The organism is Pseudomonas sp. PDM30 (assembly GCF_019218985.1).
In the GTDB taxonomy this organism is placed as follows: Bacteria; Pseudomonadota; Gammaproteobacteria; order Pseudomonadales; family Pseudomonadaceae; genus Aquipseudomonas; species Aquipseudomonas jessenii.
In genome coordinates this window covers 115,343-228,993 of record NZ_JAHUWM010000008.1, presented here as the reverse complement: position 1 = coordinate 228,993, position 113,651 = coordinate 115,343, and the positions used below count along the sequence as shown (strand labels likewise).

Below are 113,651 nucleotides of genomic sequence, written 5' to 3'. Positions count from 1 at the left end.
CCGCCGACCAGGAACATCGCCGCGGTGCCGATCACCGACAGGCTTTTCATCATGTACGGAGCCGCACGCAAAATCCCGCCACCGATGCTCTTGGCCATCTGACCAGGCTTCTGGGTCAGCCATAGCCCCAGATCATCGAGTTTGACGATACCCGCTACCAACCCGTAGACACCGACAGTCATGACGATGGCGATCCCCGACAGCACGACGACTTGCTGGGTCAGCGCCGACTCGGCGACGACGCCGAGGGTGATGGCGATGATTTCGGCCGAGAGAATGAAGTCGGTACGGATCGCGCCCTTGATCTTGTCCTTTTCAAACGCCACCAGATCCACCGCCGGGTCTGCCACAGCTTCGACCAATTCGGCATGTTCAGCCTGATCTTCAGCCTTGCTGTGCAGGAACTTGTGGGCGAGCTTCTCAAACCCTTCAAAGCACAGATAGGCACCGCCGACCATCAACAGCGGTGTGACCAGCCACGGAATGAACGCACTGATCGCCAGCGCCGACGGCACCAGGATCAGTTTATTGATGAACGAACCCTTGGCGACCGCCCAGACCACCGGGATTTCCCGTTCGGCACGCACGCCACTGACTTGCTGGGCGTTGAGCGCCAGGTCGTCACCGAGTACGCCGGCCGTTTTCTTGGCGGCCATTTGGGTCATCAAGGACACGTCATCCAGCACGGTCGCGATGTCGTCGATCAGCACCAGCAAACTGCTTCCTGCCATGAATCAGGTTTCCTTCTGCAATGAATGCGCAGCAGCATAGCGCGACATAAGAGCCTACGGTGCATTCTTGAGCGCCGCGCGAGGCCGGTGATACCATGCGCAACCGCCAGAACAGGCAAGGAATCACCCGGTTTATGAGCACTATCCGCGAGCGCAACAAACAACTGATCCTGCGTGCCGCCAGTGAGGAATTCGCCGACAAAGGCTTCGCTGCGACCAAAACCAGCGACATCGCAGCCAAGGCGGGATTGCCAAAGCCCAACGTCTACTACTACTTCAAGTCCAAGGAAAACCTCTACCGCGAGGTTCTGGAAAGCATCATCGAGCCCATCCTGCAGGCCTCGACACCGTTCAATCCGGACGGCGAGCCCGGTGAAGTGCTCAGCGGCTACATTCGCTCGAAAATCCGCATCTCCCGCGACCTGCCTTTCGCCTCCAAGGTGTTCGCCAGCGAAATCATGCACGGCGCCCCCCACCTGAGCAGCGATCTGGTCGAACAGCTCAATGGCCAGGCCAAACACAACATCGAGTGCATCCAGACCTGGATCGACCGCGGGCAAATCGCCCCCATCGATCCCAACCACCTGATGTTCAGCATCTGGGCCGCGACCCAGACCTACGCCGACTTCGACTGGCAAATCACCGCCATCACCGGCAAGGCCAAGCTGGATGAAGTGGACTATGAAGCGGCGGCGCAGACGATTATCCGGTTGGTACTCAAAGGGTGTGAACCCGAGCGGTAGACCGCAGCGCCGGCTTTCGCGAGCAGGCTCGCTCCCACGGGGGATTGGTGGGCGCTGAAAATCCAGTGTGGGAGCGGGCTTGCTCGCGAATGGCGACAACTCGGTTTTAGATCAAACCCAGATCGCATCCCACAATGGATAGTCGCCAAGCTTCTCGACCAGCCCTGCCCGCAACGGGTTAGCCACAACATATCGAGCCAGCTTTACCAGGTCTTCCTCTTTTCGCAGCGCATGATCATGAAAGCCTTGCTGCCAAAGGCTACCTGTTCTTCCGAGCGCCGAATTGACTGCACGAGTGCTCAGGGATTTCGCCTGACACATCAATTGCGCCAGCGTCCCCTTTTGCAACTGAATCAACCAATGAAAATGATCGGGCATGACCACCCAGGCCAACGACTCGGCAAATCCCTCACTCTGTGCTTGCCTGAACTGATATACAACCAACTTTCCCAAGGTGTAATCCCTGAAAACGGGCTCTCGCTTTAGTGTGTTGGCAGTCAGTAGATAGATGCGATTTCGCTCAGCGTAGCGGCCGATGCGTAGGCGGTGTGATGCTGACAGCTCAGGCATTCCTTGCCCTCTCTCATGTTGAAGGCATGAAAATGCTAGTTCAGCGACTACAGGATAGTGGGGTAGACCTTTAGCTGGATATGTCTGGGAGATCGCCTTCGCGAGCAAGCCCGCTCCCACACTTGATCGCTGACGTTCACAAAATTTGTGTACGCAAAAAATCCAATGTGGGAGCGGGCTTGCTCGCGAAAGCGGTAGTTCAGTCAGCGAAGATCAAGCCGCCACCCCCGCATCCGCCACCAACCCCAACGCCTCGATGGCATTGATCGCGCACTGCTCGTCGACATCCGACAGATCGCCGCTGATCCCCACCGCCCCCAGCACGTTCCCGTCCTGATCGCGAACCAGCACACCACCCGGTGCCGGCACGACGCTGCCCTGCCCCAGGCTGTTCAACGCGGCGATAAACGCCGGGCGTTGCTGGGCGTCCAGCGCCAGCAGGCGCGACCCCTTGCCCAGCGCGATGGCGCCCCAGGCTTTGCCGATGGCGACGTGCGGGCGCAGCAGGCTGGCGCCGTCTTCGCGTTGCAGGGTGATCAGATGCCCGCCGGCATCCAGTACTGCAACGGTCAATGGCGCGGCAGAGATTGCCCGCCCCGCGGTGATGGCCTGATCGACCAGGTTGACTGCGACTTTCAAGGTTAAAGCGCTCATGGTGCCGTCCTCATTTTGTTTTTCGGAAAGTCGGTGGACTGCGCCGTTGTGCCGCAGCCCGATGCAACAAATAGAACACAATGAATTATTTTTTTGTATACAATAATCATCGAAAGGCGCCACATGCGACGAAAGGCCACAGCAGAACGGGCTTCCGACGAATGAAACAAGCGCTTGAGAAAATGGATTGACCTGCGCCGTCCGCCGTGAATACACTCTGCGCAAAGCCACTTGTATACAATTACAAAACGTAAAGAGGCACAAAACCATGAGCAAAATGAGAGCAATCGAAGCCGCCGTTCTGGTGATGCGCCGCGAAGGGGTCGATACCGCTTTTGGCATCCCGGGTGCCGCCATCAACCCGCTGTACTCCGCCCTGCAAAAGGTCGGCGGCATCGATCACGTACTCGCTCGCCACGTTGAAGGCGCCTCGCACATGGCCGAGGGCTACACCCGCACCAAGGCCGGCAACATCGGCGTGTGCATCGGCACTTCCGGCCCTGCCGGTACCGACATGGTCACCGGGCTCTACAGCGCCTCGGCCGACTCGATTCCAATCCTCTGCATCACAGGCCAGGCACCCCGCGCCCGTATGCACAAGGAAGACTTCCAGGCTGTCGATATCACCACCATCGTCAAGCCAGTCACCAAGTGGTCGACCACCGTCATGGAACCGGGCCAGGTGCCTTACGCGTTCCAGAAAGCTTTCTATGAAATGCGCTCCGGCCGTCCGGGCCCGGTGCTGATCGACCTGCCGTTCGACGTGCAGATGGCCGAAATCGAATTCGACATCGACGCCTACCAGCCACTGCCATTGGCCAAGCCGAGCGCTACCCGCGTCCAGGTGGAAAAAGCCCTGGCCATGCTGGATCAGGCCGAGCGCCCATTGCTGGTGGCCGGTGGCGGTATCATCAACGCCGACGCCGCCGACCTGCTGGTGGAGTTCGCCGAACTGACCGGTATTCCAGTGATCCCGACCCTGATGGGCTGGGGCGCCATCCCGGACGATCACCCGTTGATGGTAGGCATGGTTGGCTTGCAGACGTCGCACCGCTACGGCAACGCCACCATGCTCAAGTCCGACGTGGTTCTGGGCGTAGGCAACCGCTGGGCCAACCGTCACACCGGTTCCGTTGACGTGTACACCGAAGGCCGCAAGTTCATTCACGTTGATATCGAACCGACCCAGATCGGCCGCGTGTTCACCCCGGACCTGGGCATCGTTTCCGACGCTGCCGCCGCGCTGACCGTGTTCATCGAAGTCGCTCGCGAATGGCAAGCCGCCGGCAAGCTGAAGAACCGCAGCGCCTGGTTGCAAGACTGCCAGCAGCGTAAAGCCAGCCTGCAGCGCAAGACTCACTTCGACAACGTGCCGGTCAAGCCGCAACGCGTTTACGAAGAAATGAACCAGGTGTTCGGCAAAGACACCTGCTACGTCAGCACCATCGGTCTGTCGCAGATTGCCGGCGCGCAGTTCCTGCACGTCTACAAGCCGCGTCACTGGATCAACTGCGGTCAGGCAGGCCCTCTGGGCTGGACCATTCCGGCAGCACTGGGCGTGGTCAAGGCTGATCCGAACCGTAAAGTCGTGGCCCTGTCGGGGGACTATGACTTCCAGTTCATGATCGAAGAATTGGCAGTGGGCGCGCAGTTCAAGCTGCCGTACATTCATGTGGTGGTAAACAACTCGTACCTGGGTCTGATCCGTCAGGCGCAGCGCGGTTTCGACATGGATTACTGCGTACAGCTGTCGTTCGACAACCTGAACGCGCCGGAACTCAACGGCTACGGTGTGGACCACGTCGCAGTTGCCGAAGGCCTGGGCTGCAAGGCACTGCGTGTGTTCGAACCGGCTCAGATCCAGCCTGCCCTGCGCAAGGCCCAGGAGCTGATCGAAGAGTTCAAGGTTCCAGTGATCGTCGAGATCATCCTGGAGCGCGTGACCAACATTTCCATGGGTACCGAGATCAACGCCGTCAACGAATTCGAAGACCTGGCGCTGGTCGGCGACGATGCACCGACTGCGATTTCGTTGCTTGATTAACTTGTAGGATCGCTCCCACAGGGATCCGGGAACGCTCACCATACATATTCAGGAGACCACCATGCCGCGTTTCGCAGCCAACCTGTCCATGCTGTTCACCGAACAGGACTTTCTTGCCCGTTTCGAAGCGGCCGCCAAAGCCGGCTTCAGTGGTGTCGAATACCTGTTCCCGTACGACTTCAGCTCCGCCGAAATCAAGGCCCAGCTCGATGCCAACGGTCTGACCCAAGTGCTGTTCAACCTGCCGGCCGGCGACTGGGCCAAGGGCGAGCGCGGTATCGCCTGCCTGCCGGACCGGGTCGAAGAGTTCCGTGCCGGTGTCGACCTGGCCATCGCTTACGCGCAAGTGCTGGGCAACACCCAGGTCAACTGCCTGGCCGGTATTCGTCCGCAGGGCTTTGACGATGCCACCGTGGAGAAAACCTTCGTCGCCAACCTCAAGTACGCGGCCGACAAGCTGCAAGCGGCGGGCATCAAACTGGTGATGGAAGCGATCAACACCCGTGACATTCCAGGTTTCTACCTGAACAACACGGCGCAAGCCCTGTCGATTCGCGAGCAGGTCGGCAGCGCCAACCTGTTCCTGCAATACGACATCTATCACATGCAAATCATGGAAGGCGATCTGGCCCGCACCCTGCAATCGCACCTGGGCGAGATCAACCACGTGCAGCTCGCGGACAACCCGGGGCGCAACGAACCAGGCACCGGTGAAATCAACTACCGCTTCCTGTTCGAACACCTGGACCGCATCGGTTACCAGGGCTGGGTCGGTTGCGAATACAAGCCGCTGACCACCACCGAAGCGGGACTGGGCTGGCTCAAGACCCATAACGCAATCTGATGTAGATCCCTGTGGGAGCGAGCTTGCTCGCGATAGCGGTGGGACAGTCGACATCGATGCTGAATGTTATGGCCCCATCGCGAGCAAGCTCGCTCCCACAAAGAGCAGTACTCCCCTATTTGCTTGAAGCAGCAATAAAAACAAGAGGATTTTCTCATGGCTAAAATCGGATTTATCGGCACCGGCATCATGGGCCACCCAATGGCGTTGAACCTGCAGAAAGCCGGTCACAGCCTGTTCCTGTCGGCCCACCACGACCCTGCGCCTGCCGACCTGGTCGCCGCTGGCGCCGTTGCCCTGGCGAACCCGAAGGAAGTCGCCCAGGAAGCCGAATTCATCATCGTCATGGTGCCGGATACCCCACAGGTCGATGACGTACTGTTCCGCGCTGATGGCGTTGCCGCCGGTGTTGGCAAAGGCAAAGTGGTGATCGACATGAGCTCGATCTCGCCGACCGCCACCAAGGCTTTCGCAGCAAAGATCAACGAAAAAGGCGCGCAATACCTCGACGCCCCGGTCTCTGGCGGTGAAGTCGGCGCCAAGGCCGCGACCCTGAGCATCATGGTTGGCGGCGATGCCGACGCCTTCGAGCGCGCCCTGCCACTGTTCCAGGCCATGGGCAAGAACATCACCCTGGTCGGTGGCAACGGCGACGGTCAAACCGCCAAGGTGGCCAACCAGATCATCGTGGCCCTGAACATCCAGGCCGTGGCCGAAGCCCTGCTGTTCGCTTCGAAAAACGGTGCCGATCCGGCCAAGGTGCGTGAAGCACTGATGGGCGGTTTCGCGTCCTCGAAGATCCTCGAAGTGCACGGCGAGCGCATGATCAAGGGCACCTTCGATCCAGGCTTCCGCATCAGCCTGCACCAGAAGGACCTGAACCTGGCCCTGCAAGGCGCCAAGGAGCTGAACATCAACCTGCCGAACACCGCCAACACCCAACAAGTGTTCAGCACCTGCGCGGCCATCGGTGGCAGCAACTGGGACCACTCGGCGCTGATCAAGGGCCTGGAACACATGGCGAACTTCTCGATTCGCGATAAGAAGTAAGCCCCTGCCCGAAACTGCATCAAACCTGTGGGAGCGAGCTTGCTCGCGATGAGGCCCTGACTATCAACATCCATGTTGACTGACACACCGCTATCGCGAGCAAGCTCGCTCCCACAGGAACCCGAGTTGCCCTTCAAATAACAAGAATTCCGGGAGCCCGCCATGTCGGTCGATCCGCAACAATTGCTGCGCGAGCTGTTTGCCACAGCCATCGATGCGGCGCATCCGCAACAAGTCCTCGAAGCCCATTTGCCTGCCGACCGCAGCGGCCGCGTGATCGTCATTGGCGCTGGCAAAGCCGCAGCCGCCATGGCCCAGGTGGTCGAGCGCTGCTGGCAGGGTGAAGTGTCCGGCCTGGTGGTGACCCGCTACGGTCACGGCGCACCTTGCGAAAAAATCGAAGTGGTCGAAGCCGCACATCCGGTACCGGACGCTGCAGGTCTGGCGGTGGCCAAGCGTGTGCTGGAACTGGTCAGCGACCTGAACGAATCCGACCGCGTGATCTTCCTGCTCTCCGGCGGTGGCTCTGCCCTGCTGGCACTGCCGGCCGAAGGCATCACCCTGGCCGACAAGCAGTCAATCAACAAAGCCCTGCTCAAGTCCGGCGCCACCATCGGCGAGATGAACTGCGTGCGCAAGCACCTCTCGGCGATCAAGGGTGGGCGTCTGGGCAAAGCCTGCTGGCCTGCCACGGTTTATACCTATGCGATTTCCGATGTGCCGGGCGACCTCGCCACGGTCATCGCCTCCGGCCCTACCGTGGCCGACCCGAGCACGTCGGCCGAAGCGCTGGCGATCCTCAAGCGCTACGCCATCGAGGTTCCGGCTTCGGTGCGCGCCTGGCTGCAAAGCCCCGAATCGGAAACCGTCAAACCCGGTGACCCGAGCCTGGCACGCAGTCATTTCCAGTTGATCGCCCGCCCGCAGCAATCCCTTGAAGCGGCGGCGGTGAAATGCCGTCAGGCCGGGTTCAGTCCGCTGATCCTCGGCGACCTTGAAGGCGAATCCCGCGAGGTGGCGAAAGTCCACGCCGGCATCGCACGGCAGATCGTCCTGCACGGTCAGCCGCTGGCGGCGCCCTGCGTGATTCTCTCGGGCGGTGAAACCACCGTCACCGTGCGCGGCAATGGCCGTGGCGGGCGCAATGCCGAGTTCCTGCTCAGCCTGACCGACAGCCTCAAGGGCCTGCCCGGCGTCTATGCGCTGGCCGGTGACACCGACGGCATCGACGGTTCCGAAGACAACGCCGGCGCGATCATGACCCCGGACAGCTACGCCCGCGCCGCGGCAAAGGGCCTGAGCGCCAGCGACGAGTTGGATAACAACAACGGTTACGGCTACTTCGAGGCGCTGGACGCCCTGATCGTCACCGAGCCGACCCGTACCAACGTCAACGACTTCCGCGCCATTCTGATCCTTGAGAGCACTAAACATGACGCCTGATAAAAAGGTCAAAATCCTCGCCACGCTCGGCCCGGCCATCGACGGCATCGATGCCATCCGTGAACTGGTGCTGGCCGGGGTCAACATCTTCCGCCTGAACTTCAGCCATGGCGATCATGCTGACCACGCCCAGCGTTTCCAGTGGATTCGTGAAGTCGAGCGTCAGCTCAATTATCCATTGGGCATCCTGATGGACCTGCAAGGCCCGAAACTGCGGGTCGGCAAGTTCGCCGAAGGCAAGGTGCAACTGGTTCGCGGCCAGGCCTTGCGCCTGGACCTCGATGCCACGCCGGGCGATGAGCGCCGGGTCAACCTGCCCCACCCGGAAATCATCGCCGCGCTGGAGCCGGGCATGGACCTGCTGCTGGACGATGGCAAGTTGCGTCTGCGGGTGGTGACCAAGTACGCCGACGCCATCGACACCACCGTGCTCAATGGCGGCGAACTGTCGGACCGCAAAGGCGTGAACGTGCCGCAAGCGGTGCTCGACCTGAGCCCGCTGACCGCCAAGGATCGCCGCGACTTGACCTTCGGGCTGGAGTTGGGTGTGGACTGGGTGGCGCTGTCGTTCGTGCAACGTCCCGATGACATCCGCGAAGCCCGTACCCTGATCGGCGACAAGGCGTTCCTGATGGCCAAGATCGAGAAGCCCTCTGCCGTCGAGCAACTGCGCGAGATCGCCGAATTGAGCGACGCGATCATGGTCGCCCGGGGTGACTTGGGCGTGGAAGTGCCGGCCGAAAGCGTGCCGCAGATCCAGAAGAACATCATCAGCACCTGCCGCCAGCTCGGCAAACCGGTGGTGGTCGCCACTCAGATGCTGGAGTCGATGCGCTTCTCACCCGCGCCAACCCGCGCCGAAGTCACCGATGTGGCCAACGCCGTGGCCGAAGGTGCGGACGCGGTGATGCTGTCGGCGGAAACCGCATCCGGCGAATACCCGCTCGAAGCCGTGCAGATGATGAGCAAGATCATCCGCCAGGTGGAAAACGGGCCGGACTATCAGACTCAACTGGACGTCAGCCGGCCGAAAGCCGAGGCGACTGTTTCAGATGCGATCAGCTGCGCCATTCGCCGTATCAGCAACGTGTTGCCGGTGGCGGTGCTGGTCAACTACAGCGAGTCCGGTGCGTCGAGCCTGCGTGCGGCGCGGGAGCGGCCGACGGTGCCGATCCTCAACCTGACACCAAACCTGCAGACCGCCCGTCGCCTGAGCGTGGCGTGGGGTGTGCACTCGGTGGTCAACGACCGCCTGCGTCAGGTCGATGAAGTCTGCTCGACGGCACTGGAAATTGCCCAGGCCCAGGGCATGGCGCAGCGTGGCGACACACTGTTGATCACCGCAGGTGTGCCCTTTGGCCAGCCGGGGTCGACTAACTCTCTGCGTATCGAGACATTGATCTAGCGCCTGTACCGGCCTTATCGCGAGCAAGCTCGCTCCCACATTGGTTTTGTGTCGTTCACGGAACCAAGACTGAACAAAGATTCAGTGTGTGAGCGAGCTTGCTCGCGATGCAGGCAACCCGGTCCCACTGACTTTCAGACCTGCCATGCCTGCCAACCATTTCAACACCCACTGCCCCGACTGGGCCGAAGCCTTGCTCAACGGCTTCAGCCAGATCTTTCTCCAGCGCAATCCGCTGTGCGGCCTGCTGTGCGTCCTGGCCATTTTGTTCACGGCGCCCGCCTTGCTCGGCGGCGCCTTGCTCGGTGGTGTCGCCGGGCTGCTCACCGCGCAACGCCGCAACTATGCCAAGGCTGATCGTCAGGCCGGGTTGTTCAGCTACAACGGCGTGCTGCTCGGACTGTTACTGAGCCTGTATTTCCCCTGGTCGGCGATGATGCCGCCACTGATTCTGGCCGCCGGTGGCCTGAGCGCGATGGTCACCCAACAGTGGCTCAAGCGCGTCCGGTTCAGCCAATACCTGCCGGCCTACACCGCGCCCTTCGTTGGGCTGGGCTGGTTGCTGCTGTGCTTCGCCACGCCCTCGACAGAGCCGCACTTGATCGAAGTCAGCACCCTGAACATGCTCGCCGCGCCACTCAAAGGCCTCGGCCAGGTGATGTTCCTCGGTCATCCGCTGGCCGGTGCGATGATTGCCGCCGGTTTGCTGATCGCTGATCGCCGCGCATTCTGCTGGGCGTTGCTGGCCTCAGTCGCGGGCATGGGCTGGAGCCTGCTGAACCACGACTTCTATACCGCACTGCTCGGCCTCGGTGGCTATAACGCCGTGCTGGCCGCCCTCGCCTTCAGCTCCCAGCGTCGCCAACCGTGGCTGCCGCTGGTTGGCATCGGCCTGGCGCTGTTGCTGACGCCGCTGTTTGCCGCCATCGGTCTGCCCACCCTGACCGCGCCGTTCATTCTTGCCGGCTGGCTGATTCGCAGCGTCGTGCAAATGCTCGGCAAAGCCACCGTCGAAAGCACGCCTTGCGCTACCGGGGAGAATCAACCTAGGCTGCGCTGATTTGCGGCCAAGGCGATCGGCATGATCAGCAACGACACGTGGCGTAATCGCCTGTACGTGATTATTTTCCAGACCGACACCGTCGCCGGTCGACGCTTCGACTCCACCCTGCTGCTGATCATCTTCGCCAGCCTGGTAGTCGTGATTCTGGACAGCATCGATGACGTTCACCAGCACTACGCCAGCCTGCTGGCGTACATCGAGTGGGGCTTCACGGCGATCTTCCTCGGCGAGTACATCCTGCGCCTATACTGCTCGCCCAAGCCCCTGCGCTACGCCTTCAGTTTCTATGGGCTGGTGGACCTGCTGGCCATCGTGCCCGGCATCCTCGCGCTGTACTACAGCGATGCCCAGTACCTGCTGATCATCCGGGTGATCCGGATGCTGCGGATCTTCCGCGTGCTCAAGCTCGGCCCGTACCTCAAGCAAGCTCATTACCTGCTCGATGCCCTGCGTGGCAGCAAGCAGAAGATCCTTGTGTTCCTGCTCAGCGTCTGCACCCTGGTGACAGTATTCGGCACCCTGATGTATGTGGTCGAAGGCCCGCAACATGGCTTCACCAGCATTCCCAAGGGCATTTACTGGGCTATCGTGACGTTGACCACCGTCGGTTACGGCGACATCGTGCCCAAGACCGCACTGGGCCAGGTCATCTCGTCGATGGTGATGATCACCGGTTACTCGATCATCGCCGTGCCCACCGGGATCTTCACCGCCGAACTGGCCACGGCCATGCGTGGCGGCCAGTTGCAGCACGACTGCCCGGTGTGTGCGAAAAACAGCCACGAACAGGAAGCGTCGTTCTGTTCCCGTTGCGGTAATGCGCTGTTCAGGAAACGGGAATAAGCAAAGAGCTTTTTAATCTTTAAAGGACTATACGTGCCCAGTTATAGTCGCTGGCAAATTGCCCCACTTTTAATAGAACAAGGAATGCGCAGTGAAAAAACTCTTTGGCGCCTCGCTTATCGCCGCTGGCCTGGCCCTGGGCAACATCGCCCAGGCTGCACCGACCCTGCTCAACGTTTCCTACGACGTGATGCGCGATTTCTACAAGGACTACAACACTGCGTTTCAGAAACACTGGCAAGCCGAGCATAACGAAAACATCACCCTGCAAATGTCCTTCGGCGGCTCCAGCAAACAGGCGCGTTCGGTCATCGACGGCTTGCCGGCCGACGTCATCACCATGAACATGGCCACCGACATCAACGCCCTGGCGGACAACGGCAAACTGGTCCCGGACAACTGGGTCACGCGCCTGCCGAACAACAGCGCGCCGTTCACCTCGGCCACCGTGTTCATCGTGCGCAAGGGCAACCCGAAAGCCCTGAAAGACTGGCCGGACCTGCTCAAGGACGGCGTTCAGGTCATCGTGCCAAACCCGAAAACCTCCGGTAACGGTCGCTATACCTACCTCTCGGCCTGGGGCTACGTGCTGAAAAACGGCGGCGACGAGAACAAGGCCAAAGACTTCGTCGGCAAACTGTTCAAGCAAGCGCCGGTACTCGACACCGGTGGCCGTGCCGCCACCACCACCTTCATGACCAACCAGATCGGCGACGTGCTGGTGACCTTTGAAAACGAAGCGGAAATGATCGCCCGCGAGTTCGGTCGTGATCAGTTCGAAGTCATCTACCCAAGCGTTTCCGCCGAAGCCGAACCACCGGTGTCGGTGGTCGACAAGACCGTCGACAAAAAAGGCACCCGTGCAGCGGCCGAGGAATACCTGAAGTACTTGTGGTCGCCGGAAGGTCAGGAAATTGCCGCGGCAAACTACCTGCGCCCGCGTGACCCAGCCGTGCTGGCCAAGTACACCGACCGTTTCCCGAAAGTAGACTTCCTGTCGGTCGAGAAGACCTTCGGCGACTGGCGCACCGTGCAGAAGACCCACTTCAATGATGGCGGGGTTTTCGACCAGATCTACAGCGGCAAGTAATCGACCGAAACACTGCAACTTCAGTGGGAGCGAGCTTGCTCGCGATGACAATTGAACAGTCAGCATCGTCGTTGACTGCCATTACGCTATCGTGAGCAAGCTCGCTCCCACAGGTTCTGCGACATCCCGCTACATCGGCGGCGTCACGCCATCCTTACCCGCCGAAATGGATTGGGCGGTGAGCGTGCCGTCAGCGCCCTGCGTCACAAAGGTCACGATCTTCACGAACAAGATGTAAGTGAATGTATCATTCACCCTCGATGTTCTGACGCAAGACACACGCGTTCGTCAGTCATTCCGCAATGGAATGATTGCTATCACTCCAATCCCACTTCCGCCGTTTCAGTCAGCCCATTAGCCTGCGCGCATTCCTTTCCGTACAGCGAGACCCGTTATGAACCCAGCGACCCAGGTGCCCCACGGCACCGCGACAATGACCCGAGGCATGGTGCTGCTGTTCGCCTTCTGCTGCGGCGCCATTGTCGCCAATATCTACTACGCCCAGCCGATCATCGGCCTGATCGCGCCGGACATTGGCCTGACCAACACCATGGCCAGCCTGATCGTTTCCTTGACTCAGATCGGCTATGCGCTGGGACTGTTTTTCCTGGTGCCGCTGGGGGATCTGCTGGAGAACCGCCGGTTGATGATCATCACCACGCTAGTGGCAATTGTCAGCCTGCTAGGTGCGGCGTTTACCGACCAGCCGAACGTGTTTTTGCTGATTTCGCTGTTGGTGGGGTTCAGTTCGGTTTCGGTGCAAATCCTGATTCCGTTGGCCGCGCACCTGGCACCGGAAGAAACCCGTGGCCGTGTGGTGGGCGGGATCATGGGTGGGTTGTTGCTCGGCATTCTGCTGGCCCGACCGGTGTCCAGCGTGGTGGCCGACCACTTCGGCTGGCGGGCGATGTTTGTGATTGCCGCGGTGTTGATGGCGGCCATCAGCATCGTACTGGCCGTGACCATTCCCAAGCGTGAGCCTGATCACAGCGCGTCCTATGGCCAGTTGCTGGGCTCTCTGTGGACGCTATTGCGCAAGCAACCGGTCCTGCGCCAGCGTGCGTTTTACCAAGGCTGCATGTTTGCCACCTTCAGCCTGTTCTGGACCGCCGTGCCGCTGGAACTGGCGCGCAATCACGGTTTGTCGCAAAGCGAGATCGCGATCTTCGCCCTGGTCGGGGCCATCGGCGCCATTGCTGCCCCGATCGCCGGTCGCCTGGCCGATGCCGGTCACACCCGCATCGCATCGTTGCTGTCCCTGCTGTTTGCCAGCTTGAGTTTCATGCCGGCGTTTATCCATCCGGCCTACAGCGTCATCGGCCTGGCGGTGACCGGCGTGGTGCTCGACTTCTGCGTGCAGATGAACATGGTCCTCGGCCAGCGTGCGGTCTACGCCCTCGACGGCAAAAGCCGCAGCCGCCTGAATGCGCTGTACATGACCAGCATCTTCATCGGCGGCGCCTTCGGCTCTTCGGTGGCCAGCGCGGTGTACGAACACGGCGGCTGGTTGTGGATCGTGATCGTCGGCAGCGCGTTTCCGCTGTTGGCGTTGTTGCGGTTCTTGAGTGTTTCGCAGAAGGCTTCGCTGGCGACGGCGTAAGCCTCAAAACCCGGTCGGATCGCCGCCCGGAGCAGGCTCGCTCCCACAGTGGATCGGCCGTTCAACAAGGCCGGCGAGGAGCAATCGGTCATCGTCAGCGGCCGGATCCGCGTCAACGCCGCCGAAGGCCTGCGTGAAGCCGTGCTGGCCCATCAAGGGCTGGCCATGGCCTCGCAATGGATGTTTGCGCCGGAACTGGCCGACGGTTCGGTCCGGGAAGTGATGAAGGACTGGGCACTGCCGGACCTGGATTTGTGGACGGTTTTCCCTACAGGGAGAATGGCCAGCGCCAACGCTCGGGCATTCGTGGAGTATGTGCAGGGGTTGTTGGCCTGGAAGGCCTGACAGGCAGCCGGGAGTTACTCGTCAATGCAGACCAGCAACCGTTCGACCGTTTGCTCAAGCGGCCCTGAGTTGTCGAGCAAGTGCACGGCCGGGTCCTCCGCCAGCAATTGCTCGCTGAATCGGGCATTGCGTGCCAACCGCTGATCGATCTCGATCGGCGATTCCCGCCTGCGTTCCAGCAAGCGCTGGCGCAGTACTGCCTGATCCACAGTCAACAACAGCACCAACGCGTTCGGATAGCGCTGGCGCGTGTTCTGCAAATGCCCTCGAGAGCCATTGATCAGCACGTCCTGCCCGGCGGCCAGCCAATCGTCGATTTCCCGCGGGATGCCATAGGACAACCCGTTGGCGTGCCAGCTCAGGGCAAACGCGCCCTGGGCCTCCATTTCGGAGAACTGCTGTTCACTGACGCCCAGCGCCGCTTCGCCAACGGCTTCCGCCGAACGCGTGATGACCCGCCGCACGACGCGGCAGCCTCGTTCGGCCAACCGTGTACGCGCGGCATCCAGCAGGCTGTCCTTGCCCGAACCTGAAGGCCCGATGAGATAGATCAACCTGCCCGCCATCAAACCACCCTCTTCATTTGTCGCCCTGTTTGCCAGCCCCACGGCAGACCGTCCTGATTGCGCTTGCGCCAGATCAGCCTGCAGGCCCCGCGTATGATCCATCACCGACACAGGTTGCACCAGCGGGTTTTCCGACGGGTCACGGTATACGCTGAGGGTGTCCTCGCAGCGCAGGTCAATCCGGCGTTGGAGGCTGTGGGTGCTTGGCTTGCCTGCGATGACGGAGTGTTTTTTACCGGTGTACATATCCGTTTCTGCGGTCACGGCCATTTAGGGTTCCGCCCTTATGTATGGACTCATTCAGGCCGCCATCGCGAGCAAGCTCGCTCCCACAGAATTCAGCAGTGACCCACCAATCACATTCCGGCAGGCACAAAAAAGGCGACCCGAAGGTCGCCTTTTTGCGTTACTGCCCGAATTTCCGCCCCAGGCCACCCGGTACACCCTGGATGTCAGTATCTTCCCACGGCCCTTGCGGACTAATCGACCGACTCCAACCATTATCCCAGCGGTAATAGGTACGTTGGCGATAAAAGGTATTGGGCTGGTCATCAAGCACATACACCCCAAGCTTCGGATCCCAATGGCTATTGCCCCCCGGTGGTGGCGCGAAGCTGGCAGAAGTGCGTGGCAACGGCTTGGAGGGTTTGGCCGGGATGGTCGGCTTGCTCGGTACAGGCGACGTCGATGGCGTGGGGCTAGGCTGCGACGGCGGGAACGGTGGTGGTGCCTGATGTTCCGTTGGTTGCTGGACCGCACAAGCGCTTAACCCCAAAACAGCGCTGAGCAGGGCAATACGAGCAATGGCGGTCATGGTGGCGTTTCCTGTTATTTATCCGGGCTGTCGATGGTCAGTGTCTGCGGCGCGGTGGTGCTGCTGGCCAGGGGCTGGCTGCGACCAATCCATTCGCCGGCGGTCGGTTTGCCGGCACGGGAAATGCGCGCAACCAGTTGGACTTCAGGGAAGTTCGACAGTTTCAATTGCGGCATCATTGCGTCGGCGTCGCCCAGTTCGACGGTCACCGGCAGGTCGGCCACGGTCATGCGCTTGACCGCCAGCGGGGCTGGAGGACCGGAGATCGCACGGGCGAAGATGAACACGCTGTCGCCAGGCTGGACCTTGGATTTGAGGTCCGCGGCCAGATCGACACTGACCTTGAGCAACGCCGAGGCCTTGGCCGCCGGTGCTTGTGCAACCTTGCCGCCACTGGCCACCAGCTTTTCCGTGGCCCGGGTAATTCCGCCTTGCAGCGCCTCGCGGGACTTGTCCTCCGGCGGCAGCTGCGCCAACAGGCGATTCCAGTAATCGATGGCGTCCTGATAACGCTCGCTTTCAAACGCGGCAATGCCAAGCAAGCCAAGGCTGGTGACTTCTTTCGGATCGGTCTTGAGCGCTTCGTCGGTCAGGGCCTGGACCTTGTCCGACCACTTCTTGCCATCGGCGAAGTACTGGGCCTGGGCCCATTGACCGAGCAACTCGGGCTGGCGACCGGCCAGGCTCACGGTGCGTTCGAACATCTTCGCCGCGTCCGCCGGACGATCCTGAGCCATGTAGGTGCGACCGAGGAAATACATGCCTTCAGCGGAATCCGGTTGAGCGGCGACCGCACGTTCCAGGCGCCGCGTCATCTCTTCCATCGACTGGGGTGCCTGGGAGAATTCGCGGGTCAGTTCGACCTTGTCGCTGGCACCGAAATGCAGATACAGGCCCAGGCCCAGCACCGGCACCAGAATGGCCGCCAGCAACGGCAGGGGTTTGCCCAGACGCGACACCCGTGGCGCTTCAGCGCCTTCGGTGTCCGCCAGCAACTCACGGGCAGCTTCGGCGCGACCGGCGTCCATTTGCGCGGCATCGAGCACGCCCTCTTCCTGCTGAGTCTGCAACTCAGTCACGCGCTCCTGATACAGCGCGACGTTCAGGGCGGTACGATCCTCTTCGCGCTGGGCGCGACGGCTGCGCAGCACCGGGATCAACAGAAAACTCAGGGCAACCAGAAGCAGCAGACCTGCAGCGAGCCAGAAATCAATCATTCTTGGTTTTATCCAACAGGTGGTCGAGGCGCGAGCGCTCCTCGGCAGAAAGCGAGTCCGGGGTGCCGGCGCGTTGCACGCGACGACGGCGGACGATCACCGCGATGATCACGACACCGCCCAGCAGCAGGCCGGCGGGGCCGAACCAGAGCAAGGCGGTCTTGGCGTTCAGCGCAGGCTTGTAGCGGACGAAATCACCGTAGCGATCGACCATGAAGTCGATGATCTGCTGGTTGTCCTTGCCCTCGCCGAGCATGCGGAAAATCTCTTTGCGCAGGTCGGCGGCAATCGGTGCGTTGGAATCGGCGATGTCCTGATTCTGGCACTTGGGGCAACGCAGCTCCTTGGTCAACTCGCGGAAACGCTCGCGGTCTTCTTCCTTGGCGAACTCGTAGGTGTCGATGGCCGCGTGGGCCACGCCCGCCAGGCTCAAGCCCAGGACAACGGCAGCGAACCAGCGCTTCATGGCTTGGCCTCGTCGACCAGCGCCTGGTACTTGCCCGCCAGTTTTTCACGCCAGACCTGCTCGTCGATCACGCCGACGAACTTGTCACGGATGATGCCCTTGGCGTCGATGAAGAAGGTTTCCGGTGCGCCATACACGCCGAGGTTCAGGCCCAGCGAGCCTTCGTCGTCACGAATGTCCAGCGCATACGGGTTGTGGAAGTCCTTCAGCCACTTCAAGGCATCAACGTTGACGTCCTTGTAGTTGATGCCGTAGATCACCACGCCCTGCTGGGCCAGTTTGTTCAACACCGGGTGCTCGACCCGGCAGGAAATGCACCAGGTGCCCCAGACGTTGACCAGCGCCGGTTTGCCCAGAATGTCAGCGCGGGTCAGGGTCTTGTCGCCCTGCACCGACGGCAGGGAAAACTCCGGGAACGGCTTGTTGATCATGGCCGAAGGCAGCTCGGCCGGATCCAGGTACAACCCACGGTAAAGGAATACCGCGACCACCAGAAAAATCGCCAGTGGCAGCAACATCAACCAACGCTTCATGCAGTGGCTCCCGACATGCCCAGTGCTTCGCGCACGCGGCTTTTGACCTTGACCCGATAACGCCGATCCAGCGCCGCCAGCAACCCGCCTGTACCTGTCAGCAAGCCGCCGAACCAGATCCAGCGCACGAACGGCTTGACGTGCACACGCACAGCCCAGGCGCCGTTACCCAGTGGTTCACCGAGGGCGACATAGAGGTCGCGGGTGAAACCGGCGTCGATACCCGCTTCGGTCATCACCGAGTTCTGCACGGTATAGAGGCGTTTTTCCGGGTGCAGCACGCTGATTTCCTTGCCGTTGCGGATCACCCGCACGGTGCCCTTGTCGGAGGTGAAGTTCGGGCCTTCGAAGTGTTTGGCGCCTTCGAAGACGAACTGATAGCCGCCCAGGTCCATGGATTCACCGGGCGCCAGGCGCAGGTCGCGCTCGGCACTGTTCTGGCTCGACAGCACGACACCCAGCGCACACACGGCGATGCCCAGGTGCGCGATCTGCATGCCCCAGTAGCTGCGGGTCAGGGTTGGCAGTCCTTTGATCAGGCCCTTGTGGCGAGTCTTGTCGAAGATGTCACGCACGCCGGCCAGCAACACCCAGGCAGCGAGCATGAAGGTCGCGAGCACGGCCCAGTTGAAATCGCCGTAGGCGATGCCGGCCACTACGGCCAGCGCGGCACTGCCGAGCAGGACCGGGGTGAGCATGCTTACCAGCCATTTCACCGGAGTGTCTTTCCAGCGCACGATCACGCCGACCGCCATCACCACCATCAGCAATGCCATCAACGGAATGAACAGCGCGTTGAAGTATGGCGGACCGACGGACAGCTTGGCACCGGTCATGGCGTCCAGAATCAGCGGATACAAGGTGCCGAGCAGAATCATCGACGCGGCCACCACCAGCACCAGGTTGTTACCCAACAGCAGGGTTTCCCGGGACCAGAGGTTGAAGCCCACCTGGCTCTTGACCACCGGCGCGCGCAGGGCGAACAGCGTCAGCGAACCACCGACCACGAACAGCAGGAAAATCAGGATGAACACCCCGCGCTCCGGGTCGGACGCAAAGGCGTGCACCGAGGTCAGCACGCCGGAACGCACGAGGAAGGTGCCCAGCAGACTCAAGGAGAATGCGGCGATGGCCAGCAACACGGTCCAGCTTTTGAACACGCCACGTTTTTCCGTGACCGCCAACGAGTGAATCAGTGCGGTGCCCACCAGCCATGGCATGAACGAGGCGTTTTCCACCGGGTCCCAGAACCACCAGCCACCCCAGCCGAGTTCGTAGTACGCCCACCACGAACCGAGGGTGATGCCGATGCCGAGGAACGCCCAGGCCACGATGGTCCACGGACGCGACCAGCGCGCCCAGGCAGCATCCAGGCGACCGCCCATCAGCGCGGCGATGGCGAAGGCGAAGGCCACCGAGAAGCCGACGTAGCCCATGTACAGCATCGGCGGGTGAACGATCAGGCCGATGTCTTGCAGCAGCGGGTTGAGGTCGGCACCGTCGGTGGGCATTTGCGGCAGGATGCGCTTGAACGGGTTGGAGGTCATGATCAGGAACAGCAGGAAACCGGTGCTGATCATGCCCATCACCGCCAGCACGCGGGCCAGCATGACCTGCGGCAATTGCCGGGAAAACACCGATACCGCAAAGGTCCAGCCGCCGAGAATCAAGGCCCACAACAGCAGCGAACCTTCGTGGGCACCCCACACGGCGCTGAACTTGTAGTACCACGGCAAGGCACTGTTGGAGTTGTTGGCCACATAGGCCACGGAGAAATCGTCGACCATGAAAGCGTAGGTCAGGCAACCGAAGGCGAACAGCAAGAACGCGAACTGCCCCCACGCGGCCGGCTGGGCCAGGCTCATCCAGAAGCGGTCACCGCGCCAGGCACCGACCAATGGCACCACGGCCTGAACCAGCGCGAAACACAGCGCCAGGATCATGGCCAGGTGGCCCAATTCGGGAATGAAGATTCCAGCTGTCATCAGTTAGCCCTCTTTCGCGGGAGTGGGTGCCGACTGGCCGCTGTCTTTCAACGCCTTGGTCACTTCCGGCGGCATGTACTTTTCATCGTGCTTGGCCAGCACTTCATCGGCCACCACGACGCCGTCAGCGTTGAGTTTGCCCAGGGCAACAATGCCCTGCCCTTCGCGGAACAGGTCCGGCAGGATGCCGCGATAAGTGATGGTCACGGATTTGTTGAAGTCGGTGACGACAAACTTCACGTCCAGCGAGTCGCCGGAGCGCTGCAAGGAACCGGCTTCGACCATGCCGCCGGCACGGATACGCGTGTCCTGCGGGGCTTCGCCGTTGGCGATCTGGGTCGGTGTGTAAAACAGGTTGATGTTCTGCTGCAGGGCACTCAGGGCCAGGCCAACGGCAGCGCCGACCCCGACCAGGATCGCGAGAATGATGATAAGACGCTTTTTACGCAGCGGATTCACTTGCCGTTCTCCCGGCGCAGACGGCGCGCCTCTTGTTGCAGATACCGCTTGCGGGCCAGGATCGGCGCCGCCACGTTGAGGGCCAATACCGCCAGGCAGATGCCATAGGCTGACCAGACATACAGGCCATGATGACCCATGGCGACGAAGTCGCCGAATGAAGCAAAACTCATCGAGCGACCTCCAGGCTGTTTTCGACTTCGGTTTTGACCCAACTGGCCCGGGCTTCGCGCTTGAGCACTTCAAGACGCATGCGCAGCAGCAGGACCGCGCCGAAGAAACAGTAGAAACCCAGCGCCGTCAGCAGCAGTGGCAGCCACATCTCGGCTGGCATCGCCGGTTTTTCGGTGAGGGTGAAGGTCGCGCCCTGGTGCAGGGTGTTCCACCACTCCACCGAGTACTTGATGATCGGGATGTTGATCACACCAACGATCGCCAGCACCGCACAGGCCTTGGCCGCGCTGTCACGATTGCTGATGGCGTTGCCCAATGCAATGAGACCGAAGTACAGGAACAGCAGGATAAGCATGGACGTAAGGCGTGCATCCCAGACCCACCACGAGCCCCAGGTCGGCTTGCCCCAGATCGCCCCGGTGACCAGCGCCACGGCGGTCATCCAGGCGCCGATGGGTGCCGCGCATTGCAGGGCGACGTCGGCCAGTTTCATCTTCCACACAAGGCCGACGATGCCGCACACGGCCAGCATCACGTAGATGGACTGCGCCAGCATGGCGGCCGGAACGTGGATATAGATGATGCGGAAGCTGTTGCCCTGCTGGTAGTCCGGCGGCGCGAAGGCCAGGCCCCAGACCACGCCAACGCCGATCAGCAGCAACGCCGCAACGCTCAGCCAGGGCAGCATTTTGCCGCTGATGCCGTAAAACCATTTGGGCGAGCCAAGCTTGTGAAACCACGTCCAGTTCATACTGTTTCCATCACGGTTGCTCTTTACTGTGAAGAGCCTGGGCCTTTACTGATCAAATTTTGACCAGACCTCATTATTCGCCGACGCTGATCTTCAAGCCAGCGGCTATTGCAAAAGGTGTCAGGGTTATCGCCAAGGCGGTCAGGCTGCCAAGCCATAGGAGATAACCGGTCGCCGGCATTCCCTGCAAGGCCGCCTGCAAGGCGCCACTGCCAAGGATCAATACCGGGATGTACAACGGCAGAATCAGCAGTGCCAGCAACAGGCCACCGCGCTTCAAGCCCACCGTCAGCGCCGCACCCACCGCACCGAGCAGGCTCAGTACCGGTGTACCGAGCAGCAACGAAAGCAGCAACACCGGCAGACAGGCGGCAGGCAAACCGAGCATCAGCGCCAGCAAGGGTGCGAGCAAAACCAGTGCCAGACCGGAAAAAGCCCAGTGTGCCAGCACTTTGGCCAAAACCAGAAGAGGCAGGGGGTGCGGCGAAAGGACCCACTGCTCAAGGGATCCGTCTTCGAAATCACTGCGGAAAAGCCCGTCCAGCGAGAGCAGAACCGATAAAAGTGCCGCGACCCAGACCAACCCCGGAGACAAGGTTTGCAACAATTGAGACTCGGGGCCGACCGCCAACGGGAACAGGGAAACGACGATGGCGAAGAACACCAGCGGATTGGCCAGTTCAGCCGGACGGCGAAACAGCAGACGAGCCTCGCGGGCGACCAGCAGGCCGAAAACACTCATACGGCCCAGCTCCCCAGATCGATGTCGCGATAAGCGGCCGGCATCCGGCTCAGCGTGTGGTGGGTGGTCAACACCACCATGCCGCCACGTTCGCAGTGGCCGGCCAGGTGTTCTTCGAGTTGCGCCACGCCTTGCTTGTCGAGAGCGGTGAACGGCTCATCGAGAATCCACAACGGCGGGCTGTCCAGATACAAACGCGCCAGTGCGACGCGACGCCGCTGCCCAGCGGACAGAGTGTGGCAGGGAACATCTTCGAATCCGCGCAATCCGACCGCCGCCAAGGCTTGCCAGATCGCCTCACGGGAGGCCGGTTGATGCAAGGCGCACAGCCAGCTCAGGTTCTCTTCCGGCGTCAGCAGATCCTTGATCCCGGCCGCATGGCCGATCCACAGCAGATTGCGCGCCAGCTCAGCGCGCTGCTCATCAAGGGGCTTGCCGTTGAGCAGCACTTGACCGGCGGTCGGATGCATCAGCCCGGAGAGCAGGCGCAACAGGCTGGTCTTGCCGCTGCCGTTGGGGCCGCTGATTTGCATCATTTCGCCACTGGCCAGTCTCAAATCGAGATTTTCGAAGAGCAGCCGAAGGTCTCGCTCACAGGCAAGGGCAACGGTTTGCAGGACAGGACTGGTCAAGGGATCACGGGCCTTATACGGTTCAAGTCGGCTCTGGCGCGGCCGTTAAAGAGATGCAGCATAGATGCAATGGCGTCTTGTTCTAGAGAGCTGCGTCAAACAATTGCAAAGTTTTCGCCATTATTGGATACAACGGCGCGGCATTATACATGCCATACCTTACTCTAAAGAGTGCATTTTCCTCAGGTTGTGACCGCGTATGACAGGCGAAATGAACATCCTCCCGCTACCGCAAACCCTCCCGGCGACTTCGCGCCCGCAGGTGGTCAGCGGTGAGTTGCTCAAGTTGCTGACGCCGGTGGAGGGGCTGATCAGCGTCGGTCAAACCGCCCAGGCCGAAGTGTTGTCGCTCAAGCAGGCGGACCAGACTTTCCAGATGCTGCTCAAGGTCACCCTCGACAGCGGCCGCCAGACCACGGTCCAGACCACCAGCAATCAACCGCTGGCCCAGGGCACCACGCTGGTCGTCACCCAGCCCTCGGCCGGCAACCTGGCCGTGACGGTGCAACAGGCCATTGCTTCCAACCTCGCCACCCTCACCCGCCTCGACACCGCGCAACTGCCCGTTGGCACCCTGCTGCAGGGCAAAGTGCTGACCTCGCAAGTGCTGCCCCAGGTGCCCGGCCAGCCCATGGTGTTTCGCTCGATGGTGGGCCTGCTCAACACCGCACTGAGCGGCAGCACACTGAGCATCGACAGCCCGCAACCCTTGCGCATCGGCACCTTGTTGAGCGCACAGGTGCAGGACGCTCAGACCGTGAAGTTCGTGCCCCTGAGCAGCCGACAGGAACAACTGGCGGTGACCCAGCAACTGGTCGACCAGCAAAGCCGCCAGGGCTCGCTGGATAGCTTGCTCAAGCGCCTGCAGAACCTTCCGCCCTCGGACCAGACATCCGTTGAATTGCGCAGCGCTGCTGCCCGTTTGCTCGCCGGCTTGCCGGATGTTCAACAGTTGAGCACCCCCAAGGGCCTGGCCCAGGCCCTGGCCAGTAGCGGCATGTTTCTCGAAAGCAAACTGCTGACCGGGCAAAACCCGACGCTCGCGCCGGACATGAAAGGCGATTTGCTCAAACTGGTTGCGCAGTTGAGTCAGGGCTTGCCAGCCAACACCAGCCTCGGCGCGATCATCGCCGCCAATACCCTGGCCCAGGCCATGCCGAATTTTGTCCGCAATGCCCTGGGCATGCTCGGTCAGGTCAGTGCCAAGCCGTCGCCGACCGGTTTCCCGCTGCCCGAACGTCTGTTAAAAGGTGCCGACGGTGAAAACGACCTCGAACACCTGCTTCGCCTGGCCGCCGCCGCGGTTTCACGCCTGCAAAGCCATCAACTGTCGAGCCTGGAACAGACCGGCGTAACCGCCGACGGACGGCTGATGAGCACCTGGCAGCTGGAAATCCCGATGCGCACAATGCAGGACATCGTGCCCTTGCAGGTCAAGTTCCAGCGCGAAGACGCCCCCGAAAAACAACAGCCAAAGGAGCGTCGCGAAGAACACGAACCCAAGCAACAGCTGTGGCGTGTGGAGCTGGCCTTCTCCATGGAGCCTTTGGGGCCGCTGCAAATCCAGGCGCAACTGATCAAGGGCAGCCTCTGCGGCCAGCTCTGGGCCGAGCGGCCATACACCGCCAGCCTGATCGAAAGCAATTTGGCCGAGCTGCGTGATCGCCTGCTGTCCGCCGGCCTGAACGTCGGCGACCTGGACTGCCACCTCGGTACACCGCCCCAAGGCCCGCAAACCCGCCTCGAACAACGCTGGGTCGACGAAACCGCATGAAAAACCCCAACGCCCCACGCCAGGCCATCGCTCTCAAATACGACTGCACCCACGCCCCCACCCTCACCGCCAAGGGCGACGAAGAGCTGGCGGAAGAAATCCTGCGCATTGCCCGCGACTGCGAAGTGCCGATCTACGAAAACGCCGAACTGGTGAGACTGCTGGCGCGCATGGAACTGGGGGACAGCATTCCGCAGGAACTCTATCTGACGATTGCCGAGATCATTGCGTTTGCGTGGAGTTTGAAGGGGAAGTTTCCGGCGGGGCAGGATTTGGATGCGCTGATGGTCGAGAAGGATATTACCGAGCGCGGGGAAGACTACTGAGGATTCGAGGGCGCCTTCGCGAGCAGGCTCGCTCCCACAGATGATCTGCGGTGAACACATGTTCTGTGTCCGACATAGAACCATTGTAGGAGCGAGCCTGCTCGCGATGGAGGCATGAGCGCCGCGTTTCTTCAGGAGGTCCGCGTCATCGTTGACGTCCATCGCGAGCAAGCTCGCTCCCACAGATGATCTGCGGTGAACACATGTTCTGTGTCCGACATAGAACCATTGTAGGAGCGAGCCTGCTCGCGATGGAGGTATGAGCGCCGCGTTTCTTCAGGAGGTCCGCGTCATCGTCGACGTCCATCGCGAGCAAGCTCGCTCCCACAGGTGATCTGCGGTGAACACATGTTCTGTGTCCGACATAGAACCATTGTAGGAGCGAGCCTGCTCGCGATGGAGGCATGAGCGCCGCGTTTCTTCAGGAGGTCCGCGTCATCGTTGACGTCCATCGCGAGCAAGCTCGCTCCCACAGGTGATCTGCGGTGAACTCATGTTCTGTGTCCGACATAGAACCATTGTAGGAGCGAGCCTGCTCGCGATGGAGGCATGAGCGCCGCGTTTCTCCAGGAAGCCCGCGTCATCGTTGACGTCCATCGCGAGCAAGCTCGCTCCTACAGATTTCTAGCTGTTCTTGTGCAACTTGCTCATCAACTCCGCCTCAGCCTGGGTCAAGCCGCAGGACTGGGTCAGTTCGTTGACGCTGGCGCCCATCCCGACCAGTCGCGCCGCCTGGGCGAACGACAGGCTTGAGGGGTCGCGTTGTTCCAGCTGGGCGAGTTTGTCCGGCAGGGGCGCAACGATCGCCCGCAGTTCATGCAGGTCCTCGCCCATGCGCACATTGCCGTTCTGGTAATCCTCGACGCGCCTGGCCAGGTCCTTGATGCGCTGATCGCGCAGCGCATCACCCTGGGCCTGTTGCGCGGCGATCTGCTTTTGACCGCGAATGTACGCCAGGAACATTGCCAGCGTGCCTGCCCAAAACAGGAACAGGACAATGACCGCAACCTCGAGAATCAATCAGATACTCTCCAGTTCCGACCATTCTTCTTCGCTCATCATCTTGTCGAGCTCGACCAGGATGAGCAATTCGTTGTTCTTGTTGCATACGCCTTGAATGAACTTGGCGGACTCTTCGTTACCCACGTTCGGCGCGGTTTCGATTTCCGACTGACGCAGGTAAACCACTTCGGCCACGCTGTCGACCATGATCCCGACCACCTGCTTGTCGGCTTCGATGATGACGATACGGGTGTTGTCACTGATCTCGGCATTCATCAGGCCGAAGCGCTGGCGGGTGTCGATCACGGTGACGACGTTGCCGCGCAGGTTGATGATGCCCAGCACGTAGCTCGGGGCACCCGGGACCGGGGCGATTTCGGTGTAACGCAGGACTTCCTGGACGCGCATCACGTTGATGCCGTAGGTCTCGTTGTCCAGCTTGAAGGTGACCCATTGCAGGATCGGATCTTCGGAACCTTTTGCCGCCGTTGCCTTGTCATTCATACCCTGACCCCTCAAGAAACCGCCCTGGCGGTGTGTGTTCTGTGCAACATCATCAGAGTGACGTCGCCTGTTTTGTTTATTTGACTGATGTCGGTTTGTGGCCCGGCTTGTCGCCGGACATGTGCCGGGCTCCGCCGCTGGCGATCAACTCGGCCAGTGAGGCGACATCGAGCAAGGCGCACATGTGTTCAATTACCGTGCCGGCGAGCCATGGCCGCTGACCTCGGTGACTTCTCCATTTGATTTCATTCGGGTTCAGGCGCAACGAGCGGCTGACCTGATGCACTGCCAGCCCCCACTCGTAGCCTTGCACCGAAATCACGTATTGCAGACCTTGCTTGAAATCGTCGCGGTATCGGTCGGGCATGACCCAACGCGCGGTATCGAGCACCTTGAGATTGCCGGCCTGGCTCGGCAGGATGCCCAGGAACCATTCGGGCTGGCCGAACAATGGGGTCAACTCGTGGCCGGCCAGGGAGTAAATCGACCCCAGGCACACCAGCGGCACCGCCAGGGTCAAACCGGCGACATCGAACAGCAGGCATTCGAAGGGTTCGGCAGCCCAGGACGGACGACCGTCGGTTTCCACCGGTGGCGGCGTATTGCTTGGCGGCAGATGAACTTCGACGACTGGCGGCACCAGTGCCTGAGGCACTTCGACAACAGCTGGCTCCGGTGCTGGTTGCACTTCGATGGCCTGCGGCACCAACGCCTGGAGCAACGGTGCGATGGTCGATACCGGCGCCAGCATGGGTGCCGGTGCTTCGACCACGGCTACTGGAGCCTTCGCTACCGGCGTGACCACAGGAGCGGGAGCAACCACAATTTTTTGCGCATCGTGGGCCTGTTCTTCGAGCACTGCCGCCTGGAATTCGTCCAGCGCCGCTTCAACCTCGACCACCCGGGGAGGCGCTTCGATTTGTGGCGCAAATTCCTCGGTGATGTCCTGCAGCAAGCTGTCCAGATAAGACTGAAGCGCCAGTTGCGGGCGCGAGGTGGTCTTAAACGGCCGGTTCATGGCTGCCCCCCTGCAGGAGCGAGCTTGCTCGCGAAAAACTGTCGGGAAACGCGATCATCCAGACAGCGCACGTAATCGTTGTCGTCCATCGCGAGCAAGCTCGCTCCTACAGGGATTGGTTTCATCTCATGCCACCTGCGGCACAAGTTGCGCCGCCAGCAAATGCTTGAGCAACGCACGGTAAGCGAGAACGCCACGGCTCTTGCCGTCGAATTGTGAAGGCGTCAGACCGGCGCGGCTGGCATCGCGCAGGCGCGTGTCCACCGGGATATAGCCTTGCCAGATTTCGTCGGGGAATTTGTCGCGCAGCACGCGCAACGTTCCGAGGGACGCCTGGGTGCGGCGGTCAAACAGGGTCGGCACGATGGTGAAGGGCAGCGCCTGTTTGCGAGAGCGATTGATCATCGCCAGGGTGTTGACCATGCGCTCAAGGCCTTTGACCGCCAGATGCTCGGTCTGCACCGGGATCACCAGTTGCTGGCTCGCCGCCAAGGCATTGACCATCAGCACGCCGAGCAATGGCGGGCTGTCGATCACGGCGTAATCGAAGTCCTGCCACAGTTGCGCCAGGCTCTTGGCAATCACCAGGCCCAAACCGCTCTGCCCCGGCGACTGGCGCTCAAGGGTGGCCAGTGCGGTGCTGGAGGGCAGCAGGGAGATGCGCTCGTCACTGGTCGACAGCAGCAGTTGACCCGGCAGGCCTTGGGGCACGTTGCCTTTGTGCAGGAACAAATCGTAGCTGCTGTGCTCCAGGGCGTCGGGATCGTAGCCGAAGTAGCTGGTCATGGAGCCGTGGGGGTCGAGATCGACCACGACCACGCGCTTGCCCGCCTCCGCCAGTAAACCGGCTAAAGCGATGGAGGAAGTGGTTTTACCGACACCACCCTTTTGATTGGCGACTGCCCAGACTCTCATTCGGATTGTTCCTCCCGGCCGAACGGATCGACCGAGAAATAGCTCAACGTGTTAATGCGGGTGACGGAGAATTGACGGCGTTCTCTCGTACCGGCGACTTGACCGGGGTCGGTGCAGTTTGTGTGCCAGCACGCTTCAAAGCGGCATCCGGTTGCGCATGGGCGGTTCCGGTGCCGGTCAGGCTGCGGCGAACATCGAGGTTGCGCGACACCACCAGCACCACGCGACGGTTGCGGGCGCGGCCTTCGGCGGTGGCGTTGTTGGCCACCGGCTGAAACTCGCCGTAGCCCACCGAAGCCAGGCGACCGGGGTTCACCCCCTGCATCGCCAGCATGCGCACGATGCTGGCCGAGCGGGCCGAGGACAGCTCCCAGTTGGTCGGGTACTGCGCGGTGCGGATCGGCTGATCGTCAGTGAAACCTTCGACATGGATCGGGTTGTCGAACGGCTTCAGGATCGCCGCGACCTTGTCGATGATGTTGAACGCGATGTCGCTGGGCATGGCGTCGCCACTGCCGAACAGCAGGCTGGAATTGAGCTCGATCTCAACCCACAACTCGTTGCCGCGCACGGTCATCTGGTTGGAGCTGATCAGGTCACCGAACGCCGCACTGATGTCGTCGGCGATGCTCTTGAGCGGATCGCTGGCGCCGGAGACGCCGGCATCGACCTGGTCACTGTCCTTGACCAGCGGCTTGGCCGGGGTCACGGTCTTCGGCCGCTCGTCACCGATGGGGATCGGCTTGAGCGAACGGTCGGAGTCGGTAAAGACCCCGATCAATGCCTCGGAAATGACCTTGTACTTGCCTTCGTTGATCGACGAGATGGAGTACATCACCACGAAAAAGGCGAACAGCAAGGTGATGAAGTCCGCGTAGGACACCAGCCAGCGCTCGTGGTTAACGTGTTCTTCCTGATGTCGACGACGGGCCATGAGCTTATTCCCTTAATCCATGAAGCCCTGAAGCTTCAACTCAATGGAGCGAGGGTTTTCACCTTCGGCGATCGACAGGAGCCCTTCCAGCAACATCTCGCGATAACGCGACTGACGTAACGCGATGGATTTGAGTTTGGCGGCAATCGGCAGCAGCACCAGGTTGGCACTGGCCACACCGTAGATAGTGGCGACGAACGCCACGGCAATACCGCTGCCCAGTTGCGATGGATCAGCGAGGTTGCCCATGACATGAATCAGGCCCATGACCGCGCCGATGATGCCGATGGTCGGCGCGTAACCGCCCATGCTTTCGAAGACTTTGGCCGCTTCGATGTCGCGGCTTTCCTGGGTGTAGAAGTCCACTTCCAGAATGCTGCGGATCGCTTCCGGCTCGGCGCCGTCAACCAGCAGTTGCAGGCCTTTGCGTGCGTAGTTGTCGGGCTCGGCGTCGGCGATGCCTTCAAGGCCCAGCAGGCCTTCCTTGCGGGCGGTCAGGCTCCAGTTCACCACGCGGTCAATGCCACCGGCCAGATCGACACGGGGCGGGAACAATATCCAGGCGAGGATCTGCATGGCGCGCTTGAAGGCACTCATCGGCGATTGCAGTAGCGCGGCGCCAATGGTGCCGCCGAGCACGATCAGCGCTGCCGGGCCGTTGGCCAGGGCGCCGAGGTGACCGCCTTCAAGGTAGTTGCCGCCGATGATCGCGACAAAGGCCATGATGATGCCAATCAGGCTTAGAACATCCATCAGATACAGGCCTCGACCAAGTGCTTGCCAATGTCGTCCAGGCTGTACACCGCGTCGGCGAGCTCGGCTTTGACGATGGCCATCGGCATGCCGTAGATCACGCAACTGGCTTCGTCCTGGGCCCAGATCGAACTGCCGCCCTGCTTGAGCAGGCGCGCGCCTTCGCGGCCGTCGGCGCCCATGCCGGTCAGGACTACCGCCAGAACTTTGTCACCGTAGGTCTTGGCTGCCGAACCGAAGGTGATGTCCACGCACGGCTTGTAGTTGAGACGTTCGTCGCCCGGGAGGATTTTCACCGCGCCGCGGCCGTCGATCATCATCTGTTTGCCACCCGGTGCCAGTAGCGCCAGGCCCGGACGCAGGATATCGCCATCCTCGGCCTCCTTGACGCTGATGCGGCAGAGCTTGTCCAGGCGCTCGGCGAAGGCCTTGGTGAAGGCCGCCGGCATGTGTTGAACCAGCACGATCGGGGCCGGGAAGTTGGCCGGCAATTGAGTCAACACTCGCTGCAGGGCGACCGGGCCGCCGGTGGACGTACCGATGGCCACCAGTTTGAAGGCTTTGCGTTTCGGCGCGGGCGACGACGCAGTGGCCGCATGCGTACGCGCAGGGATCGGTGCCGGACGCGCGGGCGCGCTGCTGCCGTAACCGCCGACGCTCGAAGGCGCAGCTGTTGGAGCAGGTGCGGCCACAGGGGCCGGAGCGCTGTAAGTGCTGACGCGACGATTGCTGCGCGAGATGCTCAGGATCTTCTCGCACAACAGTTGTTTGACCTTCTCGGGGTTGCGCGAGATGTCTTCGAAATTCTTCGGCAGGAAGTCCACCGCGCCGGCATCCAGCGCATCGAGGGTGACCCGGGCGCCTTCGTGGGTCAGCGAGGAGAACATCAGGACCGGGGTCGGGCAGCGTTGCATGATGTGCCGCACGGCGGTGATGCCGTCCATCATCGGCATCTCGTAGTCCATGGTGATCACATCCGGCTTGAGGGCCAGCGCCTGATCGATCGCCTCTTTGCCGTTGGTCGCCGTGCCGACGACCTGGATATTGGAATCCGCTGAAAGAATTTCCGAGACGCGGCGGCGGAAAAACCCCGAATCGTCCACCACCAGGACTTTGACTGCCATAAACACTCCATTAGATGGAGCGAGGCCAGGCGCCTCGCTCCACCAGAATCAAATACGCCGTGTGGCGTAACGCTTGAGCATGCTCGGAACATCGAGAATCAGCGCGATGCGGCCGTCACCGGTGATGGTGGCGCCGGACATGCCCGGGGTTCCCTGGAGCATTTTGCCCAATGGCTTGATGACCACTTCTTCCTGGCCCACCAGTTGATCGACGACAAAGCCGATCCGCTGCGTGCCCACCGAAAGGATCACCACATGGCCCTCGCGCTGCTCTTCGTGAGCGGCGGAGCTGACCAGCCAGCGTTTGAGATAGAACAATGGCAGCGCCTTATCCCGCACGATCACCACTTCCTGGCCGTCCACGACGTTGGTGGTCGACAGGTCGAGGTGGAAGATCTCGTTGACGTTCACCAGCGGGAACGCGAACGCCTGGTTACCGAGCATGACCATCAACGTCGGCATGATCGCCAGGGTCAGCGGCACCTTGATGACGATCTTCGAACCCTGGCCCTTGGCCGAGTAGATGTTGATCGAGCCGTTGAGCTGGGAAATCTTGGTTTTCACCACGTCCATGCCCACGCCACGACCCGATACGTCGGAAATCTCGGTCTTGGTCGAGAAACCCGGGGCGAAGATCAGGTTGTAGCATTCGGTGTCGCTCAGGCGATCGGCGGCATCCTTGTCCATAACACCGCGTTTTACCGCGATGGAACGCAGCACGTTCGGGTCCATGCCCTTGCCGTCGTCGGAGATCGACAGCAGGATGTGGTCGCCTTCCTGCTCCGCCGCCAGGATCACCTTGCCACCCCGGGCCTTGCCCGAGGCTTCACGCTCTTCCGGTGACTCGATGCCGTGGTCAACCGCGTTGCGCACCAAGTGGACCAGCGGGTCGGCCAGGGCCTCGACGAGGTTCTTGTCGAGGTCGGTTTCTTCGCCGACCAGCTCCAGGTTGATCTCTTTCTTGAGCTGGCGGGCCAGGTCGCGAACCAGGCGCGGGAAGCGCCCGAAGACTTTCTTGATCGGTTGCATCCGGGTCTTCATGACCGCGGTTTGCAAGTCGGCGGTGACCACGTCGAGGTTCGACACGGCCTTGGACATGGCTTCGTCGCCGCTGTTGAGGCCCAGGCGGACCAGGCGGTTACGCACCAGCACCAACTCGCCGACCATGTTCATGATCTCGTCCAGACGCGCGGTATCGACACGTACGGTGGTCTCGGCTTCGCTCGCCGGCTTTTCCGCCGGTGGCGCGGCCGGGGCACGGGACGATGCCGGTGCAGCAGTTGCCGGGGCCGGCGCTTCGGCTTTTGGCTCGGGGGCCCTGGCCACCGGTTTCGGCGCGGCTGCCTTCGCGGCAGGTGCCGCCACCGAGGCGTTGGCGCCGGTTGCCTTTCCAACCGTCGCGCCCACTTCAGTGAACTTGCCTTTGCCGTGCAATTCGTCGAGCAGCGCTTCGAACTCGTGATCGGAAATCAGATCGCTGCCGGCCGCCACCGCGCTTGGTGCCGCGGGTGCAGGCACAGAAGCAATGGCCGACTCCAGCGCCTCGACAGCAAAATTACCCTTGCCGTGCAGCTGGTCGAGCAGTGCTTCGAATTCGTCGTCAGTAATATCGGAACTGTCGCCAGCCGCTTTCGGGGCTTCTGGCGCAGCCGGTGCCTGGACCACCGCGTCAACGGCGAACTGGCCTTTACCGTGCAGTTGATCGAGCAACGACTCGAACTCGGCATCGGTGATTTCGTCGCTGCCAGCGGCATTGCCGGCAGGCGCTGGAACAGCCGCCGGGGCCTCGGCCTGGGCCTTGACGGCGTTCAGCGAGTCCAGCAGTTGTTCGAATTCATTGTCGGTGATATCGCCCGACTCGCTTTCAGCCACAGGCGCTTCGACCACGGCGACGACAGGTGCGGCAGCCGCCTCGTCAGCCGATTGCGGCTCGGCCAGACGGGCCAGTGCCGCGAGCAGTTCCGGTGTCGCGGCCGTGATCGGGCTGCGTTCGCGGACTTCGCTGAACATGCTGTTCACCGCGTCCAGCGCTTCGAGAACCACGTCCATCAGTTCCGAGTCGACGCGACGCTCACCCTTGCGCAGGATGTCGAACACGTTCTCGGCGATGTGGCAGCACTCCACCAGCTCGTTGAGCTGGAGGAAGCCGGCGCCCCCTTTTACAGTGTGAAAACCGCGAAAAATTGCATTGAGCAAATCCGCATCATCCGGGCGGCTTTCCAGCTCGACCAGTTGCTCGGACAGTTGCTCTAGAATCTCGCCGGCCTCAACCAGGAAATCCTGAAGGATCTCTTCATCGGCGCCGAAGCTCATTAAGGGGGTGCTCCTAAAGGTCTAAAAACCTAAAATGCCTAAAATTCTAAAACCCTAGGCTGGATAGCAAATCGTCCACATCGTCCTGACCGGACACAACGTCTTCTCTTTTATCGGCATGAATCTGCGGACCTTCACCCTGAGAGAGATGTTTTTGTGGATCTTTTTCAGCAAGCATCGCTTCACGGTCATGTTCGATGCCCGCAAATCGGTCCACCTGACTGGCCATCAGCACGAGCTTGAGCAGGTTGCTTTCAACTTCGGTGACCAACTGGGTCACACGCTTGATCACCTGGCCTGTGAGGTCCTGGTAATCCTGGGCGAGCAGGATGTCGTTCAGGTTGCCCGACACCGCGCGATTGTCCGTGCCGCTGCGCGTCAGGAACCCGTCGACCCGCCGGGCCAGTTCACGAAACTCTTCGGCGCCGACTTCGCGACGCATGAAGCGCCCCCAGTCCGCGCTCAACACCTTGGCCTCATCGGCCAGGCCATTGACCAGCGGCGTGGCACTTTCCACCAGATCCATGGTGCGGTTGGCCGCAGCCTCGGTCAGCTTGACCACATACCCCAGGCGCGCGGTGGCGTCGGTGATCTGCGACACTTCTTCGGCCTGCGGCATGTGCGGGTCAATCTGGAAATTGACGATCGCGCTATGCAGTTCGCGGGTGAGCTTGCCTACTTCCTGATACAGGCCGCGGTCACGGGTCTGGTTGAGCTCATGGATCAATTGCACCGCGTCGCCGAACTTGCCTTTTTCAAGGCTCTCGACCAATTCGACGGCGTGTTTTTTCAGGGTCGATTCAAAATCGCCCAATGAAGTTTCGTTATTGCCCATAGCTCCCCCGTGGCGCACTCATCAACCGATGCGTTCGAAAATCTTCTCGATTTTTTCTTTCAACGCCTGGGCCGTGAAGGGCTTGACCACATAGCCGTTAACGCCGGCCTGGGCCGCTTCGATGATCTGCTCGCGCTTGGCTTCAGCGGTCACCATCAGCACCGGCAGGTGCTTGAGCTTTTCATCGGCACGCACGTGGCGCAGCAGATCGATACCGGTCATGCCAGGCATGTTCCAGTCCGTTACCAGAAAGTCGATGCTTCCGCTGTTGAGCACCGGGATGGCGGTAGTGCCATCATCGGCCTCGACGGTGTTGGTGAACCCAAGGTCACGCAGCAGGTTCTTGATGATCCGCCGCATCGTTGAGAAGTCATCAACGATGAGGATTTTCATGTTCTTGTCCAATTCGACCTCCAAGCAGTCTTAAACGCGCCCAGCACCTGGACACGCCATTTCAATCAATCCGGCAAAGCACTCAATGACTGTCTGGAGCACAACAGATCGCGACCGGCGCAGTTCAACACCACACCAGCCTCGTTCGCAGTGTCCCCCACACTGCCTTCAGCGCGCTCGCCACTCCCCCAAACGCCCCCGCAAACGGGCCGCGCACTGGCTGTGTAACTGGCTGACCCGAGATTCGCTGACCCCCAGGACCTCACCGATTTCCTTGAGATTCAACTCTTCGTCGTAGTACAGCGCCAACACCAGTCGCTCACGCTCCGGCAAATTGGCAATCGCATCCGCCAGCGCAGCCTGGAAGCGTTCATCCTCCAGGTCGCGTGACGGCTCGACATGAGCACTCGCGCCATCCTCGTGCAGCCCTTCGTGTTCGCCGTCCTGCAACAGGTCGTCGAAACTGAACAGCCGGCTGCCCAGGGTGTCGTTCAAAATCCCGTAGTAATCGTCGAGACTCAATTGGAGTTCGGCCGCAACTTCGTGATCTTTAGCGTCACGGCCGGTTTTAGCTTCAATCGAGCGAATGGCATCGCTGACCATGCGCGTATTGCGGTGGACCGAACGTGGCGCCCAGTCCCCCTTGCGCACTTCATCGAGCATGGCGCCGCGGATTCGTATGCCCGCGTACGTCTCGAAACTGGCGCCTTTGCCGGCGTCATATTTGGTCGACACTTCAAGCAGGCCAATCATCCCGGCCTGGATCAGGTCTTCGACCTGGACACTGGCCGGTAAACGCGCCAGCAAGTGGTAGGCAATGCGTTTAACCAGCGGCGCGTAACGCTCGATCAGCTCGTACTGCGCATCACGTGCCGATTTCTTGTAGAGGTTGTAGCCGCTGGCTGTCATAGAACAGGTCCTGCTGTCTGCTGCACGAGGCGCTCGACGAAAAACTCCAGGTGCCCGCGCGGGTTGGCAGGCAGCGGCCAGGTATCAACCTTCTGCGCGATGGCCTTGAATGCCAGCGAGCACTTGGAACGCGGAAAGGCCTCGTAGACGGCGCGCTGCTTCTGCACGGCCTTGCGCACGCTTTCGTCGTAAGGCACCGCACCGACGTATTGCAGGGCGACGTCGAGGAAGCGATCCGTGACCTTGGTCAACTTGGCGAACAGGTTGCGTCCTTCCTGCGGGCTCTGGGCCATGTTGGCCAGGACGCGGAAGCGGTTCATGCCGTAGTCGCGATTGAGCAACTTGATCAAGGCGTAGGCATCGGTGATCGAGGTCGGCTCGTCGCACACCACCAGCAGCACTTCCTGGGCTGCGCGGACGAAACTGACTACCGAGTCACCAATGCCCGCAGCGGTGTCGATCACCAGTACGTCGAGGTTATCGCCGATATCACTGAAGGCCTGGATCAGGCCGGCGTGTTGCGCGGGGCTCAGATGCACCATGCTCTGAGTGCCGGATGCGGCCGGAACGATACGGATGCCGCCGGGTCCCTGCAGCAATACATCGCGCAGTTCGCAGCGGCCCTCGATCACGTCGGCCAGGGTACGTTTGGGTGTCAGGCCCAGCAGAACGTCGACGTTCGCCAGTCCCAGGTCGGCGTCCAACAGCATGACGCGCCGGCCAAGTTCGGCCAAAGCCAGGGACAAGTTCACTGACACATTAGTTTTCCCGACGCCACCTTTGCCGCCGGTCACCGCGATCACCTGTACGGGATGCATGCTGCCCATGTTATTTCTTTACCTTGTCTTGCATAGACGGAGGCCACATTACTGGCTGCGCGTTCACAAACGGAACAATGCATGGCAGACCATCGATGTAGGTACAAAAACTGTTCATTATTACCTCAGCCAACCTGCTTGGTCGGGCTGTGGTAGATGTCAGCGAACATGTCAGCCATGGCTTCTTCGCTGGGTTCTTCCTGCATTTGCACGCTCACGGCGCGGCTGACCAATTGATGACGGCGCGGCAGATGCAAATCATCCGGGATCCGCGGGCCATCGGTCAGGTAAGCCACCGGCAGTTCATGGCTGATGGCAAGGCTCAACACCTCACCCAGACTAGCCGTTTCATCCAGTTTAGTCAGAATGCAGCCGGAGAGCCCGCAGCGCTTGTAACTGTGATACGCGGCCGTTAGAACCTGTTTCTGGCTGGTGGTTGCCAGGACCAGATAATTTTTTGATTTGATGCCGCGACCGGCCAGGCTTTCGAGCTGCATGCGCAGCGCCGGATCGCTGGCCTGCAGGCCCGCGGTATCGATCAGCACCACGCGTTTGCGCAGCAACGGCTCCAGGGCCTGCACCAGGGACTGGCCGGGATCGACGTGGGTCACCGACACATTGAGAATGCGCCCCAGGGTCTTGAGCTGTTCCTGGGCGCCGATGCGGAAGCTGTCCATGCTCACCAACGCAATGTTCTGCGCGCCGTACTTGAGCACGTAACGGGCGGCCAGCTTGGCCAGGGTGGTGGTCTTGCCCATGCCGGCAGGGCCGACCATAGCGATCACTCCGCCCTCTTCCAGCGGCTCGACTTCCGGAGTAACGATCATGCGCGCCAGGTGCGCCAGCAACATGCGCCAGGCCTGACGAGGCTCTTCGATTTCGGTGATCATTGCCAGCAGGTCGCGCGACAGCGGGCCAGACAGGCCGATACGTTGCAGGCGACGCCAGAGGTTGGCCTGGTCCGGACGGCTGCCTTGCAGCTGATTCCAGGCCAGGGAGCCGAGTTGTACTTCCATGAGTTCGCGCAGGCTGTTGAGCTCGAAACGCATCGAGTCGAACGCGCGCGGGTCCACGCCACCGGACGCTGGCGCAGCGGCCGGCGCGGGACGACGGGGTTCGGCGTAGGTCGGCTCGATCAGCGGCTCGGCGGCAGTCAACGGCAATCCGGCGAACAGTTGGCGATTGGTTGCATTGTCGCTCTCGCCATCGCCACGCAGGCTCAATTCGGCCTGGGCGGTGACGATCCGCGACTGAGTCTTGCGCAATTCGTCTTCGAGTTCCATGTTCGGAACCCGCGGCGCCAGCGCCGACAACTTGTAATCCAGCGCAGCTGTCAGTTCGACCCCCCCGGCGATCCGGCGGTTGCCAATGATGGCGGCATCAGCGCCCAGCTCATCGCGAACCAGCTTCATGGCCTGACGCATATCGGCGGCGAAAAAACGCTTAACTTGCATAAACCACTACCTCAGCCGTTGGGCCCTACTGTCGCAACGATGGTCACTTGCTTGTTGTCAGGGATTTCCTGGTAAGCCAACACATGCAAACCCGGGACTGCGAGCCGGCCAAATCGCGAGAGCATCGCGCGAACCGGACCGGCCACCAGCAGAATCACCGGCTGACCTTGCATCTCCTGACGCTGCGCCGCGTCGATCAACGAACGTTGCAGCTTCTCAGCCATGCTTGGCTCCAGCAGAACGCCCTCTTCCGAGCCTTGTCCTGCCTTTTGCAGACTATTGAGCAATATCTGTTCCAACCTTGGCTCCAGCGTGATAACTGGCAGCTCCGACTCAGTACCTACAATGCTTTGGACGATTGCGCGGGATACGCCAACCCGCACGGCAGCCACCAGCGCGGCGGTATCTTGACTCTTGGCGGCATTGTTGGCGATCGCCTCGGCAATACTGCGGATATCGCGAACAGGCACCTGTTCGGCCAACAGCGCTTGCAACACCTTGAGCAACTGCGACAGCGAAACCACGCCCGGCACCAGCTCCTCGGCCAGTTTCGGCGAGCTTTTGGCCAGCAATTGCATGAGTTGCTGCACTTCTTCGTGACCGATCAGCTCACTGGAATGCTTGTAGAGTATCTGGTTCAAGTGAGTAGCCACTACTGTACTGGCATCGACCACCGTATAACCGAGGGATTGCGCCTGGGCGCGCTGGCTGATTTCGATCCAGACCGCCTCCAGGCCGAAAGCCGGATCTTTGGCGGTAATGCCGTTGAGCGTGCCGTAGACCTGCCCCGGGTTGATCGCCAGCTCGCGATCCGGGTAAATCTCCGCTTCGGCCAGGATCACTCCCATGAGGGTCAGGCGATAGGCACTCGGCGCCAGGTCGAGGTTGTCGCGGATATGCACCGTGGGCATCAGGAAGCCCAGATCCTGGGACAGCTTCTTGCGCACGCCCTTGATTCGCGCCAGCAACTGGCCGCCCTGGTTGCGGTCCACCAGCGGAATCAGGCGATAACCCACCTCCAGGCCGATCATGTCGATCGGTGTCACGTCATCCCAGCCAAGCTCCTTGGTTTCCTGTGCGCGGGCCGGCGACGGCAGCAACTCCTGCTGGCGCTTGACCTCTTGCAGGGCGTGAGCCTTGGCGACGTTCTGCTTTTTCCAGAACAGGTAAGCGCCACCGGCCGCCAGGGCCGCCATGCTCAGGAACGAGAAGTGCGGCATGCCGGGCACCAGGCCCATGACCGCCATCAAACCGGCTGCCACCGCCAGCGCCTTGGGCGAAGCGAACATCTGGCGATTGATTTGCTTGCCCATGTCTTCCGAACCGGACGCACGGGTCACCATGATTGCCGCTGCTGTCGATAACAACAGTGATGGCAATTGCGCCACCAAACCGTCACCGATGGTCAGCAGCGCATACACCTTGCCGGCGTCGCCGAAGGTCATGCCGTGCTGGAAGATACCGACCGCCATGCCGCCGATCAGGTTGATGAACAGGATCAACAGACCGGCGATGGCGTCACCGCGGACGAATTTGCTGGCACCGTCCATGGAACCGTAGAACTCGGCTTCCTGGGCCACTTCCGAACGACGGGCCTTGGCCTGGGCCTGATCGATCAGGCCGGCGTTGAGGTCGGCGTCGATCGCCATTTGCTTGCCGGGCATCGCATCGAGGGTGAAACGCGCGCTCACCTCGGAAATCCGCCCCGCGCCCTTGGTCACCACGACGAAGTTGATGATCATCAAAATCGCAAAGACCACGATACCGACCACGTAGTTACCGCCGATCACCACCTCGCCGAAGGCCTGGATCACCTTGCCGGCGGCGGCATGACCGTCCTGACCGTGGAGCATCACCACCCGCGTGGAGGCCACGTTCAACGCCAGGCGAAGTAACGTTGCCACCAGCAGAATGGTCGGAAACACCGCAAAATCCAGCGGGCGCAGGGCGTAGACGCACACCAGCAGCACGACGATGGACAGGGCAATGTTGAAGGTGAAGAACACGTCCAGCAGGAACGGCGGCACCGGCAACATCATCATCGCCAGCATGACCAGCAGCAACAGCGGCACGCCCAGATTGCCGCGACTCAAATCGGCAACGTTTGTGCGAGCAGTGTTGAATAACTGAGAGCGATCCACCGGTTTTCCCCGTTCCTTTAAAGCAAACTTTTGACGCCTGAAGCGAGCGCAGAGCGGCTACTGCAAGAAGCTTTCCAACTTTTTGCCGGGAAAGGAATTGAGCGCATGGCACGGGCCTCTGTGACTGACACGGATCCCTGTGGGAGCGAGCCTGCTCGCGATGGCGTCAGCACAGCAAATATCCATGTTGACCGACCCTCCGCTTTCGCGAGCAGGCTCGCTCCCACGGTATTTTCAGTGTTCATGGTTAGCCATAAGTCGCGCAGACTGCCGAACCTATCAGTTCTGCTAGCACCCACCTGCGACTGATCGACCGATACTCAATCGCCCTCCCTTTGAGAATCTGGAGCAGCCCCTATGGAATCCACACAACCCATCCTGCGTTGCCGCTACAGCTATGACCCTCTGGATCGCCTGATCAGCCAATTTGAGCCGGACACCCCTATCCACCAGAGCTTTTATTGCAAAAACCGCCTGACCACTGAAATACAAGGAGCCGTCGGCTACAGCATCGCTCAACACGAAGACCTATTGCTGGCGCAACAAAAAAGCCAGGGAGATGCACGTGAAACCTCATTATTGGCCACCGACTTGCAACGCTCGGTGTTGAATTCGCTCAAGACAAACAATCAACGACAACCTATCGCCTATTCCCCTTATGGTCACCGCACTGCCGAAAGTGGATTGACCAGTTTATTGGGGTTTAACGGCGAACGTCAGGATCCAGTAACTGGACATTACATATTAGGGAATGGGTATCGGGCGTTTAATCCAGTTTTGATGCGATTTATCAGCCCGGATAGTGTTAGCCCATTTGGCGAAGGCGGGTTAAACCCCTATGCATATTGCAAGGGGGATCCCATTAACCACACTGACAATACAGGACACACGCCCGTACTTCCCAATCTAAAATTCCAGACCATAGCAAGCAAAGTTCAAGACATGAATAGCATTAAATTTGCTAGAAAGCTCGGTAGCACTCAATCACCCAAAGTTGATCTCGAAAATATTAATCAGTCGACGAGATTTTCAGGGAGACTCGAGAAAACCTATGCCCCTGTACCCACTAAGATGTCTGATGCCGCTAACAGAATAGAGAGTTCAGCATTTAGCACGCGCGAGAGCCCCATCCCTATTGCGAATTCTTATCAACCTGCAACCCTGAAAGCACTGAGTATAAAAACCATCATTGGAAACAAGGAACTCCACCGGCATGGACGCGCCGTTCTCCCAAAACCTTTGAAGATAGATATCGAAAGAGCGCACATGCAAATAAGCACCCCCCACTTCCCCCACTCCATTATTGAAGAGTTAGTAAATAACCCAATGTTTATTCGCAGGCAAGCATTAAACCAACAAATATGAGAAGGACAGCTACATCTCGAAATTGCAGTCACGCATCCCGCCGCAAATCCGGCGGAATCGGCAAATCATCCTTAAGCGGATCAGGCCGCTTGCCCTTGCCCGCCCGGTACTGTCGAATCTGATAAACGTAAGCCAGCACCTGCGCGACCGCCAGGTAGAGACCGCCGGGAATCTCCTGCTCCAGTTCCGTGGAGTAGTAGATCGACCGCGCCAGCGCCGGAGACTCCAGCAACAGAATCTCGTTGGCCGCAGCGATCTCACGGATCTTCAGGGCCAGGAAGTCGCTCCCCTTGGCCAGCAATACCGGCGCATTACCCTTTTCGGGGTCGTACTTGAGGGCCACGGCGTAGTGGGTCGGGTTGGTGATGACCACGTCGGCCTCGGGAATGGCGGCCATCATCCGTCGCTGGGACATTTCGCGCTGCAACTGACGGATCCGTTGTTTGACCTCCGGTCGCCCTTCCTGGTCCTTGTGTTCATCGCGCACTTCCTGCTTGGTCATCAGCAGCTTCTTGTGGCTTTCCCAAAGCTGCACCGGCACATCCACCGCCGCGATCAGAATCAGCCCGCACGCCATCCACAGGGTGCTCCAGCCCACGACTTGCAGGCTGTGAATAATGGCCATGTCCAAGGGCTCATGGGCGATGCGCAGCAGGTCGTCGATGTCCGACGACAGCACCGCCAGCGCCACGAACAGGATGATGATGAACTTGGCCAGAGCCTTGAGCAGTTCGACCAGCGACTTGGTCGAGAACATGCGCTTGAGGCCGGGACCGGGGTTCAAGCGGCTGAATTTGGGCGCCATGGAACTTGCCGCGAACAGCCAGCCACCCAAGGAAATCGGACCGATGATGGCGGCCAGCACCAACGTGATCATCACTGGCTGGATCGACCACAGGGCAATCTGCCCCGAGCGCATCAGGTAGGTGGCCATGGAGCGCTGATCCAGAATCACCTCCCGCGGCAGCGAGAAGTTGATGCGCATCAGCTCCATCATGTCCTGCGCCATGGCGCCGCCAAAAATCAGCAGCGCCGAGGCACCGACCAGCATGATCGCCAGGGTGTTGAGCTCCTTGGACCGCGCAATCTCACCCTTTTCACGGGAGTCCTGCTTGCGCTTCTCCGTGGGGTCTTCTGTTTTATCCTGACCGCTTTCGCTCTCGGCCATGACTCAGCTCGCCCGTGCCATTTCGCGTAACAACTGCAAGGCCTCGGAGGCCAGCGGTTGATACTGGTTGAGAATGTCCGCCAGCCCGACCCAGACGATAAACAGCCCAAGCACCAGGATCAGCGGGAAGCCGACAGAGAAAATATTGAGTTGCGGCGCCGCCCGGGTCATGACGCCAAACGCGATGTTGACCACCAGCAACGCGGTGATCGCCGGCAGTACCAGCAACAGCGCCGCACCGAGCACCCAGCCGAGCTTGCCGGCCAGTTCCCAGCAGTGGATAACCATCAGGCCGCCCCCCACCGGCAACGTGGTGAAACTCTCGGTAAGGATCTCGAACACCACCAGATGACCGTTCATGGACAGGAACAACAGCGTCACCAGCATGGTGAAGAACTGCCCGATCACCGCCGTCGATACGCCGTTGGCCGGGTCGATCATGGAGGCGAAGCCCATGCCCATCTGGATGGCGACGATTTGCCCGGCCACCACAAAGGCCTGGAAGAACAGCTGCAAGGAAAAACCCATCACCGCACCGATGAGAATCTGCTCGGCGATCAGCAGCAACCCGCTAAGGTCCAGGGGATTGACCGGGGGCATCGGTGGCAGGCCCGGCGCGATGACCACAGTGATAGCCAACGCGAAATACAGGCGGATGCGCCGGGGCAGCAAGGTCGTGCCAAACACCGGCATGACCATCAGCAAGGCGCCGACGCGAAACAGCGGCAACATGAACGTCGCCACCCAGGTGCTGATCTGGGTATCGGTCAGTGCAAGCAGTGACATGGCTTAGCCGATGACCTGCGGAATACTGCCGTACAACTGCAGGATGTACTCCATGAAAGTCTGCACCAGCCATGGACCGCCAACGATCAGCGTCACCAGCATCACCAACAGGCGCGGCAAAAAGCTCAGGGTCTGTTCGTTGATCTGCGTGGCGGCCTGAAACATCGCCACCAACAGGCCCACCAGCAAACTCGGAATCACCAGCACTGCGACCATCATGGTGGTCAGCCACAGCGCTTCGCGAAAGATGTCGACCGCAACTTCCGGGGTCATGGCGAGACACCGCCAAAGCTGCTGGCCAGCGTGCCGATGATCAGCGCCCAGCCATCCACCAGCACGAACAACATGATCTTGAACGGCAGGGAAATGATCAGCGGCGACAGCATCATCATACCCATGGCCATCAACACACTGGCCACGACCAGGTCGATGATCAGGAACGGAATGAAGATCATGAAGCCGATCTGGAATGCCGTTTTCAGCTCGGAGGTCACGAAGGCCGGCACCAGGATGGTCAATGGCGCCTGATCCGGCGTCGCGATGTCAGTGCGCTTGGACAGGCGCATGAACAGTTCCAGATCGCTGGTGCGGGTCTGGGCGAGCATGAAGTTCTTGATCGGCACCTGGGCCTTGGCGACCGCATCCTGGGCCGTCAGTTTTTCCGCCAGATACGGCTGCAAGGCGTCCTGGTTCACCCGGTCGAACACCGGCGCCATGATGAACAGGGTCAGGAACAGCGCCATGCCGGTGAGGATCTGGTTCGACGGTGTCTGCTGCAGGCCCAGGGCCTGGCGCAGGATCGAGAAGACAATGATGATCCGGGTGAAACTGGTCATCAGCATGACAAACGCCGGGATAAAACTCAGCGCGGTCATGATCAGCAGGATTTGCAGGCTGACCGAGTATTCCTGCGCACCCTGCGCATTGGTGCCCAGGGTGATGGCCGGGATCGACAACGGATCGGCGGCGAATGCCAGCGGCGCGGCCAGCATCAGGGTCAGCATCAAGGCGATGCGCAGCGCACCCATTACTTCTTATCCTTCTGATCTTTACCCAGCATCTCCAACAGGCGCTGGGCAAATTCCGGCGTCGGCTTCTCGGTACTCGGCACTTGCACCGGCTCCTTGAGCACATGCAATGCAGTGATGTTGCCGGGGCTCAGGCCCAACAGGATCTGCTCGTTGCCGACCTGCACCAGCATCAGGCGGTCGCGAGGCCCCAGCGCGCGGGAACCGACAATCTCGATCACCTGCCCCTTACCAGCCGGACCTGCCTGCTGGACCCGACGCAGCAACCAGGCGAGGAGGAAGATCAGCCCCAGCACCAGCAACAAGCCGAACACCAGCTGCGTCAGTTGCCCAGCCACACCGCTGCTCACCGCCGGCGCGGCAGCCGTGGTCGCCGTAGCGACAGGCTCAGCCGCCAGCACGTTGAACGGCATCGCCAATACAAACCCGAGAACCCTTTTCACTCAGCGCAGCTTCTTGATGCGTTCGCTCGGGCTGATCACGTCCGTCAGGCGGATGCCGAACTTCTCGTTGACCACCACCACTTCGCCGTGGGCGATGAGCGTGCCATTGACCAGCACGTCCAGCGGCTCGCCGGCCAGGCGATCAAGCTCGATCACCGAACCCTGGTTCAGTTGCAGCAGGTTGCGGATGTTGATGTCGGTGCTGCCCACTTCCATGGAAATCGACACCGGGATATCGAGGATCACGTCCAGGTTCGGGCCTTCGAGGCTCACCGGATCGTTGTTTTTCGGCACGCTGCCGAACTCTTCCATGGGCAGGCGGTTGGACGCGGAATTGCCGGAATCGGCGGCCAGCAAGGCATCGATATCGGCCTGCCCGGCATCACCGGTTTCTTCCAGGGCTGCTGCCCACTCATCGGCCAGAGCCTGGTCGTCTTGCGTGTTCATATTGTCAGTGTCCTCGGCGAGCAAAAAATCAGAATTCGTTTAATCGCGAATGGGTACGAGCGCCGGTCAACGGCGCTCGATCGGCTCGATCACTTGCAACGCCAGATTGCCCTTGTGCGAGCCCATCTTGACCTTGAAGGCCGGCACGCCGTTGGCGCGCATGATCATTTCTTCCGGCATGTCGACCGGGATCACATCCCCCGGCTGCATGTGCAGGATGTCGCGCAGGCGCAACTGACGACGAGCCACCGTCGCACCGATCGGCACGTCGACGTCCAGCACGTCCTGGCGCAGGGCGTTGACCCAGCGCTCGTCCTGATCGTCGAGGTCCGACTGGAAGCCGGCGTCGAGCATTTCGCGCACTGGCTCGATCATCGAGTACGGCATGGTCACGTGCAGGTCGCCGCCACCGCCATCGAGTTCGATGTGGAAGGTCGACACCACAATGGCCTCGCTCGGGCCGACGATGTTGGCCATGGCCGGGTTCACTTCCGAGTTGATGTACTCGAAGTTGACTTCCATGATCGCCTGCCAGGCTTCCTTCAAATCGACGAACGCCTGCTCCAGCACCATGCGTACCACACGCAGTTCGGTCGGCGTGAATTCACGCCCTTCGATCTTGGCGTGGCGACCGTCGCCGCCGAAGAAGTTGTCCACCAGCTTGAACACCAGCTTGGCGTCGAGGATGAACAGCGCGGTGCCGCGCAAGGGTTTGATCTTGACCAGGTTGAGACTGGTCGGCACGTACAGCGAGTGCACGTATTCGCCGAACTTCATCACCTGCACGCCGCCGACCGCCACGTCCGCCGAGCGACGCAGCATGTTGAACATGCTGATGCGTGTGTAGCGGGCGAAACGCTCGTTGATCATTTCCAGGGTCGGCATGCGTCCACGGACGATGCGATCCTGGCTGGTCAGGTCATAGCTTTTGACGCTGCCGGGTTCGGCAGCGTTTTCGGTCTGTACCAGACCATCGTCGACGCCATGCAACAGCGCGTCGATCTCATCCTGGGACAGCAGGTCCTGCACGGCCATGTCGTGTTCCTACTGCAGTACGAAATTAGTGAAAAGCAACTGTTCGATCACCACTTTACCGAGCTCTTTCTGCGCCACTTCCTGGACACTGGCGGTAGCTTTCTGCCGCAGCATTTCCTGGCCGACCGGCGAGGCGAGGGTCGCGAAGTCCTGCCCGGAGAACAGCATCACCAGGTTATTGCGGATCACCGGCATGTGGACCTTGAGCGCCTCCAGATCCGCCTGGTTGCGCGCGAGCATGGTGATGCTCACTTGCATGTAGCGCTGGCGACCGTTCTGGTTGAAGTTGGCCACGAAAGCCGGCGCCATCGCCTCGAAAATCGCTGGCTGCTTGCCGACAGGAGCGGTTTGTTCCACTGCGGCGGCAGGCTTGCTCTGAGCGCTGTGCATGAAGTACCAGGTCGCCCCCACGGACACACCGATCGCCAGCAGCAGGGCCAGCACGATCACGATAATCAGCTTGAGTTTGCCTTTGGTTGCGGGGTCTTTTACTGCTGCGTCGCTCTTCGCCATGCCAATAATCCGTCACTATTCGGGTTTTCACAGTCGCACGGCAAGGCAAGAGCAAGTGTTATGCCAGAAGTATCGGGAAGAGCTGGGCGGACCGGCTTCGATCGGAAGATCACCATGAAGCCACTGTGGGAGCGAGCTTGCTCGCGATGGCATTTTAACAGTCAACATTTTCATCGACTGTTACACCGCTATCGCGAGCAAGCTCGCTCCCACAGGGTTAGGTGTTCGTTTGGTCAGGCGTAGTAATCGACCGCGCTGGAGCCGATCACGCTGGTGGTATTGACCGCCGCTTCAGCGACGCTTGGGGTGATGTCATCATCCATTGAATCGAGGCGACCGCCGCTGGCACTGGTCCGCCCGCTCTGACCTTGCCGGGCTTGTTCCTGCCCCTGCTGCGAACCACGGGACTGGTCCGAAACGTTGACATCGACCTGCCCCATGCCCTGCTGCGCGAACATGTCGCGCAAGCGATGGACCTGCCCATCCAGCGCCTCACGGACGCCCGGATGCGCACTCATGAACGTGACCTGGGTCTGTTGATCGGGAACCATGTTCACCCGAATGTCCAGACGCCCGAGCTCAGCGGACTGCAACTGGATGTCCGCCGCCTTGAGATTGGCGCTGGACAGGTACATGACCCGGTTCACCACCTCTTCGGCCCACCCGCTCTGGTGCATGGCGATCGGCTGGTTCACCGGCAAGGCATTGGCTGTCTTCGGTGTGGCCGCCTGGGTCAGCGCTGCCAGACGGTTGGCGAAATCATCGACACGGGTGTCGCTGCTGGCGGACTTGAGATCCTTCAGGCCATCATCGATCAAGCCGCTGAAAGCCTTGTCTTCACCCGGGCTGGTGTCGCTCTTGTCGCCCTTAACACCCAACAGGGTCGCCATGCCGGCGGCAAAGTTTTGCTCTGGCGTCAGCTCTGCGTCAGCCTGGGCTTGCGCCTGTGTCGGTGCAGCCTTGGGCTGCGCCTGGCTGGAAGCCGATACGTGACCGCCCTGCTCCATCGCCAGGCGCACCGCCGGCAATGCGTCGAGCGGATCGGTCGAGGGATCGAAATCGCCCTCGGCAGTGGCCAGCGCTGGAGCGAGTACAGCCGTAGCCATTGCCGTAGCGGCAACCGGCGCATCAACGACAGGTTGCACGCTGTCGACCACGGCGGGGGCTACCGGTGCCGATACGATGGATTGCAATGAAGGATCAAGCGCCGGATCCAGCAGTGCGGCGTCAACGACCGGAGCCGGGTCGGCATCTGACGCATCATCGCCAGCGACCTTGTCGCCAGCCTGCACCGAACTCTCGGCAGGCAAGGATTTGCCGCCATCGGCAACCACCGGTTCCTCGGCGGCAGACTTGTCGTCACCAGCGTCTTTGGTTCCGGCAACATCGCTGGTTTTGTCGCGACCCGGCTTGAGCGAGGCATCCGCCAACGCAGTGGGTTTGCCTTGCGCCTGATCGGCGTAGACATCAGCGAAGCTTGCGGCGTTGCCCCCGGGCTCAGAGGTCTGCGCCGGAGGATTGGCGGAGCCAGCTTGAGTCTTGGCCTGCCTGGAGGCCTGAAACAGAATATCGGGGGTAACGGGCATGAAACGGTCTCCGCTGCACGGGGCTCGTAAGTACAGTTGGATGAGTTTACTGCAAAAGTCGAGCCAGTTTCACTCGAAGAGGACCAAATGCAGCGTGTGCTCAGATTTTCGCCGGGCAACGCTGTCGTTCAGCTTCGTACAGAGGCCGGATATCGGCGAATTCGCGGTCGATTTCGCCGATCAACTCCTGAACGGCGGCCCATGGCAAATCTTTGGCCTGCTGTTCAAGTTGACGGCAGAGCTCTGTCAGCCGGAAGGCGCCCATATTGCTGCTGCTGCCCTTGAAGCTATGGGCGGTTTCAACGAGCCGTGCGGCACTGTCGGCTGTTCTCAAGACTTTCAGGCGCTCTTCGGAGTCTGCAAGAAAGACAACCAGCAGATCCGGATAGCCCTCTTCCATCACTTCCTGCAATGCGCTCAGCACGTCGCGATCCACATGTGTGTCGTCCACTTGCTCACTCCTTGATCAAGAATGCGCGGATTATGCCAGAGCCTCCCAGATAAACTCCACGCGTGCACTTCGACCATTGTCGCTCCAGCGGGCATTACGCCCCAACTGGCGGATCAGACTGACCCCTCGCCCCGACAGGCGGACGTCTTCCAAAGGTCTTGCGATCACCCGCTCGACATCGAAACCCTTGCCGCTGTCTTCGATGTGAATGGTCAGGCAACCGCCATCGTCCGTTGGCGTCACCTGCAAATGCAACCGTACATAACCATCCAGCAGCTCGTCCAGCCGGGTATTGCGCTCTTGATAATATCGCGCAAAACCCGAGGCATCGCGCTTGAGACTCGAATCCAGCCCCAGCACGCCATGCTCCAGCGCATTGGAGTAGAGCTCCGCCAGCACGCTGTAGAGCGCACCGCTCTGAGCCCGAAGACCATGGACCTCAAGCAACAACTGCAACAGATAGGGTAACGGATTGAAGCGCTTGAGCGTGGCGGCGCGAAACTCGAAACTCACCGACCAGTCCAGCGGGCAGGACTGGCCGCTGTCGGAGTAGACCAACGCCGGCGGAGTGATTTGCGTCGACTCCAGCAGGCTGACTTCGACCATACTGACATCGTCACGCGCTTCACCGCCGAAATGACGCAGCGCCTGCTCGATCTCTTCGAACAGCGCATTCGGATGCCGATTGGCGGCAAACACTTGCTGCAATCGCTGCGCGCCAAACAGTTGATCATTGGCGTCGCAGGTATCGATCACCCCATCGGACAGCAGAAACACCCGATCCCCGAGGGCCATGGGATACACGTCGGTACGCTCATCGAAGGATTCCGGGCTCAGCACACCCAAAGGCAGGTTCCGCGCCGGCAGAGGCGTTCGCTCGCCACTGGCAACGCGATGCAGGTAACCGTCCGGCATGCCGCCATTCCAGACTTCCACCGAACGACGCTGAAAACTCAGGCACAGCAACGTGGCACAGCAGAACATGTCCACCGGCAGGATGCGCTTGAGCTTGGCATTCATCTCGCGCAGGATTTCCGCCAGGCCATAGCCCTTGGCGGTCATGCCGTAGAAGACCTCGGCCAAGGGCATCGCACCCACTGCCGCTGGCAAACCGTGGCCGGTGAAATCGCCCAGCAGCACGTGCATGTCTCCGGCCGGGGTGAACGCGGCCAGCAACAGGTCGCCGTTGAACAGCGCATAGGGCGATTGCAGATAACGGATATTCGGAGCGGCATTCAGGCAGCCGGAGTGCGCCACCTTGTCGAAAACGGCCTTGGCCACACGCTGCTCGTTGAGCAGGTAGTCGTGGTGCCGGGCAATCTGGTCACGCTGTTGCAGCACGGTGTCCTGCAAGCGCCGCAAGCGATCCATCGCCTTGATCTTGGCTGCGAGGATCACCTGGTTGTAGGGCTTGGCCAGAAAGTCGTCACCGCCGACTTCCAGGCAACGGGCCAGGGCTTCGCTTTCGGACAACGACGTGAGGAAGATGATCGGCACCAGGGTTTCCCCAGCCAGAGCCTTGATCTGCCGGGCCGCCTCGAAGCCGTCCATCACCGGCATCAGCGCATCCATCAACACCAGGTGCGGTGATTGCTGGCGAAACACCTCGACCGCTTCGGCACCGTTGGCCGCCGTCAGCACGTTGTGCCCCTGGCGGCGCAGGATGCTCGACAACAGCAGGCGATCGGCGGCGCTGTCCTCGGCAATCAGGATCGTCAGCGGCTCCAGTGGCTGCATGGCAATCAACTGATGTCGAACAGCTTGTCGAAGTTGGAGATGGCGAGGATCTTGCGCACGTCGGTACTGCTGTTGACGACGCGGACATCGGAGTCGTCGCCACCGGCGTGATCACGCAGCAGAAGCAGCATGCCCAGCGCCGAGCTGTCGAGGTAAGTGGCGTCTTTCAGGTCGACCACAACCGCCGATGGCTGTTTATCTTCGTAGGACTGACGAAACTCCTGATGCTTGGCGAAATCGAATCGTCCCTTGACCGATATCGTCAGTTTTTGCCCATCCGGAGAGAGTTCTGTAACGACTGACATTTCATGGCTTCCTTGTCATTGGTAAACCCGCTTGCACAAGGTTTAGCATTTGGTAGAGGTTGGAGCAAGGCGGTAGGTTGTGGTGACTGTCGAATCGTTATCGCTGTAAACCTGACACCCCCCGTGCGCTCACAGGTTCATCGCGAGCGAGTTCGCTCCTACAGGTGATCCTGCCGTGGCAGGCGTTGGGACAATTCATCCAACAGTTTTTGTTCGCGCCGGTCCTCAAGCGCCCGCGCCTCATCGGCATAGCGCTGAACCAGCTTGCGCAAACCCTCGACCCGGGCAAACGCCTGCTGCCAGGTTTCCCGGGCCTTGTTCAGGTTGTTCTGATGCCAGGCCAGGCTTTGCCGCTGCTGGTCGATGGCCGTGCCCAGTTGCGCGAGAAAGCCCTGATAGCCCAGCAACCATTGGCCCGAGACGCCGCCGCTGCCGCGCACGATCCATTGCTCCTGATAGTCGAGCCGGAAGGCTTCGAGGTCGGCGAGTTTGCTTTCGGCCAAACGCACTTGCCCCTGAAAGTGCCCCAGGCGCTGGACTGCGGTTTTCTCGGCCTTTTCGGCCATTTCCACCACGGGGGCCAGGCGCCCTGCCCGAGTCTGGGCCATGGCCGGTTAGCCGCCCGCCGCGGGCGCGAAGATCGACGCGAGGTAAGCTTCGCTTTCGCCCAGGCTGATGCTGTCGTTGAGCCCCTGGCGCAGGTATTTGACCAGCTGCGGCTGCAAGGAAATCGCCAGGTCGGTCTCGCGGTCGCCGCCAGCGACGTAGGCGCCGACGCTGATCAGGTCGCGACTCTGCTGATAGCGCGACCACAATTGCTTGAAATACTGCGCTCGCATCATGTGCTCCGGCGACACCACCGCCGGCATCACCCGGCTGATGGATGCCTCGATATCAATGGCCGGGTAATGCCCTTCCTCGGCCAGTCGCCGGGACAGCACGATGTGCCCGTCGAGCACGCCCCGCGCCGAGTCGGCAATCGGGTCCTGCTGGTCATCGCCTTCGGACAGCACGGTGTAGAACGCGGTGATCGAACCACCGCCCTTCTCGGCATTACCGGCCCGCTCCACCAGTTTCGGCAGCTTGGCGAATACCGACGGCGGATAACCTTTGGTCGCCGGCGGCTCGCCGATGGCCAAGGCGATTTCCCGCTGGGCCTGGGCGAAACGGGTCAGCGAATCCATCAGCAACAGGACGTTCTTGCCCTTGTCGCGGAAATATTCGGCGATGCGCGTGCAGTACATGGCGGCGCGCAGTCGCATCAGCGGCGCATCGTCCGCCGGGGACGCCACCACTACCGAACGTTTGAGCCCTTCTTCACCGAGGATGTGCTCGATGAATTCTTTAACTTCACGTCCCCGCTCACCGATCAACCCGACGACGATAATGTCGGCCTCGGTAAAGCGCGTCATCATCCCCAACAGCACGGATTTACCGACACCGGTACCGGCGAACAGGCCGAGCCGCTGGCCGCGGCCGACCGTCAACATGCCATTGATGCAACGGATGCCCACGTCCAGCGGTTCGCTGATCGGTTCGCGCTTGAGCGGATTGATGGTCGGGCCGTCCATTGGCACCCAGTCTTCGGCCTTCATCCCGCCCTTGCCGTCCAGCGCACGACCGGCGCCATCCAGCACCCGCCCGAGCATGCTCATGCCCATGGGCAGGCGACCGGTATCGGCCAAGGGCACCACTCGGGCACCGGGCGCGATGCCGGCGACACTGCCGACTGGCATCAGGAAGACTTTACTGCCGGAGAAGCCCATCACCTCGGCTTCGACCTGCATCGGGTGATAGCTGTCGTCGTTGATGACCATGCAGCGGCTGCCCATGGCGGCGCGCAGGCCTTCGGCTTCAAGGGTCAGGCCGACCATGCGCAGCAAGCGGCCTTCGAGGATCGGTGCGCCCTCCAGTCCCGTGGCCTCGGCATAGCTGCCCAGGCGCTTGGCGAAACTGGTGCGTTCAAGGCGCATCGGGAACATCCTGAGCCGGTGCGACCGCAGGCTTACTTTCGATCGGCAGTTCCAGGCTCAGGTCCGGCGCGGCCGGGTGCAAGGCCTGCTCGTGCAACTGATCGAACAGCTTGTCCATCACCCGCGCGATACGGGTTTCGACCGTGGCGTCGATGCGGCTGTGTTCTGTCTCGACCCGGCAACCGCCAGGCAACAGCGCTTCGTCCTCGACGATGCGCCAGGTTTCTTCATGACGTTCGCGCAGGCCTTTGACCTGTTCGAAATCCTGCGGATTGATGTACAGCCGCACATTGCCCACGCCCAGCGGCAAGAGCTTGAGCGCCTCGCGCATGACGTGTTCGATCTGCGTCGAGTCGATGGCCAGCTCGCGCTGGATCACCTGTCTGGTGATGTGCTGCACGAGGTCGACCAGGGACTTTTCAATCTCGGTGTCCTGTTCGGCAATGGGCTCGAACAGGTGCGTCATCAGTTGCTCCAACGCCGCAATCTTGGCGGTCAGGGCCATTTCAGCCTCCTGACGGACCTTGAGCGTGGTGCTGTGGAAACCTTCCTTCTCACCCACCGCGAAGCCTTCGTTATAGGCTTCCTGGCGAATGCTTTCGAGCTCTTCAAGGGTCAGTGGCTGGACTTCCTCCAGCGGCACTTCCTCCATTTCCGGCGGTTCGGGTTCAGGCTCAGGTTCCGGCTCGGGTTCCGGCGGGTCGAAACTGGGCAGTGCCCAGGTATCGAAACCACTGACATCCCTGGCCCGGATCAGGTCAGTGGGTGCATCATCATTCTTGACCATGGTGTTAGATCATTTCCTCGCCGCCCTTGCCGCCGAGAACGATTTCCCCGGCTTCGGCCATACGGCGGGCGATGGTGAGGATTTCCTTCTGCGCGGTTTCCACGTCGCTGACGCGCACCGGGCCCTTGGCTTCCAGGTCGTCGCGCAACAGTTCGGCGGCACGCTTGGACATGTTCTTGAAGATCTTCTCCTTGACGCCTTCGTCCGACCCTTTGAGGGCCAGCACCAGCACATCGGAGGACACCTCGCGCAGCAGCGCCTGAATCCCGCGGTCGTCGACATCGGCCAGGTTGTTGAACACGAACATGAGGTCTTCGATCTGACCGGACAGGTCTTCGTCGACTTCGCGGATCGAGTCCATGAGCTGGCCTTCGATCGAGCTGTCGAGGAAGTTCATGATGTCCGCCGCGCGTTTGATGCCACCCAGGGTAGTGCGCGAGGCATTCGAGTTGCCGGAGAACTGCTTCTCGAGAATCTGGTTGAGCTCTTTCAGGGCCGCTGGCTGTACGGTGTTCAGCGAAGAGACCCGCAGGATGATGTCGAGCCGCACCTTGTGGTCGAAGTTGCCGAGCACTTCACCGGCCTGGTCCGGATCGAGATACGCCACCACGATCGCCTGGATCTGCGGGTGTTCATAACGGATCACGTCGGCGACGGCGCGCGGCTCCATCCACTTCAGGCTGTCGAGGCCGCTGGTGTTGCCACCGAGCAGGATGCGGTCGATCAGGCCGTTGGCCTTGTCTTCGCCAAGAGCCTGGGTGAGCATCTTGCGCACATAGTCGTCGGAGCCGACGCCCAGGCTGGTCTGGTCGCCGACGATATCGACGAACTCGCTCATCACCTGTTCGACCTGCTCGCGGTGCACATTACCCATCTGGGCCATGGCCACACCCACGCGCTGAACCTCTTTGGGGCCCATGTGACGCAGCACCTGGGCAGCGTCGGTGGACCCCAGGGACAGCAACAGGATTGCGGCTTTGTCGACCTTGGACAGTTTGGCGGCAACGGCTCGGTTATCACTCATCTGCGTTAATCCACTCTTTCACGACCTGGGCCACACGACCCGGGTCTTCTGCCACCAGACTCTTGATTGCGTTCAACTGAGCGTCATAGCCTTCGCTCGGGCTCGGCAACAGGATGCTGGTCGGGCCACCGAGGCTGACACGGTCGTTGGCCAGTTCGCCATCCAGACCGCCCATGCCACCCAACTCGACGTCGCTGCCGATACCGGCCAACTGCTTGCCCTTGCCACCACCGGTAATATTGTTGAGCACCGGACGCAGCACACCGAATACCAGCACCAGAATGAACAGCACACCCAGCACTTGCTTGACGATGTCCCAGAACCACGGCTGGGAGTAGAACGGAATTTCGGCAATCGCTTCACCGCGCTCGGCGGAGAACGGCATGTTGATCACGCTGACGCTGTCACCACGGCTGGCATCGAAGCCGACTGCGTCCTGAACCAGGCGAGTGAAGCGCGCCAATTCATCGGCGCTCCATGGCGCACGGGTGGTTTCGCCGTTGGCCGGATTGATCTTGACCTGATCATCGACCACCACCGACACCGACAGGCGATTCAACCGGCCCTGCTGCTGCTTGGTGTGGCTGATGGATCGGTCGAGTTCGAAGTTCTTGGTCGATTGTTGACGCTTGTCCGCCGGGTACGGAGCGAGCATCGGCTGACCGGTGGCCGGGTCCATGATTTGCTGGCCATTGGCATCAACCAGCGGCTGGCCCGGCTGCACCATGCCGGCTGCCCCCGGAGTGCCGCCGGTGGTTTGCGGCGCGGAGGCCGGCGCTGGAGGCTGGTTGCTCAAGGCACCCGGTACGCCTTGCGGGCCATTGCTGGCGGTACGTTGTTCGTTGACCGACTGCTCGCTGCGCAACGCCGGTTGATCCGGGTTGAATTGCTCGGAAGTCGATTCGACCGCACTGAAATCCACGTCGGCCGAGACTTCGGCCTTGTAACGGTCGTTGCCCAGCACCGGCTGCAGGATGTTGTGCACGCGCTGAGTGAGCATGCTTTCCATGCGACGGCTGTAGTCGAACTGCTTGCCAGCCATGGTCAGTTCGGAGTTTTCCGCCTGATCGGAGAGCAGGTTGCCCTTCTGGTCGACCACGGTGATCTGCGATTTGCTGAGTTCGGGAACGCTGGTCGCTACCAGATTGATGATGGCAACGACCTGGCCTGGCTCGAGGGAGCGACCGGAATAGAGTTCAACCAGAACCGAAGCGCTTGGCTTGCGTTCGTCGCGCACGAACACCGAACTTTTCGGGATCGCCAGGTGTACGCGGGCACCCTTGACGTTGTTCAGGCTGGAAATGGTGCGGGCCAGTTCGCCTTCGAGGCCGCGACGGTAGCGGGTCGCTTCCATGAACTGGCTGGTGCCAAGCCCCTGCTCCTTGTCGAGGATTTCAAAACCGATGTTGCCGTCGCTGGGAGTGACACCAGCGGCCGCGAGCTTGAGCCGCGCTCGGGACAGGTCATCGGCCTTGACCAGCAAGGCACCGGAATTGGGTTCGACGGTGTACGGGATATCGGCGGAGGCCAGGGTATCCATGACCTGCTTGGCGTCCATGCCGGCAAGGCTGCCGTACAGAGGCCGGTAGTCCGGTTGCTGGGACCACAACACCACGGCAAAACCAATCGCCACGCTCGCCGCCAGGCCGACCAACAGGCCCACCTGACGCAACATGGTCATCTCGGAGAGGTTTTCCAGGAAGGACAACCCGAACAGCGGCGGTTTGCCGTCTATTGGAGTGGCCTTGGCCGGAACGTTATCGGCGACTGCTTCTGCCATGACTCAATCTCGTCCTTTAAACCGGCATCTGCATGATGTCTTGGTAGGCCTGAACTAGTTTGTTGCGCACCTGGGTCAATGCCTGGAAGGACACGCTGGCTTTCTGCGATGAGATCATCACGTCTGTAAGATCGACGCCGCTTTTGCCGATTTCGAACGCACTGGCCAACTGCGTGGAAGCCTGTTGGGTGTCGTTCACTTTATTGACGGCCTGACCGAGCATGTCGGAAAAGCTGCTGCCCGACACTTCAGGAACGGCAGTCGATTTCGGCGCAGACATGGCATCCATTTGCATGGCGCGCATATCCAGCATCAACCGATTGAATTCAATACCTTGGCTCATGGTTTCTCTCTTTGACGACCCGCAATTTTTTGACACTCACTCGGCGGGTCATGAGGTGTTAGCAACAAGGGTGCCAGCTCCATGGCCTTGTTTCACAAAAGCCCTTCTCATCGCCGCTAGCCGCTGTAGGAGCGAGCTTGCTCGCGATGAACTGAAGAACGCCGCGTTTATCCTGACGCCCCGCATTATCGTTAACGACCATCGCGAGCAGAGCTCGCTCCTACAGGAACAGGATCAGGTGGCGAACAGATAGGCTTCCACATCCATACCGGCATCGCGCATTTGCGCCAGCTTGTAGCGCAGGGTCCGCGGGCTGATACCCAGGCGCTCGGCCGCCTCTTTGCGACGACCGCGCTCGGCGCGCAGGGTATCGATGATCATCTGGAATTCTCGGCGACGCAGATCATCGCCCAGCGCACCGGCCGACTCGGCCTCGACTTCCACTGGACGCACCGGCGCCTGCGCCAACGCAGGCAATGGAGCGCAAGCCACCGGCCCGGCCAGGCAGAAATCCTGCGGCTGGATCAAGCCACCCTGCTGCAGAATCAACGCTCGCTGAATCGCGTTGTCCAGCTCACGCACGTTACCCGGCCACGGATAAGCGATCAGGCACGCCTGGGCCTCGAGGGACAATCTGGCCGGTGAATGCTTCATTTTATTGACGTGCCTGGCCAGCAGACGCTCGGCCAGCGGCAGGATGTCGGCGGTACGCTCGCGCAACGGACGCCAGGCCAGGGGAAACACCGACAGGCGATAGTAAAGATCTTCACGGAAGCGCCCCGCCGCCACTTCACCCACCAGGTCGCGATTGGTGGTGGCAACCACGCGAATGTCCAGCGTGATCGGCTTGCGCGCCCCAACCCTTTCGACCTCACGTTCTTGCAGTACGCGCAGCAATTTGGCCTGGAGCCCCAAGGGCATTTCGGAAATTTCGTCGAGCAGAATGGTGCCGCCGTCGGCCTGCTCGAACTTGCCGGCTTGCGCGGCAATGGCACCGGTGAAGGAACCCTTCTCGTGCCCGAACAAGGTCGCTTCGAGCATGTTGTCCGGGATCGCCGCACAGTTGATCGCAATGAATGGCTGATTGGCGCGATGAGAATGCTGATGGATGTAGCGCGCCAGCACTTCCTTGCCCGTGCCCGACTCACCCGAGATCAACACCGTGGAATCGCTGCGTGCGACCCTCGCTGCCAATTCGAGCAACTGCGCGCTCGCCGGCTCGAATGCTATCGGCCCTTCACCCTCAGCCAGACCGAGACTGCCCAGGGCATGACACCCCACCAGATCGAGCAACGCCTTGGGCTCGAATGGTTTGACCAGATAGTCCACCGCACCTTGGCGCATCGCATCGACCGCACGCTCGACCGCGCCGTGAGCCGTCATCAGCAACACCGGCAATTGCGGCTGCCGCGCTCGCAACAGGCCCAGCAACTGGTGGCCGTCCATACCCGGCATGTTGACGTCGCTGATCACCAGGCTGAAGGACTCGCCGCCGACGGCAAGCAACGCCTCCTCTGCCGAACCCACCGCCTTGTAATCGTGCCCCGCGAGCAATAGCGTATCGGCCAGCGCCTCGCGCAACGCGCGGTCGTCCTCGACCAGCAGAACCTTGATACCCATCTGTGTCACTCCGCTCCTTGAGCGCTGCTGAACAACGGCAGGATAACTTGCGCGCAAGTGCCGCGACCGAGTCGCGAGCGCAACTGCAATTGTCCCTGATGAGCACGCGCCACTGCCTTGACCACGGTCAGGCCAAGACCTGTGCCAGTGGCCTTGGTGGTAAAAAAGGGTTCGCCCAATCGCGCCAGAACGGCGGCATCGATACCGGAGCCACTGTCGCTGACGCACAGGTGCAGGTAATTGCCGCGGGTATAGAGGTGAATCTTGAGGCGCAATGGACCGGCACTGGACTGGATGGCGTTCTCGATCAGATTGAGGATCGCACCGACCAGGGTGTCGCGATTGCACAGCAACTCCCCCGAATGACTGTCGCACTGCCAGCGGATCGGCAGATCCTGTACGTGGGTCAGCGCCGCTGCTTGCAACGATTGCATCAACTGAGCGGGCGTCACGCGATCGGTCAGCGGCAACTCGCCCCGGGCGAAAACCAGCATGTCGCGCACCTGGTGCTCCAGCTCGTGCAGGCGCTCCTTGAGGCGCCCGGCAAAGCGCTGCTGGGTAGCGACCGGCAGCTCTTGCTCGGTCAAATGACTGGCATACAGCAACGCGGCGGACAACGGCGTGCGTATCTGATGAGCCAACGAAGCGACCATGCGCCCCAACGACGACAGCCGCTCATGACGGGCCAGTTGATCCTGCAGGTGACGGGTTTCAGTCAGGTCGTTGAGCAACACCAACTGGCCAGGCTCGGCGTCCAGCGAGCGCGTGGCGATCGACAGGCGCCGACCATCCTTGAGGGAGACTTCATGACCATCGTCTTCGCGCGGCGCAAAACAGCGGGCAATGACGTGGCGCCACAATTCACCTTCCAGCGGCAACCCCAGCAACTCGCACGCCGCCGGATTGGCTTCGCGCACGATGCCCTGGGCGTCAATGACGATGACGCCGCCGGGTAAGAGATCAAGGAGGTTTTGCAGGCGGTTGGCCAGGCGTTCTTTTTCCGCCAGCTCCTGCATGCGCTGGGCACTGACCACTGCCAATTCACCCTTGAGCTCGGTTACCCGGGCTTCAAGCATGCTGTAGGAATCGGTCAACTGACTGGACATCTGGTTGAACAGCGCAAATGCCTGCTCAAGGCCAAGCCGGCTCGCCAGCTCTACGGACGACGGTTGTCCCGAAGCATCAAGGACAGGAGACATCTGGGCGGCTTGGGGCATCGTGCTCTCTCGCTTGGCTGACCGTCAGTGAAACGGAACGTTGCGAGGGACGTAGCAATACCCGTGCCTAAAAAAAACTTCTTATAAATGAACGCGTTGAAAAACAGGCGTCAATCATCCGCCTGCTCGTCTCCATCACGACGGCTCATGCCGTACTTGCGCATCTTTTCCACCAGCGTGGTACGACGAATACGCAGGCGCTCGGCCGCGCGCGCCACAATGCCGTTGGCATCATCCAGCGCCTGCTGGATCAGCCCCTGCTCCAGACCACCGAGGTAGTCCTTCAGGTCCAGACCTTCCGGAGGCAACATGGCATTGGCGGTAAAGTCCTGGGTATGGCCGTTGATGGCCACGCGCTCTTCCAGATCGCTGCGCAGGCTGTCGACCATTTGCTCGTCTTCATCGTCGACGTAGCGGAATTTCTTCGGCAACTCGACCACGCCGATCACGCCGTATGGGTGCATGATCGCCATGCGCTCCACCAGGTTGGCCAATTCGCGGACGTTGCCCGGCCAGCCATGACGACACAGCGACATGATGGCCGCCGAGTTGAAACGGATCGAACCGCGCTTCTCGTGCTCCATGCGCGAGATCAGCTCGTTCATCAGCAGGGGAATGTCTTCGACGCGCTCACGCAGCGGCGCCATCTCGATCGGGAACACATTCAGGCGGTAGTACAAATCTTCGCGGAAGGTGCCGATCTCGATCATGCTTTCGAGATTCTTGTGGGTCGCCGCAATGATGCGCACGTCGACGCTCTGGGTCTTGTTGCTGCCCACGCGCTCGAAGGTGCGCTCCTGCAACACACGCAGCAACTTGACCTGCATCGGCAGCGGCATGTCGCCGATTTCATCGAGGAACAGGGTGCCGCCGTTGGCCAGCTCGAATCGACCGGCGCGGCTGGTGATCGCCCCGGTGAAGGCGCCCTTCTCATGGCCGAACAATTCGCTTTCCAGCAACTCGGCCGGAATCGCCCCGCAGTTGACCGGCACGAACGGCGCTTCGCGGCGCTTGGAATGGTAATGCAGGTTGCGCGCAACCACTTCCTTGCCGGTGCCGGACTCACCGAGGATCAGCACGCTGGCATCGGTGTCGGCGACCTGCTGCATCATCTGGCGGACGTGTTGAATCGCCCGGCTGGTGCCGACCAGGCTGCGGAAAAGATTGGGTTCGCGATGACGACCGCGCTCGCGGGCCTGGTCGTACATCTCGCGATAGACCTGGGCACGGTGCAGCGAATCGAGCAATTTGCTGTAGCTGGGCGGCATTTCGAGGGTCGAAAGCACTCGCCGACGCTGGTCTTCCGGCAAGTCAATGGAAGAATTATCGCCCATTAACAAAACCGGAAGGAACTCATCCCATGTCGAGAGTGTCTTAAGCAAGCCCAGAAGTGCACCAGGAGCATTGACCGTCCCGATGAGGACACAGATCACTTCACGACTTGACGACAAAGAGCCGACAGCCTGCTGCCAGTCATGGCTACCGCAGGGTAAATTTTCTTCGCCGAGAAAATTCAAAATCACCGCCAGGTCGCGGCGGCGGACGCTATCGTCATCAATCAGCAGAATTTTGGTTTCACGCCACATGCAATAGCAACTTCCCTAGTCAACTCAATGCCCAAAATGCTGGGGCAAGCTAAACGCTTGCAGGCCTTGTATGCCTGAAGACGACTGAAATCTGGAACCAGCCACTAGTTAAGTCAAAAATCCGTGCACAGTCAAATTTATGGCGCACTTGTTTGGATTAACCGGGTTTTATTATCCAAACAGATGGTAAACCTTTGCCGCGTTCCGCGCTTGCTGGATCTGAGACATTTCATCGACTATCGCCTGCCTTTCACCCATCGCGACCTCAAGCAACTGCTTGTAGACATACAGCAGCTCCTCAAGATTGCTGCGCAAAACCTCTTCATCCAGCGAAGCCTCGCTCATGACATCTTCCATGCAGGAACGGCAATCCAGGTCCAATTGACCGATGGCCTCCCAGTCACGCTCGGCCAAAGCACCGACCAGCGCTTCACGAGTTTGCTCTATCCGCTGCAATACAAGACTCATGGCGATCTCCCTTAGAACTGCGGACCTGGCTCAGCAATGCCGTCCCAGCCTTCTTTCACCGTGCGCAACAAGCTCGCGACCTCATCGAGAATCTCCGGATCGCTGCTGATGTTCGCCTCGGCCAGGCGCTTCATCATGTAGAGGTAAAGGCTGTCGAGTTCACCCACGGCATCGGCGCAGTTTTCAAGATCCAGGCCTTCACGCAAACCACCGATGATGCCGATCGCCTTGCTGATCGACACACACTTGCCGGGAATATCCTTGCGCTCCAGGGCGCCTTTGGCCTGGGCAATACGGTCCAGGCCACCCCCCATGAGCATCTGCACCAAACGATGCGGACTTGCTTCGGACGTCTGGGCGTGCGCACCCACTTTCTGATACTGCCGAAGGGCTAACATTGGATTCATGTTCTACCTCATTACCACAAAGACTCGTATGACCAGTGTATCGTCCGCGAGCCAGAGAACTTTAGATCAAAAGACAAAAACCCGGCACACGCGAAAATGCGTAGCCGGGTTTTTATCGTCAGTTCACGACTAGCTGTTGGACTTCTGGGCGTTCAAGGAAGTGAAGAACGAGGTGATGTTACTCGCCGTCGCTTTCATCTGCCCGACCAAAAGGTCCATTGCGTTGTACTTGGCGGTCAACGTCTTGGTCATGTTGGCGACACGCAAGTCCAGCGCAGTCTGCTGATTTGAAAGGTTCTTGCTCACGGTCTGCAGGCTGGTATTGCGCTGGTCAAGCAACCCGCCCGTCTGCACATAAGGCTTGATTACAGTGCCCATGCGCGCCAGCAGGCCGTTGGTCGCATTGCTACCGTTGAACAACTGCTGCACCTGGCCGCTCATGCCGTTGATGGCCATCGTCTTGTTGAACGCCGTTGTATCGAACGCCAGGTTGCCAGTTTTCTCATTCGTCAGCACGCCGATCTGCGACAGAACGGCCAATGGACCGCCCGCCCCGGGAGCGGTCAGCACGCTGCGGATATCGGAGATCAGTGTGCGCGACATCGAATCACCGGTAAACGCCGCCTGAACAGTCAGGTTGCCATCGGCATCCGCTGTCGCCTTGGACAGGGAGTTGATGGTGTTCATCAGGGTGTTGTAGGAATCAACGAACGACTGGATCGACGTCTGCAAACCGGCGGTGTTGTTCGCAACGGTGACGGTCGCCGCAGCCGGCGGCGTACCCGGGCTCACAGATGTCAGGTTCAGGGTCAGGCCACTGACCGCGCCGGTAACCGTATTGCTCTTGCTGGTCACTGCCAGTCCATCGATGGTCAGCGATGCATCCACCGCAATCCCGTTGACAGCTCCTGAACTGGAGGCCGAAGGGTTGGTGCCCATCGGTTGGGTGCCGTCGATTTCAAGGCCGGCGATACCGCTGACCGTCAGGTCGGAACCCGCGCCGGTCTTGGTGGAGCTGATCACCAGACGCGATGCACCCGTGCTGTCGGTCACGATGTTGGCAGAAATACCATTACTCGCCTGTGCAGAGTTGATGGCGTCCCGGGTGCTCTGCAAGGTCGCATTGGCTGGAATCGTGACATCGTAATCAGTGCCATTCTGACTGATTTTCAAAGTACCACTCGGAATGGCACTGGCGGCACCGCCGGCAAAAGAAGCACTGGCTACTTTCGAGCTGGTGGCCAGCTTATTCACAACAACGCTGTAAGTACCGGCAACGGCGGTATTGTCGGAAGTTGCACCCAGGATCGACGGGGTACCCGAAGTTGCGGTATAGCCCGCAAACGCAGGATTGGTCTTGCTACCGAGATTGGTCAGCGCCGTCTGAAAGGCCGTCAGTGCGCTTTTCAAGGAACCGACACCGGAGATCTTCAGCGTGTTGGTTTTGGTCTGGGTATCGATCTGCGTCTGTTTCGCCGATTTGTCGGCGTTGACCAGCGCAGTAACGATCGCACCGATATCCAGGCCAGAGCCCAGGCCCGTACCCGGTAAAATTGGACTTGCCATTTTTCGTCTCCCTTCAGGTTGCTGCCACTCTTTTGACCTTTATCAGCGCCCAAAGAACGTACAAACACTATTCATGCCAGCTATCAAACTTTGGCATCGAACAATACATGGCTCGCATTGCTCAGGCTTTCTGCCAGCTTGAGGGCCTCCGCGGAGGGGATCTGTCGCACGACTTCGCCCGTTTCGCTTGCAATCACCTTGACGACGACCTTTCCGGATTGCTCGTCTATCGAGAACTCCAGATTGCGCTTGATCGACTGTACAAACTTTTCGATCTGCTGCACCGCCTGCTTCAGGTGAGTGTCATCCGTATCCAGCTTCTTTTGCGCCACGGGAGTCTCGCTGGCGACTTTAGGCTTTTCCGGCGCTTTATCCGAAACGGTGCTCGCTGGCTGGGGAGCCGGATAAGACACGCCAAGCTTTACGCTCATCTCCATGCCCATCACCTCTTAACGTAAAAAGCGAGAGAGCGTGACAAGCACACTCCCCCGCCCAAACTCTTGCCGAAATTACTGAAGCAGCTTCAGTACAGCGGAAGGCAGTTGGTTGGCTTGAGCCAGAACCGAGGTAGAAGCCTGTTGCAGGGTTTGCTGCTTGGTCAGGTTCGCGGTTTCTGCGGCGAAGTCGGTGTCTTGTACACGGCCTTGTGCAGCAGTGGTGTTTTCCACGATGTTCTGCAGGTTGGAGATGGTGCTGGTCAGACGGTTCTGCGAAGCACCCAGGTTTGCGCGGGTGGCGTTGATCGATGCCAGAGCAGCGTCGATCGCGGTGATCGCGTTGTCGATGTTGGCAGACAAGGTAGCGGAAGTTGCACCAGTCAGAACAACAGTACCGCTGCCTACGGACAGGGATACGGCGTCGAACTTGGAGCTCAGTACCAGGTCGATGCGGTTAGCCGAGCCAGTGTTGGCGCCAACTTGCAGTTGCATGGTACCAGCGGTACCGTCCAGCAGGTTTTTGCCGTTCAGATTGGTGGAAGCAGAGATACGAGTGATCTCGTCAGACATCTGAGCGAATTCGGAGTTGGTAGCGGTCTGGTCAGCAGTGCTGTTGGTACCGTTACGTGCTTTAACAGCCAGTTCACGCATACGCTGCAGAATGTCGGTCGAAGCTTGCAGCGCGCCTTCAGCGGTCTGGGCAACGGAGATACCGTCGTTGGCGTTCTGCACTGCCTGATTGCCACCACGAATCTGCGCAGCCATGCGAGTTGCGATCTGCAGGCCAGCGGCGTCGTCTTTAGCGCTGTTGATTTTCAGGCCGGAAGACAGGCGAGCCATCGAAGTCGACAGAGCGTCGGTAGCACGGTTCAGGTTTTTCTGAACGTTCAGCGACGTGGTGTTGGTGTTTACTGTTAAAGCCATGACGAATTCCTCGTTGGTTGGGTACTGCGGCTTCCGGCCCTGGCAACCGCCGGGTATGGCCTAGAGAACCTTCGTATTAGTTATCGTCGGGTTGGCAGGTTGCTTGAGGGCTTTTTTTAAAAAAAATGCCATCACCCTGCCACCCCCGAGAAAACAAGGGCTTAGCGCCCCTCAACCGCGAAAAAATGACGCCATAAAACTGTCCAGCCCGAAAACGCCCGTGCCAAAGCTGTTGTTGCCCTCAGGCCGGCATGTTTTCGAGCAATTCGATCAACTCATATTCCATGAAATCGGCGAGCCCCAGCCAATCCTGGCGCTCCTGGCAGGCGAGCATTTGCCTGAGCAACGATGCCCACGCCTGCTGCACGTCCTGCGGCGCCTGCAAAAACAGGCGCTGCGCCTCATCGAACAGATCGACCATGTTCAACGCCGCTTCGACATCACGCCCCAAGCGAAACAAACCGGCGCATTGCCGGTATTCCTCGATACCTATCGCCTGATGCTTCATCGCACGAAATCCTGATTGAACTGCGTCCCGGCAATCATTGCCCCCGCCCGACTGCTGTTGAGGAAAAGGACCTGGGGATGCCTGGCAATGTAACGCTCCAGCTCGCACAGATAGCCGCGAAAATTCAACTGCGTCTTGACCTTCTGGCCATGGCCATCGTGCACCCAGTATCTGGCCTGACTCACCGGCGGCCCCAGGTCACCATCGTTCCAGCCGGTGTGGGTCCGGTTCATTGGAAAGGCAAAGTCGGCACCGAAAAGCGTGATGCGCTGCCCGCCCATCTTCACCGCCAGATCCACGGCCGGGTGAATCACGCTGCCGCCCACGTTCAGCAGTGCACGGGGATGCTGTTCGCGCAACGAGGCGTAGATCGGGCTTGCGGAGTAACCACCGTAACGCTTGCCTTTCCAGGCATTGAGCATTTGTGGATCGCTCAATGGCAAGTACACCAGCGCAATATCCTCGGACGCATCACCGGGCAAGTGCAGCACGCTGATGCGCTGGTCGATGCTCACGACCAGGTCAGGCTTGATTCCGTGCTCGCGAAGGGGCTTGTAGGCCGTGTCCACACAGATGAACAGAGGTCGCGGGGATTGGTTGCGCACCGCTGCCAAGCGCTCGAAATTCCCTTCCAGGCTCGGCCCGGTGGCAATCACATAAACCTCGCGCCCGGGACAAGTGCCAAAGAGCCGAGCCACATCGTCATCGGCAAGCAGTAGTCCAAGGGTGTCCTGCAAGCGCTGCAGAATGACCGGCGACTGCGGGTCGAAATCACGATTGTTGAAACTCAAGTGCACTTCGCTGACCAGCCGATCACGAATCTTCGCACTGTGGTCATCGGCCAGCAGCATTTCGGCGGGCAAGGCAAAAAACGGCGTGAAGATGTCGGACAGATCGCCGGCGTAGAGCAATTGCACGCGCGGATCGCCCAGCCATTGGCGTTGATCGATCAGCTCCAGCACCAACAGGAAAAGCGCGCCGTTGAGAATGTGGACATAGAGTTTTTCAAGCCCGGCGCGTTCCAGCAAAACCGCAGGCAAATCGCCGAAGCCGGTGCCGTAAACGTGCAGCTGTGGCTTGTCGAGCGGGAGACTGGCGGCCTGCAGGCGGGCCTCGCGCAGACGACCATGACGGCTGGTGAGCTGGATGCCACCCACACACAGCGTCGAGTCCCGCCCCTCGATCAGGTCGACCTCGACGGCCAGGCGGTCTTCCGTTTTCAATCGCGCATACAGCGACGGCCAGCGACGCTGGATAACCTGAGCATTGTCTTCAAAGCATTCGCTCATGCTACCTCGCATTCCTTACAAGCAAAAAAGCGCTCAAGGTTAACCCTTGAGCGCTTTTTTGTACCGGCCTTTTTATTAAAAGACGTTCACTCAAGGACGATAGATAATCGCCGAACCCCATGACAGCCCCACTCCGAAACCGCTGAGCGCAACGCGCTTCCATTCGGAATCGAGAATATGCTTTTCCAGCAGCAATGGAATGCTCGACGACACCGTGTTACCGGTCTCGACCATGTCCTTGATGAACTTCTGCGGGCACTCTTCGAAGCGCCGCGCAACTGCGTCGACAATCGCCGCGCTGCCTTGGTGAATGCAGAACGCATCGATGTCGTCAGCGCTCAATTGCGATTCGCCCAGCAACTCATGCAAATGCGCCGGCACCTTGAGCAGTGCGAAATTGAACACCTGGCGACCGTTCATGAAGAACACGCCGTCGGTGACTTTCAAATGTGGGGCGCCGGAACCATCGGTGCCGAACTTGGCCTTGCCCAGTGCCCAGGTCGGGTTCTCACCCATCCAGGTAGCCGTGGCCGCATCGCCGAACAGCATGGTGGTGTTGCGGTCTTCCGGGTCGACGATCTTCGAATACGGGTCGGCAGTGATCAGCAGGCCGTTCTTCAGGCCAGCGGCCTCCATGAAGCCCTTGATCGCATAAATGCCGTAGACGTAACCGGAACAACCCAGGGAAATATCGAACGCAGCGACGTTGGTCGGCAGGCCGAGTTTGTCCTGCACGATGGCCGCGGTATGCGGCAGGCCTTCTTCGTCACCGTTCTGGGTGACGACGATCAACGCATCTATGGACTCGCGTTTCAAATCGGGGTTGCTGGCAAACAGCGCATTGGCCGCTTCAACGCACAGATCGGAAGTTTCCTGATCAACGCCCTTGCGCGGCAGGAAAGCCGAACCAATCTTGCCCAGGATGAATTCTTCATCCTTCTCGAATTTTGCACCTTGTGCGTAATTGTCCACGCCGGCTACAGGAACGTAGCTCGCAATGCTCTTTATGCCAATCATTACGGCTTCCCAATAATAAACAGCCCAATACCACCACTCGCAGGAATCGAGGGGCGCCGACAAACCTGGATTTGCGTCGCCCCAAGGCGACGGCCGGGAAGCGTAGAGGGCCATCACTGAACCCGATAAAGGGTCAGGCGCCATCTTCCCGGTCAATACAATACAGTGAAGATGCCCGTTATGACTCGCAGGTCACGCTATTTTGCCGAATCAGCCCGGCAACGGGTCATTCGACCAACGACCAGTCCAGTGCTGTTCCACGCTTGATGGCCTGACGGGCACGGCGTCCCAGGAGACTTTGCGCGTGTTTGGGCGCCAGCCCGAGACCCGGACGGATGGCTCTCAGATTTGTCCCGTCGAAGGGCTCGCCGGCCGCCATATCCCGGGTTACATACAACGATCTACGGTACACCAGGGATTGGCGCTCAGCCTCGGTGACACCGTAATGCACCTGCCCCATGGCTTGCCAGGCGCGCTCGGTTTCAATCACCAGGCTGGCCAGTTCGGAAGGCTCCAGCGAGAAACTGGCGTCGACGCCACCGGCCGCACGGTCGAGGGTGAAATGCTTTTCCACCACCGTTGCCCCCAATGCCACCGCCGCCACGGACACACCGACCCCCATGGAGTGATCGGACAGCCCCACCTGGCAATCGAACAACTCGCGCAAATGCGCGATCGTGCGCAGGTTGCTGTTCGCGGGTGATGCCGGATAGGTGCTGGTGCATTTGAGCAGCACCAGATCCTTGCACCCGGCCTCGCGGGCGGCGCGCACGGTTTCATCGAGCTCGGCGATGCTGGCCATGCCGGTGGAAATGATCAGCGGCTTGCCCGTCGCGGCCACCCGGCGTATCAGCGGCAGGTCGGTATTTTCGAAACTGGCGATCTTGTAGGCCGGCACGTCGAGGCTTTCGAGGAAGTCCACGGCGCTCTCATCGAATGGCGTGGAGAACGCCAGCAGGCCCAGCTCCCTGGCGCGAGCGAAAATCGGCGCATGCCATTCCCAGGGCGTGTATGCCTTCTCGTACAGCGCGTACAACGAACTACCGGCCCACAGGCTGTTGGGGTCCTTGATGAAAAACTCACCCTCGGCCAGGTCCAGGGTCATGGTGTCGGCGGTGTAGGTCTGCAGTTTCAACGCATGGGCACCGGCCTTGGCCGCGGCCTGGACGATTTGCAGCGCCACGTCCAGGGACTGGTTATGGTTGCCGCTCATCTCGGCAATGATCAATGGCGGCGCATCGGCACCGATCAGGCGCTCGCCAATCTTGAAGCTAGTCATCTGCGTGATCCTTCAATACGCGCGTGAACGCGCAGGCACTCTGGGTAAAACCGGCTTCGCGAAAGACATGCAGCGACGGCTGGTTAGCGGGCAATACCTGGGCGGTGAGCGACTCAAGTTCTGGCCAGCGGGCCTTCACAAAGGCTTCTCCACGGTCCAGCAGCGCCCTGCCCCAGCCCAGGCCGAACCGGCCTTCGAACAGATAAATCGACACTTCGGCGGTAAAGCCACGCACGTCATAACGCAGCACACCGACCGGACCGTCATCGGCCTCGGCTATCAGCAGCAGCCGCCGGGGATTGCTCAGGGTCGCCGTCAGCCAGTTTTGATGCGCGGGCCACTCGATCACACCGGTCTCCAGCGACCAGTGGCGCACGGCCTCGGTGTTGCGCCCGTCGAACAACAGCTGCGCATCACCCAGGGTCGCCGGACGTACCCTCAGCACCGCGCCGGCCAGCGCAGCCGCCACTCGCTGCGCCCCCCGGCCATCGACCAGTTGTCGCGATTGCCGCGCCAGGCTCTGGCGCAGACCCTGATTACCCGCGACAAAGCCGATGGCCAGGCGCAATTGCTCGACACTGACCTGCTCGCGCGCCCCCATGAACACATGGGCGCCCGCGGCCGCCATGACCTCGCCGTTGACCTGCTGGTTGTTCGATACGGCAATGCAAATCGTCGGCAGCCCCATGGCCGCCCGCTCCCAACTGGTGCCGCCACCCGCCCCGACAAACATGTCGGCCTCGGTCATCAATCGATAAAAGTCACTGACAAAACTGTGCAGGCGCCAATGCGGGCGACTCACCGCCAACGCCTGCATCTGCGCCCAGGCCGGATTATCTGCTCCGGCGACAAAATCGACTTCCAGCTCAGCAAAGTCTGCCAGCGCCAGCATCGCATGATGGGTCTGCATTGCCGCGTCGAAACCGCCGAAATTTACCAGCACACGCCGGGCCTGAGGCTTGATTTCGATGGCCGGGCAACGGAACTCGTCGCGCAGCATGGCAAACCTTGGGCCGAACAAGGTCCGGCAGCCTGGCGCCAGCAGCGACGCATAAGCCTCTGGCGTTCCCGAGAGGTTCTGGTTCAGCAGCAAGTCGGCGCTGTAGGTCCGCGTGGCGAGGTCATCAACCACGGCGATCCGTGGCGCAAAGCGCCGGGCGGCCGTCTGCCAGCGATGATCGAGGCCGTAGTGGTCGACAATGATCCAGTCAAACGCCGGCTGGTGCTCCAGCAGCGGCTCGAGCGCGGCGATGTCCGTCTGCCATGGCAGCATGGACTCGATGGCTTGCTGCGGGTCTTCATCGCTGTAGCGCTCGGGCAGCGCGAAGGTTTCGAAACCTTCGGCCCGCAGTGCCTCCAGTCGATGCCCCGGTAACAGGCGACAGGCGAACGCCACATGACTGCCCTGCCTGCGCAACACTCGGGCCAGGCACAGGCAGCGCGCGATGTGGCCGCTGCCGATGGTTGGCGAGGCGTCAGAGCGAATCAGCACTCTCATTGCAGCTCACCCCCGGCCTTCAGCGCGGCATACAGGTATTCGGCGCGTTTCCAGTCCTGCGGTGTGTCGATGTCCTGCACCAGATGACGCGGCAGGATGACCGGCAGGCTGTACGGCGAATACAACACCTCGCCACGCAGCCAGGCATCGCTGCGGCCCCAGTAGAACTGTCCGGCATCCTGATAGGCGATCGACAAATCCTGGGAGCGGGTATCACGATACTGCGGATACAGCGCCGTTAATGCCCCCTGATCATCAAGGGTCAGGGCTCGCTGGACCGGGAATCCGAAGTCGCACACCGAAAAAGCGAATGACTTGTCGGGATGCTGTTCCAGCAGGCTCAGCCCCTGGACAAGAAATCGCGATTGCAACAAAGGCGCGGTCGCGTAGATACAACAGGCGCGATCAAACTCGTCCCCTTGTTCGCGCAAGGCTTGCAGGGCATGGGCGATCACCGCCGCAGTGCCCGTGAAGTCGTCGGCCAGTGCCGCCGGGCGCATGAAGGGCACCTGGGCGCCGCAGTCCCGCGCCAGCCCGGCAATTTCCTCGTCGTCGGTGCTGACCACCACCCGGGAAAACAACCCGGATTCCAGAGCGACCTGAATCGATCGGGCAATCATCGGCACACCGGCAAACGGCTTGAGGTTCTTGCGGGGTATGCGTTTGCTGCCACCGCGGGCCGGAATAATGGCGACGTTGTTCAACGGCATTTTTCCAGGACAAACCAGGTGATGTCATCCACCGGGAATTGTCGATCGCGGTGGTAACCAAAACCGTAATCAACCAGTTGCAGGTCGTCATAGCGATCGAGCATTTCACCGGCGAAATCGCGTTTGAACAACTTGCCGCTGTTGCCGCGATACGGGACCTCGACCGGCGCCGGGTTGTAGTACTCGGCGATCAGTATGTAGCGCTGGCTCAGCTCATACAGTTGCGCGTACGCGGCCGGCAGCAACTCCGGCGCCAGGTGAATCAGAACGCCTTTGCTCAGGGTCAGGTCGAAGGTGCGCTCCCGTGGGAAGTCGAACAGCGAACCCTGCCAGATGTGTGCGATACCCAACGCCCGGGCCGCGGCACAAGCGCTGGCATTGATTTCCACGCCGAACAACTCGCAGCGCGGCAACAGCTGGTGCAGTGCCTGCAGGTTGTTGCCGGCATTGGTGCCCAGTTCTACCAGGCTGTCGATGTGCCCGACCCGTTTCAGTGCCTTGGCGAACAACGCCAGGTTGGCCGCCACCAGCGGCTGCCCGACATTGCGCTCAACGTACTGGTTGCCGAATTCACCCTGCCAGAAGGTTTCCTGCTCGGTCAGTTCATGCATCACACATTTCCCACCCGCCGCAATGGCTGGATTATTTCGATCAGCTGCCGCATCTGCTCGACCACGTAGTCCTGTTGTTCATCACTGAGCAATGGATACAACGGCAGGCTGATGGCTTCGGCGTAGTAACGTTCTGCCTGCGGAAAATCACCTTCGACGAACCCGAGATCACGATAGTAAGGCTGCAAATGCACGGGAATGTAGTGCAGGTTCACACCGACCCCGGCCTCTCGCAACCCCTCGAACACCTCACGATGAGTGAGACCGATCTGATCGAGTTGCAGCCGCACCACATACAGATGCCATGACGACTCGGCCTCGGGTTGCGCACCAGGCAAGGTCAGCGGCAAATACGCCAGCAAGCGGTCATAACGAGCCGCCAGTTCACGCCGGCGCTCGATGAACTCATCCAGTTTGTTCAACTGCGACAAACCAAGGGCCGCTTGCAGGTCGGTAATGCGGTAATTGAAGCCCAGCTCCACCTGCTCGTAGTACCAGGGGCCGTGGCTGGGTCCGGTCATCTGCTGCGGATCCCGGGTCATGCCGTGGCTGCGCAAGCGTTGCAGACGCTCGGCCAGTTCCGGGCTGTTGGTCATCACCATGCCACCTTCGGCGCTGGTGATGATCTTCACCGGATGAAAACTGAACACGGTCATCGCGGCAAACTCGCCACAACCCACCGGCCGCCCGGCGTAGGACGCACCAGCGGCATGGGCCGCGTCTTCGATCACAGTAACGCCATATCGCCTGGCCAGTGCGGCAATCCTGCGCATGTCGCAGCTCTGCCCGGAGAACGCCACCGCCACCAGCACTTTCGGCAGCCGGCCTTCACGCTCGGCCCGCTCCAGCTTGACGGCCAGCGCAGCGGCATCGAGATTCCAGGTCAGCGGGTCGATGTCGACAAAATCCACCTCGGCACCGCAGTAGCGACCACAGTTGGCCGAGGCGAGAAAGGTGTTCGGTGTCGTCCACAGCCAATCGCCCGGGCCGAGCCCTGCCGCCAGGCAAGCGATGTGCAGGGCCGCCGTGGCATTGCACACCGCCACGGCAAAACCTGCCTCGCAGCGTTCGGCCATCGCTCGCTCAAAGCGCTCGATGGTCGGCCCCTGGGTCAGCCAGTCAGACTGCAATACACCGACCACGGCATCGATGTCCGCCTGATCAAGGCTTTGCCTAGCGTAAGGAATCATGCTGGCAACCAGACACGCACCAGCGCGTCCCGAATGATCCGACACCCGAACGAACCGGTCCCGCCTGCGATGAAAATCGATTTTCCGTTGAACATGCCTTGAATCCTTATACCTGTTCGCCAGGCCTAGCCGAGCATCTGCACCCAGTTCACCGAAGCACTTTCGCCCAGGGCAAAGCCTTTGCCGCTCAAGGCCAGATTGGCGTTATAGGCCTGGTCCTGAGCAAAGGCTGGGGCCCACTTGTCACGCAGTGCATCGAGGGCTTGCGGCGCTTGTGGTACTTCACCCGAATGAATCACCTGTACCAGCGGCGTCCACACGGTGAGGTAACCGGCCTGACCGGCCCGCAGGCACAGGTCGACGTCGCTCAAGCCGTCGGCGAAGGTCACGCTGTCCAGACCGTCCAGCTCGTCGAACAACGCTTTACTCACCATCAGGCATACCATCGACACCGCCGAGTAGTTCTGCTCCAGCGCCAACCGGTGCAGGTAACCTTCGGCGTCGTGTTTTTCACCAACAAAGGCTGAACCCACACCACCGTTCATGCCGAGAATCAGACCGGCCTGAGTGACCTTGCCGTCGCGGTCGATCAACTTGGGACCGACCACGCCGACTTCCGGACGCTGGGCGTGATTGAGCAGCGACTCAAGCCAGTTCGGGTTGACCACTTCACTGTCGGCGGCCAACAGTATCAGGTACTCGCCCTGCGCCTGCTGGCTGGCCGCGTTGTACAACGCCGCATCGCTCATACGCTGATCGGTGCGCAGGACGCTGACTTTCGGATGCTGATAAGTACCGAGCCAGTCATTGACCTCGGCCGACTGATGCTGATTGATCGCAACCAACACTTCGTACTGGATGTAGCGGGTTCGCAGCAAGACCGCTTGCAGGCACTGCTGCAGGGCCGAAAGATTGTCCCCGGCCGGCACGATGATCGATACCAGCGGGCGTTCGGTGTGGCGGTAATCGATCTGCCAGGTGCCAGGTACCGTCGAAGTGATCTTGGCCTTGTAGCCGCGATTGCCCAGGTGGCGCAACAACGCCAGGCGCTCATCGGCGTTTTCTTCCAGTACCGGCGCCCGGGCAATCACCAGCGGCTCATCCAGGTGGGCCAGCCCGTTGAGGCCATCCTGCTCGATGATGCGCAGCAGCAGGTCGAACTCAAGGGCCTTGCTGAAGTCAGGCTGGTAGCCACCGACTTCAAGGAACACCTCCCGACGGATCAGCCAGTGACGCGCCATCAAGGCCGGCAGGCTTTGCAGCAGATCAAGATTGAAGCCAGGACGGAATACGTCCACCAGTGCGCCTTCGCTGGTGCGCTGGATTTCGTCGGTGGCGACGGCGCGGCAATCCGCGGCAGACAACAGTTCCAGGCTGGCGCGCAACAGCCCGCCGGCAGTGAACTCGTCGCCGGCTTCGGCCAGCATCAACCAGTCGCAAGGCGACTGACGAGCACCCTGGTTCAGCTTGTCGACGTAGTTGCTTTGGGTAACCCGGACAAAGTGCAGAGTGTTCTGCGCCGTGGTCGCGGCCGGTGCTTCACCGGTGGTGAAGACCACAATCCTGAACGCCTTGCTGTGACCTTCGAGCAGGCTGTCGAGAGAGACTTGCAGCTTGTCGATATCGTTATCCAGGTCGAGCAGGAAAATCCCGAACTGAGGACCACCGTCGTTGGCCGCAAGGTGTCGGGCGATCGACTCAGCCTCTTGTTCATCAGGCTGGCGGGGGGAGAGCCATTTGAGCAGTCGACCGGAGAGCATCTTGTCGAACGTCGCACGATTACCCTCAACCGACACCGCCTCCAGACGTGCAGCCCAATCGCCCAGGGTCTGCGCTTCTTCGTCCTCACCCAACAGTTCCAGCTGGGCCACCAGACGCTTGACCACCGCGCGGTTGAAGATGTTGCTGTCGTGGGCTTGCCACAAACGGTCGACCACACTTTCCGGCGTGTCATTGTTGCGCGCCAGCATCAGGCTTTGCTGACGGGTCCAGATACCCTCCAGGCCTGCCAACTGAACGCGACCGGCCGGCATGGCGTGCAACAGGAACTCGAACTGGGTCAACTGATCGAAAAACGCCTGGTTGTAGAACGGCATTTCGACGTATTGCTTGGGGCCGAAACGGCGCACAGGGCCTTTCTCGACGCTCGTCCAGGCGGACTCGATAATCAGCTCAGTGGTCAGTGCGCGACCGGTGCGCAAGCTATCGGCCAAGGCCTCAAAGCTTTGCAGCGCGAACTGCCGGCCTTGCTCCGGGTCCTCGCTTTGAACTTGGGTCGGCAAGCCGAAGAGGAAAGCGGCAAAGGCTTCACGCTCGGCGACCGTCCTGGCATCCGTATGAGCCAGCGTGTGGAAGATTTCAGTGTTGTGATCCGAGTACCCGTAGTTCATTTCACGCACGACATACGGGATCGGCAGAATCCGCGCCTTGCCCCGCGCCAGCATGTAATAGGTGTGACCGATTTCCTGCCATTGGAAGGACGTATCCTGAGGCATCACCTGATACCAGTCACGTACCAGGTCGGTGCGCTGTACGGCATAGAAAGGTGGCAGGTACTGGTGCATGTAATCGAGCACACGCTCCTCGGCGTGCTCGGACGAATAGTCTTCGCAGACCTTCTTGTCCCGCCGGAAGTAGCTGACGCTGTTGGGTTGCGACAGATACATCATGCTGTAACCGTGGCACAGGCCGTAATCGGGATTGGCCTGCATGAATGCCACGGCTGCGCGCAGGGCGTCGTGCACATGGAAGTCATCGTCGGCGGCGAACACCATGAACGGCGTGGTCACTTGTTCCACGCCAAAGGCCAGCTTGGCACGGACTCCCCAGTAGCCAAACTGCGGAACATGCTGGTAATCCACATTTTCAAACTGCCCGGCCAGGCTTGGCTGACCTTCAGTCGAAGAATCCAGCACCAGAATCCTGCAAGGCAAGCCGCTGTAGAAACGTGCGGCCCGGCGCAAAAATGCCGGCCGCTCGTGAGACATCAGCACCACGGTCAACTGTTCGTTGAGTGCCAACCCGTGTTCAGAATTGTTCTTGCCTTGCATACATTTCCCCACAACGGCGAATCGCCGAAAAAACCCAACGATGTCTTGTCGATTACCGCACGCGACGCAGATAGCCATCCGGTGCGACGGTGATCAGCAGCTTGCTGTGAATGGCCTGATCGATTTCAAAACCGCCGTTTTCTTCCAGGTAAGCCCATACCGCGGTCTTCGGGTTGTCACCCTTGCCCCACGGACGGTCCGGGAACGCGTCTTCGGGCATGTCTTCAACCACGGTATCCATCACCACGCAGTAGCTGCCCACCGAGGTCATCGGCGCATAGGCCCGCAGCTCTTCCAGGACGTGCTCGTGGGTGTGGTTGGAGTCCAGCACCACCAGCACTTTCTTGCCTTCGACGCGCTGACGGACCTGCTCGACGATTGCCGGATCAATGCTCGAACCCTGGATCATCTGGATCCGCTTGCTCATCGGGTGCGCTTCGATCGCCTCACGGTTGTGCTGGCGGATATCGATGTCGACGCCCAGCACTTCGCCATGGCCGATCAGTTCGAGCATCGAGGCGTAAAACACCAGCGAGCCGCCGTGGGCAATACCGGTCTCGACAATGATGTCCGGCCGCAGCGCCCAGATGATCTCCTGCATGGCGACCATGTCCTGGGGAAACTGAATGATCGGGCGGCCCATCCAGCTGAAGTTGTAGGTGTACTTATGTTTGGCGGTCGTGCCAACCCAGTCCAGCGACGTGGCTTGCAACGCTTTGTCCTGTTGCAGGCCTTCGATGTTCTCTTTTACTTCTTCACGAAACTGCTCATGAGGATTCATTACAGACTCTCCGGAAATTGGTGCGGTGGTTAGTTGAAAACCCGACCGTCTTGAAAGGAAGCTGGATTGGTCTTGATGGTCCTGGCGGGACTGCCCACCACAACCGCATAGTCTGGAACGTCTTTGGTCACCACGGCGCCTGCACCGATGGTGACCCAACGACCGATGCACAATCGCGGCAGGATCGTGGCGTTGGTGCCGATGAAGGTGCCGTCGCCGATCTCGACGCAACCGGCAATGCAGACACCCGGCGCCATGAATACCGAATGGCCGATCTGTCCCTCATGCCCGACGACGCTGCCGGCGCTGATGCTGGTGTTATCACCGAGGCTGACTTGCGCCTGCATGATCACGCCCTCTTGCAGATAGGTGCCGACGCCCATGGTGATCATCGTCAAATCGATGCCCGGGTGGATGAAGTTGCCCAGGGTGCCGCCGGCCTCGACGATTTCGCAGGTGGTCCGGTAACGCAACGCCGTGGTGCCAGTGATCAGATTGACAAAGCGTGTATCGGGGCCTTTCAGCTCGGCCACCTTGTCGGTACCACCCACCACCGGCACGCCATAAAACAGCGTGCCTTGCTTCGCCGGATCGTTATCGAGAAAGGCGAACTGCACGTCCGGCTGGCTGCGTTGCAGGGTGAGGATCATCCGTACCGCTTCAGGATTGGCCGCCCCCAGCAGGTAAACCTTCATAGCCGCGTCCTTTTGAGTACCAGCGCGCGCAGCACCTCGATGACCCGTTGCTGATCGTCATCGGTCATGTCGTGATAACTCGGCAGATTGATCGCGCGCTCCGGCAGCGCATGCGCCACGGGCGAGTCAGCCGTCAGTTCGCTGAACATCGGCAAGGACGACAGCGGCCAGAAGAACACCCGCGCATCGATATCGGCGGCCTGGAAGGCTGCAATCAACATGTCCCGCGTGATCCCCAGCTCGCGGTCAAAGACGACGGTGGGCATCCAGTAACCGTTGCGTGCGTGTTCGGGCTCAGGGTTCATGGACAGGCCCGGCAGCAGGGCCAGCGCCTGGGCATAGTTGGCGAAGATCGCGCGCTTGCGTTCGATCAGCTCGTCGATCCGTTCAACCTGCGCGCAACCGACGGCCGCTTGCAGGTTGCTCATTTTGTATTTGAAACCCAGGAAATCCGGCCAGAACTGTTTGCTGCTGCCCGCTACCCGGCCATGGTTGGACAGGGTCAATACCCGGTCATACAGGGCCTTGTCCGACGTCACGAAGATCCCGCCTTCGCCGGTGGTCATGGTCTTGGTGCCGTGAAAGGAAAACGCACCGAACGCGCCCAGTGAACCCGCCGCCTGACCGCGCCACTGCGAGCCGATCGCCTCGGCGGCGTCTTCGATGACCGGCAGGCCAAACTCGCGACCGATGGCCAGCAGCGCATCCATGTCGCAGAGATTGCCGTAGAGGTGCACCGCCAGAATCGCCTTGGTCCGTGGGGTAATTGCCCGGCGAACCTGCTGCGGGTCAAGGCACCAACTGTCGGCCAGCACGTCGACGAACACCGGTGTCGCACCCAGATAGGTGATGGGCGCAGCCGAGGCGATCCAGTTGGTATCGGCGAGGATCACCTCATCGCCGGCACCGATGCCCAGCGCCGCCATGCCCATGTGCAGCGCGCCGGTGCAACTGGACGTTGCAATCGCGTAGGTCGCACCCACGTGCTCGGCAAAGGACTTTTCGAAGCGTGTCAGGTACTCGTAGCAGCGCTCTCCCCAACCATGGCGGACGGCATCGAGAACGTAGTCGGCTTCCAGCTCACCGACACTGGGCTTGGTGTAATGAATTCGGCTCATCGAATGATCAACTCGGGAATGGCAATGACAAAACGACCGTCCCATGCACGAATGCCGGCAAAGGCCTGGGTGATCTCATCCAGCAGGTTCCACGGCAGCACCAGCACGTAGTCCGGTTTTTCGATGTCGATCTGTGCCGGCGACACGATCGGAATGCGGCTACCGGGCAGGTACTTGCCTTGCTTGTGCGGGTTGGCATCGGCCACCCAGGCCAGCAGGTCCGGCTTGACCCCGGCGTAGTTGAGCAAGGTGTTGCCCTTGGCGGCGGCGCCGTAGCCGACCACGCGCTTGCCATCGGCCTTGGCCTGCAACAGGAAGCGCAGCAGGTCATGCTTGATGCGCTCGGCGGCGGGCGCCAGGGTCGCGTAGTACTCAGGGGTTTTCACCCCGGCGGCGAGTTCAGCCTGCAGCTGTTGCCGAACCGTCGGTTGCACTTCACGACGCTCGCCGTCCAGCCGCTGGACGAAGACCCGCAGCGAGCCGCCATGGGTGGGGAGCTGACTGACGTCGAACACTTGCAGGCCATTGCGCTCGCACAAGGTCTGCACAGCGGTCAGCGACAGGTAGGAATAATGCTCGTGGTACAGCGTGTCGAACTGCTGGCCGGCCATCAGGGTCAGCAACTGCGGGAATTCGAAAGTCGCCACACCCGCCGGCTTGAGCAAGGTCGCAAAGCCGCCGAGGAAATCGTTGATATCCGGGACGTGGGCCAACACGTTGTTGGCGGCCATCAGGTCGGCGCCCCAGCCTTCGTTTTTCAATTGCGCGGCGGTGTCGCGACCGAAAAACAGCTCACGAATCTCCAAGCCTTTTTCCCGCGCCGCTTGCGCGGTGCTGCGGGTCGGCTCGACGCCCAGGCAAGGGATGCCGCGCCCGGCCACGTACTGCAACAGGTAACCGTCGTTGGCCGCGACTTCCACCACACGGCTGTCGGCGCTCAGGCCGAAGCGTTCGACCATCTCGGCCACATAACGCTCGGCATGGGCCAGCCAGGTGCTGGAGAACGAACTGAAATAGGCGTACTCGGCATCGAACAGGCTGTCGGCGCTGGTGTAATCCTCGGTTTGCACCAGCCAGCACTGCTGGCACACGGCAACCTTCAACGGCACCCATTGTTCGGCCTGCTCCAGCTGATCGGCACGCACGTAAGCGTTGGACGGCGGCGAGGTGCCCAGGTCAATCAGCGGCAGGGCCAGCGCAGCGGCGCAACCACGGCAGTTCATAGACGCACTCCGGCAAAGTGTTCATCGAGCGCCGGATGGCTCGCATCGCGCACCGACAGATTATTGACAGGCAACGGCCAGGCAATCGCCAGCCGTGGATCGAGCACCGACAACCCGCCTTCATGTTCCGGCGTGTAGTCGTTGCTGTGCAGGTAAAGCAGCTCGGCATCGGCACTCAGGGTCTGGAAGCCATGAGCGAACCCGGCAGGAATCAACAGGCTGCGGCCATCGCCGGCACGCAGGTGTTCGGCGTGCCAGTGCAGGAAAGTCTCGGAGTCGGGACGCAGATCCACCGCGACATCCCAGACTTCACCGCGCAGGCAGGTGATCAATTTGGCTTCCGGTGCACGGGCACTCTGGTAATGCAGGCCACGCACGCTGCCGCGTTCGCGGGTGCAGGAGTGATTGATCTGGCGAATATGAAACGCCTGGCCAAACGCACCGAGGCTGCCTTCGCAAAACAACCGGGAAAAGTGCCCGCGCTCGTCCTCGAAACGTTTGTGCTGCACGCTGAACAATCCGTTCAGCGGCAACGTCTTCAGCAGAAATTCACTCACAGCGTGCCTCGGTACAGGTTCAATTGCGCCAGGCTGACGGCGCGCATGTCATCGCCGTTCTGCCACGCCAAATGCCAATCCAGGGTCTGGGTCAGGCACTGCTGCAACGACCAGCGCGGTTGCCAGCCCAGCAGTTGACGGGCGCGGCTGCTGTCCAGGCGCAACAGGCCGGCCTCATGCATATCGCTCGGTTCGATGCGTAGCCCGCGTGCTTGCGGCCAACGGCTGGCGAGCAGTTCGACCACTTCACCGACGCTGCGCATGTCCGCTTCACCGGGGCCGAAATTCCACGCCCCGGCGAATTGCGGGCCCTGCTCAAACAGGCCGGCCGCCAGTTGCAGATAGCCGGCCAGCGGTTCCAGCGCGTGCTGCCATGGGCGCACCGCCTGGGGATAACGCAAGGTCACGGGCTCATCCGCCGACCACGCCCGCAGCACGTCGGGAATCAGCCGCTCCGGGGCAAAATCGCCACCACCGAGCACATTGCCGGCGCGGGCCGTGGCCAACGCCAGACCATGCTCGGCATGCTTTTGCGGCGCAAAGAACGAGGCGGCATAGGATTGCGCCAGCAATTCGCAGCACGCCTTGCTGCTGCTGTAGGGATCATGACCGCCCAACGCTTCGTTTTCGCGGTACGGCCACAGCCATTCCTGATTGGCGTAGACCTTGTCGGTGGTCACCAGCACGCAGGCGCGCACGCCGCCCACCTGACGGATCGCCTCGAGCAGGTTGAGCGTGCCCATGACGTTACTGGAGTACGTGCCCAACGGGTCGCGATAACCTTCGCGCACCAGCGGCTGGGCCGCCAGGTGCAGAACGATCTGCGGCTGGGTTTCGGCGATCAGTTCCAGCAAGGCCCCCAGATCACGCAGGTCGCCGCGCTGATCATTGATGCCTTCGTGAACCCGGGCCAGTTCGAACAGGCTCGGCTCGGTGGACGGGTCGAGGGAAAACCCGCTGACCTCGGCACCCAGGCTTTGCAGCCACAACGTCAGCCAACTGCCCTTGAACCCGGTGTGGCCGGTGACCAGCACGCGCTTGCCACGCCAGAATTGCGGGCTCAATCCCATTGCTTCCATGGGGCCTCCCCGCTCTGCCACAGCGCTTCGAGGTGATTCTTGTCGCGCAGGGTATCCATCGGTTGCCAGAAACCGTCGTGCTGGAACGCCATGAGTTCGCCGCGCTCGGCCAGGCCGTCCAGCGGGCCGGACTCCCACGAGGTTTCATCGCCGTCAATCAACGGCAGCACTTTGGGCGACAGGACAAAGAACCCGCCATTGATCCAGCCACCGTCGCCGCGAGGTTTTTCAGTGAAGCCCAAGACCTTGTCGCCATCGCGATTGAGGGCGCCGTAGCGACCTGGTGGCTGTACCGCAGTGACGGTCGCCAGCTTTCCGTGCTTGAGATGGAAATCCACCAACGCACCGATATTGAGGTCCGACACGCCGTCGCCATAGGTAAAACAGAAGGCCTTTTCGTCTTCGAGGTAGCGTCGGGCACGGCGCAACCGGCCGCCGGTCATGGTCTCTTCGCCGGTATCGATCAGCGTGACGCGCCATGGCTCGCTGTAGTTCTGGTGAACATCCATGCGGTTATTGCGCATGTCGAACGTGACGTCGGAGGTGTGCAGGAAGTAGTTGGCGAAGAAGTCCTTGATCGCATAGCCCTTGTAGCCAAGACAGATCACGAAATCGTGGATTCCGTGAGCGGAGTACTGCTTCATGATGTGCCAGAGAATTGGCTTGCCGCCGACCTCGATCATCGGCTTGGGCTTGAGGTGCGACTCCTCGCTGATCCGCGTACCCAGGCCACCCGCCAAAATAACTGCCTTCATCCCCTTCCCTCTTGTTCGTCACAGGGCTCAGCCAAGCTGTATCAAGCTTTTGCGGGGCCATCTGGGTTAAACCTGCCGCCGTTCAGGACACGTCCGGACTCCCCGGAAGTGCTCGTTTTATGGCGATATAAGGGGGACTTGCAGGAAACGCGCCAGCTCTTTCAATCCGCTACCGGGCAATGCCTGGCGGGCATCTTCAACGCTGATTGGAAAACCTGGCGGCAAAAAAAAGGCAGGCGACTCAACGTCGCCTGCCTGGACGGGATGGATGCGCGAACGGTCAGTCCGCCAGCCAGCCATTTTCCCAGTAGCGCAAATTGTCGCCGCGCAGCACGTAGTCACGCAGCACGATCTCGCGCAACTCATCGCCCATGCGATAGCTGGCGTCCGGATCGGCCAGGTGCATGCGGATCGCCTGCAGCCATTCATCCGTGGAGTTGGTCTTGATCCGGGTGCACGGCAAGTAGCCGCGATAGGCTTCGGTGTCGGTGCAGATCACCGGGTAACCGCACGCGCCATACTCCAGCAGCCGCAGGTTGCTCTTGCAGTCGTTGAAGATGTGGAACTCCAACGGCGCCAATGCCAGATCCAGGTTCAGGCTGGCCAGCTTGGCCGGGTACACATCCAGCCCGATCACCCCATGAAACTCATGCATGTACGGGCGCAAATCGTCCGGGCACATGCCGAAGAAGACCCAGTCGACTTCATTGGCCAATTCGCGGACCACATCGGCGATGACCGCCAGGTCACCGTGGTGGCTGGTGCCGCCACCCCAGCCGACCCGAGGCTTTTTCGAAGTGCGGCGCTGACTGCGCAGATCGGTCCACAAGTGCGACGCCAACATGTTGGGTACCACGCGGATGTCGTGATGCATGTCCGACAGCGCGTTACCCAGCGGTTCGGTGGAGACCACCACGCGATCGCACATGCCGATGGCGCGCCGGACCAGCGCCTCCATTTCATCCTTGCCCGGCATATTGCGAATATGCGCATTACGGTGCGGGACGTTGATCACAAAGTCATCCAGCTCATAGATACGTCGCGCGCTGGAATATTTTTGCAGGCTCGGGATTTCGTTGATCGGACCTTCGGAATAGCGCCCCTGCAAGATGATCACGTCAGGCGAATGGCGCTCGACTTCGATGATGGTCGGCAGGTTGTAATGAATGCGCCCATGCGCCCTGCCGGCGGCCTCCAGTTCGATCAGCGGTTGCGTGACCCGATAATGGCCAATGGCGGATGCGTTGACCGGCAACGCGAGAATCTTCGGCAATTGCGCCTTGGAAAACGGACTCCAACCGGATCGCAAGCCGGGCTCGAGACTGAAGCTTGCCCCGCCCACCCCCTGCAACGCCAGGTTGGAGTTGTAGGCCGGATCACGGGCCACGATCGGCAGCCAGCGCTTATAGAAAACCTCCTGCTCCTGTTCGCTCCGGGCCTGGTCACCCTCTTGCGCAACTACCGCCGGTTGCGCGCCCAAGGCCAGTTGCGCGTGGGGCGTCCACACCACCAGATAACCTTCCTGGCCGACCCGCAGGCACAAGTCCACCTCGTTGAGGGAGTGCGCCAGGCCCTGCTCATCCAGGCCGCCGACCGCATCGAAGACCGCCTTGCGCACCATCAGGCAGTCGCCGCCGACGGCACTGAAATTGTGGGCGACCTGCAAGCGGTACATGTAGCCTGCCGCGTGCAGCATCTCGCCATGGAACGGCACGCCGGCGGGCCCTTGCAGCCCGAGAATCAGGCCGGCATGCAGCACGCGGCCATCGGGGTTGAACAGCTTGGCCCCCACCACGCCGACTTCCGGACGTTGCGCATGATTGAGCAGTTCACCCAGCCATTGCGCCTGGGTGATCACCGTGTAGGGGTTGAGCATCAGGACATACTCGCCAGCAGCCTGCTGCACGGCGAAGTTGCGCACCGCCGCTGCATTGCCCTGCAACTCGTAACGCAACACCCGGACCCGGTCGCTGCCCAGTTGCGCCATGCCGGCGAACCAGTCAAGCGCCTCGGCGCTCTCGCTGCCATTGTCCACCAACAGCAACTCGTATTCACCGTACGCGGTTTTCTCCAACAAGCTCTCGACACAGCGTTGCAACGCCAGGGTCTGGTCCTTGCTGACGATAGCGATCGACACCAGCGGCCGATCTTCATGGTGATAGTCGACCCGATTGAGCAGTGCCGAACTGCCCTGGCGAATGCCGTGGGCGACACCCAGGCGCTGCAAGTGCGCCTCGAGTAACCGCGGATTGGTGTCCACCACTTGCGGCAGCGACAGCCATTTGGTCAGGTCGAACGCCGACTCCAGCAGAACCTCCGAAACGTGTCCGACCACCTGCGTACCGCCGCTCTCGACCATTCGCCACAACACATCGTGTGGCGCCAGTTCGCCGTACACCGAATCGAAACCGCCCAGCGCCAGGAACTGCTCGCGCTCGAATGCCAGCGCTCGCCCCACGTAGGGATAACTGCGCATCAGGTCCAGGTTGAAGTCCGGCTTAAAGGCAGGCTCGGCCGACTCCCCCTGATGCAACCCACCTTCGTCGCTGTACAGACAGGTAATCGCGCGCGACAGCGCAATGCGTTCAGCCATGACCAGCAAGGCCGGCGCCACCAGCCGATCACCGGCACGCAGCAGATAGAACCAGCCAGTGCCTTCCAGTTGCGGTAACAAGGCGTTGATCTGCTGCTGCCAGTCGTCCTGCAACGGCAAACGGAACACGCGCTCGTCGAGCACGGCTTCTGTGCACGATGCCGACAGCACCAGCGTCAGCTCAGGGGCGTAATCCTGATCCGCCAGCGATTGCAGGGTGAGCTCCAACGCCGAACGGCTGCCGTGCTCATCGATGATGATCGGAACGATTTTGGGCTTTGTTGGCCACGCTTCCAACGTGTCCGCCAACAGCTCGCGCTGACCGTCGGTGAGACGGCGGCACGCCAGCCACTGGGCATACAGTTGCGCGAAACTGACACTGGCAATACCGACATGCCAGTCCTGGGTGGTCTGCTTGGTGCCCAGGGTCCGGCTCAGCGGCAACTCCTCCCAAACCCGCGGCGACTCCTCCACCCGGGTCAATGGCAGATAGCGCACCCAGCCCTGGGCCGGCGCTGATTCGCCGCTACGTGCCTTGAGCATCTGCGACAGCCACTGCCGCTCGATTTCGGCTGCGTCCTTCATCGACTGTTGGCCGCTCAATCGTTCGGGGTACAGGCGTTCGACGCCGAGCACGTGATTGGACACCGCCAGGTTGCCGCGCCGCATCAGGCAGACATACAAGGCGAAGTCGAGGGTCGCGACGAAGCAATGGCCTGGCTGAGTCAGTGCCGGGAACAGTTCGAGCACGTCAGCCCGACGGAACATCGCGTTGCTGAAACCACCGAGGATGTTGACCGGGAAATTTTCGAAGATCGCCAGCAGGTCCTCCCCCTTGAACACCCCGCCCACAGGGGACAGCGGGGTATTTTCCAGGCGCGAAGGCAGAGGCATGTCGTCGGCATCCCAAAGCAGTCGCTGAGCGACGACTAGGTTGACGTCGGCACAATCGATGAGCATCTGCGCCTGACGCTCGATGCAGGCCGAGAACAACTGGTCGTCATCACAAAGAAATTTGATGTACTCGCCCCGCGCCTGCTCCAGGCAAGCCTGCAGGTTACCCACCAGCCCCAGGGTTCGCGGGTTACGCACATAACGTACGCTCGCCCCCTCCTCAACCAGCGAAGCCACGATGTCTTCGATTTCCTGGCCGCGACTGTCATCGCAAACGATGATCTCCAGATTGCCGTAGCTCTGGCTCACCGCCGTGTGCAAGGCACGACCGAAAAAGCGCGGATTGAAGGCGGGAATGACCAGGCTGACAAGCGGGAGTGAATTCACGGCGGGCTCACAGGCGGCGCGAGCCCGCCCTGAATAGCGAGCCCTTTGTTACCGCAAAAAAAGACGATAAATACTGAAGGGACAAGGCCATCGGGCGCCTGCGCGCCCGACCACCGTCAGATCTTGTTGAACAGGCCCAGCTGGGAAATCTTGCTGAAGGCCAGCTGCGCAGCCTGCAACATGGTTTGCTGCAAGGTCAGGCGAGTCATGACTTCGGCCGGGTCCGAATCGCGAATTGACTTCTGGCTCTCGCTGTTCGCAAGGGTCAGGCTCTCGTTGGTCGCGGTCTGGTTATCCAGCGCCTGGCCGCGAGCACCGATCGTGGTGATGGCCGAACCGATCTGGTTGGCCGCACTGTCGATGTTGCCCATTCCCGACTCCATGGCCCCCAGAAACTTCTGCTTGGCCACTGCGTCGCCGTCGACTGGCGTGTTCAGCGCGGTGATCATCTGGCCCAGGGTGTCGAGCACGTTCTGGGTCTGATGGTTGTTGTTCTGGATCACGAACTGGTCGCCGGACGCTGGAGTGCCTCCGCCCAGGGCAAAGGTCACGCCCGCCGCGGTGGCGTTGCCGCCCGAAACCGTGCCCGACGAGACCGGCTTGCTGTCAGCGGTGACCGGGGCTGCATACAGGTCGAAATTGGTGGCGCTGGTGAACTTGAGGATCGCCCCGCCCGCCGGGAAGGCGTTGGTGTAAGCCGTCGGGTCGGTCACGCTGGAACCGGTGATGACCGCCGTCGACGGGTTACCGGCGCTGCGCGAGGTGTTGAAGGTATCCGACGTGGAAGACAGATTGAAACTGTGGCCGGCGATCACCGCATCCGGGTTGGTATCACCGGATTTGAGGTTGATGTTCAGCTTGAGGTCGACGCCACGGAAACTGACCGTCTGGTTGGCGCCGTTGGCATTGCTGATCAGACCGTTCTGGCTGGCTTCGGCGGTCACGTCGTTGCCCAGCGAGTCGGTGATCTTCAACTGGGTGCTGCTGAGGAAACTGACGGTGTAGGGCTGGCCGCCAGTGAACTTCGCGTTGTAGGTGGAGCTGGTGCCAACCGTACCGTTGGACAGCACCACGCGACCGTCATCCACCACCGGAGCAGTCATGGTGGTCTGGGTGCGACTGGTATTGATGGTCTGCTGGAACGCATCCCAGCCAGTGGTGTTGGTCCCGACCGTCATGCCATCGCCAATGCCAAGGTCGATGGTGGTCTGGTCACCGTTGTAGCTGTAGGTGCCGTCGGCATTCTGCGAGTAAGGCGCGGTGTCGGTTTTCGAACCGGAGAACAGGTAGTTGCCGCTCGCGTCCTTGGAGTTCATCAGGCCCAGCACTTGTTGCTGGATCTGGCCCAGTTCCGACGCATAAGCCTTGCGGTCCGCGTCGGTGGCAATGCCGTTGCTGGCAGCGAGGGCCAGTTCCTTGACGCGCTGCAGAGCCGTACCGATGGAGTCGAGCGTGGTTTCCTGCAGGCTCAACGCATTTTTGGTGCTGCCGATGTTGGTTTTGTACTGATCAAGCATCGCGCTCTGCTGACCCAGTTGCAGCAAACGACCGGCGCCGATCGGATCATCGGCGGCGGTATTGATGCGGACCAGGCTGCTGGCTTCGTTGCTGGTCGCGATGGCCTTGTTGAAGTTGCGCTGGTAGTTGGCAGCGGTGATTTCGTAATACTGGGCGGTGGAAATGCGCATGAATTACGACTCCTTAAAGGCTATTGATCAGCGTGGTGAAAATTTCCTGCGCAGCCTTGATGATCTGCGAAGACGCGGTGTAGTACTGCTGGTACTTGACCAGGTTGCCGGTTTCCTCATCCAGGTCGACCCCGGAGTTCGAATCCCGCGCCCCCTTGGCATTGGCCAGGATTGCCGTGGTGGCGTCACTGTCGGACTTGCCCTGGGCAGCCTTGGCGCCGACGTTGGTCACCAGCTTGTTGTAGGCATCGGTCAGGCTGATGCCCTTGCTCGCCGTGCCGGTGTCTACGGTCTGTTTGGTTTGCAAACCCACCAGCGCTTGAGCATTGCGGTTGTCCGAAGACGCCGCGCCGGTCAGGTTGATGGTGAAGCTTTCGCCGCTGGCTGGCGTGGCGCCGACCGTGGTCTGCACAGTGAAGGTCTTCTGCACGGCTGGCGTGACGCTGTTGTCCATCACCGGCGCACCGCTGGCATCGACCATGCCCACTTTCAGGTTCAGGGTGTTGCTCTGGCCGGGAACGATGGTGCCGGTGCCGATCGAGTTGCCCTTGGCATCGACCATGTTGTAGGTCTGGCTACCGCCGCTGGCCGCCCCGAACACCAGTTTGACCGGCGTCGAGTTCTTGAGCGCGGTCTGCATTTCTGCCTGGGCCGCCGGGTTGTAGATATCGATGGTGCTGGTCAGCGTCGGCTGGGTGTAGGTGCCGGTGTTGTTGGCGCTGGTCACGCCGGTCAAGGGTGCGGCCGCGGCGATTTTTTTCGGGTCGGTAAGCACGGTCTGGATACCGGCCGCCGCGCCACGGGTCGGTGTCACCTTGAACGAGTCGCCAGCGCTCAACGCACCGCCGTTCAGGTTCAGGCTGAAGCCGTCGATCACCGGAGCCGGCGTCGTCGTGGTGCTGAACGAGCCCATGTCGGTGCCGTCCGAGCGCTTGACGGTGTAGTTGGTTGCGCTGGTGAACGTCACCTGATAGTCGCTGGCGGTCAGCTTGCCGGTGTCCTTGATGGTGACATCCAGATTGCCGGAGCCGGCACTGTTGCCCGCTGCCGCAATGCTGCGCTGACTGATCAGGGCGGCACTGTTGATGTTGTTGAAGATCGCCGCGCCGAAGTCACCGTTCTTGTCGATGCCTTGCGCCTGCTGGCTGTTGATCTGGTCGGCCACCACCAGCGCCACGCGCCCCAGCTCATTGAGCGAAGGGTCGAGCACTTCCTTGCGGTAAGTCAGCAGACCACCGATTTCACCACCGCTGATCACCGAGGTCACGTCGATGGTGCTGGAGCCACGGTTCAGCTGCAGCGCCATGCGCGATGGATCGTTCTGGCTCGGCACGGTTTGCAGTGAATTGGTGGTGTTGCCGACCACCAGGGGCTGGCCGCTGCCGATGTAGATGTCGTAGCTGCTGCCACGCTCGACCACTTGGGTACCGACCAGCTCGGACAGTTGCCGCACGGCTTCGTTGCGTGAGTCCAGCAGGTCGTTTGGCTGATTGGTGCCGGTGGAGAGCTCGGAAATCTTCTGGTTGAGCGTGGCAATAGTGGTAGACAGCTTGTTCACCTGATCCGCCATGTCGCCCAGGCTGCCGTTCAGGTTGGTGTTCTGGTCGTTCAACTGCTTGGCAATCGAATTGAAGCGGGCGGACAGGGCCTGGGCACCGGTCAGCACCGACTGGCGGGACGTGTCGTCGGTGGCCGAGGTCGAAACGCCCTGCATCGAGGTGAAGAACTTTTGCAGCACGCCGGTCAGCCCGGTGTTGGTATCGGAAAGCGTGGCGTCCAGCGGAGTGGCCTGAGCGTTGTACGACGCCGCTTCGCTGTTGAGCGAGGTGGCGGTACGCAACTGCGAATCGAGGTAGGCGTTGTACACGCGACGCACATCGGCCAGCGTTGTGCCGGTGCCGATGAACACATTGCCGTACTGAATCGAGCCTTTGGTGCTCTGCACAGATTGCTGGCGCGAGTACCCGGCGGTGTCGACGTTGGCAATGTTGTTGCCGGTCGTCACCAACGAGTTATGGCCAGCACTCAGCCCCGACATCCCGATATTGAGCAAACTCATGGTTCAGACCTTATACCTTGTGCCTATAAAGGCGTAGTTGAAACGCCCGCCGCAGCGTAGTTCTGGTAACTCGTCATCTGCTTGGCTATCTGCGAAATCTTGCTCGCGTAGTTCGGATCGGTTGCGTAACCGGCCTTCTGCAACTCGCGTACAAACTGTTCTGGGTTATCGGCCGACTTCACGACATCTTGATAGCGATTGTTGGTCTGCAGCAAAGTTACAAGGTCGTGGAAACTGTCCTCGTAGGAGTCGTAGGAGCGGAACTGCGCCGTCTCCTTGACCATCTGCCCGTTCCTGAATTCGCTGGTGATCGCCCGCGCCGAATTGCCCTGCCAACTATTGCCGGCCTTGATGCCGAACAGGTTGTGGCTGCTGCTGCCGTCCTGAGCACGCATGACCGACTTGCCCCAGCCGGTTTCCAGGGCCGCCTGCGCCACCAGGTAACGCGGATCGACACCAATGCGGGCCGCCGCTTCCTTGGCCATCGGCAACATGGTGTTGACGAACTGGTCGGCGGAACCGAAGGCTTTCTTCGCCGGCGCCAGCGGTATCTGCGCCATGGCGCGACCATAGATCTGCATGCCGCCACTGGAGGTTTGCTGCGCGCTGGCCAGCCAGTCGCCGTTATACAAAGGACCGGTGCCAGTGCTTGTCGCGCGCTCAGGCAACGGTGTCTTGTTGATCGTCGTGGCTGCGGCCGTCGCCGAAGGCACCAGCCCGGCCAACAGACGATCAGCCAGCTTCGGCGGCAATGCCAGGCGTCGCTGATTGATCAGAGCCATGTCATTGCGATGACCACCCTCGCCCGCCTCTTGCGGCGCCTGGACCGATCGCGAAGCCCACAATGGACGCTGGCCATTGACCCGCGACAGCGGCCCATTGACCGCAACCGTGCCCGCCGCCACCGGCGTTTGCACGGCGGCCTTGGCGGCCTCTTGCTTGGCCAGCGATGCAGCAGCGGCCTCGCCCGGCGCCAATGGCTTGTTCTTCGACATCTGGCGCATCAGCACGTCCGCCAGGCCGATACCACCGCCCTCGCGGGACATGGAAACAGCCAGTTGCTGGTCGTACATTTCCTGGTACTGCTTGGCCGCCGGCGTGTTCATCGGATTGTCCTGCCCCAGCGCTTCGGTTGCCGAGCGCATGGACTTGAGCATCTCACCGAGGAACAGCGATTCGAACTCCTGCGCCACCTTGCGCATGTTGCCGTCGCTGTTCTTGTCGCCGACCTTGAGCTGATTCAGACGATTGAGGTCCGAATAGGAGCCCGAATCGCTGCTGCTGACCAGACCGCTCTTGCGCATATCCACGATGGCCGTCCTCAGATCACGATCAGATCGGCTTGCAGGGCGCCGGCCTGCTTCAGCGCTTCGAGGATGGCCATCAAGTCACCCGGTGCTGCGCCGACCTGGTTCACCGCCCGCACGATCTCGTCGAGGGTGGTACCAGGGCCGAACTTGAACATCGGCTTGGCTTCCTGCTGGGCGTTGACCTTCGAACGCGGCACCACCGCCGTCGTGCCATTGGACAGAGGGCCGGGCTGGCTGACGATCGGGTCTTCGGTAATGGTCACGGTCAGGCTGCCGTGGGTCACGGCGGCCGGGGAAACCTTGACGTTCTGGCCGATCACGATGGTGCCGGTACGGGAGTTGATGATGACTTTCGCGACTGCCTGGCCCGGATCGACTTCGAGGTTTTCCAGGATCGACAGGTAGTCGACGCGCTGGCTCGGATCGAGCGGCGCGGTGACGCGAATCGACCCGCCGTCGATGGCCTGGGCCACGCCAGGACCGAGCATGTTGTTGATCTTGTCGACGATGCGCTTGGCGGTGGTGAAGTCGGAACGGTTGAGGTTCAGCGTCAGGCTGTTGCCCTGGTTGAAACCGCTCGGCACCGCGCGCTCCACCGATGCACCACCAGGGATGCGACCGGCCGACGGAACGTTGACGGTGATCTTCGAGCCATCTCGCCCTTCCGCGTCGAAACCGCCGACCACCAGGTTGCCTTGGGCCACCGCATAGACGTTGCCATCGATACCCTTGAGTGGCGTCAGCAGCAAGGTGCCGCCACGCAGGCTCTTGGAGTTACCGATGGACGAAACGGTGATATCGACCTGCTGACCCGGCTTGGCGAACGCCGGCAAATCGGCGCTGATCGACACCGCCGCGACGTTCTTCAACTGCACGTTGCCCGAACCCGGCGGCACCTTGATGCCGAACTGCGAGAGCATGTTGTTGAAGGTCTGCAGGGTGAACGGGGTCTGCGTCGTCTGGTCGCCGGTGCCGTTCAGCCCGACCACCAGGCCGTAGCCGATCAATTGGTTGGAACGCACGCCGGAAATGCTGGCGATGTCCTTCAGGCGCTCGGCTTGAACGTTGAACGCTGCGGACATCAGGAACGCAGCCATCATGAGACTTCTGAAATTCAACGTAACCACCTAGAAAGGGAACAGCGGGCTGAGGAAGAAACGGTCGAACCAGCCTGGCTGACTCGCATCGGCAAACGAGCCGGTCCCCGAGTAGGTGATGCGCGCATCGGCGACACGGGTCGACGGCACGGTGTTGTCGGTGGCGATGTCATCGGCGCGAACCAGGCCGGCAATCCGCACCAGCTCGTCGCCGGTGTTGAGGGTCATCCACTTCTCGCCGCGTACCGCGATAATGCCGTTGGGCAACACATCGGCGACGGTGACAGTGATCGAACCGGTCAGGGTGTTGCCCTGAGCCGCCTTGCTGTCCCCCTTGGTCGCGCGGTCACCTTCGTAGCTGGCACTCAGGCTCAGGTCGCCATCGCTGAACGGGTTGTTGGTGGTGGCGCTGCTGCCGAACAGCGAACTCAGGCCGATGTTGGCCTTGCTGTTCTTGCCAATTTGCGAGTTGGCGTTTTTGCTGGCCTGGGTCCTTTCGTTCAGGGTGATGGTGATGATGTCACCGACCCGGAACGCCTTGCGGTCGCTGTAGAGGTTCTGTTCGAAACCGGCCTGATAGATCGAGCCATTGTTCGCGGCCGCCGGCAACGGCGTGCGCGGCAACACCGGAGCGTAGTAAGGGTCATTGGGCTTGGGCGTCGCAGGCACGCAACCTGCGAGCGCGGTGATCCCACTCAGTGCCAGAACAGATACATAGCGATTCATGACCCTACCTCACGGTGTTGCAGGCGACCCAATGGCCGCCACATAGACTTGATTACAGATTCTGCGTTACGAACGAGAGCATCTGGTCGGCGGTGGAGATCACCTTGGAGTTCATCTCGTAGGCGCGCTGGGTGGTGATCATGTTGACCATCTCCTCAACGGTGCTGACGTTGGACGTTTCCAGGGTGTTCTGCAGCGTGGAGCCGAAACCGTTCAGGCCCGGAGTGCCGACTTGCGGCGCGCCACTGGCGGCGGTTTCCAGGAACAGGTTGTTGCCCACCGCCTGCAGGCCGGCCGGGTTGATGAAGTCGGCGGTTTGCAGGTTGCCGATCACCTGGGCTGCCGGGTTGCCGGCAACGGTGATGGACACGGTGCCGTCGCGGCCGACCGTGAAGGTCTGCGCGTCGTTCGGAATGACAATGGCCGGCTCCAGGGCAAAGCCGCTGGCGTTGACGATCTGGCCGTTGGAGTCCAGGTGGAACGTACCGTCACGGGTGTAGGACGTGGTGCCGTCCGGTTGCAGGATCTGGAAGAAACCACGGCCGTCGATGGCCATGTCCAGCGGCTGCTCGGTGGTTTGCAGGCTGCCGGCGGTGAAGTTTTTCTGGGTGCCGACGATACGCACACCGGTACCCAGTTGCAGACCCGACGGCAGTTCGCTGTCCTGGGTCGACTGGGCGCCTGGCTGGCGCTTGATCTGGTAGAGCAGGTCCTGGAACTCGGCGCGGTCACGTTTGAAACCCGTGGTCGACACGTTGGCCAGGTTGTTGGAAATGGTGGTCAGGTTGGTGTCCTGGGCGGACAGACCTGTTTTGGCAACCCATAGAGCCGGAAGCATTCGATTCTCCTCGTGCGCCTGTTTTACGGCGCGACGTGCTGGTAATTAGCTGATCTGCAAGACCCGAGCCATGGCCTGGTCATCGTCTTTGGCGGTGTTCATCATCTTGATGTGCAGCTCGAACTGCTTGGCCAGGGCCAGAACGGAGGTCATCTCCTCCACGGCATTGACGTTGCTCGATTCGAGGAACCCGGACACCAGCTTGACGTTGGCATCGGCCTGCGCAGGCGCGCCGTCTTTGGTGTGGATCGAACCATCCAGGCCCTTGGTCATGTTCTTGAAGTCCGGGTTGACCAGCTTGATGCGGTCGACTTCCGCCATCACCCGGGGACCTTCGCCCATCGCGCGGATGCTGATGGTGCCGTCCTCGCCGACTTCGATCTGCTGCTCCGGCGGCACGGAAATCGGCCCGCCATTGCCCATGACCGGCATGCCGTTGCCGGCGCGCAGCACACCTAGGGCGTCAACGTTCAGGCTGCCGGTGCGCACGTAGCTTTCACCGCCATCGGGATTCTGTACGGCAATCCAGCCGTTGCCTTGCACGGCAACGTCGAGGTCGCGGCCGGTTTCCACCAGTGAGCCGGGGGAGAAATCCGTGGCCGGGCGTTCGGACATGGCAAACGCACGCGCCGGAAAGCTGTCACCGAACACCGGCATCGAACGGGCCTGCTCCAGGTCTTTCTGGAAGCCGTTGGTGGAGATGTTCGCGAGGTTGTTGGCATGAGCCTTTTGCGCCAGTGCATTCTGGCTGGCGCCGGTCATTGCCACATAAAGGTACTTGTCCACACTCTTTCCTCTGCCTGCCGGACGTTTGCCGCCCACTGCTGTGTTGCGCAGGCTGTAGCAATTTGCAGACCAACTTGCGCGCAGCGGCTCCAACCCCCTTTAAACAGGGGCTGGAGGCTAATCAGAAGGGAATCGAACGATGTATCGAAGACGAAAAACCGGCGCGGTTATGCCGCTTGGCGGCAATGCCGTGAAAAGCCGGCTACCAACCTTTCACGCCGCTCATGTCGGGTAATTTGTGGGCAATGCCTTTATGGCAATCGATACAGGTCGCCTGGCCGCTGGCCAATGAGGTGGAGTGCATGTTGGCGGCGCGTTTACCCTGGCGTGTGAAGTCCATGAACTCGAAGTTATGGCAGTTGCGACACTCCCGGGAATCGTTGGCCTTGAGCCGTGCCCACTCGTGTTCGGCCAGCTCCCGGCGCATGCCCAGAAACTTGTCCCGGGTACTGATAGTGCCGAACAGCTTGCCCCAGACCTCCTTGGAAGCCTGCATCTTGCGGGCGATCTTGTGCGTCCACTCGTGGGGGACGTGACAGTCCGGGCACGTGGCGCGCACGCCCGAGCGGTTGGTGTAGTGAATGGTTTCCTGCAACTCGACAAAAACGTTGTCGCGCATTTCATGGCAGGACGTGCAGAACTTCTCGGTGTTGGTCGCTTCCAGCGCGGTGTTGAACCCACCCCAGAAAATCACCCCGGCGATAAACCCGCCGAGGGTCAGGAAACCCAGGCTGTAATGCACGCTGGGCCGACGCAGCACAGCCCAATAATCCTTGAGCAAGGCAAGCAAAGATTTCATGGCCTTTCCTCAAGGTTTCGGCTGGTGGTTGATTTCGTCTTGCAAGACCTGGTCGATGTTCTTGAAGCTGTTGTTCACCAGTGGCTTCACATCCTTTTGCGGCACGTGACACTGGTTGCAGAAGTATCGGCGCGGCGACACCGCCGCCAATGCCTGGCCGTCGCGGTCCATGTAGTGAGTGATGCTGATCATCGGCGCCTGGGTACGCGCACTGTTGGCGCGACTGTGGCAGGTCAGGCACTTGTTGCTGTTCATGTCGATGGCATACCCGCGAATGCTGTGGGGTATGGTGGGCGGTTGATCGGGGTAATTGCGCTCACGCTTGAGGTCCTTGTTCTCGTCTTCGGCAATGGGCGGTGCCGGCAGCTCCTGGGTCAGGGTCCCGCCGACTCGCCGCCCATCCGGTGCCGGCGCATCCAGTGGGTAACCGGGTTCTGCCGCAAATGTCGCGGGCAGCCACATCAGCAGCATGACAAGCAAGGACAGCGAACGATAATTCATGAAAGCTCTCCTTATGCCGTCTTGATCAACTCAATCCTGATCGCGCATTTCTTGTAATCGGTCTGTTTGGAGATCGGGTCCGTCGCATCAAGCGTGACTTTGTTGATCAGCTTGTTGGCATCGAAAAACGGCACGAACACCAGGCCTTGGGGCGGCTTGTTGCGCCCCCGGGTTTCAATCCGCGCACGCATCTCGCCGCGCCGACTGATCAGCTTTACTTCGCTGCCACGCCGGGCATTCAAGGCCTTGGCATCGGCCGGGTGCATGTAGACCAGCGCATCGGGGACCGCTTTATAAAGTTCTTCGACACGCTGGGTCATAGTCCCGGTGTGCCAATGCTCAAGCACCCGACCGGTGCTCAACCAGAACGGGAAGTCCGCGTCCGGGGCTTCCGCAGGAGGCTCGTAAGGCAGCGCGAAGATGATTGCCTTCTTATCGGGGTAGCCGTAGAACTGCACGCCACTGCCCTTCTCGACATACGGATCGTAACCTTCGCGGAAGCGCCAAAGCGTTTCCTTGCCTTCGACGACAGGCCAGCGCAACCCGCGCTCGGAGTGATATCGATCAAAGGGCGCCAAGTCATGACCATGTCCACGGCCGAACTGGGCATATTCTTCGAACAGGCCTTTTTGCAGGTAGAAACCGAAATCCCGGGCCTCGTCGTTCTGATAGCCTGCCGCCATTTGTTCAACAGGGAACTGATCGACCTGGCCATTCTTGAATAGCACCTCATACAGGGTCTTGCCCTTGTATTGCGGTGAGCCGTCCAACAGTTCCTGCGGCCAGACCTCGTCGGTTTTAAAGCGCTTGGAAAACTCGACCAATTGCCAAAGGTCCGACTTGGCGTCACCCGGCGCCGAGACCAGTTGATGCCAGAACTGCGTGCGCCGCTCCGCGTTGCCGTAAGCGCCTTCTTTCTCGACCCACATCGCCGTCGGCAAAATCAGATCGGCCGCCTGTGCCGAGACGGTGGGATACACATCCGACACCACCACGAAGTTCTCGGGGTTGCGCCACCCCGGCAGCACTTCCTGCATGATGTTGGGCCCGGCCTGCATGTTGTTGCTGGCCATCGTCCAATACACATTGAGCACGCCGTCCTTGAGCATGCGACTCTGCTGCACGGCATGGAACCCGACCTTTTCCTTGATGGTGCCCGTCGGGAGCTTCCAGATTTTTTCCGCGGTGGCGCGGTGCGCCGGATTGGTGACCACCAGGTCGGCCGGCAAACGATGGGAGAACGTGCCCACTTCACGTGCCGTCCCGCAGGCCGAAGGCTGGCCCGTCAGGGAGAAAGGACTGTTGCCCGGCTCGCTGATTTTCCCGGTCAGCAGGTGAATGTTGTAGATCAGGTTGTTGGCCCACACACCCCGGGTGTGCTGGTTGAAGCCCATGGTCCAGAACGAAACCACCTTGCGCTTGGGGTCGGCGTACAGTTCGGCCAATGCCTTGAGGCGCTCGGCCGGCACACCGGTTTCTTTCGCGGTGCGCTCAAGGGTGTAGGGTTTTACAAAAGCGGCGAATTGCTCGAAGTCGATGTCGGTCCAGGTGTTCGCCTTGTCGGCATTTTTGGCTTTCATCTCCAGCGGATTATCGGCACGCAAACCGTAGCCGATGTCATCCGTGCCTTTGGCGAACTTGGTGTGTTTGCTGACGAAGTCTTTGTTGACCGAACCGCTTTCAATGATGTGATTGGCGATGTAGTTGAGAATGAGCAGGTCAGTCTGCGGCTTGAACACCATCGGAATGTCGGCCAGTTCAAAACTGCGATGTTCGAAAGTAGAGAGCACGGCCACTTTCACATTCGGCTGGCTTAAACGGCGATCAGTGACCCGACTCCACAGAATCGGATGCATTTCCGCCATGTTCGAACCCCACAAGACGAATGCATCGGTGACTTCGATATCGTCATAACAGCCCATTGGCTCATCGATACCGAACGTGCGCATAAAGCCCATGACCGCCGAGGCCATGCAATGGCGTGCATTGGGATCGATGTTGTTCGAGCGAAACCCCGCCTTCATCAATTTGTTGGCCGCGTACCCTTCCCAGATCGTCCACTGTCCGGAGCCGAACATGGCGATAGACTCCCCGCCCTTGTTCTTCAGCGCCTCCTTGTACTTCAACTCCATCACATCGAACGCCTGTTTCCAGGACACCGGGTGAAACTCGCCTTGTTTGTCATATTGCCCATTGGTCATGCGCAACAGCGGCTGAGTCAGCCGATCAACGCCGTACATGATCTTGGACAAAAAGTAGCCTTTGACGCAGTTCAACCCGCGATTGACCTCGGCTTTTACGTCGCCGTGGGTTGCAACAACCCTGTTGTCCTTAGTCGCCACCATGACACTGCAACCGGTGCCGCAAAAACGACAGGGCGCCTTGTTCCAGTCCAGGGCAACCATGTCTTGTTCGGTAATCAGGTTGCTGGCAGAGGTAAAGACCGGGAGGCCCGCAGCCGCTGCCGCGATCCCGGCAGCCTGGGCTTTGACAAACTCTCGCCGCGTCATAGGCATGTGCTTTCTCCCGTTACATCGAGAATCTCGTGATAAACCAGGGCGGCATTGAGCACGCCTGGCAAGCGATTGATCTGATCGATTCGCTGAAGAATCTGGCTTTCGTGATCGGTTTCCAGCACAACCACCAGTTTGCCGGCAGGGCTTTCCTGATGAAGTTCAACGCCCTTGAGCAAACGCAAGTTGGCTTTCACCGCCTCGAACAGGGCCGGACGGGCATGTACTACCAGACTGGCAATGTGCAGCGTCTTTCCCATGTCCCGTACTCCCTGCTGAATTAGAGATAGATGGCGATCAGTTGGGGGGGCCTGGCGGACCGAGGAGCATTTGCAGGAACCAGACAAAAAAACCGTAACCACCGACTATCGCCACCGATAACAGTGGAAACAGAACAATGATCAGGAAATAGAAGAGGCGAGTTTCTTTGCGAACTCGCTGGGTAGAGTCATCCATTGATGGCATGGTCAGCACTCCTGCCAAACTTTGAGAGGAGCCTAGATGGCTTCCTCTATAAGTTCCATGATTCAGATCAATAGCAGAAGCTTTAGCGCTTTAAATGCGAACTGACAGCACTGGATAAATATTGACACTCGAGAATAGTTATTATTTGAGTGAGTTTTTAACGCTCCAGTTTGCCTATTTCATATTCACGCAACTTGTTGGCAATCGTTGTGTGGGAAACACCCAGTCGCTTGCCGAGCAATCGGCTGCTGGCATGTTCCGAATAAAGCCGTTCCAGTACCGCCTTCTCGAAACGCCCGACGATCTCGTCCAACCCACCCTCCAGCGAAAAATCGCCAAGGGGCTGACGCACGCCATAATCCGGCAGACGAATATGCTCGGCCTTGACCGTGCCGCCGTCGCACAGGGAAACCGCCTGGAACAGCACGTTCTCCAGTTGACGCACGTTACCTGGCCAATGGTAGTGGCTGAGCCGCTCCATGGCCGCCGGCGCCAGCTTTGGCAACGAGCAGCCGATCTGCCGACTGGCCTGATCGAGGAAGTGCTCCACCAGCGGCGTCAAGCCGTCGAGGCATTCGCGCAACGGCGGGATGTGCAGCGACAACACATTCAAGCGGTGGTAGAGGTCCTGGCGGAACTCACCGCGAGCGCACAATTCGGACAGGTCGACCTGGGTCGCGCAGATCACTCGCACGTCGAGGTAGACCTCTTCATCACTGCCCACACGACGGAAGCAACCGTCCTGCAAAAAACGCAGCAATTTCACCTGCAAGCGCGGGCTCATTTCCCCGACGCCATCGAGAAACAGCGTGCCGCCCGCCGTCAGCTCCAGCAGCCCGAGCTTGCCTTCGGCCCGCGCCCCTTCAAAGGCGCCCGGGCCGTAACCGAACAATTCCGTCTCGGCCATGGACTCCGGCAGACCGGCGCAATTGAGCGCCATCAACGGCGATTGCCCTCGAGGGCTGGCCAAGTGGCAAGCCCGCGCCAGCAACTCTTTGCCGGTGCCGGTTTCCCCTTCGATCAACAGCGGTGCATCCAATGGCGCCATGCGTCGCGCTTCGCGCACCACGGCGGCCATGACTTTCGAGCTTTGGAAGATGCTGTCGAAGCCGCGCAACTCCTGCTTGCGCACGTTGTAGATGCGCTCGCCCACCCGGTCGGCGCGGTGCAATGTCAGCACCGCACCGGCCATGGCCTCGCTGTCGTCATGCTCCGATTGCAGCGGCGCGATGTCGGCCAGGAACACATCCCCCTTGACCTTGACCCGCAGCCCGTTGATCCGCGACTTGTTGGCGCGCACCAGTTCCGGCAAATCGAAATCCTCGGCGTACCGCGACAGGGGAATCCCCGGCACCTCGTCGACGCGCACCCCGAGCAACTGCGCCGCCGCACGGTTGGCCGCGACAATGGAACCGCCCATGTCGATCGACAGCACCGGAAACTCCAGCGCACCGAGCAGTGCATTGAGTTCCATGTGCCGACGCTCGCTGGGCATCAGCCCTACACGCTTGACGCCAAAGACCCCGGCAATCGCTTCGAATTTCGGACGCAAGGCCTGGAACTGAATGTTGATCAGGTTTGGGCAATGCAGGTAGATGGCATTGCCATGCTCACCGCCCACCTCACCGCGGGCCACGTTGATCCCGTACTCCACCAACAGGTTGAGAATGTCGCGCAGGATGCCGATGCGGTTCTGGCAGTGGACTTTGATACGCATATTAAAGGCCCGAAAAAACGATGAATGGGGTGCGTAACCTGTAGGAGCGAGCCTGCTCGCGATGGAGTCGAGCGCAACGCGTTTATTCAGGATGAACGCGTTTTCGTTAACGTCCATCGCGAGCAGGCTCGCTCCTACGGGGATTATTTTTCTGCTGAGGTGCTCAGATAGTCGTCAAGATTATGTGACAGGTACGATGCTTTTCAAACCCGAAAAACTCAACATCTGCGCCACAGCAGTTAATCCGTAACGAAAAATTTACGAAAAACGGTAAATCTTCCTGCGAATTACCAGAGTCACCTGCTGCAACAGCGCAATTCTTGAGGTATTTCTAGGTCCATAGCAGTACATAACAAGAACGAAATCCCCTAGCAGGAGAGCAGCATGAAGCAGACGCAATACGTGGCTCGCGAGCCCGATGCGCAAGGTTTTATCGACTACCCCGCCGAAGAACACGCGGTGTGGAACACGCTGATCACTCGTCAACTGAAAGTGATCGAAGGGCGTGCGTGCCAGGAGTACCTGGACGGTATCGAAAAACTCGGTCTGCCCCACGACCGCATTCCTCAACTCGGCGAAATCAACAAAGTCCTCGCTGAAACCACCGGCTGGCAGGTTGCCCGGGTTCCGGCACTGATTCCCTTCCAGACCTTTTTCGAATTGCTGGCCAGCAAGCAGTTCCCGGTGGCGACCTTCATTCGTACCCGCGAAGAACTGGACTACCTGCAGGAGCCAGACATTTTCCACGAGATCTTCGGTCACTGCCCGCTGCTGACCAACCCGTGGTTCGCCGAATTCACCCACACCTACGGCAAGCTCGGCCTCAAGGCGTCCAAGGAAGAACGCGTGTACCTGGCGCGCCTGTACTGGATGACCATCGAGTTCGGCCTGCTCGACACCCCGCAAGGCCAGCGCATCTACGGCGGTGGCATCCTGTCCTCGCCGAAAGAGACCGTCTACAGCCTGTCGAACGAGCCTGAACACCAAGCCTTCGACCCGCTGGAATGCATGCGCACGCCTTACCGCATCGACATCCTGCAACCCCTGTATTTCGTTCTGCCGAACCTCAAGCGCCTGTTCGACCTGGCCCACGAAGACATCATGGGCATGGTCAAGCAAGCGATGCAGATGGGTCTGCACACGCCGAAATTTCCGCCAAAGGCCGCGTGAACTGCGACTTTTACTGACAAGTGAGTCTGTCAGTCACCGTCGCTTTGGTTTAGCGTGACGGCACTGTCGACCGATATAAAAACACTCGATTACAGGAAACACACCATGTCCACTTTGAACCAAGCCCATTGCGAAGCCTGCCGCGCCGACGCCCCACAAGTCAGCGACGAAGAACTGCCGATCCTGATCAAGCAGATCCCGGACTGGAACATCGAAGTACGTGACAGCGTCATGCAGCTGGAAAAGGTCTTCCTGTTCAAGAACTTCAAGCACGCCCTGGCGTTCACCAACGCCGTCGGCGAAATCTCCGAGGCCGAAGGCCATCACCCGGGCCTGCTGACCGAGTGGGGCAAAGTGACCGTGACCTGGTGGAGCCACTCGATCAAGGGCCTGCACCGCAACGATTTCATCATGGCCGCGCGCACCGACGAAGTGGCGAAGGACGCTGAGGGGCGCAAGTAATGCATTTCGACGCCATCGGTCGAGTGCCTGGCGACCCGATTCTGGGCCTGATGGAGGCCTACGCGCAGGACCCGAACCCGCGCAAATTCGATTTGGGCGTGGGTGTCTACAAGGACGCCCAGGGCCTGACGCCGATTCTCGAGTCGGTGAAACTTGCCGAGCAGCGCCTGGTGGATCACCAGTCCACCAAGACCTACATCGGTGGTCACGGCGAACCGGCGTTCGGCAAAGCGATCAATGAGCTGGTGCTGGGTGCCGACTCGAAGCTGATCAGCGCACAACGCGCCGGCGCCACCCAGACTCCGGGCGGCACCGGGGCGTTGCGCCTGAGCGCGGACTTCATCGCCCAGTGCCTGCCAGGGCGTGGCGTGTGGTTGAGCAACCCGACCTGGCCGATCCACGAAACGATTTTTGCGGCAGCCAAGGTCAAGGTCAGCCACTACCCGTACGTGGGCAGTGACAACCGTCTCGACGTCGACGGCATGCTGGCGGCGCTCAACGAAGCGCCCAAGGGTGACGTGGTCTTGCTGCACGCCTGCTGCCACAACCCGACCGGTTTCGACCTGTCCCAGGATGACTGGCAACGGGTGCTGGACGTGGTGCGCCGTCGCGAACTGCTGCCGCTGATCGACTTCGCCTACCAAGGATTCGGCGATGGCCTGGAACAGGATGCCTGGTCGACCCGGCTGTTCGCCGCCGAGTTGCCGGAACTGCTGATCACCAGTTCCTGCTCAAAGAATTTCGGCCTGTACCGCGACCGCACCGGCGCGCTGATTGTCTGCGCGAAAACCGCCGACAAGCTGGTGGATATCCGCAGCCAACTGGCCAACATCGCCCGCAACCTTTGGTCGACGCCGCCGGATCATGGCGCTGCCGTTGTAGCGACCATCCTCGGTGATCCAGAGCTGAAACGCCTGTGGGCCGACGAAGTTGAAGCGATGCGCCTGCGTATCGCCCAACTGCGCAGCGGCTTGGTGGAAGCGCTGGAGCCTCACGGTTTGCGCGAGCGCTTTGCCCATATTGGCGTGCAACGCGGGATGTTCTCCTACACCGGCCTGTCGCCTGAGCAAGTGAAGAACCTGCGCGATCATCACAGCGTGTACATGGTCAGCTCGGGCCGGGCCAACGTGGCCGGCATTGATGCCACGCGCCTGGATTTGCTGGCCGAGGCGATTGCCAACGTCTGCAAGTAACCCTCGGGCACTGCAATCCCCCTGTGGGAGCGAGCTTGCTCGCGATAGCGGTCTATCAGTCAACATCATCGTTGAATGACACTCCGCAATCGCGAGCAAGCTCGCTCCCACATTTGCTTCTGCGTAATTGTTACTTATCTGTCTATACAACCCCATCCGTCGAAACAAATGGATATAAAAGTCCGTTTGTCATTTTCAGTGCTGTATCCTGCCCAGGCTTTTTTAAAGCGCGGATCTACCAGATCTATCAACAGACTTAGCGAGGAGCGCAACCATGCACGAGATTCCTAATCTCCCCTTCCCAAGCCTGCACGTACCTGAGCAGACGACCACGCAGCAAGCCGGAGCCCAACAGCCCGAGCCGAAAGAAGCCACTGACAGCCGCCAGGCTGACAGAGAAGACTGAAACACCCGCCGTACAGACCGTGTGGAAAGCGCTACCATGCGCTTTCCACACTGCCTGAAACGAGAACTTTCCATGACCGATGAATTCAGCGAAGCGCAGGCCAGCGTCCTGATCGGCACCGCCGAGAAAATGATCGAGATCTGGAATCGCCTCTCTCCCGAGAAACAAGCCGCTTTGCTCGCCCGCTTCGGCACCCAGGAAAATGCGCTGGCCGCCCTGGTCACCACGCAACTGGTCGCTCCCGTCAAAGCTGAATGACACCGCCCGGTAAATAGTTTTACTTTTTCACAACCGCCGACCGTCCACACCGCTATCATAAGCAGCCTATCTATCCTGCTTTACCGTGGACCTTTACCCATGCCTGAAAACCAGCGCCCCCTGGCGGTCACGCTGCAAGTCGTTTCCATCGTCCTTTTCACCTTCATTGGCTACCTGAACATCGGCATCCCCCTGGCCGTATTGCCCGGTTACGTCCACAGCGACCTGGGCTTCGGTGCGGTGATCGCGGGTCTGGTGATCAGCGTGCAATACCTGGCCACCCTGCTCAGCCGCCCCTATGCAGGGAAGATCATCGACAACAAGGGCAGCAAACTGGCTGTGATGTATGGCCTGGCCGGTTGCGGCTTGAGCGGTGTGTTCATGCTGGTCTCGGCCTGGACCCAGAGCCTGCCGACCTTGAGCCTGATCAGCCTGTTGATCGGCCGTCTGGTTCTCGGCAGCGCGGAAAGCCTGGTGGGCTCGGGCTCGATTGGCTGGGGTATCGGCCGGGTCGGTGCGGCGAACACCGCCAAGGTCATCTCCTGGAACGGTATCGCCAGCTATGGCGCACTGGCTGTCGGCGCGCCCCTGGGCGTGTTGATCGTCCATCAACTGGGCTTGTGGAGCATGGGCGTCAGTATTGTGTTGCTGGCCGTGCTCGGTCTGCTGCTGGCCTGGCCGAAAACCGCCGCACCGATTGTTGCCGGTGAGCGCCTGCCGTTCATGCATGTGCTGGGGCGAGTCTTCCCCCACGGTTGCGGCCTGGCCCTGGGCTCCATCGGCTTCGGCACCATCGCCACCTTCATCACCTTGTATTACGCCACGCAACACTGGGACAACGCGGTGCTGTGCCTAAGCCTGTTCGGCGCCAGCTTCATCGGCGCGCGCTTGCTGTTCGGCAACCTGATCAACCGCCTCGGCGGCTTTCGCGTGGCCATTGCCTGCCTGTCAGTGGAAACCCTGGGATTGCTCTTGCTGTGGCTGGCACCGGATGCCCATTGGGCACTGGCGGGTGCGGCGCTGAGCGGCTTCGGCTTTTCACTGGTGTTTCCGGCACTGGGCGTGGAGGCGGTCAACCTGGTCCCGGCCTCCAGCCGTGGTGCAGCGGTCGGCGCCTACTCGCTGTTCATCGACTTGTCGCTGGGGATCACCGGGCCGCTGGCCGGGGCGATTGCCGCCGGGTTCGGGTTCGCTTCGATCTTCCTGTTCGCCGCCCTCGCCGCGCTCAGCGGTTTGATGCTGAGCCTATACCTTTACCGGCAGGCGCCGAAGCAACGCGAAGCGCGGGACGCCCGTTAGAAGTCGACCTTGCCGCGCCCGGCCTTGATGTTGCCGCGCTTGCTCTTGGATTCGAGGCGACGGGTCTTCGAGCCGAGGGTCGGCTTGGTCGGACGGCGCTTTTTCTCGACCTTGGTGGCACTGAGGATCAACTCGGTCAGCCGCAACAGCGCATCGGCGCGGTTCTGCTCCTGCGTCCGGTACTGCTGGGCCTTGATGATCAACACACCGTCGCTGGTGATGCGACTGTCGCGCAGCGCCAGCAGCCGCTCCTTGTAGAACTCGGGCAAGGACGACGCCGGAATGTCGAAGCGCAGGTGCACGGCGCTGGAAACCTTGTTGACGTTCTGCCCACCCGCGCCCTGGGCTCGAATGGCCGTCAACTCGATCTCGGCATCCGGCAGTTGCACGTTGTTGGAAATCACCAGCATGGAAAAGCGTCCGTATTCAGAACGTGCAGGATACCGCGAATGAGTGTCAGGAACGCAGCAGAACCAATGTGGGAGCGGGCTTGCTCCCACAAAGGGATTTATGTGAACCCCGAAAAAAAACAAACCCGGCACATGGCCGGGTTCGTTGTTTCTGCGTTCTGCGTTTACTTCGCCGCAGAGCCGGCAACCTGCAGTGCATGTTGCGCACTGCGCTTGTTCTTGATGCCGTAGCAGACCCACATGAACACGAGCCACACTGGAATCGCGTACACCGATGTCTGGATCCCCGGAATCAACAACATCACGCCAAGGATGAACAACACGAACGCCAGGCAGATGTAGTTGCCGTACGGATACCACAAGGCCTTGAACAGCGGCGTCTGTTTTGTCTTGTTCATGTGCTGGCGGAACTTGAAGTGCGAGTAGCTGATCATCGCCCAGTTGATCACCAGGGTGGCCACCACCAGCGACATCAGCAGTTCCAGCGCGCTGTGCGGAATCAGGTAGTTCAGCAGTACCGCGATCAGAGTCACGGCGGCCGAGGCCAGGATCGAGCGCACCGGCACACCGCGCTTGTCGATCTTCGCCAATGCCTTTGGCGCATCGCCTTGCTCGGCCATGCCCAGCAGCATGCGGCTGTTGCAGTAGGTGCCGCTGTTGTACACCGACAGCGCAGCGGTCAGGACCACGAAGTTGAGAATGTGCGCGGCGGTATTGCTGCCCAGCATCGAGAACACTTGCACGAACGGGCTGCCGCTATAGGAATCACCGGAAGCGTTCAGGGTGGTCAGCAAGCTGTCCCACGGCGTCAACGACAGCAGGATCACCAATGCACCGATGTAGAAAATCAGGATCCGGTAGATCACCTGGTTGATCGCTTTCGGAATCACGGTTTTCGGTTTGTCGGCTTCGGCAGCGGTGAAACCGAGCATTTCCAGGCCACCGAAGGAAAACATGATGAAAGCCATGGCCATCACCAGACCCGTGACACCGTTCGGGAAGAAGCCACCGTGGGACCACAGGTTGCTGACCGCAGCTTGCGGGCCGCCATTGCCACTGACCAGCAGGTAGCTGCCCAGAGCAATCATGCCGACGATCGCCACGACCTTGATGATCGCAAACCAGAACTCGGCCTCGCCAAAGACTTTGACGTTGGCCAGGTTGATGGCGTTGATCAGCACGAAGAAGGCAGCTGCGGAGGCCCAGGTCGGGATGTCCGGCGCCCAGTAGTGGATGTACTTGCCAACCGCGGTCAGCTCGGACATACCCACCAGAATGTACAGGATCCAGCAGTTCCAGCCCGACAGGAAGCCGGCAAAGCCGCCCCAGTACTTGTGCGCGAAGTGGCTGAAGGAGCCGGCCACCGGATCTTCGACGATCATTTCACCCAGTTGGCGCATGATCATGAAGGCGATGAAGCCGCAGATGGCGTAGCCGAGGATCATCGACGGGCCGGCGGATTTCAGCACCCCGGCCGAGCCGAGGAACAAGCCGGTACCGATCGCGCCACCGAGGGCGATCAATTGAATGTGGCGATTTTTCAGGCCGCGTTTCAGCTCGCCTGATTGCGGGTTTTGTCCACTCATGAAAAGGGTCTCACGCAAGGTTTGATGATGTTCAGTAGACGTTGCTGCTCAAGAAAGGCGTTAAGCGGCACCGATCAAACCCCAGCGCAGGCACCAGGAGTTCAGCGTAATTACAACGGTCATGCGTCACCTGTTTGTTTTTATCTGTGACGAAATCGAACCCGACACGCTCGTGACGCGACGGAGTGAACAAGGCGGATAGCCTTGAGGTTTGCGCAGATGCGCAGGAGGTCACAGGTAAAACGCGGCGCATTGTACACCTGTAACCCCCTGCTGCCAGACCCGCTGGACAAGCGTGTCTATGGCCGGGATTGCCTGTGTCCGCCCCGAGAGGCTCGGGCGGCTGCAAAAAATGGGTCAGATCCTTGCGGATCATCGACGCAGACGGCGCCAAACACGCCACTCGCGGAGAGATGAAAACGGATTGCGGCGTTCATTGCGCCTCCTTTTTGTTATGCACCTGCACGACAGGCATGGCGCGCATAACACCCTGCATGGAGCGGTGAAACAAGCGGGCCAGAGGGTCGGAAGGAGGAAGGAGGACGCTGAAGCGTAAGCGTTTTCTTACGGTATCCAGGGGATGGCGATTCCACGGGGTTAATCCGTGGTTTTTGTCAGGATTTCTTTACATGGCGTAAACCATGATTTCCATATTGGAGGTCTCAGCGCGACGACTGACGCCATCGCGAGCAAGCTCGCTCCCACATTTTAATCGCGATTCTCCGAGCAAACTCATCACCCTGTGGGAGCGAGCTTGCTCGCGATGGCGCCCTCAAAAACAATACGGACATAAAGCCAGACAAAAAAAACGCCAACCCGAAGGTTGGCGTTTTTCACTTGTCGCTAACAGCTTACCGCTGCCTCACTCCGGCTTGCGACGACCGAAGCCTGGACGCTGGCCGGAACCGGCCGGTGCGCCACGGCGCTTGCCCGATGGCGTGTCACCGTCGACCAGTTTGATCCCCGGACGCTTCGGCGCGGGCTTGGCCGGGCGCTTGGTGTCGGCCGGGCGATCGGCTACCGGCGTACCACGACCTTCGCCACGCTCGGTACGGCCGTTGGCCGGACGTGGCGTACGTGGACCGCGTTCGCCGTCCTGACGGGCAGCAGGCTTGCGCCCTGGACGCTCGCCTTCGATCTGCGGCTCGCGGCTGGCACGAGGCGCGGCAGGTGCGGCGGCTGCACCAGTGGCTGGACGCAGGGTACGAACGCGTTCGGTCTTGGCCATCGGACGCGACGACTTGCGCTGCATCCGGTCAAGCTTGTCCTTGCTCTTGGCGTTCATCTGCGGCATCGCGACCGGCGTCAGGCCGACCTCGGCACTCAGGATGTCGACTTCGTACTGGCTCATTTCGCGCCAGCGGCCCATCGGCAGGTCGGAGTTGAGGAACACCGGGCCGAAACGCACGCGCTTCAGACGGCTGACCACCAGGCCCTGGGATTCCCACAGGCGACGAACTTCGCGGTTACGACCTTCCATCACCACGCAGTGATACCAATGGTTGAAACCTTCACCGCCTGGCGCCTGCTTGATGTCGGTGAACTTGGCCGGGCCGTCTTCAAGGACAACACCAGCCTTCAGACGCTCGATCATCTCGTCATCGACTTCACCACGCACACGTACCGCATATTCACGGTCCATTTCGTAGGAAGGGTGCATCAGGCGGTTTGCCAGCTCACCGTCGGTGGTGAACATCAGCAGACCGGTGGTGTTGATGTCCAGGCGACCGATGTTGATCCAGCGGCCTTCTTTCGGGCGCGGCATCTTGTCGAACACGGTCGGACGGCCTTCAGGGTCAACGCGGGTGCAGATCTCGCCGTCGGGCTTGTTGTACATGATCACGCGGCGGACCGACTCGGCAGCCTCTTCGCGCTTGATCACCTTGCCATCGATGGTGATGGCGTCGTGCATGTCGACACGCTGGCCAAGGGTGGCGTCTTTGCCGTTGACCTTGATGCGGCCGTGGCTGATCCAGGCTTCCACGTCACGGCGCGAGCCGACGCCGATACGGGCGAGGACTTTCTGCAGTTTTTCGCCTGCTGGGCCGATTGGCTGATCGTCTTGCTGGTCTTTGATACTCATCTGGGCACCTCCCGGTGTGGTCTGAAAACTGGGTACTTGGGCGAAGGGATCGCCGAAGGGTCGCGAATCATACGCGCATGAGGGCGTTTGCGCATCAGAGACTAGCTGATCAAGGCAAGGTTATTTGCTTTTCCGCCGACCGGTGACACGCAACTTGATCATTCGGCGATCACAACCCCCTGTAGGAGCGAGCTTGCTCGCGAAAAACCCAATGGCGCCACGGGCATCCGGATGTGCGCGTCATCGTTCACGACCATCGCGAGCAAGCTCGCTCCTACAGGATCGGTGTCAGTCCTCGAACTGGCGCCGTTCGGCCTCGATGGCTTCGGCCAAGGCCTGGGCTTCGGCTTCTTCGTCCGACAGTTCGGGTTCGGGTTTCGGTTGTTCGAGAGCGGCAACGGCGGCCAGGAGCTTTTCCCGGGCTTCGGCGACACCGAGGATGTCGTCTTCTTTCTCCGGTTCAATTTCCGGTTCAGGCTCGGGCTGCGCCGCTTCGACTTCTGGCTCGATGACCGACTGTTCCGGATCGAACTCAGGCGACGTCCCATCACGCAGCAAATCGTCGAAATCGGTCTTGATCCCCTCCTCCATGCTGTCCAGTTCCAGCAGCAGTGTGTGGAAACTGGTTTCTTCCTTGGGTTCTTCCGGTTCGGCACTGGCGTCGGCCAGTTCCTGCAGGGCTGCCGGTACCGGGGCATCATCGAAGTCGAGCACCGGATCCGGTTCCAGCTCGCGCAGTTCCGCCAGCGGTGGCAGGTCGTCGAGGTTCTTCAGGTTGAAGTGATCGAGGAACGCCTTGGTGGTGGCGAACATCGCCGGCTTACCGGGCACATCGCGGTAGCCGACGATGCGGATCCACTCGCGCTCCATCAAGGTCTTGACGATATTGCTGTTGACCGCCACGCCCCGCACGTCTTCGATTTCACCGCGGGTGATCGGCTGGCGATAGGCAATCAGTGCCATGGTTTCCAGCATGGCCCGGGAGTAACGCTGCGGGCGCTCCTCCCACAGACGCCCGACCCAAGGCGCAAATTTCTCGCGAATTTGCAGGCGATACCCCGAGGCCACTTCCTTGAGTTCAAACGCGCGGCCATCGCAAGACTTGGCGAGAATCGTCAGGGCCTTCTTGAAGACCGGCGGTTCCGGGCGTTCGCCTTCTTCGAAGAGTTCGAACAGGCTTTCCAAAGATTGCGGCTTTCCCGAGGCCAACAGAAAGGCTTCAAGCAAGGGTGCCAGATCACGGGGTTCAGTCAGGTTCATGTTTCGACTCGTTATTCGGCTCGGGCTCGCACGTGGATCGCGGCAAATGGCTCATTCTGCACCAGCTCGACCAGGGATTCCTTGACCAATTCAAGGATCGCCATAAAGGTCACCACCACCCCCAGGCGCCCTTCTTCAGCGGTGAACAGCTCGACAAACGGTACGAAACCGCCGCCCTTGAGGCGCTCCAGCACATCGCTCATGCGTTCGCGGGTCGACAGCGCTTCGCGGCTGACCTGATGGCTTTCGAACATGTCGCCACGGCGCAACACCTCGGCCATGGACAACAGCAGCTCTGACAAGCGCACATCCGGCAACAGCTTGCGCGCCCGGGCCTCCGGGGCGTCCAGCTTGGGCACCACCACATCACGGCCGACGCGACTCAGGCCGTCGATGCCTTCGGCGGCAGCCTTGAAACGCTCGTATTCCTGCAAGCGGCGGATCAGTTCGGCGCGCGGATCTTCCTCTTCGTCTTCGACGGTTTCGGCCCGAGGCAGCAGCATCCGCGACTTGATCTCGGCCAGCATCGCGGCCATCACCAGGTATTCGGCGGCCAGCTCCAGGCGCACCGACTGCATCAACTCGACGTAGCCCATGTACTGGCGAGTGATTTCCGCCACCGGGATGTCGAGGATGTTGATGTTCTGTTTGCGGATCAGATACAGCAGCAGGTCGAGCGGGCCTTCGAACGCCTCGAGAAAGACTTCGAGGGCATCCGGCGGGATATACAGGTCCAGCGGCATTTCCATGACCGCCTGGCCATAGACCATGGCGAAGGGCAGTTCCTGCTGGGCTCCGGCCTGACTGTCGACGGGTTCTACTGCGGACATCTAGGCCTCGACCATGAACGGCGCAGGGTCGCCGCAACCAACGCGAATGACTTCCGGCTCGCCGTCGGCGAGGCTGATCACGGTGGACGCTTTGATCCCGCCGAAACCGCCGTCGATGATCAGATCGACCTGATGTTCGAGCAACTGGCGCATTTCGTGGGGATCGCTCAACGGATCTTCATCGCCTGGCATGATCAGGGTTACGCTCATCAACGGCTCGCCCAGTTCAGCCAGCAGCGCCAGGGCAATCGGGTGGCTCGGCACACGCAGGCCGATGGTGCGTTTCTTCGGGTGCAACAACAGCCGCGGCACTTCGCGGGTGGCGTTGAGAATGAAGGTATACGGCCCCGGCAGATGGGCCTTGAGAATGCGGAAAGTGCCGGTGTCGATCTTGGCGAACAGCCCCAGTTGCGACAGGTCGCTGCAAATCAGCGCGAAGTTGTGCTTTTCATCCAGCTGCCGCAGACGCCGAACGCGCTCCACGGCTACCTTGTCGCCGATCTGGCAACCTATGGCGTAGGAAGAGTCCGTGGGATAAATCACCACCCCGCCCTTGCGGATGATCTCGACCGCCTGTTTGATCAGGCGCGCTTGCGGGTTTTCCGGATGAATCTGGAAAAATTGACTCACATTCTCTACCTGTTCAGACGGCGGCAATAACTGGGTCATGTTTGAATCGACACCATAGCGGTGGCAGATCCTCCGGGAGTGGCCGGTATTCACCGATCTCCGACCAGCCTCCGGGGCCATGAAAATCACTGCCGGCACTGACCAGCAGACCGAACTCGCGGGCCAGAATGGCCAGGCTGCCCACTTGCTCGGCAGGCTGGTAACCATTGACCACTTCGATGGCGTGGCCCCCTGCTTGAATATAGTCGGCAATCAGGCGACGTCGCTTGCTGCGCGTGAAATCATAGTGCCATGGGTGTGCCAGACTGACCCAGGCCTTGGCCGCGCGCAGGGTTTCGACGGTTTCCTCCAGGGTCGGCCAGTGTTGCTTGACGTCGCCCAGCTTGCCGGCGCCCAGCCATTTGCGGAACGCCTCGGCGCGATCCTTGACGAAACCTTCACGCACCATCCAGTCGGCGAAATGCGGGCGGGCCGGCGCGTTACCGCTGTCGCCCAGCTCCTGCTGGATCTCCCGGGCGCCTTCAAGCGCCCCCGGCATGCCTTTGAGCGCCAGTTTACGGCTGATTTCCTCGGAGCGTAGCCAGCGGCCATCATGCAAACTGGCGATGGCCTCGACCAACGGCGCGGCGTTCACGTCAAAACCGTAGCCCAGGATATGAATGGTCGCGCCGCCCCAGGTGCAGGACAATTCGACGCCGTTGACCAGTTGCATCCCCAGCGCGGTAGCCGCGTGCCGGGCCTCGTCGAGGCCCTCGAGGGTGTCGTGATCGGTCAAGGCCAGGACTCGCACGCCTTTCTCGAACGCCCGCGCCACCAGAACCGCAGGCGCCAGGGCGCCATCGGAGGCCGTGCTATGGCAGTGCAAATCAACATTCACAGGGCTTTGTAACCTCAAATCAGCTGGCGCTATCGCGCGCCCATATGTTTGTTATTATGCCGCCACATCCTGCTTCTGGCTGCCACTGTGAAACAATTCATCGATTTCATCCCGCTACTGCTGTTTTTCATCGTCTTCAAAATCGACCCACGGGTCGTCGACATCGCCGGTCATGAGATCACTGTAGGCGGTATTTACAGCGCCACCGCGATGCTGATCGTCAGTTCCCTGGTGGTCTACGGCACACTGTTCATCAAGCAGCGCAAGCTGGAGAAGAGCCAGTGGCTGACCCTGATCGCCTGCCTGGTCTTCGGCAGTCTGACGCTCGCGTTCCACAGCGAGACGTTCCTTAAGTGGAAAGCACCGGTGGTCAACTGGCTGTTCGCCCTTGCGTTCATCGGCAGCCACTTCGTCGGTGACAGCCTGCTGATCAAACGCATCATGGGCCACGCGCTGAGCTTGCCGGAGCCGGTCTGGACGC

Annotated in this window: 111 protein-coding genes and 2 pseudogenes (2 of these 113 running past the window's edge); 21 read left to right on the top strand and 92 right to left on the bottom strand. The window is 60.6% G+C overall.

The window, feature by feature from the left end; translation table 11 throughout:
- On the bottom strand, positions 1–731 hold the 5' portion of the coding sequence (locus tag KW840_RS19960; protein ID WP_057715838.1) for a DUF808 domain-containing protein. The gene continues 184 nt to the left of window position 1, outside the view; only the first 731 of its 915 coding nucleotides appear in the window; its start codon is at positions 729–731; its stop codon lies beyond the left edge, outside the window.
- Between the two features lie 134 nt (positions 732–865).
- Here KW840_RS19960 and KW840_RS19955 point away from each other — a divergent pair, with 134 nt between their 5' ends.
- Entirely contained in the window at positions 866–1,474 is a 609-nt protein-coding gene (locus KW840_RS19955; protein ID WP_150814896.1) for a TetR/AcrR family transcriptional regulator, read from the top strand.
- Positions 1,475–1,585: 111 nt separating this feature from the next.
- Here the strand turns inward: KW840_RS19955 and KW840_RS19950 are convergent, their stop codons facing one another.
- The gene (locus KW840_RS19950) at positions 1,586–2,044 is read right to left on the bottom strand and encodes a transposase (protein WP_218497150.1); all 459 of its coding nucleotides are present in this window, start codon (positions 2,042–2,044) and stop codon (positions 1,586–1,588) included.
- 213 nt (positions 2,045–2,257) lie between these two features.
- A complete protein-coding gene (locus tag KW840_RS19945) occupies positions 2,258–2,698 on the bottom strand; it encodes a heme-binding protein (RefSeq protein ID WP_218497140.1) in 441 nt (146 codons plus the stop codon).
- Between the two features lie 268 nt (positions 2,699–2,966).
- On the opposite strand from KW840_RS19945, the gene gcl reads away from it, so the two are divergent.
- The 8 genes from gcl (at position 2,967) to KW840_RS19905 (ending at position 12,480) form a co-directional block, all read left to right on the top strand.
- Positions 2,967–4,742 (top strand): glyoxylate carboligase, encoded by a 1,776-nt coding sequence (gene gcl, locus KW840_RS19940; protein WP_057715848.1) that lies wholly within the window; start codon positions 2,967–2,969, stop codon positions 4,740–4,742.
- Between the two features lie 61 nt (positions 4,743–4,803).
- The gene (gene hyi / locus KW840_RS19935; protein WP_090453874.1) at positions 4,804–5,586 is read left to right on the top strand and encodes a hydroxypyruvate isomerase; all 783 of its coding nucleotides are present in this window, start codon (positions 4,804–4,806) and stop codon (positions 5,584–5,586) included.
- Positions 5,587–5,742: 156 nt separating this feature from the next.
- The gene (locus KW840_RS19930; RefSeq protein ID WP_057715850.1) at positions 5,743–6,636 is read left to right on the top strand and encodes a 2-hydroxy-3-oxopropionate reductase; all 894 of its coding nucleotides are present in this window, start codon (positions 5,743–5,745) and stop codon (positions 6,634–6,636) included.
- A 162-nt stretch (positions 6,637–6,798) separates the two neighbouring features.
- A complete protein-coding gene (locus KW840_RS19925) occupies positions 6,799–8,079 on the top strand; it encodes a glycerate kinase (RefSeq protein ID WP_057715851.1) in 1,281 nt (426 codons plus the stop codon).
- On the top strand, positions 8,069–9,484 hold the full coding sequence (gene pyk / locus KW840_RS19920; protein WP_218497138.1) for a pyruvate kinase: 1,416 nt from the start codon (positions 8,069–8,071) through the stop codon (positions 9,482–9,484). Before KW840_RS19925 ends, pyk begins: the two co-directional genes overlap by 11 nt.
- A 145-nt stretch (positions 9,485–9,629) precedes the next feature.
- A complete protein-coding gene (locus tag KW840_RS19915) occupies positions 9,630–10,544 on the top strand; it encodes an urea transporter (protein WP_218497135.1) in 915 nt (304 codons plus the stop codon).
- Between the two features lie 21 nt (positions 10,545–10,565).
- Positions 10,566–11,390 (top strand): ion transporter, encoded by an 825-nt coding sequence (locus KW840_RS19910; RefSeq protein WP_057715854.1) that lies wholly within the window; start codon positions 10,566–10,568, stop codon positions 11,388–11,390.
- Between the two features lie 91 nt (positions 11,391–11,481).
- A complete protein-coding gene (locus tag KW840_RS19905; RefSeq protein WP_102669706.1) occupies positions 11,482–12,480 on the top strand; it encodes a sulfate ABC transporter substrate-binding protein in 999 nt (332 codons plus the stop codon).
- 129 nt (positions 12,481–12,609) lie between these two features.
- Here KW840_RS19905 and KW840_RS29040 read toward each other — a convergent pair.
- Positions 12,610–12,705 (bottom strand): annotated as a pseudogene (locus KW840_RS29040) (hypothetical protein); the annotation flags it as partial.
- 169 nt (positions 12,706–12,874) lie between these two features.
- Between KW840_RS29040 and KW840_RS19900 the strand changes: the two are divergent.
- Positions 12,875–14,080, top strand: coding sequence for an MFS transporter (locus KW840_RS19900; RefSeq protein WP_218497133.1), 1,206 nt, complete (start codon positions 12,875–12,877; stop codon positions 14,078–14,080).
- Positions 14,081–14,140: 60 nt separating this feature from the next.
- Positions 14,141–14,425: pseudogene (locus KW840_RS19895) on the top strand (LysR substrate-binding domain-containing protein); the annotation flags it as partial.
- Positions 14,426–14,439: 14 nt separating this feature from the next.
- Here KW840_RS19895 and phnN read toward each other — a convergent pair.
- From phnN to ccmA, 11 genes are all read right to left on the bottom strand, one after another.
- Positions 14,440–14,991, bottom strand: coding sequence for a phosphonate metabolism protein/1,5-bisphosphokinase (PRPP-forming) PhnN (phnN, locus tag KW840_RS19890; RefSeq protein ID WP_218497258.1), 552 nt, complete (start codon positions 14,989–14,991; stop codon positions 14,440–14,442).
- 406 nt (positions 14,992–15,397) lie between these two features.
- Complete coding sequence (locus tag KW840_RS19885) at positions 15,398–15,805, bottom strand: hypothetical protein (protein WP_079246789.1); 408 nt, start codon at positions 15,803–15,805, stop codon at positions 15,398–15,400.
- A gap of 14 nt (positions 15,806–15,819) precedes the next feature.
- Positions 15,820–17,022, bottom strand: coding sequence for a c-type cytochrome biogenesis protein CcmI (gene ccmI, locus KW840_RS19880; RefSeq protein ID WP_057715859.1), 1,203 nt, complete (start codon positions 17,020–17,022; stop codon positions 15,820–15,822).
- The gene (locus tag KW840_RS19875; RefSeq protein WP_218497131.1) at positions 17,015–17,488 is read right to left on the bottom strand and encodes a cytochrome c-type biogenesis protein; all 474 of its coding nucleotides are present in this window, start codon (positions 17,486–17,488) and stop codon (positions 17,015–17,017) included. Before KW840_RS19875 ends, ccmI begins: the two co-directional genes overlap by 8 nt.
- Positions 17,485–18,021 (bottom strand): DsbE family thiol:disulfide interchange protein, encoded by a 537-nt coding sequence (locus KW840_RS19870; RefSeq protein WP_218497129.1) that lies wholly within the window; start codon positions 18,019–18,021, stop codon positions 17,485–17,487. Before KW840_RS19870 ends, KW840_RS19875 begins: the two co-directional genes overlap by 4 nt.
- Entirely contained in the window at positions 18,018–20,006 is a 1,989-nt protein-coding gene (locus tag KW840_RS19865; protein WP_218497126.1) for a heme lyase CcmF/NrfE family subunit, read from the bottom strand. The genes KW840_RS19870 and KW840_RS19865 overlap by 4 nt, the downstream gene beginning before the upstream one ends.
- 3 nt (positions 20,007–20,009) lie before the next feature.
- Complete coding sequence (gene ccmE / locus KW840_RS19860; protein WP_008052305.1) at positions 20,010–20,465, bottom strand: cytochrome c maturation protein CcmE; 456 nt, start codon at positions 20,463–20,465, stop codon at positions 20,010–20,012.
- Complete coding sequence (gene ccmD / locus KW840_RS19855) at positions 20,462–20,638, bottom strand: heme exporter protein CcmD (RefSeq protein ID WP_057715863.1); 177 nt, start codon at positions 20,636–20,638, stop codon at positions 20,462–20,464. The genes ccmE and ccmD overlap by 4 nt, the downstream gene beginning before the upstream one ends.
- Positions 20,635–21,390: a heme ABC transporter permease gene (locus KW840_RS19850; protein ID WP_102669713.1), complete on the bottom strand. Its 756-nt coding sequence runs from the start codon at positions 21,388–21,390 to the stop codon at positions 20,635–20,637. Before KW840_RS19850 ends, ccmD begins: the two co-directional genes overlap by 4 nt.
- A gap of 73 nt (positions 21,391–21,463) precedes the next feature.
- A complete protein-coding gene (ccmB, locus tag KW840_RS19845; protein ID WP_007983326.1) occupies positions 21,464–22,132 on the bottom strand; it encodes a heme exporter protein CcmB in 669 nt (222 codons plus the stop codon).
- Positions 22,129–22,764 carry a cytochrome c biogenesis heme-transporting ATPase CcmA gene (gene ccmA, locus KW840_RS19840; protein WP_218497124.1) on the bottom strand — a complete coding sequence of 212 codons (636 nt, stop codon included), beginning with the start codon at positions 22,762–22,764 and terminating at the stop codon, positions 22,129–22,131. The genes ccmB and ccmA overlap by 4 nt, the downstream gene beginning before the upstream one ends.
- Positions 22,765–22,963: 199 nt before the next feature.
- Here ccmA and KW840_RS19835 point away from each other — a divergent pair, with 199 nt between their 5' ends.
- Together KW840_RS19835 and KW840_RS19830 are read left to right on the top strand one after the other, a co-directional pair.
- Positions 22,964–24,538: a flagellar hook-length control protein FliK gene (locus tag KW840_RS19835; RefSeq protein ID WP_218497121.1), complete on the top strand. Its 1,575-nt coding sequence runs from the start codon at positions 22,964–22,966 to the stop codon at positions 24,536–24,538.
- Positions 24,535–24,864, top strand: a complete 330-nt coding sequence (locus tag KW840_RS19830; RefSeq protein WP_218497119.1) for an EscU/YscU/HrcU family type III secretion system export apparatus switch protein — start codon at positions 24,535–24,537, stop codon at positions 24,862–24,864. Before KW840_RS19835 ends, KW840_RS19830 begins: the two co-directional genes overlap by 4 nt.
- Before the next feature lie 624 nt (positions 24,865–25,488).
- On the opposite strand, the gene KW840_RS19825 is transcribed toward KW840_RS19830, so the two are convergent.
- The 14 genes from KW840_RS19825 to flhA form a co-directional block, all read right to left on the bottom strand.
- A complete protein-coding gene (locus KW840_RS19825) occupies positions 25,489–25,884 on the bottom strand; it encodes a DUF2802 domain-containing protein (RefSeq protein ID WP_218497117.1) in 396 nt (131 codons plus the stop codon).
- Positions 25,885–26,370: a chemotaxis protein CheW gene (locus KW840_RS19820; RefSeq protein WP_007980742.1), complete on the bottom strand. Its 486-nt coding sequence runs from the start codon at positions 26,368–26,370 to the stop codon at positions 25,885–25,887.
- Positions 26,371–26,446: 76 nt separating this feature from the next.
- Positions 26,447–27,388, bottom strand: a complete 942-nt coding sequence (locus tag KW840_RS19815; protein WP_218497107.1) for a CheW domain-containing protein — start codon at positions 27,386–27,388, stop codon at positions 26,447–26,449.
- Between the two features lie 126 nt (positions 27,389–27,514).
- Positions 27,515–28,303, bottom strand: coding sequence for a ParA family protein (locus tag KW840_RS19810; RefSeq protein ID WP_008000390.1), 789 nt, complete (start codon positions 28,301–28,303; stop codon positions 27,515–27,517).
- A gap of 43 nt (positions 28,304–28,346) precedes the next feature.
- Complete coding sequence (motD, locus tag KW840_RS19805) at positions 28,347–29,237, bottom strand: flagellar motor protein MotD (RefSeq protein ID WP_056721611.1); 891 nt, start codon at positions 29,235–29,237, stop codon at positions 28,347–28,349.
- A 12-nt stretch (positions 29,238–29,249) separates the two neighbouring features.
- Entirely contained in the window at positions 29,250–29,990 is a 741-nt protein-coding gene (locus KW840_RS19800; RefSeq protein ID WP_057715870.1) for a flagellar motor protein, read from the bottom strand.
- Positions 29,990–31,114 (bottom strand): chemotaxis response regulator protein-glutamate methylesterase, encoded by a 1,125-nt coding sequence (locus KW840_RS19795; protein WP_218497105.1) that lies wholly within the window; start codon positions 31,112–31,114, stop codon positions 29,990–29,992. Before KW840_RS19795 ends, KW840_RS19800 begins: the two co-directional genes overlap by 1 nt.
- 48 nt (positions 31,115–31,162) lie before the next feature.
- On the bottom strand, positions 31,163–33,427 hold the full coding sequence (locus tag KW840_RS19790) for a chemotaxis protein CheA (RefSeq protein ID WP_218497103.1): 2,265 nt from the start codon (positions 33,425–33,427) through the stop codon (positions 31,163–31,165).
- A 46-nt stretch (positions 33,428–33,473) separates the two neighbouring features.
- Positions 33,474–34,262 (bottom strand): protein phosphatase CheZ, encoded by a 789-nt coding sequence (locus tag KW840_RS19785; protein WP_218497102.1) that lies wholly within the window; start codon positions 34,260–34,262, stop codon positions 33,474–33,476.
- Between the two features lie 21 nt (positions 34,263–34,283).
- A complete protein-coding gene (locus tag KW840_RS19780) occupies positions 34,284–34,655 on the bottom strand; it encodes a chemotaxis response regulator CheY (protein WP_003183998.1) in 372 nt (123 codons plus the stop codon).
- Between the two features lie 168 nt (positions 34,656–34,823).
- Entirely contained in the window at positions 34,824–35,564 is a 741-nt protein-coding gene (fliA, locus tag KW840_RS19775; protein WP_057715873.1) for an RNA polymerase sigma factor FliA, read from the bottom strand.
- Entirely contained in the window at positions 35,561–36,391 is an 831-nt protein-coding gene (fleN, locus tag KW840_RS19770) for a flagellar synthesis regulator FleN (RefSeq protein ID WP_008001746.1), read from the bottom strand. The genes fliA and fleN overlap by 4 nt, the downstream gene beginning before the upstream one ends.
- Positions 36,392–36,507: 116 nt before the next feature.
- Positions 36,508–37,836 (bottom strand): flagellar biosynthesis protein FlhF, encoded by a 1,329-nt coding sequence (flhF, locus tag KW840_RS19765; RefSeq protein ID WP_057715874.1) that lies wholly within the window; start codon positions 37,834–37,836, stop codon positions 36,508–36,510.
- Positions 37,837–37,847: 11 nt separating this feature from the next.
- Complete coding sequence (gene flhA, locus KW840_RS19760; RefSeq protein WP_218497099.1) at positions 37,848–39,977, bottom strand: flagellar biosynthesis protein FlhA; 2,130 nt, start codon at positions 39,975–39,977, stop codon at positions 37,848–37,850.
- A 357-nt stretch (positions 39,978–40,334) separates the two neighbouring features.
- On the opposite strand from flhA, the gene KW840_RS19755 reads away from it, so the two are divergent.
- Positions 40,335–41,342 (top strand): RHS repeat-associated core domain-containing protein, encoded by a 1,008-nt coding sequence (locus tag KW840_RS19755; RefSeq protein WP_218497097.1) that lies wholly within the window; start codon positions 40,335–40,337, stop codon positions 41,340–41,342.
- 28 nt (positions 41,343–41,370) lie between these two features.
- Here KW840_RS19755 and flhB read toward each other — a convergent pair whose 3' ends face one another.
- The 56 genes from flhB to KW840_RS19475 all read right to left on the bottom strand — a co-directional run bounded on the left by flhB (position 41,371) and on the right by KW840_RS19475 (position 100,706).
- Positions 41,371–42,510, bottom strand: coding sequence for a flagellar biosynthesis protein FlhB (gene flhB / locus KW840_RS19750; RefSeq protein WP_218497095.1), 1,140 nt, complete (start codon positions 42,508–42,510; stop codon positions 41,371–41,373).
- Between the two features lie 3 nt (positions 42,511–42,513).
- Positions 42,514–43,296, bottom strand: a complete 783-nt coding sequence (gene fliR / locus KW840_RS19745; protein WP_218497092.1) for a flagellar biosynthetic protein FliR — start codon at positions 43,294–43,296, stop codon at positions 42,514–42,516.
- Positions 43,297–43,299: 3 nt separating this feature from the next.
- Positions 43,300–43,569, bottom strand: coding sequence for a flagellar biosynthesis protein FliQ (fliQ, locus tag KW840_RS19740; protein ID WP_015096238.1), 270 nt, complete (start codon positions 43,567–43,569; stop codon positions 43,300–43,302).
- The gene (fliP, locus tag KW840_RS19735) at positions 43,566–44,324 is read right to left on the bottom strand and encodes a flagellar type III secretion system pore protein FliP (RefSeq protein WP_057715878.1); all 759 of its coding nucleotides are present in this window, start codon (positions 44,322–44,324) and stop codon (positions 43,566–43,568) included. The genes fliQ and fliP overlap by 4 nt, the downstream gene beginning before the upstream one ends.
- A complete protein-coding gene (gene fliO / locus KW840_RS19730) occupies positions 44,324–44,737 on the bottom strand; it encodes a flagellar biosynthetic protein FliO (RefSeq protein WP_090453841.1) in 414 nt (137 codons plus the stop codon). Before fliO ends, fliP begins: the two co-directional genes overlap by 1 nt.
- Before the next feature lie 30 nt (positions 44,738–44,767).
- Entirely contained in the window at positions 44,768–45,214 is a 447-nt protein-coding gene (fliN, locus tag KW840_RS19725; protein WP_015096241.1) for a flagellar motor switch protein FliN, read from the bottom strand.
- Positions 45,215–45,280: 66 nt separating this feature from the next.
- Positions 45,281–46,249 (bottom strand): flagellar motor switch protein FliM, encoded by a 969-nt coding sequence (gene fliM / locus KW840_RS19720; protein ID WP_015096242.1) that lies wholly within the window; start codon positions 46,247–46,249, stop codon positions 45,281–45,283.
- Between the two features lie 9 nt (positions 46,250–46,258).
- Positions 46,259–46,762 carry a flagellar basal body-associated protein FliL gene (fliL, locus tag KW840_RS19715; protein WP_090453839.1) on the bottom strand — a complete coding sequence of 168 codons (504 nt, stop codon included), beginning with the start codon at positions 46,760–46,762 and terminating at the stop codon, positions 46,259–46,261.
- 233 nt (positions 46,763–46,995) lie between these two features.
- On the bottom strand, positions 46,996–48,348 hold the full coding sequence (locus KW840_RS19710; protein WP_218497090.1) for a flagellar hook-length control protein FliK: 1,353 nt from the start codon (positions 48,346–48,348) through the stop codon (positions 46,996–46,998).
- 100 nt (positions 48,349–48,448) lie between these two features.
- Entirely contained in the window at positions 48,449–48,799 is a 351-nt protein-coding gene (locus KW840_RS19705; protein ID WP_218497088.1) for an Hpt domain-containing protein, read from the bottom strand.
- 30 nt (positions 48,800–48,829) lie between these two features.
- A complete protein-coding gene (locus KW840_RS19700) occupies positions 48,830–50,536 on the bottom strand; it encodes a fused response regulator/phosphatase (protein WP_218497086.1) in 1,707 nt (568 codons plus the stop codon).
- A 5-nt stretch (positions 50,537–50,541) separates the two neighbouring features.
- Positions 50,542–50,841, bottom strand: a complete 300-nt coding sequence (locus KW840_RS19695) for an STAS domain-containing protein (RefSeq protein WP_057715884.1) — start codon at positions 50,839–50,841, stop codon at positions 50,542–50,544.
- Positions 50,842–50,999: 158 nt separating this feature from the next.
- A complete protein-coding gene (gene fliJ, locus KW840_RS19690) occupies positions 51,000–51,449 on the bottom strand; it encodes a flagellar export protein FliJ (RefSeq protein ID WP_090453830.1) in 450 nt (149 codons plus the stop codon).
- Positions 51,450–51,455: 6 nt separating this feature from the next.
- Positions 51,456–52,814, bottom strand: a complete 1,359-nt coding sequence (fliI, locus tag KW840_RS19685) for a flagellar protein export ATPase FliI (protein ID WP_057715886.1) — start codon at positions 52,812–52,814, stop codon at positions 51,456–51,458.
- Positions 52,804–53,601 (bottom strand): flagellar assembly protein FliH, encoded by a 798-nt coding sequence (fliH, locus tag KW840_RS19680; RefSeq protein WP_218497084.1) that lies wholly within the window; start codon positions 53,599–53,601, stop codon positions 52,804–52,806. The genes fliI and fliH overlap by 11 nt, the downstream gene beginning before the upstream one ends.
- A 4-nt stretch (positions 53,602–53,605) precedes the next feature.
- The gene (fliG, locus tag KW840_RS19675) at positions 53,606–54,625 is read right to left on the bottom strand and encodes a flagellar motor switch protein FliG (RefSeq protein ID WP_007983391.1); all 1,020 of its coding nucleotides are present in this window, start codon (positions 54,623–54,625) and stop codon (positions 53,606–53,608) included.
- A complete protein-coding gene (gene fliF, locus KW840_RS19670) occupies positions 54,618–56,405 on the bottom strand; it encodes a flagellar basal-body MS-ring/collar protein FliF (RefSeq protein ID WP_218497082.1) in 1,788 nt (595 codons plus the stop codon). The genes fliG and fliF overlap by 8 nt, the downstream gene beginning before the upstream one ends.
- Before the next feature lie 16 nt (positions 56,406–56,421).
- The gene (fliE, locus tag KW840_RS19665) at positions 56,422–56,748 is read right to left on the bottom strand and encodes a flagellar hook-basal body complex protein FliE (protein ID WP_057715889.1); all 327 of its coding nucleotides are present in this window, start codon (positions 56,746–56,748) and stop codon (positions 56,422–56,424) included.
- A gap of 234 nt (positions 56,749–56,982) precedes the next feature.
- On the bottom strand, positions 56,983–58,368 hold the full coding sequence (locus tag KW840_RS19660; protein WP_218497080.1) for a sigma-54 dependent transcriptional regulator: 1,386 nt from the start codon (positions 58,366–58,368) through the stop codon (positions 56,983–56,985).
- A 5-nt stretch (positions 58,369–58,373) separates the two neighbouring features.
- A complete protein-coding gene (locus KW840_RS19655) occupies positions 58,374–59,567 on the bottom strand; it encodes a PAS domain-containing sensor histidine kinase (RefSeq protein ID WP_218497249.1) in 1,194 nt (397 codons plus the stop codon).
- 128 nt (positions 59,568–59,695) lie between these two features.
- A complete protein-coding gene (locus KW840_RS19650; RefSeq protein ID WP_046037712.1) occupies positions 59,696–61,171 on the bottom strand; it encodes a sigma-54 dependent transcriptional regulator in 1,476 nt (491 codons plus the stop codon).
- A gap of 171 nt (positions 61,172–61,342) precedes the next feature.
- Positions 61,343–61,639 (bottom strand): hypothetical protein, encoded by a 297-nt coding sequence (locus tag KW840_RS19645; RefSeq protein ID WP_056721566.1) that lies wholly within the window; start codon positions 61,637–61,639, stop codon positions 61,343–61,345.
- Positions 61,640–61,650: 11 nt separating this feature from the next.
- On the bottom strand, positions 61,651–62,046 hold the full coding sequence (gene fliS, locus KW840_RS19640) for a flagellar export chaperone FliS (protein WP_090453820.1): 396 nt from the start codon (positions 62,044–62,046) through the stop codon (positions 61,651–61,653).
- Between the two features lie 129 nt (positions 62,047–62,175).
- On the bottom strand, positions 62,176–63,612 hold the full coding sequence (gene fliD / locus KW840_RS19635; protein WP_057715893.1) for a flagellar filament capping protein FliD: 1,437 nt from the start codon (positions 63,610–63,612) through the stop codon (positions 62,176–62,178).
- An 83-nt stretch (positions 63,613–63,695) separates the two neighbouring features.
- Positions 63,696–64,049: a flagellar protein FlaG gene (locus KW840_RS19630; protein WP_057715894.1), complete on the bottom strand. Its 354-nt coding sequence runs from the start codon at positions 64,047–64,049 to the stop codon at positions 63,696–63,698.
- A gap of 72 nt (positions 64,050–64,121) precedes the next feature.
- Positions 64,122–64,973 carry a flagellin domain-containing protein gene (locus tag KW840_RS19625; RefSeq protein ID WP_057715895.1) on the bottom strand — a complete coding sequence of 284 codons (852 nt, stop codon included), beginning with the start codon at positions 64,971–64,973 and terminating at the stop codon, positions 64,122–64,124.
- A 241-nt stretch (positions 64,974–65,214) separates the two neighbouring features.
- A complete protein-coding gene (locus KW840_RS19620) occupies positions 65,215–65,481 on the bottom strand; it encodes a hypothetical protein (protein ID WP_057715896.1) in 267 nt (88 codons plus the stop codon).
- On the bottom strand, positions 65,478–66,770 hold the full coding sequence (locus KW840_RS19615) for a motility associated factor glycosyltransferase family protein (protein WP_218497078.1): 1,293 nt from the start codon (positions 66,768–66,770) through the stop codon (positions 65,478–65,480). Before KW840_RS19615 ends, KW840_RS19620 begins: the two co-directional genes overlap by 4 nt.
- A gap of 90 nt (positions 66,771–66,860) precedes the next feature.
- Positions 66,861–67,787, bottom strand: coding sequence for a ketoacyl-ACP synthase III (locus KW840_RS19610; RefSeq protein WP_056721553.1), 927 nt, complete (start codon positions 67,785–67,787; stop codon positions 66,861–66,863).
- A gap of 226 nt (positions 67,788–68,013) precedes the next feature.
- A complete protein-coding gene (gene pseI, locus KW840_RS19605) occupies positions 68,014–69,066 on the bottom strand; it encodes a pseudaminic acid synthase (RefSeq protein ID WP_218497076.1) in 1,053 nt (350 codons plus the stop codon).
- Positions 69,059–70,564 carry a UDP-2,4-diacetamido-2,4,6-trideoxy-beta-L-altropyranose hydrolase gene (gene pseG, locus KW840_RS19600; protein WP_218497074.1) on the bottom strand — a complete coding sequence of 502 codons (1,506 nt, stop codon included), beginning with the start codon at positions 70,562–70,564 and terminating at the stop codon, positions 69,059–69,061. Before pseG ends, pseI begins: the two co-directional genes overlap by 8 nt.
- A complete protein-coding gene (gene pseF / locus KW840_RS19595) occupies positions 70,561–71,268 on the bottom strand; it encodes a pseudaminic acid cytidylyltransferase (protein ID WP_218497072.1) in 708 nt (235 codons plus the stop codon). Before pseF ends, pseG begins: the two co-directional genes overlap by 4 nt.
- Positions 71,265–71,885 (bottom strand): pseudaminic acid biosynthesis-associated methylase, encoded by a 621-nt coding sequence (locus KW840_RS19590; protein ID WP_218497070.1) that lies wholly within the window; start codon positions 71,883–71,885, stop codon positions 71,265–71,267. Before KW840_RS19590 ends, pseF begins: the two co-directional genes overlap by 4 nt.
- The gene (gene pseC / locus KW840_RS19585; protein WP_057715901.1) at positions 71,885–73,075 is read right to left on the bottom strand and encodes a UDP-4-amino-4,6-dideoxy-N-acetyl-beta-L-altrosamine transaminase; all 1,191 of its coding nucleotides are present in this window, start codon (positions 73,073–73,075) and stop codon (positions 71,885–71,887) included. The genes KW840_RS19590 and pseC overlap by 1 nt, the downstream gene beginning before the upstream one ends.
- Positions 73,076–73,200: 125 nt before the next feature.
- Positions 73,201–76,125, bottom strand: a complete 2,925-nt coding sequence (locus KW840_RS19580) for a TIGR00180 family glycosyltransferase (protein WP_218497068.1) — start codon at positions 76,123–76,125, stop codon at positions 73,201–73,203.
- Positions 76,126–76,177: 52 nt separating this feature from the next.
- Entirely contained in the window at positions 76,178–76,906 is a 729-nt protein-coding gene (locus tag KW840_RS19575) for a cephalosporin hydroxylase family protein (RefSeq protein WP_090453807.1), read from the bottom strand.
- 29 nt (positions 76,907–76,935) lie between these two features.
- On the bottom strand, positions 76,936–77,601 hold the full coding sequence (locus KW840_RS19570; RefSeq protein ID WP_218497065.1) for an acetyltransferase: 666 nt from the start codon (positions 77,599–77,601) through the stop codon (positions 76,936–76,938).
- Complete coding sequence (locus KW840_RS19565; protein WP_057715905.1) at positions 77,598–78,719, bottom strand: DegT/DnrJ/EryC1/StrS aminotransferase family protein; 1,122 nt, start codon at positions 78,717–78,719, stop codon at positions 77,598–77,600. Before KW840_RS19565 ends, KW840_RS19570 begins: the two co-directional genes overlap by 4 nt.
- Entirely contained in the window at positions 78,716–79,942 is a 1,227-nt protein-coding gene (locus tag KW840_RS19560; protein ID WP_090453801.1) for a class I SAM-dependent methyltransferase, read from the bottom strand. The genes KW840_RS19565 and KW840_RS19560 overlap by 4 nt, the downstream gene beginning before the upstream one ends.
- Positions 79,939–80,499 (bottom strand): dTDP-4-dehydrorhamnose 3,5-epimerase family protein, encoded by a 561-nt coding sequence (locus KW840_RS19555; protein WP_090453799.1) that lies wholly within the window; start codon positions 80,497–80,499, stop codon positions 79,939–79,941. Before KW840_RS19555 ends, KW840_RS19560 begins: the two co-directional genes overlap by 4 nt.
- A complete protein-coding gene (gene rfbG, locus KW840_RS19550; RefSeq protein ID WP_218497062.1) occupies positions 80,496–81,578 on the bottom strand; it encodes a CDP-glucose 4,6-dehydratase in 1,083 nt (360 codons plus the stop codon). The genes KW840_RS19555 and rfbG overlap by 4 nt, the downstream gene beginning before the upstream one ends.
- On the bottom strand, positions 81,560–82,333 hold the full coding sequence (rfbF, locus tag KW840_RS19545) for a glucose-1-phosphate cytidylyltransferase (RefSeq protein ID WP_057715909.1): 774 nt from the start codon (positions 82,331–82,333) through the stop codon (positions 81,560–81,562). The genes rfbG and rfbF overlap by 19 nt, the downstream gene beginning before the upstream one ends.
- Before the next feature lie 280 nt (positions 82,334–82,613).
- Positions 82,614–86,207: a glycosyltransferase gene (locus KW840_RS19540; RefSeq protein WP_218497052.1), complete on the bottom strand. Its 3,594-nt coding sequence runs from the start codon at positions 86,205–86,207 to the stop codon at positions 82,614–82,616.
- 116 nt (positions 86,208–86,323) lie between these two features.
- Complete coding sequence (locus KW840_RS19535) at positions 86,324–87,895, bottom strand: flagellar hook-associated protein 3 (RefSeq protein WP_218497041.1); 1,572 nt, start codon at positions 87,893–87,895, stop codon at positions 86,324–86,326.
- A gap of 13 nt (positions 87,896–87,908) precedes the next feature.
- Positions 87,909–89,954, bottom strand: coding sequence for a flagellar hook-associated protein FlgK (gene flgK / locus KW840_RS19530; RefSeq protein WP_218497039.1), 2,046 nt, complete (start codon positions 89,952–89,954; stop codon positions 87,909–87,911).
- Between the two features lie 23 nt (positions 89,955–89,977).
- Complete coding sequence (gene flgJ, locus KW840_RS19525) at positions 89,978–91,264, bottom strand: flagellar assembly peptidoglycan hydrolase FlgJ (protein WP_218497037.1); 1,287 nt, start codon at positions 91,262–91,264, stop codon at positions 89,978–89,980.
- 11 nt (positions 91,265–91,275) lie between these two features.
- On the bottom strand, positions 91,276–92,364 hold the full coding sequence (locus KW840_RS19520) for a flagellar basal body P-ring protein FlgI (RefSeq protein ID WP_057715914.1): 1,089 nt from the start codon (positions 92,362–92,364) through the stop codon (positions 91,276–91,278).
- Positions 92,365–92,391: 27 nt separating this feature from the next.
- Positions 92,392–93,087: a flagellar basal body L-ring protein FlgH gene (flgH, locus tag KW840_RS19515; protein ID WP_057715915.1), complete on the bottom strand. Its 696-nt coding sequence runs from the start codon at positions 93,085–93,087 to the stop codon at positions 92,392–92,394.
- A gap of 52 nt (positions 93,088–93,139) precedes the next feature.
- Entirely contained in the window at positions 93,140–93,925 is a 786-nt protein-coding gene (flgG, locus tag KW840_RS19510; RefSeq protein ID WP_057715916.1) for a flagellar basal-body rod protein FlgG, read from the bottom strand.
- Between the two features lie 45 nt (positions 93,926–93,970).
- A complete protein-coding gene (locus KW840_RS19505; protein WP_090453789.1) occupies positions 93,971–94,711 on the bottom strand; it encodes a flagellar basal body rod protein FlgF in 741 nt (246 codons plus the stop codon).
- A 202-nt stretch (positions 94,712–94,913) separates the two neighbouring features.
- Positions 94,914–95,510: a cytochrome c3 family protein gene (locus KW840_RS19500; RefSeq protein ID WP_057715918.1), complete on the bottom strand. Its 597-nt coding sequence runs from the start codon at positions 95,508–95,510 to the stop codon at positions 94,914–94,916.
- A 9-nt stretch (positions 95,511–95,519) separates the two neighbouring features.
- Positions 95,520–95,981: a nitrate reductase cytochrome c-type subunit gene (locus KW840_RS19495; protein ID WP_371318478.1), complete on the bottom strand. Its 462-nt coding sequence runs from the start codon at positions 95,979–95,981 to the stop codon at positions 95,520–95,522.
- A gap of 41 nt (positions 95,982–96,022) precedes the next feature.
- The gene (napA, locus tag KW840_RS19490; RefSeq protein ID WP_218497032.1) at positions 96,023–98,527 is read right to left on the bottom strand and encodes a nitrate reductase catalytic subunit NapA; all 2,505 of its coding nucleotides are present in this window, start codon (positions 98,525–98,527) and stop codon (positions 96,023–96,025) included.
- Positions 98,518–98,784, bottom strand: a complete 267-nt coding sequence (locus KW840_RS19485; RefSeq protein WP_057715921.1) for a chaperone NapD — start codon at positions 98,782–98,784, stop codon at positions 98,518–98,520. Before KW840_RS19485 ends, napA begins: the two co-directional genes overlap by 10 nt.
- Before the next feature lie 37 nt (positions 98,785–98,821).
- Positions 98,822–98,989 (bottom strand): periplasmic nitrate reductase, NapE protein, encoded by a 168-nt coding sequence (locus tag KW840_RS19480; protein ID WP_173677902.1) that lies wholly within the window; start codon positions 98,987–98,989, stop codon positions 98,822–98,824.
- A gap of 157 nt (positions 98,990–99,146) precedes the next feature.
- A complete protein-coding gene (locus KW840_RS19475; protein ID WP_057715922.1) occupies positions 99,147–100,706 on the bottom strand; it encodes a sigma-54-dependent transcriptional regulator in 1,560 nt (519 codons plus the stop codon).
- A gap of 384 nt (positions 100,707–101,090) precedes the next feature.
- Between KW840_RS19475 and phhA the strand changes: the two genes are divergently transcribed.
- From phhA to KW840_RS19450, 6 genes are all read left to right on the top strand, one after another.
- Positions 101,091–101,876: a phenylalanine 4-monooxygenase gene (gene phhA / locus KW840_RS19470; RefSeq protein ID WP_057715923.1), complete on the top strand. Its 786-nt coding sequence runs from the start codon at positions 101,091–101,093 to the stop codon at positions 101,874–101,876.
- Positions 101,877–101,981: 105 nt separating this feature from the next.
- The gene (locus KW840_RS19465) at positions 101,982–102,338 is read left to right on the top strand and encodes a 4a-hydroxytetrahydrobiopterin dehydratase (RefSeq protein WP_007938547.1); all 357 of its coding nucleotides are present in this window, start codon (positions 101,982–101,984) and stop codon (positions 102,336–102,338) included.
- Positions 102,338–103,531 carry an amino acid aminotransferase gene (locus KW840_RS19460; protein ID WP_218497030.1) on the top strand — a complete coding sequence of 398 codons (1,194 nt, stop codon included), beginning with the start codon at positions 102,338–102,340 and terminating at the stop codon, positions 103,529–103,531. The genes KW840_RS19465 and KW840_RS19460 overlap by 1 nt, the downstream gene beginning before the upstream one ends.
- Before the next feature lie 274 nt (positions 103,532–103,805).
- Positions 103,806–103,937, top strand: a complete 132-nt coding sequence (locus KW840_RS28610) for a hypothetical protein (RefSeq protein WP_008051162.1) — start codon at positions 103,806–103,808, stop codon at positions 103,935–103,937.
- A 72-nt stretch (positions 103,938–104,009) separates the two neighbouring features.
- Entirely contained in the window at positions 104,010–104,195 is a 186-nt protein-coding gene (locus KW840_RS19455) for a hypothetical protein (RefSeq protein ID WP_057715925.1), read from the top strand.
- A gap of 99 nt (positions 104,196–104,294) precedes the next feature.
- Complete coding sequence (locus KW840_RS19450) at positions 104,295–105,494, top strand: MFS transporter (RefSeq protein ID WP_218497029.1); 1,200 nt, start codon at positions 104,295–104,297, stop codon at positions 105,492–105,494.
- Here KW840_RS19450 and arfB read toward each other — a convergent pair.
- The 7 genes from arfB to KW840_RS19415 form a co-directional block, all read right to left on the bottom strand.
- On the bottom strand, positions 105,491–105,904 hold the full coding sequence (gene arfB / locus KW840_RS19445) for an alternative ribosome rescue aminoacyl-tRNA hydrolase ArfB (protein ID WP_057715927.1): 414 nt from the start codon (positions 105,902–105,904) through the stop codon (positions 105,491–105,493). The genes KW840_RS19450 and arfB overlap by 4 nt on opposite strands.
- A 164-nt stretch (positions 105,905–106,068) precedes the next feature.
- A complete protein-coding gene (locus tag KW840_RS19440; RefSeq protein ID WP_057715928.1) occupies positions 106,069–107,490 on the bottom strand; it encodes an amino acid permease in 1,422 nt (473 codons plus the stop codon).
- Positions 107,491–108,352: 862 nt separating this feature from the next.
- Positions 108,353–109,573 carry a 23S rRNA pseudouridine(2605) synthase RluB gene (gene rluB / locus KW840_RS19435; protein ID WP_057715929.1) on the bottom strand — a complete coding sequence of 407 codons (1,221 nt, stop codon included), beginning with the start codon at positions 109,571–109,573 and terminating at the stop codon, positions 108,353–108,355.
- Positions 109,574–109,861: 288 nt separating this feature from the next.
- Positions 109,862–110,833, bottom strand: a complete 972-nt coding sequence (scpB, locus tag KW840_RS19430; RefSeq protein ID WP_218497027.1) for an SMC-Scp complex subunit ScpB — start codon at positions 110,831–110,833, stop codon at positions 109,862–109,864.
- An 11-nt stretch (positions 110,834–110,844) separates the two neighbouring features.
- On the bottom strand, positions 110,845–111,603 hold the full coding sequence (locus KW840_RS19425; protein WP_172435389.1) for a ScpA family protein: 759 nt from the start codon (positions 111,601–111,603) through the stop codon (positions 110,845–110,847).
- Positions 111,604–111,663: 60 nt separating this feature from the next.
- Positions 111,664–112,293 carry an L-threonylcarbamoyladenylate synthase gene (locus KW840_RS19420; protein ID WP_032829738.1) on the bottom strand — a complete coding sequence of 210 codons (630 nt, stop codon included), beginning with the start codon at positions 112,291–112,293 and terminating at the stop codon, positions 111,664–111,666.
- Positions 112,294–112,306: 13 nt separating this feature from the next.
- Complete coding sequence (locus tag KW840_RS19415; RefSeq protein WP_218497025.1) at positions 112,307–113,170, bottom strand: PHP domain-containing protein; 864 nt, start codon at positions 113,168–113,170, stop codon at positions 112,307–112,309.
- A gap of 87 nt (positions 113,171–113,257) precedes the next feature.
- On the opposite strand from KW840_RS19415, the gene KW840_RS19410 reads away from it, so the two are divergent.
- Positions 113,258–113,651, top strand: partial view of a septation protein A gene (locus tag KW840_RS19410; protein ID WP_218497023.1) — the 5' portion only. The gene runs 203 nt beyond the window's last position; the window shows 394 of its 597 coding nt (coding positions 1–394); it begins with the start codon at positions 113,258–113,260; its stop codon lies beyond the right edge, outside the window.

Excerpts from the sequence above, each read along its gene's own strand:
- KW840_RS19955 (WP_150814896.1), top strand. The coding sequence starts at position 866 with ATGAGCACTATCCGCGAGCGCAACAAACAACTGATCCTGCGTGCCGCC.
- KW840_RS19950 (WP_218497150.1), bottom strand. The coding sequence starts at position 2,044 with ATGCCTGAGCTGTCAGCATCACACCGCCTACGCATCGGCCGCTACGCT.
- KW840_RS19945 (WP_218497140.1), bottom strand. The coding sequence starts at position 2,698 with ATGAGCGCTTTAACCTTGAAAGTCGCAGTCAACCTGGTCGATCAGGCC.
- gcl (WP_057715848.1), top strand. The coding sequence starts at position 2,967 with ATGAGCAAAATGAGAGCAATCGAAGCCGCCGTTCTGGTGATGCGCCGC.
- hyi (WP_090453874.1), top strand. The coding sequence starts at position 4,804 with ATGCCGCGTTTCGCAGCCAACCTGTCCATGCTGTTCACCGAACAGGAC.
- KW840_RS19930 (WP_057715850.1), top strand. The coding sequence starts at position 5,743 with ATGGCTAAAATCGGATTTATCGGCACCGGCATCATGGGCCACCCAATG.
- KW840_RS19925 (WP_057715851.1), top strand. The coding sequence starts at position 6,799 with ATGTCGGTCGATCCGCAACAATTGCTGCGCGAGCTGTTTGCCACAGCC.
- pyk (WP_218497138.1), top strand. The coding sequence starts at position 8,069 with ATGACGCCTGATAAAAAGGTCAAAATCCTCGCCACGCTCGGCCCGGCC.
- KW840_RS19915 (WP_218497135.1), top strand. The coding sequence starts at position 9,630 with ATGCCTGCCAACCATTTCAACACCCACTGCCCCGACTGGGCCGAAGCC.
- KW840_RS19910 (WP_057715854.1), top strand. The coding sequence starts at position 10,566 with ATGATCAGCAACGACACGTGGCGTAATCGCCTGTACGTGATTATTTTC.
- KW840_RS19900 (WP_218497133.1), top strand. The coding sequence starts at position 12,875 with ATGAACCCAGCGACCCAGGTGCCCCACGGCACCGCGACAATGACCCGA.
- phnN (WP_218497258.1), bottom strand. The coding sequence starts at position 14,991 with ATGGCGGGCAGGTTGATCTATCTCATCGGGCCTTCAGGTTCGGGCAAG.
- KW840_RS19885 (WP_079246789.1), bottom strand. The coding sequence starts at position 15,805 with ATGACCGCCATTGCTCGTATTGCCCTGCTCAGCGCTGTTTTGGGGTTA.
- ccmI (WP_057715859.1), bottom strand. The coding sequence starts at position 17,022 with ATGATTGATTTCTGGCTCGCTGCAGGTCTGCTGCTTCTGGTTGCCCTG.
- KW840_RS19875 (WP_218497131.1), bottom strand. The coding sequence starts at position 17,488 with ATGAAGCGCTGGTTCGCTGCCGTTGTCCTGGGCTTGAGCCTGGCGGGC.
- KW840_RS19870 (WP_218497129.1), bottom strand. The coding sequence starts at position 18,021 with ATGAAGCGTTGGTTGATGTTGCTGCCACTGGCGATTTTTCTGGTGGTC.
- KW840_RS19865 (WP_218497126.1), bottom strand. The coding sequence starts at position 20,006 with ATGACAGCTGGAATCTTCATTCCCGAATTGGGCCACCTGGCCATGATC.
- ccmD (WP_057715863.1), bottom strand. The coding sequence starts at position 20,638 with ATGAGTTTTGCTTCATTCGGCGACTTCGTCGCCATGGGTCATCATGGC.
- KW840_RS19850 (WP_102669713.1), bottom strand. The coding sequence starts at position 21,390 with ATGAACTGGACGTGGTTTCACAAGCTTGGCTCGCCCAAATGGTTTTAC.
- ccmB (WP_007983326.1), bottom strand. The coding sequence starts at position 22,132 with ATGAGTGTTTTCGGCCTGCTGGTCGCCCGCGAGGCTCGTCTGCTGTTT.
- KW840_RS19835 (WP_218497121.1), top strand. The coding sequence starts at position 22,964 with ATGACAGGCGAAATGAACATCCTCCCGCTACCGCAAACCCTCCCGGCG.
- KW840_RS19830 (WP_218497119.1), top strand. The coding sequence starts at position 24,535 with ATGAAAAACCCCAACGCCCCACGCCAGGCCATCGCTCTCAAATACGAC.
- KW840_RS19820 (WP_007980742.1), bottom strand. The coding sequence starts at position 26,370 with ATGAATGACAAGGCAACGGCGGCAAAAGGTTCCGAAGATCCGATCCTG.
- KW840_RS19815 (WP_218497107.1), bottom strand. The coding sequence starts at position 27,388 with ATGAACCGGCCGTTTAAGACCACCTCGCGCCCGCAACTGGCGCTTCAG.
- KW840_RS19810 (WP_008000390.1), bottom strand. The coding sequence starts at position 28,303 with ATGAGAGTCTGGGCAGTCGCCAATCAAAAGGGTGGTGTCGGTAAAACC.
- motD (WP_056721611.1), bottom strand. The coding sequence starts at position 29,237 with ATGGCCCGTCGTCGACATCAGGAAGAACACGTTAACCACGAGCGCTGG.
- KW840_RS19800 (WP_057715870.1), bottom strand. The coding sequence starts at position 29,990 with ATGGATGTTCTAAGCCTGATTGGCATCATCATGGCCTTTGTCGCGATC.
- KW840_RS19795 (WP_218497105.1), bottom strand. The coding sequence starts at position 31,114 with ATGGCAGTCAAAGTCCTGGTGGTGGACGATTCGGGGTTTTTCCGCCGC.
- KW840_RS19790 (WP_218497103.1), bottom strand. The coding sequence starts at position 33,427 with ATGAGCTTCGGCGCCGATGAAGAGATCCTTCAGGATTTCCTGGTTGAG.
- KW840_RS19785 (WP_218497102.1), bottom strand. The coding sequence starts at position 34,262 with ATGGGCAATAACGAAACTTCATTGGGCGATTTTGAATCGACCCTGAAA.
- KW840_RS19780 (WP_003183998.1), bottom strand. The coding sequence starts at position 34,655 with ATGAAAATCCTCATCGTTGATGACTTCTCAACGATGCGGCGGATCATC.
- fliA (WP_057715873.1), bottom strand. The coding sequence starts at position 35,564 with ATGACAGCCAGCGGCTACAACCTCTACAAGAAATCGGCACGTGATGCG.
- fleN (WP_008001746.1), bottom strand. The coding sequence starts at position 36,391 with ATGGGCAGCATGCATCCCGTACAGGTGATCGCGGTGACCGGCGGCAAA.
- flhF (WP_057715874.1), bottom strand. The coding sequence starts at position 37,836 with ATGCAAGTTAAGCGTTTTTTCGCCGCCGATATGCGTCAGGCCATGAAG.
- KW840_RS19755 (WP_218497097.1), top strand. The coding sequence starts at position 40,335 with ATGGAATCCACACAACCCATCCTGCGTTGCCGCTACAGCTATGACCCT.
- flhB (WP_218497095.1), bottom strand. The coding sequence starts at position 42,510 with ATGGCCGAGAGCGAAAGCGGTCAGGATAAAACAGAAGACCCCACGGAG.
- fliR (WP_218497092.1), bottom strand. The coding sequence starts at position 43,296 with ATGTCACTGCTTGCACTGACCGATACCCAGATCAGCACCTGGGTGGCG.
- fliQ (WP_015096238.1), bottom strand. The coding sequence starts at position 43,569 with ATGACCCCGGAAGTTGCGGTCGACATCTTTCGCGAAGCGCTGTGGCTG.
- fliP (WP_057715878.1), bottom strand. The coding sequence starts at position 44,324 with ATGGGTGCGCTGCGCATCGCCTTGATGCTGACCCTGATGCTGGCCGCG.
- fliO (WP_090453841.1), bottom strand. The coding sequence starts at position 44,737 with ATGCCGTTCAACGTGCTGGCGGCTGAGCCTGTCGCTACGGCGACCACG.
- fliN (WP_015096241.1), bottom strand. The coding sequence starts at position 45,214 with ATGAACACGCAAGACGACCAGGCTCTGGCCGATGAGTGGGCAGCAGCC.
- fliM (WP_015096242.1), bottom strand. The coding sequence starts at position 46,249 with ATGGCCGTGCAGGACCTGCTGTCCCAGGATGAGATCGACGCGCTGTTG.
- fliL (WP_090453839.1), bottom strand. The coding sequence starts at position 46,762 with ATGGCGAAGAGCGACGCAGCAGTAAAAGACCCCGCAACCAAAGGCAAA.
- KW840_RS19710 (WP_218497090.1), bottom strand. The coding sequence starts at position 48,348 with ATGCCCGTTACCCCCGATATTCTGTTTCAGGCCTCCAGGCAGGCCAAG.
- KW840_RS19700 (WP_218497086.1), bottom strand. The coding sequence starts at position 50,536 with ATGCAGCCACTGGAGCCGCTGACGATCCTGATTGCCGAGGACAGCGCC.
- KW840_RS19695 (WP_057715884.1), bottom strand. The coding sequence starts at position 50,841 with ATGTCAGTCGTTACAGAACTCTCTCCGGATGGGCAAAAACTGACGATA.
- fliJ (WP_090453830.1), bottom strand. The coding sequence starts at position 51,449 with ATGGCCCAGACTCGGGCAGGGCGCCTGGCCCCCGTGGTGGAAATGGCC.
- fliI (WP_057715886.1), bottom strand. The coding sequence starts at position 52,814 with ATGCGCCTTGAACGCACCAGTTTCGCCAAGCGCCTGGGCAGCTATGCC.
- fliH (WP_218497084.1), bottom strand. The coding sequence starts at position 53,601 with ATGGTCAAGAATGATGATGCACCCACTGACCTGATCCGGGCCAGGGAT.
- fliG (WP_007983391.1), bottom strand. The coding sequence starts at position 54,625 with ATGAGTGATAACCGAGCCGTTGCCGCCAAACTGTCCAAGGTCGACAAA.
- fliF (WP_218497082.1), bottom strand. The coding sequence starts at position 56,405 with ATGGCAGAAGCAGTCGCCGATAACGTTCCGGCCAAGGCCACTCCAATA.
- fliE (WP_057715889.1), bottom strand. The coding sequence starts at position 56,748 with ATGAGCCAAGGTATTGAATTCAATCGGTTGATGCTGGATATGCGCGCC.
- KW840_RS19660 (WP_218497080.1), bottom strand. The coding sequence starts at position 58,368 with ATGGGTATCAAGGTTCTGCTGGTCGAGGACGACCGCGCGTTGCGCGAG.
- KW840_RS19655 (WP_218497249.1), bottom strand. The coding sequence starts at position 59,567 with ATGTCTCCTGTCCTTGATGCTTCGGGACAACCGTCGTCCGTAGAGCTG.
- KW840_RS19650 (WP_046037712.1), bottom strand. The coding sequence starts at position 61,171 with ATGTGGCGTGAAACCAAAATTCTGCTGATTGATGACGATAGCGTCCGC.
- KW840_RS19645 (WP_056721566.1), bottom strand. The coding sequence starts at position 61,639 with ATGAGTCTTGTATTGCAGCGGATAGAGCAAACTCGTGAAGCGCTGGTC.
- fliS (WP_090453820.1), bottom strand. The coding sequence starts at position 62,046 with ATGAATCCAATGTTAGCCCTTCGGCAGTATCAGAAAGTGGGTGCGCAC.
- fliD (WP_057715893.1), bottom strand. The coding sequence starts at position 63,612 with ATGGCAAGTCCAATTTTACCGGGTACGGGCCTGGGCTCTGGCCTGGAT.
- KW840_RS19630 (WP_057715894.1), bottom strand. The coding sequence starts at position 64,049 with ATGGAGATGAGCGTAAAGCTTGGCGTGTCTTATCCGGCTCCCCAGCCA.
- KW840_RS19625 (WP_057715895.1), bottom strand. The coding sequence starts at position 64,973 with ATGGCTTTAACAGTAAACACCAACACCACGTCGCTGAACGTTCAGAAA.
- KW840_RS19620 (WP_057715896.1), bottom strand. The coding sequence starts at position 65,481 with ATGAAGCATCAGGCGATAGGTATCGAGGAATACCGGCAATGCGCCGGT.
- KW840_RS19615 (WP_218497078.1), bottom strand. The coding sequence starts at position 66,770 with ATGAGCGAATGCTTTGAAGACAATGCTCAGGTTATCCAGCGTCGCTGG.
- KW840_RS19610 (WP_056721553.1), bottom strand. The coding sequence starts at position 67,787 with ATGATTGGCATAAAGAGCATTGCGAGCTACGTTCCTGTAGCCGGCGTG.
- pseI (WP_218497076.1), bottom strand. The coding sequence starts at position 69,066 with ATGACTAGCTTCAAGATTGGCGAGCGCCTGATCGGTGCCGATGCGCCG.
- pseG (WP_218497074.1), bottom strand. The coding sequence starts at position 70,564 with ATGAGAGTGCTGATTCGCTCTGACGCCTCGCCAACCATCGGCAGCGGC.
- KW840_RS19590 (WP_218497070.1), bottom strand. The coding sequence starts at position 71,885 with ATGCATGAACTGACCGAGCAGGAAACCTTCTGGCAGGGTGAATTCGGC.
- pseC (WP_057715901.1), bottom strand. The coding sequence starts at position 73,075 with ATGATTCCTTACGCTAGGCAAAGCCTTGATCAGGCGGACATCGATGCC.
- KW840_RS19580 (WP_218497068.1), bottom strand. The coding sequence starts at position 76,125 with ATGCAAGGCAAGAACAATTCTGAACACGGGTTGGCACTCAACGAACAG.
- KW840_RS19575 (WP_090453807.1), bottom strand. The coding sequence starts at position 76,906 with ATGAATCCTCATGAGCAGTTTCGTGAAGAAGTAAAAGAGAACATCGAA.
- KW840_RS19570 (WP_218497065.1), bottom strand. The coding sequence starts at position 77,601 with ATGAAGGTTTACCTGCTGGGGGCGGCCAATCCTGAAGCGGTACGGATG.
- KW840_RS19565 (WP_057715905.1), bottom strand. The coding sequence starts at position 78,719 with ATGAGCCGAATTCATTACACCAAGCCCAGTGTCGGTGAGCTGGAAGCC.
- KW840_RS19560 (WP_090453801.1), bottom strand. The coding sequence starts at position 79,942 with ATGAACTGCCGTGGTTGCGCCGCTGCGCTGGCCCTGCCGCTGATTGAC.
- rfbG (WP_218497062.1), bottom strand. The coding sequence starts at position 81,578 with ATGGAAGCAATGGGATTGAGCCCGCAATTCTGGCGTGGCAAGCGCGTG.
- rfbF (WP_057715909.1), bottom strand. The coding sequence starts at position 82,333 with ATGAAGGCAGTTATTTTGGCGGGTGGCCTGGGTACGCGGATCAGCGAG.
- KW840_RS19535 (WP_218497041.1), bottom strand. The coding sequence starts at position 87,895 with ATGCGCATTTCCACCGCCCAGTATTACGAAATCACCGCTGCCAACTAC.
- flgK (WP_218497039.1), bottom strand. The coding sequence starts at position 89,954 with ATGAGTTTGCTCAATATCGGGATGTCGGGGCTGAGTGCTGGCCATAAC.
- KW840_RS19520 (WP_057715914.1), bottom strand. The coding sequence starts at position 92,364 with ATGATGGCTGCGTTCCTGATGTCCGCAGCGTTCAACGTTCAAGCCGAG.
- flgH (WP_057715915.1), bottom strand. The coding sequence starts at position 93,087 with ATGAATCGCTATGTATCTGTTCTGGCACTGAGTGGGATCACCGCGCTC.
- flgG (WP_057715916.1), bottom strand. The coding sequence starts at position 93,925 with ATGCTTCCGGCTCTATGGGTTGCCAAAACAGGTCTGTCCGCCCAGGAC.
- KW840_RS19500 (WP_057715918.1), bottom strand. The coding sequence starts at position 95,510 with ATGAAATCTTTGCTTGCCTTGCTCAAGGATTATTGGGCTGTGCTGCGT.
- KW840_RS19495 (WP_371318478.1), bottom strand. The coding sequence starts at position 95,981 with ATGCTGCTGATGTGGCTGCCCGCGACATTTGCGGCAGAACCCGGTTAC.
- napA (WP_218497032.1), bottom strand. The coding sequence starts at position 98,527 with ATGCCTATGACGCGGCGAGAGTTTGTCAAAGCCCAGGCTGCCGGGATC.
- KW840_RS19485 (WP_057715921.1), bottom strand. The coding sequence starts at position 98,784 with ATGGGAAAGACGCTGCACATTGCCAGTCTGGTAGTACATGCCCGTCCG.
- KW840_RS19480 (WP_173677902.1), bottom strand. The coding sequence starts at position 98,989 with ATGCCATCAATGGATGACTCTACCCAGCGAGTTCGCAAAGAAACTCGC.
- KW840_RS19475 (WP_057715922.1), bottom strand. The coding sequence starts at position 100,706 with ATGCGTATCAAAGTCCACTGCCAGAACCGCATCGGCATCCTGCGCGAC.
- phhA (WP_057715923.1), top strand. The coding sequence starts at position 101,091 with ATGAAGCAGACGCAATACGTGGCTCGCGAGCCCGATGCGCAAGGTTTT.
- KW840_RS19465 (WP_007938547.1), top strand. The coding sequence starts at position 101,982 with ATGTCCACTTTGAACCAAGCCCATTGCGAAGCCTGCCGCGCCGACGCC.
- KW840_RS19460 (WP_218497030.1), top strand. The coding sequence starts at position 102,338 with ATGCATTTCGACGCCATCGGTCGAGTGCCTGGCGACCCGATTCTGGGC.
- KW840_RS28610 (WP_008051162.1), top strand. The coding sequence starts at position 103,806 with ATGCACGAGATTCCTAATCTCCCCTTCCCAAGCCTGCACGTACCTGAG.
- KW840_RS19455 (WP_057715925.1), top strand. The coding sequence starts at position 104,010 with ATGACCGATGAATTCAGCGAAGCGCAGGCCAGCGTCCTGATCGGCACC.
- KW840_RS19450 (WP_218497029.1), top strand. The coding sequence starts at position 104,295 with ATGCCTGAAAACCAGCGCCCCCTGGCGGTCACGCTGCAAGTCGTTTCC.
- arfB (WP_057715927.1), bottom strand. The coding sequence starts at position 105,904 with ATGCTGGTGATTTCCAACAACGTGCAACTGCCGGATGCCGAGATCGAG.
- KW840_RS19440 (WP_057715928.1), bottom strand. The coding sequence starts at position 107,490 with ATGAGTGGACAAAACCCGCAATCAGGCGAGCTGAAACGCGGCCTGAAA.
- rluB (WP_057715929.1), bottom strand. The coding sequence starts at position 109,573 with ATGAGTATCAAAGACCAGCAAGACGATCAGCCAATCGGCCCAGCAGGC.
- scpB (WP_218497027.1), bottom strand. The coding sequence starts at position 110,833 with ATGAACCTGACTGAACCCCGTGATCTGGCACCCTTGCTTGAAGCCTTT.
- KW840_RS19425 (WP_172435389.1), bottom strand. The coding sequence starts at position 111,603 with ATGGTCTATGGCCAGGCGGTCATGGAAATGCCGCTGGACCTGTATATC.